102 protein-coding genes, 3 tRNA genes and 1 pseudogene (2 of these 106 running past the window's edge) are annotated in these 114,219 nt (G+C 63.5%); 50 read left to right on the top strand and 56 right to left on the bottom strand.

Annotated features, from left to right (window positions below):
- Both RB623_RS02720 and RB623_RS02725 read right to left on the bottom strand, forming a co-directional pair.
- Positions 1-376, bottom strand: the 5' portion of a protein-coding gene (locus RB623_RS02720) for a 5-formyltetrahydrofolate cyclo-ligase (RefSeq protein WP_308055218.1). 242 nt of this gene lie to the left of the window's left edge; 376 of the gene's 618 nt are visible here — the first part of the coding sequence; it begins with the start codon at positions 374-376; the stop codon falls past the left edge of the window.
- 98 nt (positions 377-474) lie between these two features.
- Positions 475-1,857: a cytochrome P450 gene (locus RB623_RS02725; RefSeq protein WP_374121630.1), complete on the bottom strand. Its 1,383-nt coding sequence runs from the start codon at positions 1,855-1,857 to the stop codon at positions 475-477.
- Between the two features lie 225 nt (positions 1,858-2,082).
- Here RB623_RS02725 and RB623_RS02730 point away from each other — a divergent pair, with 225 nt between their 5' ends.
- Both RB623_RS02730 and RB623_RS02735 read left to right on the top strand, forming a co-directional pair.
- Entirely contained in the window at positions 2,083-4,059 is a 1,977-nt protein-coding gene (locus RB623_RS02730; RefSeq protein WP_308055220.1) for a bifunctional 2',3'-cyclic-nucleotide 2'-phosphodiesterase/3'-nucleotidase, read from the top strand.
- Between the two features lie 339 nt (positions 4,060-4,398).
- The gene (locus RB623_RS02735; protein WP_308055221.1) at positions 4,399-4,764 is read left to right on the top strand and encodes a nuclear transport factor 2 family protein; all 366 of its coding nucleotides are present in this window, start codon (positions 4,399-4,401) and stop codon (positions 4,762-4,764) included.
- Positions 4,765-4,776: 12 nt separating this feature from the next.
- Here RB623_RS02735 and RB623_RS02740 read toward each other — a convergent pair whose 3' ends face one another.
- From RB623_RS02740 to RB623_RS02770, 7 genes are all read right to left on the bottom strand, one after another.
- Positions 4,777-5,307 carry a DUF3280 domain-containing protein gene (locus RB623_RS02740; protein ID WP_308055222.1) on the bottom strand — a complete coding sequence of 177 codons (531 nt, stop codon included), beginning with the start codon at positions 5,305-5,307 and terminating at the stop codon, positions 4,777-4,779.
- A 130-nt stretch (positions 5,308-5,437) separates the two neighbouring features.
- Positions 5,438-5,875 (bottom strand): DUF4279 domain-containing protein, encoded by a 438-nt coding sequence (locus tag RB623_RS02745; RefSeq protein ID WP_308055223.1) that lies wholly within the window; start codon positions 5,873-5,875, stop codon positions 5,438-5,440.
- Between the two features lie 8 nt (positions 5,876-5,883).
- Positions 5,884-6,471, bottom strand: a complete 588-nt coding sequence (locus tag RB623_RS02750; protein ID WP_308055224.1) for a sarcosine oxidase subunit gamma — start codon at positions 6,469-6,471, stop codon at positions 5,884-5,886.
- The gene (locus RB623_RS02755) at positions 6,464-9,457 is read right to left on the bottom strand and encodes a sarcosine oxidase subunit alpha (RefSeq protein ID WP_308055225.1); all 2,994 of its coding nucleotides are present in this window, start codon (positions 9,455-9,457) and stop codon (positions 6,464-6,466) included. Before RB623_RS02755 ends, RB623_RS02750 begins: the two co-directional genes overlap by 8 nt.
- Positions 9,454-9,756, bottom strand: coding sequence for a sarcosine oxidase subunit delta family protein (locus RB623_RS02760; protein ID WP_308055226.1), 303 nt, complete (start codon positions 9,754-9,756; stop codon positions 9,454-9,456). The genes RB623_RS02755 and RB623_RS02760 overlap by 4 nt, the downstream gene beginning before the upstream one ends.
- A 10-nt stretch (positions 9,757-9,766) precedes the next feature.
- Positions 9,767-11,026 (bottom strand): sarcosine oxidase subunit beta family protein, encoded by a 1,260-nt coding sequence (locus tag RB623_RS02765; RefSeq protein WP_308055227.1) that lies wholly within the window; start codon positions 11,024-11,026, stop codon positions 9,767-9,769.
- A gap of 36 nt (positions 11,027-11,062) precedes the next feature.
- Positions 11,063-11,239 carry a hypothetical protein gene (locus RB623_RS02770; protein WP_308055228.1) on the bottom strand — a complete coding sequence of 59 codons (177 nt, stop codon included), beginning with the start codon at positions 11,237-11,239 and terminating at the stop codon, positions 11,063-11,065.
- 227 nt (positions 11,240-11,466) lie between these two features.
- Between RB623_RS02770 and RB623_RS02775 the strand changes: the two genes are divergently transcribed.
- The 9 genes from RB623_RS02775 (at position 11,467) to RB623_RS02815 (ending at position 22,679) form a co-directional block, all read left to right on the top strand.
- Complete coding sequence (locus RB623_RS02775; RefSeq protein ID WP_308055229.1) at positions 11,467-13,950, top strand: mechanosensitive ion channel family protein; 2,484 nt, start codon at positions 11,467-11,469, stop codon at positions 13,948-13,950.
- Positions 13,951-14,072: 122 nt separating this feature from the next.
- Positions 14,073-14,336, top strand: a complete 264-nt coding sequence (locus RB623_RS02780; RefSeq protein WP_308055230.1) for a hypothetical protein — start codon at positions 14,073-14,075, stop codon at positions 14,334-14,336.
- 207 nt (positions 14,337-14,543) lie between these two features.
- On the top strand, positions 14,544-15,980 hold the full coding sequence (locus tag RB623_RS02785; RefSeq protein ID WP_308055231.1) for a UbiA family prenyltransferase: 1,437 nt from the start codon (positions 14,544-14,546) through the stop codon (positions 15,978-15,980).
- Positions 15,981-16,330: 350 nt separating this feature from the next.
- The gene (locus RB623_RS02790) at positions 16,331-17,638 is read left to right on the top strand and encodes an FAD-binding oxidoreductase (protein WP_308055232.1); all 1,308 of its coding nucleotides are present in this window, start codon (positions 16,331-16,333) and stop codon (positions 17,636-17,638) included.
- Positions 17,639-17,743: 105 nt separating this feature from the next.
- Positions 17,744-18,178 (top strand): EamA family transporter, encoded by a 435-nt coding sequence (locus RB623_RS02795; protein WP_308055233.1) that lies wholly within the window; start codon positions 17,744-17,746, stop codon positions 18,176-18,178.
- Complete coding sequence (locus tag RB623_RS02800) at positions 18,175-19,182, top strand: NAD(P)-dependent oxidoreductase (RefSeq protein WP_308055234.1); 1,008 nt, start codon at positions 18,175-18,177, stop codon at positions 19,180-19,182. The genes RB623_RS02795 and RB623_RS02800 overlap by 4 nt, the downstream gene beginning before the upstream one ends.
- A gap of 39 nt (positions 19,183-19,221) precedes the next feature.
- Entirely contained in the window at positions 19,222-20,652 is a 1,431-nt protein-coding gene (locus tag RB623_RS02805) for an aspartate aminotransferase family protein (RefSeq protein ID WP_374121631.1), read from the top strand.
- A 58-nt stretch (positions 20,653-20,710) separates the two neighbouring features.
- Complete coding sequence (locus RB623_RS02810; protein WP_308055235.1) at positions 20,711-21,904, top strand: hypothetical protein; 1,194 nt, start codon at positions 20,711-20,713, stop codon at positions 21,902-21,904.
- Between the two features lie 4 nt (positions 21,905-21,908).
- A complete protein-coding gene (locus RB623_RS02815) occupies positions 21,909-22,679 on the top strand; it encodes an FkbM family methyltransferase (protein ID WP_308055236.1) in 771 nt (256 codons plus the stop codon).
- Positions 22,680-22,698: 19 nt separating this feature from the next.
- On the opposite strand, the gene RB623_RS02820 is transcribed toward RB623_RS02815, so the two are convergent.
- A complete protein-coding gene (locus RB623_RS02820) occupies positions 22,699-23,214 on the bottom strand; it encodes a GNAT family N-acetyltransferase (protein ID WP_308055237.1) in 516 nt (171 codons plus the stop codon).
- Positions 23,189-23,482, bottom strand: coding sequence for a DUF1778 domain-containing protein (locus tag RB623_RS02825; protein ID WP_308055478.1), 294 nt, complete (start codon positions 23,480-23,482; stop codon positions 23,189-23,191). Before RB623_RS02825 ends, RB623_RS02820 begins: the two co-directional genes overlap by 26 nt.
- Before the next feature lie 205 nt (positions 23,483-23,687).
- Between RB623_RS02825 and RB623_RS02830 the strand changes: the two genes are divergently transcribed.
- The 3 genes from RB623_RS02830 to RB623_RS02840 all read left to right on the top strand — a co-directional run bounded on the left by RB623_RS02830 (position 23,688) and on the right by RB623_RS02840 (position 28,344).
- On the top strand, positions 23,688-26,249 hold the full coding sequence (locus tag RB623_RS02830) for an FAD-dependent oxidoreductase (RefSeq protein ID WP_308055238.1): 2,562 nt from the start codon (positions 23,688-23,690) through the stop codon (positions 26,247-26,249).
- A gap of 131 nt (positions 26,250-26,380) precedes the next feature.
- Complete coding sequence (locus RB623_RS02835; protein ID WP_308055239.1) at positions 26,381-27,184, top strand: DUF1194 domain-containing protein; 804 nt, start codon at positions 26,381-26,383, stop codon at positions 27,182-27,184.
- 77 nt (positions 27,185-27,261) lie between these two features.
- The gene (locus RB623_RS02840; RefSeq protein WP_308055240.1) at positions 27,262-28,344 is read left to right on the top strand and encodes a Gfo/Idh/MocA family oxidoreductase; all 1,083 of its coding nucleotides are present in this window, start codon (positions 27,262-27,264) and stop codon (positions 28,342-28,344) included.
- 9 nt (positions 28,345-28,353) lie between these two features.
- Here RB623_RS02840 and RB623_RS02845 read toward each other — a convergent pair whose 3' ends face one another.
- From RB623_RS02845 to RB623_RS02855, 3 genes are all read right to left on the bottom strand, one after another.
- Complete coding sequence (locus tag RB623_RS02845) at positions 28,354-29,292, bottom strand: GlxA family transcriptional regulator (protein WP_374121632.1); 939 nt, start codon at positions 29,290-29,292, stop codon at positions 28,354-28,356.
- Positions 29,293-29,577: 285 nt separating this feature from the next.
- On the bottom strand, positions 29,578-29,718 hold the full coding sequence (locus RB623_RS02850; RefSeq protein WP_308055242.1) for a hypothetical protein: 141 nt from the start codon (positions 29,716-29,718) through the stop codon (positions 29,578-29,580).
- A 339-nt stretch (positions 29,719-30,057) separates the two neighbouring features.
- Entirely contained in the window at positions 30,058-30,243 is a 186-nt protein-coding gene (locus RB623_RS02855) for a hypothetical protein (protein ID WP_308055243.1), read from the bottom strand.
- A gap of 226 nt (positions 30,244-30,469) precedes the next feature.
- Between RB623_RS02855 and RB623_RS02860 the strand changes: the two genes are divergently transcribed.
- Positions 30,470-31,369, top strand: a complete 900-nt coding sequence (locus RB623_RS02860; RefSeq protein WP_308055244.1) for a LysR substrate-binding domain-containing protein — start codon at positions 30,470-30,472, stop codon at positions 31,367-31,369.
- A gap of 74 nt (positions 31,370-31,443) precedes the next feature.
- Here RB623_RS02860 and RB623_RS02865 read toward each other — a convergent pair whose 3' ends face one another.
- The 6 genes from RB623_RS02865 to RB623_RS02890 form a co-directional block, all read right to left on the bottom strand.
- Complete coding sequence (locus tag RB623_RS02865) at positions 31,444-31,995, bottom strand: amidase domain-containing protein (RefSeq protein WP_308055245.1); 552 nt, start codon at positions 31,993-31,995, stop codon at positions 31,444-31,446.
- A gap of 232 nt (positions 31,996-32,227) precedes the next feature.
- Entirely contained in the window at positions 32,228-32,413 is a 186-nt protein-coding gene (locus RB623_RS02870; protein ID WP_308055246.1) for a hypothetical protein, read from the bottom strand.
- Positions 32,414-32,577: 164 nt separating this feature from the next.
- Entirely contained in the window at positions 32,578-32,811 is a 234-nt protein-coding gene (locus RB623_RS02875) for a hypothetical protein (RefSeq protein ID WP_308055247.1), read from the bottom strand.
- A 259-nt stretch (positions 32,812-33,070) separates the two neighbouring features.
- Entirely contained in the window at positions 33,071-33,226 is a 156-nt protein-coding gene (locus tag RB623_RS02880) for a hypothetical protein (protein ID WP_308055490.1), read from the bottom strand.
- Between the two features lie 56 nt (positions 33,227-33,282).
- Positions 33,283-34,020 (bottom strand): class I SAM-dependent methyltransferase, encoded by a 738-nt coding sequence (locus tag RB623_RS02885; RefSeq protein ID WP_308055248.1) that lies wholly within the window; start codon positions 34,018-34,020, stop codon positions 33,283-33,285.
- A gap of 4 nt (positions 34,021-34,024) precedes the next feature.
- Positions 34,025-36,127, bottom strand: coding sequence for an ASKHA domain-containing protein (locus RB623_RS02890; RefSeq protein WP_308055249.1), 2,103 nt, complete (start codon positions 36,125-36,127; stop codon positions 34,025-34,027).
- Positions 36,128-36,309: 182 nt separating this feature from the next.
- Between RB623_RS02890 and RB623_RS02895 the strand changes: the two genes are divergently transcribed.
- The 3 genes from RB623_RS02895 (at position 36,310) to RB623_RS02905 (ending at position 36,548) form a co-directional block, all read left to right on the top strand.
- Positions 36,310-36,386: transfer RNA gene (locus RB623_RS02895), tRNA-Leu, on the top strand.
- Positions 36,387-36,393: 7 nt separating this feature from the next.
- A tRNA-Leu gene (locus tag RB623_RS02900) sits at positions 36,394-36,470 on the top strand.
- 1 nt (position 36,471) lies between these two features.
- Positions 36,472-36,548 (top strand) — tRNA-Leu (locus tag RB623_RS02905).
- A 38-nt stretch (positions 36,549-36,586) separates the two neighbouring features.
- On the opposite strand, the gene RB623_RS02910 is transcribed toward RB623_RS02905, so the two are convergent.
- The 10 genes from RB623_RS02910 to RB623_RS02955 all read right to left on the bottom strand — a co-directional run bounded on the left by RB623_RS02910 (position 36,587) and on the right by RB623_RS02955 (position 45,025).
- On the bottom strand, positions 36,587-37,561 hold the full coding sequence (locus tag RB623_RS02910) for a methyltetrahydrofolate cobalamin methyltransferase (protein WP_308055250.1): 975 nt from the start codon (positions 37,559-37,561) through the stop codon (positions 36,587-36,589).
- A 68-nt stretch (positions 37,562-37,629) separates the two neighbouring features.
- Positions 37,630-38,730 (bottom strand): methylenetetrahydrofolate reductase, encoded by a 1,101-nt coding sequence (locus tag RB623_RS02915; protein WP_308055251.1) that lies wholly within the window; start codon positions 38,728-38,730, stop codon positions 37,630-37,632.
- Complete coding sequence (locus tag RB623_RS02920) at positions 38,727-39,377, bottom strand: methylenetetrahydrofolate reductase C-terminal domain-containing protein (RefSeq protein WP_308055252.1); 651 nt, start codon at positions 39,375-39,377, stop codon at positions 38,727-38,729. Before RB623_RS02920 ends, RB623_RS02915 begins: the two co-directional genes overlap by 4 nt.
- On the bottom strand, positions 39,370-39,672 hold the full coding sequence (locus RB623_RS02925) for a virulence factor (RefSeq protein WP_308055253.1): 303 nt from the start codon (positions 39,670-39,672) through the stop codon (positions 39,370-39,372). Before RB623_RS02925 ends, RB623_RS02920 begins: the two co-directional genes overlap by 8 nt.
- 116 nt (positions 39,673-39,788) lie before the next feature.
- The gene (locus RB623_RS02930; RefSeq protein ID WP_308055254.1) at positions 39,789-40,712 is read right to left on the bottom strand and encodes a fatty acid desaturase family protein; all 924 of its coding nucleotides are present in this window, start codon (positions 40,710-40,712) and stop codon (positions 39,789-39,791) included.
- 43 nt (positions 40,713-40,755) lie between these two features.
- A complete protein-coding gene (locus tag RB623_RS02935) occupies positions 40,756-41,538 on the bottom strand; it encodes a formyltransferase family protein (RefSeq protein WP_308055255.1) in 783 nt (260 codons plus the stop codon).
- Positions 41,526-42,185 carry an exopolysaccharide biosynthesis protein gene (locus RB623_RS02940; RefSeq protein WP_308055256.1) on the bottom strand — a complete coding sequence of 220 codons (660 nt, stop codon included), beginning with the start codon at positions 42,183-42,185 and terminating at the stop codon, positions 41,526-41,528. The genes RB623_RS02935 and RB623_RS02940 overlap by 13 nt, the downstream gene beginning before the upstream one ends.
- A gap of 234 nt (positions 42,186-42,419) precedes the next feature.
- Positions 42,420-42,998, bottom strand: coding sequence for a DUF4893 domain-containing protein (locus RB623_RS02945; protein ID WP_374121633.1), 579 nt, complete (start codon positions 42,996-42,998; stop codon positions 42,420-42,422).
- 55 nt (positions 42,999-43,053) lie between these two features.
- Positions 43,054-44,289: a tetratricopeptide repeat protein gene (locus RB623_RS02950; RefSeq protein WP_308055258.1), complete on the bottom strand. Its 1,236-nt coding sequence runs from the start codon at positions 44,287-44,289 to the stop codon at positions 43,054-43,056.
- A gap of 106 nt (positions 44,290-44,395) precedes the next feature.
- Complete coding sequence (locus tag RB623_RS02955; RefSeq protein WP_308055260.1) at positions 44,396-45,025, bottom strand: DUF1638 domain-containing protein; 630 nt, start codon at positions 45,023-45,025, stop codon at positions 44,396-44,398.
- 57 nt (positions 45,026-45,082) lie between these two features.
- On the opposite strand from RB623_RS02955, the gene RB623_RS02960 reads away from it, so the two are divergent.
- Entirely contained in the window at positions 45,083-45,220 is a 138-nt protein-coding gene (locus RB623_RS02960) for an EncA/B family entericidin (protein WP_308055261.1), read from the top strand.
- A 205-nt stretch (positions 45,221-45,425) separates the two neighbouring features.
- Here RB623_RS02960 and RB623_RS02965 read toward each other — a convergent pair whose 3' ends face one another.
- A complete protein-coding gene (locus tag RB623_RS02965) occupies positions 45,426-47,288 on the bottom strand; it encodes a hypothetical protein (RefSeq protein ID WP_308055262.1) in 1,863 nt (620 codons plus the stop codon).
- Positions 47,289-48,074: 786 nt separating this feature from the next.
- Between RB623_RS02965 and RB623_RS02970 the strand changes: the two genes are divergently transcribed.
- Positions 48,075-49,235: a hypothetical protein gene (locus tag RB623_RS02970; RefSeq protein WP_308055263.1), complete on the top strand. Its 1,161-nt coding sequence runs from the start codon at positions 48,075-48,077 to the stop codon at positions 49,233-49,235.
- A 120-nt stretch (positions 49,236-49,355) separates the two neighbouring features.
- Here the strand turns inward: RB623_RS02970 and RB623_RS02975 are convergent, their stop codons facing one another.
- The gene (locus RB623_RS02975; RefSeq protein ID WP_308055264.1) at positions 49,356-51,449 is read right to left on the bottom strand and encodes a calcium-binding protein; all 2,094 of its coding nucleotides are present in this window, start codon (positions 51,447-51,449) and stop codon (positions 49,356-49,358) included.
- 342 nt (positions 51,450-51,791) lie between these two features.
- Between RB623_RS02975 and RB623_RS02980 the strand changes: the two genes are divergently transcribed.
- Positions 51,792-52,856 (top strand): helix-turn-helix transcriptional regulator, encoded by a 1,065-nt coding sequence (locus RB623_RS02980; protein WP_308055265.1) that lies wholly within the window; start codon positions 51,792-51,794, stop codon positions 52,854-52,856.
- Positions 52,857-52,908: 52 nt separating this feature from the next.
- On the opposite strand, the gene RB623_RS02985 is transcribed toward RB623_RS02980, so the two are convergent.
- Positions 52,909-55,080 (bottom strand): hypothetical protein, encoded by a 2,172-nt coding sequence (locus RB623_RS02985; RefSeq protein WP_308055266.1) that lies wholly within the window; start codon positions 55,078-55,080, stop codon positions 52,909-52,911.
- 90 nt (positions 55,081-55,170) lie between these two features.
- Entirely contained in the window at positions 55,171-57,249 is a 2,079-nt protein-coding gene (locus RB623_RS02990; RefSeq protein ID WP_308055267.1) for a hypothetical protein, read from the bottom strand.
- A 317-nt stretch (positions 57,250-57,566) separates the two neighbouring features.
- Here RB623_RS02990 and RB623_RS30300 point away from each other — a divergent pair, with 317 nt between their 5' ends.
- Positions 57,567-58,139, top strand: coding sequence for a helix-turn-helix domain-containing protein (locus RB623_RS30300; protein ID WP_374121624.1), 573 nt, complete (start codon positions 57,567-57,569; stop codon positions 58,137-58,139).
- 22 nt (positions 58,140-58,161) lie between these two features.
- On the opposite strand, the gene RB623_RS03005 is transcribed toward RB623_RS30300, so the two are convergent.
- The 4 genes from RB623_RS03005 to RB623_RS03020 form a co-directional block, all read right to left on the bottom strand.
- A complete protein-coding gene (locus RB623_RS03005; protein WP_308055268.1) occupies positions 58,162-58,461 on the bottom strand; it encodes a hypothetical protein in 300 nt (99 codons plus the stop codon).
- Positions 58,462-58,599: 138 nt separating this feature from the next.
- Positions 58,600-59,817: a phytanoyl-CoA dioxygenase family protein gene (locus RB623_RS03010; protein WP_308055269.1), complete on the bottom strand. Its 1,218-nt coding sequence runs from the start codon at positions 59,815-59,817 to the stop codon at positions 58,600-58,602.
- A gap of 472 nt (positions 59,818-60,289) precedes the next feature.
- Positions 60,290-60,988, bottom strand: coding sequence for a B12-binding domain-containing protein (locus tag RB623_RS03015; protein WP_308055270.1), 699 nt, complete (start codon positions 60,986-60,988; stop codon positions 60,290-60,292).
- Between the two features lie 180 nt (positions 60,989-61,168).
- Positions 61,169-61,549, bottom strand: coding sequence for a hypothetical protein (locus tag RB623_RS03020; protein WP_308055271.1), 381 nt, complete (start codon positions 61,547-61,549; stop codon positions 61,169-61,171).
- Positions 61,550-61,895: 346 nt separating this feature from the next.
- Between RB623_RS03020 and RB623_RS03025 the strand changes: the two genes are divergently transcribed.
- From RB623_RS03025 to RB623_RS03095, 15 genes are all read left to right on the top strand, one after another.
- Positions 61,896-63,473 carry a serine hydrolase domain-containing protein gene (locus RB623_RS03025; RefSeq protein WP_308055272.1) on the top strand — a complete coding sequence of 526 codons (1,578 nt, stop codon included), beginning with the start codon at positions 61,896-61,898 and terminating at the stop codon, positions 63,471-63,473.
- Positions 63,474-63,508: 35 nt separating this feature from the next.
- The gene (locus RB623_RS03030; protein WP_308055273.1) at positions 63,509-64,081 is read left to right on the top strand and encodes an HXXEE domain-containing protein; all 573 of its coding nucleotides are present in this window, start codon (positions 63,509-63,511) and stop codon (positions 64,079-64,081) included.
- Between the two features lie 142 nt (positions 64,082-64,223).
- The gene (locus RB623_RS03035; RefSeq protein WP_308055274.1) at positions 64,224-64,565 is read left to right on the top strand and encodes a DUF1778 domain-containing protein; all 342 of its coding nucleotides are present in this window, start codon (positions 64,224-64,226) and stop codon (positions 64,563-64,565) included.
- Positions 64,562-65,092 (top strand): GNAT family N-acetyltransferase, encoded by a 531-nt coding sequence (locus RB623_RS03040; protein ID WP_308055275.1) that lies wholly within the window; start codon positions 64,562-64,564, stop codon positions 65,090-65,092. Before RB623_RS03035 ends, RB623_RS03040 begins: the two co-directional genes overlap by 4 nt.
- Before the next feature lie 162 nt (positions 65,093-65,254).
- Positions 65,255-66,826, top strand: coding sequence for a trimethylamine methyltransferase family protein (locus RB623_RS03045; protein ID WP_308055276.1), 1,572 nt, complete (start codon positions 65,255-65,257; stop codon positions 66,824-66,826).
- Between the two features lie 109 nt (positions 66,827-66,935).
- Complete coding sequence (locus RB623_RS03050; RefSeq protein ID WP_308055277.1) at positions 66,936-67,373, top strand: hypothetical protein; 438 nt, start codon at positions 66,936-66,938, stop codon at positions 67,371-67,373.
- 224 nt (positions 67,374-67,597) lie between these two features.
- A complete protein-coding gene (locus RB623_RS03055) occupies positions 67,598-68,287 on the top strand; it encodes a hypothetical protein (protein WP_308055278.1) in 690 nt (229 codons plus the stop codon).
- A gap of 105 nt (positions 68,288-68,392) precedes the next feature.
- The gene (locus RB623_RS03060; protein ID WP_308055279.1) at positions 68,393-69,826 is read left to right on the top strand and encodes an APC family permease; all 1,434 of its coding nucleotides are present in this window, start codon (positions 68,393-68,395) and stop codon (positions 69,824-69,826) included.
- A gap of 10 nt (positions 69,827-69,836) precedes the next feature.
- Positions 69,837-70,226 carry a VOC family protein gene (locus RB623_RS03065; protein ID WP_308055280.1) on the top strand — a complete coding sequence of 130 codons (390 nt, stop codon included), beginning with the start codon at positions 69,837-69,839 and terminating at the stop codon, positions 70,224-70,226.
- Positions 70,227-70,357: 131 nt separating this feature from the next.
- Positions 70,358-71,089 carry a dienelactone hydrolase family protein gene (locus RB623_RS03070; RefSeq protein WP_308055281.1) on the top strand — a complete coding sequence of 244 codons (732 nt, stop codon included), beginning with the start codon at positions 70,358-70,360 and terminating at the stop codon, positions 71,087-71,089.
- A 166-nt stretch (positions 71,090-71,255) separates the two neighbouring features.
- Complete coding sequence (locus tag RB623_RS03075; protein WP_308055282.1) at positions 71,256-71,684, top strand: DUF1810 domain-containing protein; 429 nt, start codon at positions 71,256-71,258, stop codon at positions 71,682-71,684.
- A 111-nt stretch (positions 71,685-71,795) separates the two neighbouring features.
- Positions 71,796-72,356: a sigma-70 family RNA polymerase sigma factor gene (locus RB623_RS03080; RefSeq protein WP_308055480.1), complete on the top strand. Its 561-nt coding sequence runs from the start codon at positions 71,796-71,798 to the stop codon at positions 72,354-72,356.
- Positions 72,357-72,358: 2 nt separating this feature from the next.
- Entirely contained in the window at positions 72,359-74,413 is a 2,055-nt protein-coding gene (locus RB623_RS03085) for a VWA domain-containing protein (RefSeq protein WP_308055283.1), read from the top strand.
- A gap of 196 nt (positions 74,414-74,609) precedes the next feature.
- On the top strand, positions 74,610-75,203 hold the full coding sequence (locus tag RB623_RS03090) for a PadR family transcriptional regulator (protein ID WP_308055284.1): 594 nt from the start codon (positions 74,610-74,612) through the stop codon (positions 75,201-75,203).
- A 63-nt stretch (positions 75,204-75,266) separates the two neighbouring features.
- Positions 75,267-75,725 carry a hypothetical protein gene (locus RB623_RS03095; protein WP_308055285.1) on the top strand — a complete coding sequence of 153 codons (459 nt, stop codon included), beginning with the start codon at positions 75,267-75,269 and terminating at the stop codon, positions 75,723-75,725.
- A 22-nt stretch (positions 75,726-75,747) separates the two neighbouring features.
- On the opposite strand, the gene RB623_RS03100 is transcribed toward RB623_RS03095, so the two are convergent.
- The 3 genes from RB623_RS03100 to RB623_RS03110 form a co-directional block, all read right to left on the bottom strand.
- A complete protein-coding gene (locus RB623_RS03100; RefSeq protein ID WP_308055286.1) occupies positions 75,748-76,551 on the bottom strand; it encodes an endonuclease/exonuclease/phosphatase family protein in 804 nt (267 codons plus the stop codon).
- A 37-nt stretch (positions 76,552-76,588) separates the two neighbouring features.
- The gene (gene bmt / locus RB623_RS03105; RefSeq protein WP_308055287.1) at positions 76,589-77,599 is read right to left on the bottom strand and encodes a betaine--homocysteine S-methyltransferase; all 1,011 of its coding nucleotides are present in this window, start codon (positions 77,597-77,599) and stop codon (positions 76,589-76,591) included.
- A gap of 157 nt (positions 77,600-77,756) precedes the next feature.
- The gene (locus tag RB623_RS03110; RefSeq protein ID WP_308055288.1) at positions 77,757-78,599 is read right to left on the bottom strand and encodes a helix-turn-helix transcriptional regulator; all 843 of its coding nucleotides are present in this window, start codon (positions 78,597-78,599) and stop codon (positions 77,757-77,759) included.
- 219 nt (positions 78,600-78,818) lie between these two features.
- Between RB623_RS03110 and RB623_RS03115 the strand changes: the two genes are divergently transcribed.
- The 3 genes from RB623_RS03115 to RB623_RS03125 all read left to right on the top strand — a co-directional run bounded on the left by RB623_RS03115 (position 78,819) and on the right by RB623_RS03125 (position 81,531).
- Entirely contained in the window at positions 78,819-79,829 is a 1,011-nt protein-coding gene (locus tag RB623_RS03115) for a fatty acid desaturase (RefSeq protein ID WP_308055289.1), read from the top strand.
- 261 nt (positions 79,830-80,090) lie between these two features.
- A complete protein-coding gene (locus RB623_RS03120) occupies positions 80,091-81,089 on the top strand; it encodes a PhnD/SsuA/transferrin family substrate-binding protein (protein ID WP_308055290.1) in 999 nt (332 codons plus the stop codon).
- Positions 81,090-81,336: 247 nt separating this feature from the next.
- Positions 81,337-81,531, top strand: coding sequence for a hypothetical protein (locus tag RB623_RS03125; protein WP_308055291.1), 195 nt, complete (start codon positions 81,337-81,339; stop codon positions 81,529-81,531).
- Here the strand turns inward: RB623_RS03125 and RB623_RS03130 are convergent.
- From RB623_RS03130 to RB623_RS03150, 5 genes are all read right to left on the bottom strand, one after another.
- The gene (locus RB623_RS03130; protein WP_308055292.1) at positions 81,521-82,840 is read right to left on the bottom strand and encodes a Xaa-Pro peptidase family protein; all 1,320 of its coding nucleotides are present in this window, start codon (positions 82,838-82,840) and stop codon (positions 81,521-81,523) included. The genes RB623_RS03125 and RB623_RS03130 overlap by 11 nt on opposite strands.
- A 134-nt stretch (positions 82,841-82,974) precedes the next feature.
- A complete protein-coding gene (locus tag RB623_RS03135; RefSeq protein ID WP_308055293.1) occupies positions 82,975-85,548 on the bottom strand; it encodes an FAD-dependent oxidoreductase in 2,574 nt (857 codons plus the stop codon).
- A gap of 45 nt (positions 85,549-85,593) precedes the next feature.
- Positions 85,594-85,974, bottom strand: coding sequence for a RidA family protein (locus RB623_RS03140; RefSeq protein ID WP_308055294.1), 381 nt, complete (start codon positions 85,972-85,974; stop codon positions 85,594-85,596).
- A gap of 27 nt (positions 85,975-86,001) precedes the next feature.
- Positions 86,002-87,579: a trimethylamine methyltransferase family protein gene (locus RB623_RS03145; protein WP_308055295.1), complete on the bottom strand. Its 1,578-nt coding sequence runs from the start codon at positions 87,577-87,579 to the stop codon at positions 86,002-86,004.
- Positions 87,580-87,699: 120 nt separating this feature from the next.
- A complete protein-coding gene (locus tag RB623_RS03150; RefSeq protein ID WP_308055296.1) occupies positions 87,700-88,554 on the bottom strand; it encodes a hypothetical protein in 855 nt (284 codons plus the stop codon).
- A 197-nt stretch (positions 88,555-88,751) separates the two neighbouring features.
- Between RB623_RS03150 and solA the strand changes: the two genes are divergently transcribed.
- From solA to RB623_RS03180, 6 genes are all read left to right on the top strand, one after another.
- A complete protein-coding gene (solA, locus tag RB623_RS03155) occupies positions 88,752-89,921 on the top strand; it encodes an N-methyl-L-tryptophan oxidase (protein ID WP_308055297.1) in 1,170 nt (389 codons plus the stop codon).
- Between the two features lie 256 nt (positions 89,922-90,177).
- The gene (locus RB623_RS03160; RefSeq protein ID WP_308055298.1) at positions 90,178-91,359 is read left to right on the top strand and encodes an MFS transporter; all 1,182 of its coding nucleotides are present in this window, start codon (positions 90,178-90,180) and stop codon (positions 91,357-91,359) included.
- Positions 91,356-92,525: an MFS transporter gene (locus tag RB623_RS03165; RefSeq protein ID WP_308055299.1), complete on the top strand. Its 1,170-nt coding sequence runs from the start codon at positions 91,356-91,358 to the stop codon at positions 92,523-92,525. The genes RB623_RS03160 and RB623_RS03165 overlap by 4 nt, the downstream gene beginning before the upstream one ends.
- Positions 92,526-92,728: 203 nt before the next feature.
- Positions 92,729-94,111 carry an aspartate aminotransferase family protein gene (locus tag RB623_RS03170; RefSeq protein ID WP_308055300.1) on the top strand — a complete coding sequence of 461 codons (1,383 nt, stop codon included), beginning with the start codon at positions 92,729-92,731 and terminating at the stop codon, positions 94,109-94,111.
- Between the two features lie 76 nt (positions 94,112-94,187).
- Positions 94,188-94,598 (top strand): carboxymuconolactone decarboxylase family protein, encoded by a 411-nt coding sequence (locus tag RB623_RS03175; RefSeq protein ID WP_308055301.1) that lies wholly within the window; start codon positions 94,188-94,190, stop codon positions 94,596-94,598.
- Between the two features lie 44 nt (positions 94,599-94,642).
- On the top strand, positions 94,643-95,011 hold the full coding sequence (locus tag RB623_RS03180; protein ID WP_308055302.1) for a hypothetical protein: 369 nt from the start codon (positions 94,643-94,645) through the stop codon (positions 95,009-95,011).
- Between the two features lie 60 nt (positions 95,012-95,071).
- On the opposite strand, the gene RB623_RS03185 is transcribed toward RB623_RS03180, so the two are convergent.
- The 3 genes from RB623_RS03185 to RB623_RS03195 all read right to left on the bottom strand — a co-directional run bounded on the left by RB623_RS03185 (position 95,072) and on the right by RB623_RS03195 (position 97,955).
- Entirely contained in the window at positions 95,072-95,368 is a 297-nt protein-coding gene (locus RB623_RS03185) for an HdeA/HdeB family chaperone (protein WP_308055303.1), read from the bottom strand.
- 374 nt (positions 95,369-95,742) lie between these two features.
- Positions 95,743-96,627 (bottom strand): 3-hydroxyisobutyrate dehydrogenase, encoded by an 885-nt coding sequence (gene mmsB / locus RB623_RS03190; RefSeq protein WP_308055304.1) that lies wholly within the window; start codon positions 96,625-96,627, stop codon positions 95,743-95,745.
- 158 nt (positions 96,628-96,785) lie between these two features.
- Entirely contained in the window at positions 96,786-97,955 is a 1,170-nt protein-coding gene (locus RB623_RS03195) for an isobutyryl-CoA dehydrogenase (RefSeq protein WP_308055305.1), read from the bottom strand.
- A 115-nt stretch (positions 97,956-98,070) separates the two neighbouring features.
- Here RB623_RS03195 and RB623_RS03200 point away from each other — a divergent pair, with 115 nt between their 5' ends.
- The 3 genes from RB623_RS03200 (at position 98,071) to RB623_RS03210 (ending at position 100,578) form a co-directional block, all read left to right on the top strand.
- The gene (locus RB623_RS03200) at positions 98,071-98,667 is read left to right on the top strand and encodes a dimethylsulfonioproprionate lyase family protein (RefSeq protein WP_308055306.1); all 597 of its coding nucleotides are present in this window, start codon (positions 98,071-98,073) and stop codon (positions 98,665-98,667) included.
- 2 nt (positions 98,668-98,669) lie between these two features.
- Positions 98,670-100,139, top strand: a complete 1,470-nt coding sequence (locus tag RB623_RS03205; RefSeq protein ID WP_308055307.1) for a cobyric acid synthase — start codon at positions 98,670-98,672, stop codon at positions 100,137-100,139.
- 97 nt (positions 100,140-100,236) lie between these two features.
- Positions 100,237-100,578, top strand: coding sequence for a helix-turn-helix transcriptional regulator (locus tag RB623_RS03210; RefSeq protein WP_308055308.1), 342 nt, complete (start codon positions 100,237-100,239; stop codon positions 100,576-100,578).
- 60 nt (positions 100,579-100,638) lie between these two features.
- Here RB623_RS03210 and RB623_RS03215 read toward each other — a convergent pair whose 3' ends face one another.
- From RB623_RS03215 to RB623_RS03240, 6 genes and pseudogenes are all read right to left on the bottom strand, one after another.
- Positions 100,639-101,076 carry a CBS domain-containing protein gene (locus RB623_RS03215; RefSeq protein WP_308055309.1) on the bottom strand — a complete coding sequence of 146 codons (438 nt, stop codon included), beginning with the start codon at positions 101,074-101,076 and terminating at the stop codon, positions 100,639-100,641.
- Between the two features lie 120 nt (positions 101,077-101,196).
- Complete coding sequence (locus RB623_RS03220; RefSeq protein ID WP_308055310.1) at positions 101,197-101,643, bottom strand: cupin domain-containing protein; 447 nt, start codon at positions 101,641-101,643, stop codon at positions 101,197-101,199.
- A gap of 230 nt (positions 101,644-101,873) precedes the next feature.
- Positions 101,874-102,662: a hypothetical protein gene (locus tag RB623_RS03225; protein WP_308055311.1), complete on the bottom strand. Its 789-nt coding sequence runs from the start codon at positions 102,660-102,662 to the stop codon at positions 101,874-101,876.
- A 936-nt stretch (positions 102,663-103,598) separates the two neighbouring features.
- A complete protein-coding gene (locus tag RB623_RS03230) occupies positions 103,599-104,078 on the bottom strand; it encodes a TIGR02391 family protein (protein WP_308055312.1) in 480 nt (159 codons plus the stop codon).
- Positions 104,062-104,673 (bottom strand): annotated as a pseudogene (locus RB623_RS03235) (DUF5343 domain-containing protein); the annotation flags it as partial. The pseudogene RB623_RS03235 and the gene RB623_RS03230, both read right to left, overlap by 17 nt.
- Before the next feature lie 522 nt (positions 104,674-105,195).
- Positions 105,196-109,029 carry a vitamin B12-dependent ribonucleotide reductase gene (locus tag RB623_RS03240; RefSeq protein WP_308055313.1) on the bottom strand — a complete coding sequence of 1,278 codons (3,834 nt, stop codon included), beginning with the start codon at positions 109,027-109,029 and terminating at the stop codon, positions 105,196-105,198.
- A gap of 832 nt (positions 109,030-109,861) precedes the next feature.
- Between RB623_RS03240 and RB623_RS03245 the strand changes: the two genes are divergently transcribed.
- Positions 109,862-113,215 (top strand): calcium-binding protein, encoded by a 3,354-nt coding sequence (locus tag RB623_RS03245; protein WP_308055314.1) that lies wholly within the window; start codon positions 109,862-109,864, stop codon positions 113,213-113,215.
- A gap of 54 nt (positions 113,216-113,269) precedes the next feature.
- Here RB623_RS03245 and RB623_RS03250 read toward each other — a convergent pair whose 3' ends face one another.
- A protein-coding gene (locus tag RB623_RS03250; protein ID WP_308055315.1) for an anion permease crosses the window boundary here: on the bottom strand, positions 113,270-114,219 show its 3' portion. 586 nt of this gene lie beyond the right edge of the window; 950 of the gene's 1,536 nt are visible here — the last part of the coding sequence; the start codon falls outside the window, past its right edge; its stop codon occupies positions 113,270-113,272.

The raw sequence follows: 114,219 nt of genomic DNA on the forward strand, positions 1-114,219 counted from the left end.
AAGCGGGGACCGGGATGTTCCAGATTCCCTTTTCCAACGGGTCGCCGGGCGAATAATCGCGGAAGACCAGCGGGCGCGCCTTTCCGACGACCACCGGCAGGGCGATCCGTCCGCCGCCGTCGATCACGGTGCGCATCCAGGGCCGCAGGTCCGGCTCGCCCCGGAATGGCCAGTAGAGGCTGACGGTGCGGTCTTCGAAACCGCCGATGCAGGCACTCAGTCCGGCGGCGATGCGTTCCGCCATTGCCTGGCGCGTGTCGGCCGGGATGGCGAGACGTTCGCCGATGAGCCGCTCGCGTTCCGCCTTGCGCCAGCGCGCCACTTCGGGGGGCAATGAGAATTGCTGCGTCGGCTTTCCGTCGACCTGTTCCTGCATAGGCTGGATTCCACTACCAAATGCGGCAAGCCTAGGCTGGTCGCTTGCCGGACTCGGTTGCGTTTGCGACGCGCATATAGCCGGACGCGCCGGTTTCGCTAATGCAGTATAGCCGGCGCCTTCGCCAGTAGCCGCACCCAGACACCCTCGCGCGGCCGCAAGGTGATCGACGGGAACAGCGTGACCGGCCGGTCGCGCTGCCATTCCACGCCAAAACGCTGGGAGACCGTGGCAAGAATAAGCACCGCCTCGATCATGGCGAAACGCTGGCCGATGCAGATGCGCGGCCCGCCGCCGAAGGGCATGTAGGCAAATCGCGGCAGACGGCGCGCCAGCCCGTCCAGCCAGCGCTCGGGCCTAAAACTTTCGGGGTCGTCGAAGTGACGCGGGTCGCGGTGGAGCACCCAGGGCGAGATCAGGATGGTCGTGGCGGCGGGAAAATCATAACCGCCGAGCTGGAACGGACCGATGGATTCGCGGCCGATCGCCCAGGCGGGCGGGAAAAGCCGCATCGACTCCAGGATGACACTTTCGGCAAACTTCAGGCGCGGCAGGTCTTCGACGGTGGCGTCCCGCCCGCCGAGTGTTTCGTCGATTTCGGCCGCGAGCCGGCGCGCCAAGCCGGGATCCTGGCCGAGCAGGTAGAAACTCCAGGAGAGCGTCAGCGCCGTGGTCTCGTGGCCGGCAAGCAGCAGCGTCACGGTTTCGTCGCGCAATTGGCGGTCCGACAGACGTTCCTCGGATTCGTCCTTGGCCGCCATCAGCCGCGACAGGAAATCCTGGCGGCCATGATAGCCGTTGGCGCGCCGCTCGGCGATCATGCGGCCGATGATCCGCTCGACGGTCGCAATGGCGCGCCGATAACGGAGATGGCCGGGCAGGGGCACCCAGTCGGGGATCTTCACCGGCCGCTTGAATCGCGCGGCCAGCTCGATCACGAGGTCCTGGACGGCATGGTCCATGTCGGCGATGTCGCGCTCGACCTCGCAGTCCATGAAGGCTTTTGCCGCGATCCGCAGCGTCAGCGCCATCATGTCGTTATGGATGTCGCGGACTTCGCCGACCTTCCATCCAGACACCGTACCTTTCGACAGCGAAACGATGTCGGGACCGTAGCCTCGCAATTGCTGCCCTGCGAAAGCAGGCGCCGCCAGTTTCCGGTTGCGCTGCCAGAGATCGCCTTCCGCGGTCAGCAGACCCTGGCCGAACAGCGCGGTGACGTGCCTCCACACGAGGCGGTTCTTGATGAAGTTCCGGTGGTCCTCCACCAGCACCTTCTCAATGTCGTCGGAGCTGTTCACCAGCAACGTCGGCCAGCCGGCGAAGTCGTAGCTGACAAGATCGCCAAACATGCGCTGCGTTTGCGTAAGAAAACCGAGTTGGTCTCGGCCGAACTGCAAGATGTTTCCCAGCAACGGAACGCCGCGTGGTCCGGGTGGGCGGGACGGTTTTACCCGCCGCGCAGTGAAATCTGGACTGATCTGCGGAGAAAGCTGGGTCACGGCCGGCGCTGCCCCTTTCACCTCTCGATGTACGAGACTGGTTCAAGCCGGGTTGCCTGTCAATCGCGCGACGGGGCATCGAGGATGCGCAGGCCGTTCTGGTCATGCTTCACCATCTCGCTCCAACTGCTGGACACGAATGGCGAACGGCGCGAGACTTCGGCCACTTCCGGGTTCCTACCGGCGTATCTTTGAGGAGAGACCATGTCCGTTTTCCCATCCCTGACCCGCCGTTCGTTCCTGGCGGCAAGCGCGGCCACCGGCGCGCTGATCGTGCTGCATCCGTTTTCGGCGCGCGCGCAGTCCAATCAGGCGCATTTGCGCATCATGGAAACGACCGACATCCATGTGAACGTGCTGCCCTACGATTATTACGCCGACAAACCAAACGACACGATGGGCTTGTCGCGCACCGCCTCGCTGATCGACGCCGTCCGCAAGGAAGCAACCAACGCCATGCTGATCGACAATGGCGATCTCTTGCAGGGCAATCCGATGGGCGACTATATCGCCTACGAGAAGGGCATGAAGGAGGGCGATGTCCACCCGGTGATGAAGGGCATGAACCTGCTCGGCTACGAGTGCTCGACGCTCGGCAACCACGAGTTCAACTACGGCCTTTCATTCCTCGACAAGGTGCTGGCCGGCGCGAATTTCCCGTTCGTTTGCGCCAACCTGGTGCGCGGCACCGAACTCGCCGCCAATCCGCGCGACGACAAGCTTTACCTGAAACCCTATGTAATCGTTGAGAAAACCATCAAGGACGGATCGGGCGCGGAGCATCCGATAAAGATTGGGGTGATCGGCTTCGTGCCGCCGCAGATCATGCTGTGGGACGCCAAGAATCTCACCGGCAATGTGGTGACGCGCGATATCGTCGACGCGGCAAAAGCCTGGGTGCCGCAGATCAAGGAGGAGGGTGCCGATGTCGTGGTTGCGCTGTCGCACTCCGGCATCGACGTCAAGCAGGGCGAGATGATGGAGAACGCTTCGTTCTTCCTGGCCGGCGTGGACGGCATCGACGCCGTTTTCACGGGACACCAACATCTTGTTTTCCCGGGAAAAAAGGACTTTCAGGACCTCGCCGGCGTCGACACCGCCGCCGGCACCCTGCAAGGCAAGCCGGCGGTGATGGGCGGTTTCTGGGGCTCGCACATGGGCCTGATCGACCTTTTGCTGGAGCGCGACGGATCGAAATGGCGCGTGGTTTCCGCGACTTCCGAGGCGCGGCCGATCTTCGAGCGGGTCGAGAACAAGAACAAGGCGACGGTCGGCGACGACCAGCGTATCGTCGAGGCGCTGAAGGAGGACCACGAGGCGACGCTGGCCTATGTGCGCCGGCCGGTCGGCAAGACGTCGGCGCCGCTCTATTCCTATTTCGCGCTGGTCGCCGACGACCCGTCGGTGCAGATCGTCAGCCAGGCACAAACTTGGTATATCAAGGACTTGCTGAAGGATACTCAGTGGAAAGATCTGCCGGTGCTGTCGGCCGCCGCACCCTTCAAGTCGGGCGGCCGCGGCGGCCCGGACTATTACACCGACGTGCCGGCCGGCGACGTGGCGATCAAGAACGTCGCCGATCTCTACCTTTATCCGAACACGGTGCGGGCAGTGGAGATCACCGGGGCGCAGGTGAAGGAATGGCTGGAGATGTCGGCCGGCATTTTCAACACGGTCGAGGCCGGCAAAGCCGACCAGGCGCTGATCAACCTCGATTTCCCGTCCTACAATTTCGACGTGATCGACGGCGTCACCTACAGGATAGACCTGTCGCAGCCCCCGAAATACGACCCGAAGGGCGGCGTCATCAACGCTTCGTCAAGCCGCATCAAGGACCTGATGTTCGACGGAAAACCCATTGATCCCGCACAGAAATTCGTCGTCGCCACAAACAATTACCGGGCTGGCGGAGGCGGCAATTTCCCGGAGATCAACCAGTCCAAGGTGATCTTCGAGGCGCCCGACACCAACCGCGACGTGATCGTGCGCTACATCATCGACCAGGGCACGATCAACCCGTCTGCCGACGCCAACTGGACGTTCGAGCCGATGGCGGGGACCTCCGTCCTGTTCGAAACCGGACCAAAAGCCAAGGACTTCATCGGCGACGTCAAGGCAGTGAAGATCGAGGCTGCCGGCGAAGGCCAGAACGGCTTTGCCAAATATCGCATAACGCTTTGATTTTGCATCGCTTCCTGGAGTTCCGACCAACCGCGGGCGTGCCTGAACGTGTGGATAAAGTTGGCTTCGGTGAGTGCCTTGCCGAAGTCATGTGAAGTCCAGAAGATGCAGCGATTTCAATTAGTTGCCGCATCGGCTCCTGCGGACCGACGCGACGGGCTTCGTTCTGCCCTTCGAAAACGCGCCGCGACGGTGCGTCGGGGCGATTCCGGATGGGACGGCAAGGCCTTTGCGGTTCTCTCCGCATGAATCGCGCCCCATATACGACACATGGATGCAAGCGGTGGACGGACGCCGCTTCTTCCCCGTTGCCGACTGAGCGCTGGCAGGAGAATGTGCATGGATTTGAAGGACAGGTTGCTCGAGGTCGAAAGGCAATTGTGGAAGAACGATCCGGATCTTTATCGGGACAATCTCATTGCCGAGGCGATTCTGGTGTTCCCCGACACCGGCGCGGTCGGTCGGGATTTCGCCGTCGATGCGATCCACCAGGAGAATGCGGAAAACCGCAGATGGGCGGAGGTATCGTTTGCGGACGTCACCGCGAGGAACATCACCGACGACGTCGCGGCGCTGACCTATCGGGCGATGGCGCGGTGGAACCACGAAACGACGGGCGGCATGGCGCTGTGCAGCAGCATCTACGTCCGGCGCCACGGCGCGTGGAAACTGGCATTGCATCACCATTCGCTTGTACAGGGATAGGCGCGAGAAAAGTCACTTGTCTGGCAGCTTGGCGGCGATGCGCTTTTCCATCACCCATTTGGCGCCGCGCGGCCAGGAATAGTTGGCGCCCATGCGCAGGCCCGAATAGCCGAGCGCCACGGGCGCGCCGGTGCCGGCGTCGACGACCTTGATCAGCAACTCATATTCGGTGCGGCTCACCCGATTGACTATGCCGGTCATGGCCAGTTGCCCGCCGAGTTTTTGGGCGATCGGCGCCTCGCAGCCGTTGCAGTCCCTGAGCGCACCGGCCTTGGCGAGCTCGTCCGCCGCCGGTTTTGGGTCGACGATCTTGTAGCCGCCGGTCGACAGCAGGAAATCCTTGGCGGCCTGTGTGGATTCGCGGAGATAGCGGGTGTCGTGCTCGTCGGGCGGGATGAGACCGGCAGCGGCGCTGGTGTCCATCATCTCGAAATCGAAGACGACGATGTTTTTTTCAGGTTCGGCCGCCGATGCGCTCTGAGCAGTCAACAGCAGGGCGATGCCCATCAGTGATAAGGCAGGAAGTGCACGTCGTCGGAGCATGATCTGATCCCTGTCTCCTCGCCAGTTGTTGCCTGAGGAAAGGGATTTCATCGTAGCATCGTCCAGCCCCGGCGCCAATGTGGACCGCGTTGCCTGCTGTCCTTCCTCCTTGGGGCGGCAGGTGATGTTTTTAGTTCTGCCGCTCGGTAAAAACCTGGATACCGAGATCGACCCCGAGGTCGGATATTTTGGCGAGGGTCGTCTTCGGGATAGCATCTCCGAAGTGACCGTCGCCGAGGAAACTCAGGATAACGCAAAGGCTACCACCGGTCTTCACTAACTGCGCGAAGTAGTCCCGGTGGCGGTCCATGACATCGACGAACGACGTCAGTTGATCCGCAAACCGGTTGGTCCCGGTCTCAAATCGCACCGTATGCCTCCAACGGGTATCGGGAAATGTCCCATCGAGAGGTGTTCCCAGGGGCGTATATCTCTGATCTCCGGCTTTATGGCGAAAGTGCCCTTCGATCTGCAAATTCGCATCCAGTTCTTCCGGATCAATAGACGGATGGACGATGAAAAGATCGATCTGGAACCGCTTTGGTTCTGGGTCTTCGTCTATCACCATCGCCGACCTCACCGCACCTCGTAGCCGACTTCCTCGCTGGCGTGGCAGAGCGCGGTCCAGAAGGCGCGGGCGAAGGAACGGAAGATGGTGAGGTCGAAGCGGTCCTCGCCAGTGCGTTGGATGTGCGCAAAGATGTCGTGGTGGTTGGTGGCGACGCCCGAGCCGACGGGCAGGGCGGGTAGCGAAAAATCCACAGCGAAAAATTTCTGCAGTACCCATTCCGCCTTCGGACCTGCGATGCGCAGCGCCGTGCGCCCGTGCGAAAGATCCGTGACGGTTCCGAGGTTTATCGGAATTGCCTGAACAAGCGCGTCAGCCAGGCCTTCATCCTCGGAGACGACCAGGAATTTCCCAGGGGCAATGCCGAAGGCGGCTCTCGTCTCCGTCGCGATGCCGCCGCCGGCGCCGTCCGGCAGGGAGAGGCCTGAGGCGGTGCGAATGGCGGCGATAACAGTCTTTTCCTCGCCCGGCCAGGCCGTGACCTGGACGATCGAGCCGGGCTGCGTCTCGGAAAGCACCACGCCGACACCGTCGGCGAAATTGCCGTGGGAACCCGGCCGCCAGACCGGCTGCAAGGGCGAAAGCATCTCAACCATGCATGCGGCTCCCCTCGGGATCGAAGAAATGGTGGCTGACGATCTCGACCGGTCCAAAACGTTTGCGCAGCGGATCGGAGATGAAGGCGCGCGTGCCGTGGCGCGACTTGCCGCCCTTGACCAGCGCCAGGCCGATATATTTGCCGAGGGCCGGCGAATAGCAGACGGCGGTGATGTGGCCGATGGAGTGGCGCGGATTGGCCTCGTCGACCTGCTCGACGATATGCGCGCCGCCGTTGAGCGGCCGGTTGTCGAGCGAGATCAGGCCGACGAGGCGGAGACGATCCCCGGCGACGAGACCTTCCCGGCCGAGCATGTTCGAGCCGATGAACGGCTTTTTCTTCGACAGCATCCAGTCGAGATGCAGGTCGCTGGCAGTCGTGCGGCCGTCAATCTCCGCGCCGGTGACGTGGCCCTTCTCAATGCGCAGCGTGCCGAGCGCTTCCAGCCCGTAGGGCACCATGCCAAACGGTTTGCCGGCTTCGACCAGCGCTTCCCAGACATGCGTGCCGTGGCCGGCGCCGCAATAGACCTCGAAGGCCATCTCGCCGGAGAAGGAGAGGCGGCAGATCTTTACCGGCACGCCGGCGATCTCGCCGCTGACGATGCCCATGAAGGGCAGGGTGGCGTTGTCGACCGCAGTGCCGGTGACGCAAGTGGCGAGGATTTCGCGCGCCTTGGGACCGGCGATTGCCGCGCCCGCCCACTGGTCGGTGACGGAGGTGACGTGGACCTTGAGGTCCGGCCAGACCACATCGAGATAATATTCCAGATGCTGCATGACCTTGCCGGCATTGGCGGTGGTCGTGGTCATCAGGAAATCGTGCTCGCCGAGCCGCCAGGTCGTACCGTCGTCGAAGGCGATGCCTTCCTCGCGCAGCATCAGGCCGTAACGCGCCTTGTTGACGGCGAGTGTCGAAAACATGTTGGTGTAGACGCGGTCGAGAAGGGTCGCGGCGTCCGGCCCCTGCACGGCGATCTTACCCAATGTCGAGACGTCGACGATGCCGGCGATCTCTCGAACGGTCTTCGTCTCGCGCACATAGGCCTGCTCGACCGTCTCGCCGGGCTTGCCGTAGATTTGCGGCCGGTACCAAAGGCCGGCGGCATACATCTTCGCGCCTTGCGCGACATGCCAGTCGTGCATCGGCGTCAGCCGCTCAGGCTTGATGTCGCCATAACGTTCGGCCGCCAGCGCGCCGATCGATACGGAGGCGAAAGGCGGGCGGAAGCGGGTGGTGCCTACTTCGGCGACCGGCTTGCCCAGCGCGTCGGCCATGATGGCGAGGCCGGGCACGTTGGAGGTCTTGCCCTGGTCGGTCGCCATGCCGAGCGTCGTGTAGCGCTTCAGGTGCTCGACCGAAATAAAGCCTTCGCGGTGGGCGAGGCGCACGTCCTCGGCGGTGACGTCGTGCTGGAGGTCGACGAAGGCCTTTCCCTTGGCCGGAATTTCGAAGACCGGCGCGGGTTCCGAGAAGGGCGCGGCATGCTCGACTTCCGGCACGGCCTCGGGATGGCCGTTGCCGCCAGCGGCGCGCAGCCCGGCCGACAGGCCCTCGGCAAGCGCCTCGGCGGTGGTGAAGCGGCCGTTGAAGCTGCCGGCGCCGATCCAGTTCTGCGCTGGCTCCGGCGGCAGGAAGGCCTGCAGCGTCTCGTCCCATTTCGGCGCGGCGCCGGCCTGGCTGGCAAGGTGGATGACCGGCGACCAGCCGCCCGAGACGATCAGGCAATCGGCGTCGAGATGGCGCGCCTCGCCGGTGAGCCTGCGGGAGGCGAGGTCGAAACCCTGCACCTTGATGCCTGAAACATGCTTGCCGCCTTCGGTAGCGACGACGGCATGGCGCAACAGCAAATGGCCGCCAACGGCGGAGGCGATGGCGCGGGCCTCTGCCGAAATGTCGGCGCGCACGTCGACGATCGCGGTTATCGCCGCACCGGAATCGCGCAGGGTTTTGGCAGCGGCGTAGGCGCCGTCATTGTTGGCGAAGACGGCGATCTTCTCGCCCGGCAGCACGCCGAACTCCGCCGCGTAACGCTGCGCGGCGGAGGCGAGCATCACGCCGGGGCGGTCGTTGCCGGGAAACACCAGCGGCCGCTCGAAGGCGCCGGTGGCCAGCACGACCGTGCCGGCGCGGATCGACCAATGGCGGTGGCGAGGCTCGCCCTTGCCGGGCTTTTCCTTGTGGTCGGTCACGCGCTCCAGCGCGGCGAGGCCGTTGCTGTCGTAATAGCCCCACACGGTGGTGCGCGGCAGCAGCCTGACATTCTCGCGGCCGGAGAGATCGCGCACCGTGTCCGCCGCCCAGTCGGCGGCGGGCAGCGAGTCGATCGTCTCGCCCGACCAGTTGGCGGAGCCGCCGAAACGCGAATCGAGCTCGGCGAGGATGACACGCGCGCCGCCTTCCGACGCGGCTTTCGCCGCCATCAGGCCAGCCGGACCCGAGCCGACCACCAGCACGTCGCAGAAGGCGTACATGCGCTCGTAGCGCGAACTGTCCGGTGCGGTGCCGGCGCTGCCGAGGCCGGCGGCGCGGCGAATGAAATGCTCGCAGACCATCCAGAAACGCGTGCCCTTCAGCGGGCCGATCACCGGGCCCATGAAGGTCTTGTAATAGAAGCCGGCCGAGATCGCCTTGCCGGCCAGCCCGTTCACCGCGCCGACGTCGACGGCGAGTGATGGAAAACGGTTCTGGCTGACCACGACGAGCCCGTCATAGATCTCCAGCATGGTGGCCGGAACGTTTGGCTCGCGCTCCTCGCCTTTCAGCACGGTGACCAGCGCGGAGGGCTCGTCGATGCCCGCGGTGAGCACGCCGCGCGGGCGATGGTACTTGAACGAGCGGGCCACAAGCGAGATGCCGTTGGCCAGCAGGGCGGAGGCCAGCGTGTCGCCGGCATGGCCGGTCAGCGACTTGCCGTCGAAAGAAAAGCGGATGGTGCGGGTGCGGTCGACGCGCCCGGCGGTGTTGCCGCGGCGCGGGCTCATGCATGGTCTCCGTGGTCGCGTCCGGCCGGCCTGACCGAGGCAAGCCCGCCCCTGGCGAAAGCGACATGCGAAATCTTGTGAGTAAGTGTGCTGCGGGTGACGGCAAGGTGCGACCGGCAGCCGCCGGAATGCTGCCAGATTTCCTTGTGGTCGCCGGCCGTGTTGATCCGGTCGTAGACATAGGCGTTCCACGCCGCCTGGTCGGTGGAGGCGGGATCGGGACGCGTGCGGTTGCCGTCGCCCTGGTAGGAGAATTCCGACACGTCGCGCGGGCCGCAATAGGGACAGGTGATCAGCATTCTTTTTGGCCTAATGCAGCTTGGGCGTCGCGCCCTGGCCCTTCTCGTCGATCAGGATACCGCGGTGGAAGCGGTCGAGCGTGAAAGGCGCGTTGATTTCGTGCGGAGCGTTCTTGGCGATGGTCCAGGCGAAGAGCCAGCCGGAGGCGGGCGTCGCCTTGAAGCCGCCGTAGCACCAGCCGCAATTCAGGTACATGCCGGGCAGCGGGCCGGTGGTGATGATCGGCGAGCCGTCCATCGACATGTCCATGACGCCGCCCCAGGAACGCAGCAGCCTGACCTTCGCGAAACCCGGGAACATGGCGAGCAACTCGCTCATCACCTCCTCGACCAGCGGCAGGTTTCCGCGCTGGGCATAGGTGTTGTAGCCGTCGAGGTCGCCGCCGAAGACCAGGCCGCCCTTGTCGGACTGCGAAACGTAGAGATGGCCGCCGCCCCAGGTGATGACGCCGGGCAGGATCGGCTTCAGCGATTCGGAGACGAAGGCCTGCAGCACGTGGCTCTCGATCGGCAAATTGTCGATGCCGGCGAGCTTCAGCACGCGGCCGGTGCTGCCGGCGGCGGCGACCGCCACCTTCCTGGCGCGGATGTCGCCGCGTGTCGTCTGGACACCGACGATGCGGTCGCCTTCCCGGAGGAAGCCGATGACCTCGCAATTCTCCAGAATGTCGACACCGCGCCGGTCGGCGCCGCGCGCATAACCCCAGGCGACGGCGTCGTGGCGGGCCGTGCCGGCGCGCGGCTGCAAGAGCCCTCCGACCACCGGGAAACGCGCCTTGGGCGACACGTCGAGGCCGGGATAGAGCCGGGCGATCTGGTCGGGATAGAGAAGCTCGGCGTCGCCGCCCTCGTGGCGCATGGCATTGCCGCGCCGCGCGTAATCGTCGAACTGGCCGGGCGTGTGGGCGAGGTTCAGGATGCCGCGCTGCGAGAACATGACGTTGTAGTTCAGATCGTGGGACAGGTTCTCCCACAGCTTCATCGAGTGTTCGTAGAAGCGGATGTTTTCGGGCAGCAGGTAGTTGGAGCGCACGATGGTGGTGTTGCGGCCGACATTGCCGGAGCCGAGATAGCCCTTTTCGACCACTGCGACATTGGTGATGCCGTGCTCCTTGGCAAGGTAGTAGGCCGTCGACAGGCCGTGGCCGCCACCGCCGATGACGACGACGTCGTAGGAGGGTTTCGGGTCGGGCTTGCGCCAGGCCGGCTTCCAGTCGCGGTTGCCGGAGATCGCATTCTTGAGAATCGAAAAAGCAGAATATTCCGCCATCGGGGAAGAAACTTTCAGGTCAGGGTCTGTTGACTATCAGCACACGAGGCTGCGTTGGGATAAAATCGTCCGCAAACAGGAGAAAAGCGCAAGGCGGTGTTGACCACCGTCGAGCATTTTCGACGCATTTGCGGGCGATTTTGGCCCAACCCCGAAGGGGCCGCGCTCAAATCCGCCATTTCGGCGTCGCTCGTCGTCGAACATGCGCTGCATGTCCCTCCTCCTCGCTCCTGGAACTGCCGGATTTGCGCTGCGGCGCAGCCCGTGCGGTGATAGTCAACAGACCCTCGGCAGGCGGCACACTATAGGTGGACCGGGAGTGCGCAAGCCAGTTTTACGCCACCGCTTTTCACAGGGCCGACTCCTGCTTGCCCGAGCGAGGTGCGACCAGTATCACTCACCGCCATGGGAACGCCATCTTGCCGACTATGACGCGGCCAATGACATCAACAGCCTTCAGACTGATCGCGGCGCTGTTCCTGATCGCCGCGGCGATCGCTTTCGCGCCATCCTCGGCCGGCGCGCAAGGGGCCGGCCGGGCTGGCTCGGCCATCGTCGATCAGCAGCGGTCGGTCATCGGCGGCCTGACCTCGCGCACCGACGGGCTCGAAAAGGAGATCGACGCCAATCCGGAGGACGACCAGAAGCTGGTCGACATCCGGCTGCAACTGGAAGAGATCGCGCGCGAATTGCTCAGCAGTTCCGTTTCGTTCCGGCCGAGGCTTGGCGAGATCAATACGCGCATCGAGCAGCTTGGCCCGCCGCCGGCGCAGGGCGCGGCCCCCGAATCGGACATCGTCGCCACCGAACGCCAGAGCCTTGCCGCCGAGAAGGCCGAGATCAACGCCACGCTGGGCGCCGCCGAGGATTTGTCGATCCGGGTGAACACGCTGATCACCCGCGTCACGGACATGCGGCGCGACCTTTTCTCTCGGCTGCTGACGAAGCGTTACGACATCAACTTCCCGCTGCTCAGCGAAGTCCTCGTGGCTTTCCACAAAACCAGCGCCGACCTCTACCGCTCGGTCTCGGCGTGGCTGCGCTTCGTCTTCAATTTCAAGCTGAGTTCGGTGCTGGCGGCGACCTTCTTCGCGCTGATCGCGGCGGTGATTCTTCTGGTCGGCGGGCGGCGGCTGTTCGGCCATCTGTTCGAGGCCGACCCGCAAAAAACCGACCCGACCTATCTCAGCCGGCTGTCGGTGGCGTTCTGGTCGACGCTGCTGCCGTCGCTGACGCTCGGCGTGTTCCTTGGCGTCACATATTTCCTGTTCGACTATTTCGGGGTGCTGCGCGGCGATATCGGCTCGATGCTGGCCTCGTTGTTCGCCGTCATCGGGCTGGTCTTTTTCGTGCATCGGCTTGGCAAGGCGGTGCTGTCGCCGCACCTGCCGCACTGGCGTCTGATCCCGGTGCAGTCCGGCGCGGCCGCGAAGCTGCTGTGGATCATGTCGGCCACGGCATTGTTCAGCGGCTTCGACTACCTGGCGAGCAACATCTACGAGACCCTGGACGCGCCGGTCTCGCTGACCGTCGGCGAGGCGCTTGTGGCGACCGTCATCATCGGCCTGTTGGTGCTGGCGAGCGGCCTCGTGCGGCCCTTTGCCGACGAGACGGGGCAGCCGAAGGCGTGGCCTGCCGGGGTGCGGCTATTCATCTACGCGCTCGGCCTGATGACGATCGTGGCGGCGCTGCTCGGCTTTATCGGGCTCGCCCGATTCATCTCGCAGCAGATCGTGTTTACCGGCGCGGTGCTGGCGACGATGTATATCGGCTTCCTGTCGTCGCGCGCCGTGGCGGAAGAGGGCGCCTTCGCCCACACGGCGATCGGCGTTCGTTTCCAGCGCTGGTTCAAGCTGGACGACGCAGGCCTCGACCAGCTCAGCCTGCTGGTCAGCATCCTGATCAACGTCGCCGTGGTCGTCGTCGGCCTGCCGCTGGTGCTGTTCCAGTGGGGCTTCCAGCCGGCCGACATCGGCTCATGGATGTACAAGTTTGCAACCGGCATCCAGATCGGCTCGTTCACGCTGTCGCTGACCGGCATTCTCTGGGGCATCGTGGTGTTCGGCGTCGGCTTCGTGCTGACGCGCTGGTTCCAGGGCTGGCTGGACGGCTCGGTGATGGCGCGCGGCCGCGTCGACACCGGCGTGCGCAACTCGATCCGCACCGTGCTCGGTTATGCCGGCCTGGCGATAGCGGGGCTGGCGGGGCTTTCCGCGGCCGGCATCGACTTCTCCAACCTGGCGCTGATCGCCGGCGGCCTGTCGCTCGGCATCGGTTTCGGCTTGCAGAACGTGGTCTCCAATTTCGTCTCCGGCCTGATCCTGCTCGCCGAGCGGCCGTTCAAGGCTGGTGACTGGGTGATCGCCGGTGACGTCTCCGGCACGGTGAAGAAGATCAGCGTGCGCGCGACCGAGATCGAGACGTTCCAGCGGCAGACGGTGATCATGCCGAACTCGACGCTGATCAACGGCGCAGTGGGCAACTGGACGCACCGCAACAAGCTGGGGCGCATCGAAATACCGGTGGCCGTGGCCTACGGGACGGATGCGCGAAAAGTGCATGCGCTGTTGATGGAACTGGCTTCCAGCCATCCGCTCGTGCTGAAGAATCCCGAGCCCTTCGTGGCCTTCACCGCCTTCGCGCAGACCTCGATGACTTTCGAGATCCGGGTCTTCCTCGGCGACATCGGCAATGGCGGCATCGTGCAGAACGACCTGCGCTTCGCCATTCTGGACGCGTTCGAGCGTGAGAACATCAGCATCGCCATCCCGGCGCAGTCGCCGGTCGCTCCGCCGACGCCAAAATGGTCGACCGACGACGACAAGGCCGAGGCGGAGCTGGCGGAGGCCGTGGAGAGGCGGGTACAGGCCGAGGAAGAGGTCAAGACGCGCAAGACCCGGCGCAAGAAGACCGATCCGGTTTGACGCCTGTGCCAAGTGTGGCATGAATGCGTCATTCAGTTGGCGTTCAGCTTCGCCCGGTTATAAGCTGTCCTCGAAAGGGGCAAAAGCCCCACTGACAGAGGCGGTGGAAACACCGGAAAGCCATGAAGAATTTCGTCGTCGCGGCCTCGTTGCTTGTGCTGATGGGCAGTGCGGCGCATGCGGCCAGCGCGGTCAATCTCGACTCCGAGCCGCGCACGCTGATCGTCACCGAGGGCGGCAGCAAGTCCGAGCTTTCGCTCGCCGCCGGCGAGACCGTCGAGTTCTGCTCGGGGGGCTGCTTCGTCACCATGCCCAACGGCGACCGCCAGGCGCTGACCGGCACGGAGACGGTTGAAATCTCGGGTGGCGTCGGCCGCATCAAGTAAATCGCCGGCGCACATGATCCTTTCGAAAAGGCCGGGACATCACCCGGCCTTTAATATTTCTGGTTGCAGTCGCTTAACCCTGATTTGCAAAGGCTGACGCAGCGTGCGTAAGCTGTAGTCCGCATTAACGCACCCTAACAGGTCCCGTGCCTATAGCCGGACCACGACGCCGGCGGGTGCGTTGCGGCAACTGCGGAAACTGCCTTGATGGATGCGCGCTCCGAGAAGAATGCAGTCCCCCTCGCGGTGGACCTCGACGGCACGCTGATCGCCACCGACCTGTTGTGGGAAGGCCTGTTCCTGCTGCTGCGCCAGAACCCGCTGCTGATTTTCCTGGTGCCGTACTGGGCGGCGAAGGGGCCGGCGACGCTCAAGCAGGAGATCGCCAAACGCGTCGACATCGACCCGGCGGCGCTGCCCTACCGCAAGGAAGTGATGGAGCGGCTGCAAGCCGAGACGGCGAGCGGACGCCGCCTTGTGCTGGCAACCGGCACGCCGCGCAAATTCGCCGAGGCGATCGCGAGACATCTCGGCATCTTCGACGCGGTGCTCGCCACCGACGGCAGGGAGAACCTGACCTCCAAACGCAAGACCGCGGCGCTGGTGGCCGCTTATGGCGACGGCGGCTTTGACTATTTCGGCAACAGCCGGCATGACCTGGCAATCTTCGAGGCGGCGCGGCTCGCAAGCGTAGTGGCGCCGGACCGCGCGGCGGCGCGCTGGCAGGCCAAACACCAGTGCGAACTGATCGAGACGCCGAAGCCGACCCTCAAGACCGTTCTGAAGATGTTGCGCGTGCACCAGTGGCTGAAGAACGGCCTGATCGCGGTGCCGGTGGTGCTCTCCCACGAATATTTCAACGTCGGCATGCTGGTCGACTGCGTGCTCGCCTTCATCTCCTTCAGCGCGGCCGCCTCGGCGATCTACATCGTCAATGATTTCTTCGACCTGGCGCTCGACCGCCGGCACCCGACAAAACGCAACCGGCCCTTCGCCAGCGGGCTGCTGTCGATGCGCTTCGGCATGGTCTCGGCGGCGGTCCTGCTGGCCATCAGCTTCGCGGTAGCGACGCTGCTGCCCTTGTTGTTTATGGGGGTGCTGTGCGCCTATCTCGTTGCCACAACGGCCTATTCGCTGTCGATCAAGCGCATGCTGCTGCTGGACGTGCTGATGCTGGCCGGCCTGTACACGATGCGCATCCTCGGCGGCGCAGCCGCGACCGACATCGGCGTGTCGTTCTGGCTGCTCGCCTTCTCGACCTTCTTCTTCCTGTCGCTGGCGCTGGTGAAACGCTATGTCGAATTGCGCTCGTCGATGCTTGTGCCGGGCGAGCGCATAGCCGGCAGAGGCTACCGCGCCGAGGACCAGGAGATCATCGCGCAGGCCGGCATGGCGTCGGCCTTCTCGTCGGCACTGGTGCTGGCGCTCTACATCGACAGCTCGGCGGTGCGCGAGCTCTATTCGCATCCGTGGATGGTGTGGCCGCTGGCGCCGACCGTGCTCTATTTGACCATGCGCATCTGGATCCTGGCGCGCCGCGACGAGCTGCATGACGATCCGGTGGTGTTCATCGTGCGCGACTGGCGCAGCCAGCTTGTGGTGGCGGCCGGCGCGGTCATGCTGATGCTGGCGGGCCTGGTCTAGAGCAATGTCCGATCAGATTGAACCATTCTGCCGGCGATGGTTTGGGCCAAGGTCGAGGGCTTTGTCGCAGGCCGGGCTGGTGGCCCGGACAAGACGAAGCCCGATGGATTTGGCCCAAACCGGCCCGGCCCTTCGGGTTTCCGTTTGGCGGGCGCCGTCCTTCGGACCGTCGGCTTGCTCGGCCGATGGAACCCCATCGACCTTCGCGCAGGGCGAGCCACGCGTCTCGCCCGTCCTTCGGACCCTGCCGGATCGCCTCGCCAAACGAGAAACAGAATGATTCAATCTGATCGGACATTGCTCTAGTGGACGCCGGCTACGGCAGTTTCGGTCGGATCTTTGCGCCGGCGATGCAAGCGATCGACGCCGGCGAGGTGATCGCCTTGCTTAAGGGCGGCAACGCGCGAGAAAATTCGCTGCTTCCCTACGGCAATGGCCGTTCCTACGGCGATACCTGTCTGCCGCAGGACGGCGTGCTGGCGGATATGCGGCCGATGCGGCGGGTGCTCGGCTTCGACACCCATGGCGGCCTGTTCACGGCGGAAGCCGGTATCCTGTTGTCCGACATCATCGCCCACGCCGCGCCGCACGGTTTCTTTCCGCCGGTCGTGCCCGGCACACAGTTCGTGACGCTTGGCGGCGCGATCGCCAACGACGTGCATGGCAAGAACCATCACCGGCGCGGCACATTCGGCTGTCACGTCGAGGCTTTCGAACTGTTGCGCTCGGACGGCAAGACATACGCCTGTTCGCCGACTTCCAATCCGCAGCTCTTCGAGGCGACGATCGGCGGCATGGGACTGACCGGCATCATCCTGTCGGCGTCGCTGCGGCTTATGCCGGTGCCGTCGCTGGACGTGGCGGAGACGGTGACGCCGTTTTCCCGGCTGGACGAGTATTTCGACCGCGCCGAGGCTGCGGACAAGTCCAATGAATACGCGGTGGCCTGGATCGACCAGCTTGCCGGCGGCAGGGCGGCCGGCCGAGGCCTGCTGCTCACCGGCAACCACGCCGCAAACGGCTCGCGGCAGGCGGGCAAGGCCGGGGGGCGGCTGGGGGTTCCGTTCCAGCCGCCGCTCAATGTGCTGAACCGGCCGTTCCTGACCGCCTTCAACGCAGCCTATCGCTGGAAGCGCAGCCGCGATGCCGGACCGCATACGACCGGCTATGGCGGATTCTTCTTCCCCCTCGACGGCGTGCTGAACTGGAACAGGCTCTACGGACCGAAGGGGCTTTTCCAGCATCAGAGCGTGATCCCGTTCGCGGCGGCGCGGCAGGCGGTGCCGGCGCTGCTCGACGCGGGGCGGGCGGCGGGGCAGGGGTCGTTCCTGACCGTTCTGAAGCGCTTCGGCGCTGTCCGCTCGCCGGGCCTGCTGTCCTTTCCGCACCCTGGCTACACCCTGACGCTGGACTTCCCCAACAGGGGCGACCGGACCTTGCAACTGCTGGAACGGCTCGACGCGATCACGGTTGCGGCCGGCGGCGCGGTCAATCCCTACAAGGACGCGCGGATGCCGGCACACGTGTTCGCGGCATCCTTTCCCGACTGGCGCAAGCTCGAGGCGATGCGCGACCCGGCCTTCCTGTCGCGTTTCTGGGCGCGCACGGCGATGCGGTTGAAGCCAAGCGACGGGGCCCAGGCAAGGGCTGCCGAATAGCCACGAAGCGGGAAGGGAAACGGAAAAGTTTAATCAAATTCCGTGCCCCATTTCACGGGAAATTTCCGGGTTCCGGCTAGGACCGATGCAACGAGAGCGAGAAACATGAAATACCTGCCTTTCATCCTGTTCACGGTGCTGACCAACGCGGCCGCGCAATTGATGCTGAAGCAGGGCATGATGAATCTCGGGGCGGTTTCGTTCGAGGGCGCCAATCCGATCGTCAAGATCCTGCAGATCGTCTTCAGCCCGTGGGTGTTCTTCGGCCTGTGCACATTCGTCATCTCGATGGCCTCGCATCTCTACGTGCTGTCGAAGGTCGAACTTTCCTTCGCCTATCCGTTCCTCAGCCTCGCCTATGTGGCGGTGGCGGTGTTCGCCTACTTCATCTTCCATGAGGATTTGAACGCCTGGCGCATTGCCGGCATCGCCTTCATCTGCGTCGGAACGGTGCTGATCGCGCAGAGCGGACGCGACAGCCACGAAGGCGGCACGAAGGTTGCTTCTGCATCCATGCAAACAAGCGAGATCTCAAAATGAGACACATTATCTTCGGCGGCGACGGTTTCGTCGGCCGTCACCTTGCCCCCAAATTGCTCGCCGACGGCCACGAGGTCGTCGTCGCCGACATCGTCAAGAGCGACCTGCCGCACTATCGACATGCGCAGTACGTCCGCTGCGACGTCACCGATCCGGTCTCGGTCGTGGCCGTAGGCATGAAGGCCGACGACATGGTCTACAACCTCTCGGCGAAGATGCTGTCGCCGATCCAGGTGCGGGCCAAGCGCCACGAGTTCTTCTTCCCGGTGAACTATCACGGCACGGTCCACATCATCGAGGCGATGGACAAGGCCGGCGCGCCGAAGCTGGTGCATTTCACCACCGACATGATCTACGGCCACACGGTCTACCACCCGATGACGGAGGACCACCCGGTCGCGCCGCTCGGCGAATACGGCCTGTCGAAGCTCAAGACCGAGGAACTCGCCGCCGACTGGCGCAAGCGCGGCATGTCGATCTCGCTGTTCCGCCCACGCCTCATCATCGGTCCCGGCCGACTCGGCATCCTGGAAAAGCTGTTCAAGCTGATCGACGTGAACCTGCCGGTGCCGATGATCGGCTCGGGCAAGAACCCCTACCAGTTCATCTCGGTGTTCGACTGCGCCGAGGCCGCTCGCGCCGCTTTCAAGGCCGATGTGCCGAACGAGGCCTATAATCTGGGCTCGCTCAATCCGCCGTCGGTGCGCAAGCTGCTCGGCGACTTGGTCAAGCATGCGGGGTCGAAGTCGATCCTGATCCCGACGCCGGGCTGGGCGGTGAAACGCACGCTCGACCTCCTCGATCTCATGAACATGCCGATCATGGATCCCGAGCAGTATCTGATCGCCGACGAGGACTGCCTGCTCGACGTGTCGAAGGGCAAGCGCGATCTCGGCTGGGCGCCGCAGTATCGCGACGAGGACATGCTGATCGCCGCCTACAGCGAATATCGCGCCAAGAAGGAGGGCCGGATGGCCGCTCCCTCGCAGGTTCCGGCCGAATAGGAGATCGATGACATGAACGCCATGACCAAGCCGGACACGATGCGCTCGACAATCGCGGCCGGGCACAATCTTCTGCCCAAGCCGGACCTGATCACCGTCGAGGAAGCCAAGGCGATGGATGTCGCCCGGCTGACCGACCTGTTCAAGACGCACCTCAATCCCGGCCAGTTGCATTTCATGAAGCTGCTCGGCTTCCACAAGATCAAGATCGAGCGCGCCGAGGGCATGTATTACATCGACCAGAACGGCCGGAAGATTCTCGATTTCTTCGGCGGATTCGGCTCGCTGGCGTTTGGCCACAACCATCCGAAAATCCTCGAGGCGCGCAAAAAATTCCAAGAGGAGAAGCGGCAGGAAATCGCCATCGCCTTCATGTCGCAATACGCTGCCGCACTCGCCCACAACCTGGCGAAATGCTCGCCGGGGGAACTCGACATGGTCTTCCTCGGCTCGTCCGGCTCGGAAGCCATGGAAGCGGCGATCAAGGTCGCCGAGCGCGCCGCCGGGCCGAAGCGCCCGAAGATCGTCTACGCGGAAAACTCCTTCCACGGAAAGACCAAGGGCGTGCTGGCCATCACCGACGGCGCGCTCTACCGCGCCGACTTCAAGGTGACCGACAACACGGTGAAGGTGCCGTTCGGCGACATCGACGCGATCGAGCGGGCCTTCCGCACCGATCCGGAGATCGGCGTGATCGTGCTGGAAACCATCCAGGGCGGCGGCGGCATCGTCCAGGCGCCGGCGGAGTTCTGGACCAAGCTGCGGGCGCTCTGCGACCAGTACGGCGTGCTGTGGGTCGCCGACGAAGTCCAATGCGGTTACGGCCGGTCCGGCCGCTTCTACGCCTTCGAGCACTATGGCGTCGTGCCGGATGTTACGGCGCTGGCGAAGTCGCTCGGCGGCGGCAAGGCGGCGGTCGGCGCGATGATCGCCAAGCGCGACGTCTACATGAAGGCCTATGGCACGCCGAAGACGGCGATGATCCACGCCATGGCGACCTTCGGCGGCATCGGCGAGGCGTGCGTTACGGCAATCGAGGCGCTCAACGTGCTCTACGACGAGCACTTGATCGACAATTCGGCCGAGACGGGCGCCTATCTACTGGAGCGGCTCAAGGCCGTGCAGGCGAAATATCCGAAAATCATCAAGGACGTGCGCGGCAAGGGCTTTATGGTCGGCCTGGAGTTCCACGACTTCTCGCAGACTCTGCCGATGGTGCTGCGGCCGGTTGTCAGCGTGCTCGACGACAAGCTGAAGGGCTCGCTGTCGGGTTTCGTCGGCTCGCTGTTGCTGCGCGACTACGACGTGCTGGTGGCCTTCACCGAATACAACCGCAACGTGATCCGGCTGGAGCCGCCGCTGATTTGCCAGCGCGAGCATGTCGACCGTTTCGTCGAGGCGCTCGACAGCCTCTTGTCGCGCGGCATCGTGACCATCGTCAAGGACTTCGTGAAGAGCCAGATGAGCTGACCGGGCAGGTCGCAGCGGCGCGAGGGGCGCCGCTGCGGCAAATGGGGGCGGGCAAACTATGTTGACGAAGATCGAACGGGCGCCGATCGAATGGGCGCTGGATACGGGGATCGGCAAGGGCGTCGCCGAGGCTACCACCAACCGGGCGCTGCTCGATCGGCTGGGCGCGACGTTCTTCGCGCTGGTCTGCGTGGTGATCGCGCTCTACGCGCTGGTCAAACCCGACTACAACTGGGACATGGTGGCCTATGTGGCCACCGCGCTGGAGGACCGCTACCAGGATCCGGTCGAACTGCATGCGGCCACCTGGGCGGAGATCTCGAAAGGCGCGCGCCCGTCGCAGCTCTACGAGATCCAGTACGGCAATCCCTATAACAAGCACCAGTGGGAGAACCCGGTCGACTTCCAGTCGCAACTGTCGATGTATCGCGTCAAGGTCGGCTACATCTGGGCGATCCGCGCGCTTGAGCCGATCTTCGGGGCGGCGATGGCGTCGATCCTGTTGTCGGTCATTCCGTCGCTGCTGGTCGGCGGCGTCCTGCTCTACTGGCTGGCGCGGGAAAACGCCCTGCAGGGCGGCTTCATCCTGGCGCCGCTGCTGATGCTGGCCGACCAGGCGCAGATGACGTCGGCGGTCGTGCCGGACATGCTGCTGTCGCTGGTGTCGATCGCGGCGCTCTACGCCTTCATCCGCAGCCGCGATACGCTCGCCTGCGTGCTGCTGTTCCTCAGCGTGTTCGTGAGGCCGGACAATCTGATCCTGATCTTCGCCATGCTGGTGACCGCAGTGGTGTTCGGCTGGCGCATCCTGCCTTGGCTGCTGACCTTTGTCGCTTCCTTCGTCGGCTGCATGGTGATCTCGAAATTCGGCCACCATCCGGGCTGGTGGGCGCATTTCTACTTCTCTTGCGTGCAGATCCAGAATTCCATGATCGACTTCCAGCCCGACTTCTCGCTGGTGACGATGCTGAAAGGTTATGCGCGCGGCTTCGTGGTGGCGCTGATCAACAGCGACTGGCCTGCGATCCTGGCGTTGTTCGCGGCGGGCTGGGCCTTGCTTTATCGCTACGGCAAGCCGATCACCAACCGGCAGAACGGCCTGATCTTCGCGCTGATGATCGGCACGGTCGGCAAATTCGCCAGCTTCCCGCTGCCGGACGATCGTTTCTACCATGTCTTCCTGCTGGGTATCGCGGTGCTGCTGGTGACGATCTGGAAGCCGCGTTTCGATATCGTAAGAGCAAGGAACTGATATCATGGATGGTGGGGAAGCCTCGCAATTCATCGAACTTTTGCGCGTCTTCCTCTCGCTGGTCCTGCCCGTCGGCATTTTGGATCGCGGCGCGCCATTACGAGGTACGCGTTTCCTCGCGCAGGCGGCGATGCGGGCGCGGATGGGCGGCGGCCGGCCGTTCCAGATGGTCAATGTCGGTGCCTGCGACGGAAAACTGTTCGACGATGTGACGCCATGGCTGCACCGTATCAAGGGCTCGCGTGCCATGCTGGTCGAACCGATCCCGTACAACCAGAAGCGCCTGCGCGCCAACTATCCGGACGCGGAGCGATTCGTCATCGAACCGGTCGCGGTTACGAAGACCAGCGGGCCGATCACAATCAAAACCTTCGACGCCGCGGCGCTGGAAGCGGGCACGCTGCCGCTCGAATTTATCGGCTGCTCGTCGATCAGCGACACCAACCTGATGTCGGGCAGCAACGCCTGGGGCGAGCGGGACCAGAACTTCCAGAAATTCGAGCCCTTTCTGAAATCGATCGAAGTGCAGGGCGCAACGCTGCAATCGCTGCTCGACCGCAACGGCGTCGAGCATATCGACGCCTTCCTCGTCGACTGCGAGGGGGTCGACTGGCAGGTGTTCGAGCAACTCGACATCGAGCGCTACCGGCCGGGCATGATCAAGATCGAAGTCGGCGCGCTGACCGCCGAGGACATCGGCAAGGTCGTGCTGAAACTCAAGACCAACGGCTACCAGGTCGGGCTGCACGCCGAGGACGTATGGGCCTTCGCGTGAGGGCTCGTCCTCGGTGCGCTTAACCCCTGGCGGAAGCGAGCGGCAGATAGAAAGTCGCCGGACGCGACACCAGAGGCAGGGAGCCGAAGGACCGGTAGAAGGCAGCAGCGCGGTCGTCGATCGCATCCGCGAAAATCGCATGAGCGCCGATAGGTGCGGTCGCCACCGTCTTGATTGCGTCGAACAACATCGCCTCGCCGAGGCCAAGGCCCGCATGGCCCAGGTCGCGGGCCAGCCAACCGATCAATACGGCAGGGACGGTCGGGTAACGAGGCAATTTCCGCGCAAGCGGCTCGGGCACTTCGTTGAGCGGCACATTGCTGGACGAAAGTGTGTAGAAGGCAATGACCCGATTGCTCTCCGCGAGGCGGGCGATGAAGCAGGTCGCATATTCGCGCTTGATGTCCTGCGAAACCGTTTGCCGCAGATAGGCGTCGATCCGCTCATTGCCGCAAGCGAAACCTGATCGGTCATGCGCCTTGCTCAACGGTTCGATGACGAGGTCGCGTCTACCGGCCTCGGAAAAGTTCTGCATGGCGTTTGGCCGCGCGTGCCAATTTGGCGTTGGGTTGTGGAGGATCGATCAAGGCTTCGGCAAAGCGGATCTGGTCCTCACGGCTCAGCCGCATGATCTCGGTCTCCTCGATCACACGTCTTGCGTCCTCGCCGGCGGTTGCCAGAAGATAGCCGGTCAAGGTCATGCCCCGCAGCTTTGCTGCGCGCTGCATCTGCTCGTAGGCCTGAGCCGGTATGCGCGCCTCAAGCCGCGCCATTTCGATCTGTGACTGAGCCATGAACATCACCTCTGCCAACAGTTTACGGCAAAATGCCGTATATTGGCAATCCTTCTGTTGGATGCAGGGAGGTTCCGCCGGTCACCGGGGACCAGTCGCCGGCGCGGCCAGTTGGCATCTGGTCGCCGCTCCCTTTTGCGATGTCGCAAACAGGCTGCATTCTCGCCCCGCCGCCCTATAGTGTGCGGCAAATTCCATTTCAGGATCGCGGGTTATGGCAGAGTTTCCGGCAAGGGCGAAGGTCGTCATCATCGGGCTGGGCGGCATTGTCGGCGCCTCGGTCGCGCATCACCTGATCGAGCGCGGCTGGGACGACATCGTCGGCATCGACAAGTCAGGCATCCCGACCGACATCGGCTCGACGGCGCATGCCTCGGATTTCTGCTACATGACCAGCCACGATTTCCTGTCGTGCTGGACCTCGCTCTATTCGATCGATTTCTACGACAAGCTCGGTCATTACGATCGCATCGGCGGCCTGGAGGTCGCGCGCGTCGGCGACGACACGCGCATGGACGAGATCAGGCGCAAGGTAACGTCGGGCAAGGCTTTCGGCACACGCGCCCGCCTGATCGAGCCCGCCCAGATCAAGGAAAAGTTTCCGCTGATCGAGGAAAGCATGGTGCAGGGCGGCCTCTGGGACCCCGACGCCGGCCTCGTCATTCCGCGCTCGCAGACCGTCGCCGGCAAGCTCGTCGACATGGGCGAGAAGTCCGGCAGGCTGAAGGCTTTCGCCAACACGCCGGCAAAGTCGCTGGTCATCGAGGGCGGGCGGATCAAGGGCGTCGTCACCGACCGCGGCACCATCATGGCCGACCATGTCGTGGTCTGCGCAGGACTGTGGGGCCGGCTGATCGCCGAGATGGCGGGCGAGGACCTGCCGGTGATGCCGGTCGACCACCCGCTGACCTTCTTCGGGCCGTACGACAAGTTTGCCGGAACCGGCAAGGATATCGGCTACCCGCTCATGCGCGACCAGGGCAACTCGGCCTACATGCGCGACACCGGCGACCCGACCACTGCCGAAGGCGGGATGATCGAGTGGGGCTATTACGAGGAGAGGAACCCGCGGCTCTGCCATCCCCGCGACCTGCTCGAAAAGGAGCAGGCGCGGCTGTCGCCGTCGCAGCGCGACCTCGACATGGAGCAGATTCTGGAGCCGCTGGAGCGCGCCATCGAACTGACGCCGATCCTGGCCGAACTCGGCTACGACGAGCGTCGCTCCTTCAACGGCCTGCTGCAGGTATCCGCCGCAGGCGGCGCATCGGTCGGCGAGAGCCAGAAGGTGAGGGGCCTCTGGTACGCTGTCGGCATCTGGGTCAAGGACGGCCCCGGCTACGGCAAGCTCGTTGCCGACTGGATGACCGACGGACGCACTGAAATCGACCATGCCTCGATCGATTTTGCCCGCTTCTACCCGCACCAGATCAAGGAAGATTTCATCGCCGGGCGCTGCGGCGAGGCCGCGCAGAAAATCTATACGCCCGCCGTCCACCCGCGCGAACCCTATGCGACCGGCCGCGACATCAAACGCTCGCCTTTCTACGAGCGCGAGAAGGAACTCGGCGGCTATTTCATGGAACTTGGCGGCTGGGAGCGCGCGCACGGCTACGCCGCCAACGAGCATCTTCTGGAAAAATACGGCAACCGCGTGCCGGTGCGCGAGAACGAATGGGACGCCAGACATTTCTGGCGCGGTTCCAATGCCGAGCACCTCGCGATGAGCGAGGATTGCGGCATCGTCAACCTGTCGCATTTCTACATGTTCGACGTCGAAGGCCCCGACCACGTCGCGCTGATGGAATGGCTCTGCGCGGCAAGGATCGGCGGCGACGCCAATATCGGAAAAGGCATCTATACCCACTTCCTCGACGACGAAGGCATGGTGCGGGCCGACCTGACCGTGATCCGCATGGCCGACCGCTGCCGCGTCGTCGACGGCGCAGATGCCGGTCCGCGCGACTTTCACTATGTGAAGCGCGTCGCCGAGGACAAAGGGTTCGACGTCACCGTGACCGATGTGGCGGAAGAATACGTCACCATCGGCATCTGGGGCCCGAATGCCAGGGCGACGTTGCAGAAAGTGGTCGAGGATGCGGCCGCGCTCTCACTCGAAAATTTCCCGTTCGCGGCTATCAAGCCGATCAAGATCGCGGGCAAGGATGTAACCGCCTTCCGCATCTCCTATGTCGGCGAGCAGGGCTGGGAACTGCACATGCGCTACGAGGACGGGCTCGCCGTATGGGATGCGCTGCGCTCGACCGGCGTGATGCCTTTCGGCGTCGAGACCTATGCCAACAGCCGCCGCATGGAAAAGAGCCTGCGCCTGCAGAACGCCGATTTGCTGACGGAATACAATCTGTTGGAAGCCGATCTTCAACGGCCGAAGGTCAAGGAAGCGGATTTCCGCGGCAAGGCAAGACATCTGCAGCATCGTGCGCGCAAAAATCAGCCGGCCATGCTGTGCACGCTCGTCATGACCGACAATCGCGATTCGAAAGGCGTGGCCCGCTATCCCGTCGGCGCCATGCCGGTGCTCGATCCCGAGACGGGCGAGCCACTGGTCGACGAACTCGGCCGCCGGTCCTTCACCACCTCCGTCGCTTACGGCCCGACCATCGGCAAGAACATCGCGCTTGCTTACCTGCCCTGGGCTTACTGCCAGGAGGGTCGAAAGCTGACGGTCGAGTATTTCGGCGAGACGTTCCCTGCCGAGGTGGCCGGCGTCGGCTACAAGCCGCTCTACGACCCGGAGAATTCGAAGCCGCGGAGCTAAGCGGGTTCAATTACTCAGTCGCGAAATTGTGAAGGACAGGCCGGGGGATTTTTCCCGGCCTTTCTTTTCAGGCCCGGTGTTTTGCGTAACCTAACGTCATGTTTCGCTCCTGGCCCACCGGACCGATTCTCATGGCCGCCTCGATCCTCTCCGGCGGTCTCCTCTCCCAGTCCGCAAACGCCCAGCAAGCCGTCGATGTCGAGCTGGTGCTCGCTGTCGACGTGTCGCTGTCGATGTCACCGCAGGAACTGGAGATCCAGCGGCGCGGCTATGCAGCGGCACTCACCGACGAGCGCGTGCTTCAAGCGATTGCCGACGGCGCCCACGGCAGGATCGCCGTCACCTATTTCGAATGGGCGGGCTCGACCACGCAGCATCTCATCGTGCCGTGGACGGTGATCGGCTCACGCGCCGACGCCGAGCGAGTGGTGGCGCAGCTTGGCGCCAATCCGCCCAACAGCGCGCGACGCACCTCGATCTCCGGTGCGCTGGAATTCGGGGCCGACCTGTTCGCCGAAAGCCAGTTTCGCGGGTCGAAGCGGGTGATCGACATTTCCGGCGACGGACCGAACAACCAGGGTTCTCCTGTGGTGATCAGCCGCGACGCGGCGGTGGCACAAGGCATCGTCGTCAATGGCCTGCCGCTGATGACGAGTGGCGGCTTCACCAGCGTCTATGACGTCAAGGACCTCGACAATTATTACACCAACTGCGTGATCGGCGGGCCAGGCGCCTTCATGATCCCGGTCAACGACTGGGAGCAGTTTCCGGAGGCGATCCGCCGCAAGCTGGTACTGGAATTGGCCGGCAATCTTGAGCAGCCGCCAGCCGACGATGAGTTTCCGGTGATTCTAGCCCAGGATCTTCTGGGCTACGATTGCATGGTCGGCGAAAAGATGTGGCGGGACCGCTCGTTCATGTGGGATTCGCGCTGATCCCATTGGCCGCGACCGACCCAATGCCGGCCCGTCCGTCAATCCTCTCTTAGTCGCGCCGCTGTATGGTGTGCTCCATGCAGGACCAGCAGACTAGTCAGCCCTCCGCTTCGGCGCGACCCTTCACCTGGGGTGTGGTTGGAACAGGCGCGATCGCGCGGCAATTCGCGGACGACCTCGACCACGTCGCCGGCGCGCGGATTGGCGCGGTGTGCTCGCGCAGCGAAGCCGCCGCCAACGGCTTCATGGCGGCGACCGGCACACCGAAGGCCCATGCCGGTCTCGCGGCACTGCTCGCCGACGGCAGCATCGACGCGGTCTATCTGGCGACGCCGAACAGTTTTCATGCGGAGCAGGCGCTGGAAGCGCTGCGCGCGAAAAAGCCGGTGCTGGTGGAAAAGCCGCTGGCGACGTCGAGCGGCGATGCCGCCCGCATCGCCGATCTGGCCGGCATAACACGATGTTTTGTCATGGAGGCGATGTGGACGCGCTTCCTTCCCGCCATGCAGGCGTTGCGCGACATGCTTTCGGCCGGCGCGATCGGCGAGGTGACGCATGTCGAGGGCGGCCTGTCCTACCGCAAGGACGAGGCGGGGGCAGGGCGCTTCTTCGATCCGGCGCTGGGTGGCGGCTCGGCGCTCGACCTCGGCGTCTATCCGCTGTCGCTCGCCATCCATCTGCTCGGCGTTCCCGAAAAATTCTCCGGGCGTTGGTGGCGTGCAAAAAGCGGCGTCGACATGCGTTGCAGCTTCGATCTTTCCTTCGCCGGCGCCACGGCGGCGCTGTCCTGCGGCTTCGACCGTGACGGCGAGAACATCTTTACGGTCTTCGGCAGCAAGGGCGCCATTCGTGTCGAAGCGCCGTTCTTGAAAGCCCAGGCGCTGACGGTCTTCGAGGGCAGGACGGCCGGCCTGCCGCTTCTCGGCGCCAAAGGACCGGCGGGAGGACCTGCCGCAAAAATCCTGTCGCGGTTGCCTTTGCCGGGGCGCAGGACTTTCCGCTACCGGTTTCCGGGTGGCGGCCTGCAGTTCGAGGCGGAGGCGGCGATGCGGTCTGTGCTGAACGGCGAGGCGCAGTCGAGCGTCATGCCGCTGCGCGAAAACATTGCCGTACTGGAGGTGATCGAGACGGTTCTTGGCCAACCGCCGGAACGCGAATAGCCCGGGCGTTCAAGCGGCGAGCAACTGCTTGCGGTCGACGCGCTCCTGCTGCGGCGAGCGCGCGTAAAGCTCGCGATAGCATTTGGAAAAATGCGAGGCCGACACGAAGCCGCAGGCGACCGCCACCTCCACCACCGGCATCGACGACTGGATGAGCAGGTGGCGCGCCCGGTCGAGCCTTATCTCCAGGTAGTAGCGCGCCGGCGAGCGTCCCATCTCGGTGCGGAACAGCCGTTCGATCTGCCGTCGCGACAGGCCGACATGATCGGCTATCTCGATGAGTGACAGCGGCTCGGAGAGGTTGCCCTCCATAAGCTCGATGATCGACAGCACCTTTGTGTTCTGTACGCCGAGGCGCGCGCGCAGCGGCAGGCGCTGGCGGTCGGTAGGGCTGCGGACACGGTCGGTCAGCACCTGCTCGCAGACGCGGTTTACGAGATTGTCGTCGAAATCGTCGCCGATCAGCTTCAACATCATGTCGAGCGCGGCGGTGCCGCCGGCGCAGGTGTAGATGTTCTGGTCGACCTCGAAGAGGTCGGCAAAGACGTTGGCCTTGGGAAAGGCTTCGGAGAAGCCCGGCAGGTTTTCCCAATGGATGGCGCAGCGTTTTCCGGAGAGCAGGCCCGCGGAAGCGAGCACATGCGCGCCGGTGCAGAGACCACCGATGGCGACGCCGCGATTGTATTCCTCGCGCAGCCAGGCGAAGGCGGACTTGTTCTGGTAGCGTTCGACATTGATGCCGCTGCACACCACCACCATCGACGGCCGTTCGGGGCCGGCCATCTTGCGCCGCTCTTCCTCCAGCGAGGTGTTGACGGCGCATTCGACGCCATTGGAGGCGTTGACCGGCCGCCCGTCATAACTCGCCAGCCGCCAGCGATAAGCCTCGTAGCCCAGCATGCGATTGGCCGAACGCAGCGGTTCCAGCGCCGTCGCGAAAGCGATCATCGTGAAATCGGGGATGAGGAAGAAGACAAGCGATCGTTTGATCGGATGTTTGACGGCGTTCAAGCAAGCCTCACGCAAGACCACGCATGCGACATCGATGTCGCTAACAGCATAGGCACATCAGGAAAAACCCGTGCTGTCAATGGAGCCGCGGGCTTGTCTAAGGCAAAATTTGCGACATCAGGCGCCAATGAACTCGGTAACGGCTTCGGACAAACGAAAACCGCGCCGGCGAGGCCGACGCGGTCCGTTGGTTCGAGGCTCAGGCCGTTTCCGGCCGGCGGTTCAGCGAACCACGAAACCGAGGCGCGCGGCGGCAAGCGCGCCGGACTGGCCGGGCATCGTGCGGTCGAGGCGCTGACGCTCCAGGGCGGTCGTCAGGTTGATTTCGCGGTTGCGGGAAAAAAGACGAGAGAACAGTTTCATGACACGGATCCATGCAGAGAGTTACACGGGGTGCCTTCGCTAGGGTCTGCTTAGGAGTGGGGCATCTCGTTGATGGCGTGGATATAGGCATTTGCACTGTGCAGTGCAGCAACAAAAGCGAAGCGGCCCGCACAAAAAGCGACATGGTCGGATATCCGACAGTGCTGGCAAGAGGGAAAAAGAAAAATCAAATCAATGAAATAATGCCGACAAGGCACAGCCATGCGATTACTTCAGATGCGTCATGCGCGGCAAGCATGCCTGCGGACAAGGCAGGAGGGGGAACAGAAAGCCCGCCGTCATCCTGAATGACGGCGGGCTACACGGGACATTTCACGATCAGCGGCCTCCAGCCCAGGATCCGATCGCGATGCGCGAGGAAGGCTCGCGGTTGGCCACGTCCGGCCAGCCGATGTCCTTCTGGATCTCGTAGGGCAGGGCGCGAACCTGGCGTTCGGTCAGGTAGCGGGCGCGGGCAACACTATACTCGTGGGCCAAGTGGCCGATGGCAGAAAAGATGGACATTTTATCCTCCTTCAGTTGTGGCCAGGCAAAGCCGGACCGTTGCCGCACACCGGTCCATCCGGCATGCGATCCGTCAAAACTTGCATTTCCGGTCTTCGGGTGGCGGCGATTGTGAGCATGACAAGTTTGCCGCCTTCCACACTGTTGACTATGGCCCTTGCGTCATGTTCAATCAAACGAAATGGAATGATGCTTCCGATCAGATTTTTTGAATGGATCGAATCTCATGAACGCCCCGCTAAATCATCCGCTTCCGCTGCTCGACCTCGACGTGCTGCGCACCTTCGTGGCGATCGCCGAGACCGGCAGCTTCACCATCGCGGCGACCGCTGTCTTCCGCACACCCTCGGCGGTGTCGATGCAGATCAAGAAGCTCGAGGACGTGCTCGGCCGCTCGGTATTCACCCGTGACGCGCGCTCGGTAGCGCTGACCACTGACGGCGAGATGCTGCTGGGTTACGCCCGCCGCCTGCTTGCCATCAACCGGGAGGCGGTGTCGAAGTTCATCGTGCCCGACATCGTCGGGGTGGTGCGGCTCGGCTCGCCGGACGACTATGGCGAGCGCGTCCTGCCGCATGTTCTAAAGCGTTTCGCCCAGTCGCATCCCTCGATCGCCGTCGATGTCACCATCGACCAGTCGATCAATCTGCGCCGCCGCATGGACGATCGCGCCCTCGACATCACGCTGCTCACCAACTCCTACAAGACCAGCGCGATCGGCGCGGAAGTGCTGCTCACCGAACCGATCGTATGGGCGGGCGCCAAGGGCGGCTGCGCCCATATGCGCGAGCCGCTGCCCGTATCACTGTGGGAGGAGGGCTGCGTCTGGCGGGCCGGCGCACTGGAAGCGCTCGGCCGCGAGGGCCGCAACTACCGCGTCGCCTATATGAGCGCCCATACGGCCGGCCAGCGCGCCGCCATCCAGGCCGACCTTGCGGTTGCTCCGCTGCCGAAATCGTTTCTCGGCAACGACATGGTCGAACTCGGACCCAAGGACGGTATGCCGGAGATCGGCACCTACAATCTGGCTATGATCGTGTCGCCCGACGCCAGCGCGCCGGTAAAGGCGGTGGCCGACCATATCCGCGCGACATTCGAGGTGTTCCGGGATACGGGGAAGTTCTAAGCTTGGGTTACCGAAAGTATCGCGGCGGCGGTGTCCGGCCGCAGCCTTCCGGTCCGGCCCGGCTGCCCGGTCCGCTAACCGGCCCTGGGCATGACATATGGGACCTTTTCTTCAAAGGTGTCGGATATCTTCCAGCACAACATGTGTTCGGTTCCGATGGCGGTGATCGGCTTTTGCAGCGTGTCGTTGGAATGATAGGTCAGCAGCGCGATGGATTTGCTGCGAATACTGGTCGGCAGGAGGCCAGTCACGATCATCGTGTGGTATGTTATGTCGAATTTGCGTAGTTGCACGACGTCCCCGAGGGCAAGGTCGTCCGGGGTGCAGGGTTTTGCGCGGTTACCCCAGGTTAGATATTGGCTGAAGTTGGCGGCTGCCGCCCAGGTTCGGCTTCGTTCCTTGTAAAGATCCGATCCCGCCTTGCCGGAGAACCACGAACCGCTATCCCTTGCGCTTCCGAGTATCGTGCCGCGCTTGACCATCGTCCAGCCTCCTGCATGCAAGGCTTGCGATACGAAGTTTGTGCAGTCGCCTCCCAATCCTTTGTCGGACGGCCATTCTGTGTTGTAGTTGAGTGCATATTTGATGGCGTAAGTTGCGGCTGCTGTTCTGTTGTAGGTTTTCATTCGTCCTCCACTCGGTCGTACGGGAATCCGAACCTGAGTCAGGTCGGATGCGAACCGGGGAGATTTTTACGCCTCAGCGTTTCCGGACAATCGCGCCGGAGTGCAGATATGTTGCAACTGGCACATATAATGTGGAAATCGACAAATTCTGTTGCGTCGACGCTGCAAAGAGCGAGGTCGCGGGATCGTCTAGGCCTCGCCCGTCGCTCGATCCCGGGTCCGCCGCCGGCTGTCAGGTCAGGGCCTTCAGATAGATTTCGCGGATGCTGGTTGCCGTGCGGGACTCCGGACTGGCTGGCCAGCCGATGTCCTTCTGCAGTTCCGGCGGAAGCGCGTTCATCTCGCGCATCGCCAGCCTGTTGCGGCGCGCCATGCGGAGAGCGGCGCCGAACCGGCCGATATTGTTGAATATCGACATTTTCATCTCCATCGCTGTCGCGGCTGCCGGATCATCCGGGAACCGATTGCGGGCGGAGATATGCCGGCGGTTTGTTTCCGCCGAATTGCGCCGGCCGGTCAGGTTGTTTCAATCCATGCGGATGGGCCGCGCTTCCTGCGGTTGCCGCTTTCGGAAAGGCGGGCTCAGCGCCGTATGGAAGCGGTGATTGCCCGATAGATGCTGGCCATCGTCGATGGCGGAGGATTCCAGTCCAGATCCCGCTGAATCTCCGGAGGCAGGGCATTCATGATGCGCCGGGTCCTGCGCGCGTTTGCCGCCAGTCGATAACGAGCGCCGACCCTGTGAAAATGATCGAGGAACGGCATCAGCGGCGACTCCATCGGCTGCCGCGAGAAATTCCACATCGTCGCGAACATGGCGTGCGGACGCAGGCAGCCTCGCGGCCACCGCTCGGATTCGTCTTCATGAGGATTTCCCTCCCGCTTATTTCCGCCAGAGATGTATCTGGCGGGTCGATGCAGAGATGCTATTGCGCTGCTGTATCGGATGGATCGCGCCTGAAGGACGGCGCAGGGCGCGGCCGTTGCCCGGTGGAAACCGGCGCGATACGCGCCATGCAGCCTGGCGACATCAACGGTGCAAGATCGACATGTACAGGGAAGGCGAGGGCGAAGGTCAGTCGCGCCCGCGGCGTGCGGCCCGCTCCTCGCGCGAACGGCGGCGCGGAGCGCCGTCGCCGGCCGTCTGCTCGACCGCCTTGCGCGGCGGCAGTTTCACCTGCTCTGCCAGTTTGGGAAACGGATCCACCTTGTTGGGCAGCGCCATGAGCATGCTGGCTCCCCTCGATGAGTGGAAACTAGCAGGCGGCCGCGTAGAGTGAGATTGCCCTATTTCGGCAAGGCGATTGCGGCCGGCATGTCGCCCGCAACGGGCAGCGCTAGGATCGGCTTGGCGTCGCGGAAGTATGGCGGAAGACGCGTCGCATCGTAGGAGTGGCTGACCCCGATCAGCGCCACCAGTTCGTCGAAACAATCGAACGGGAGGTCCGCCTGCGGCTTGGGTCCGTCAATCTCGGCCGCATAATGATGGCGATTGATCGGACCGTCCAGCGGCACGATCCGGTCGGACGAGGTGTGGCTGATACGCCGGTATCCGAAGATGGTGAAGCTCGCGATGAGCTTCTTCACAAGCAGCGGCTTCAGCGCCAGATACATCTCCAGCGTCGTCATATGGTTGGTGTGTCCGCTCCAATCCGACCAGTACAACTTGACGCCCATTGCGGCCAGCGGGCCGTCGCTGTCGAACCAGGGCTGGCGGACCAGCACGAACTCCGAGCTGATGGCGGCGGCGGTGCGCAGGATCTGTCCGGCGATTTTCGGCGAGGGAATGTGCTCCAGGACATGCGCAATCAACGAGAAGCGCGCCTTGCCCTTGAAGGACATCGGCAGCGTCAGATCGGCAAGCTCGGCTGTGAAGCCCTTTTCGCGAGTGGCGGCCACCTTCAGCGGATCGAGGTCCACGCCGATGCCGTTGACGCCGCCGAGCCGCTCCATCGCGAACTTGATGGAGCCTCCCGAGGAACAGCCGAAGTCGACGAAATCGTAAGGAGCGAGATCGATCGTCACGCCGTCACTCCCGCGCCCGGCGCGCGGCGCGATCCTCGCGCGAACGCCGGCGCGGGCCGCCGTCGCCGGCGGTTTGCTCGACCACCTTGCGCGGCGGCAGTTTCACCTGCTCTGCCAGTTTGGGGAATGGGTCGACCTTGTTGGGCAGGGCCATGGCGTCGATGAACAGTTGCTGGAAATTGGGTTCCAGCGCCGTCTCGATCTTCTCGATCTTCGAAACCTCTTTCTCGATCTCGCGGCGATGGTTGCGGTTCAACAGCGCCATCAGCGCGCCGGTGCCGGCGGCGTTGCCCACCGCCTTGACCTCGGCCAGGTCGCAATCGGGGATCAGGCCCAGCACCATGGCGTATTTCGGATCGATGAAGGAACCGAAGGCGCCGGCGAAACGGATCGTGTCGACCGTCTCGACGCCCTGCTTCTCCATCAAGAGTTTCACGCCGGCATAGAGCGCCGCCTTGGCGAGCTGGATGGCGCGGATGTCGTTCTGGGTGACGGTGATGCGCGGCTCGCCGGCGCGCCCCTCGCGCAGCAAGTAGGAGAAGGTGCGGCCATTCGGGACGATGCGGGGGCTGCGCTCGGCCATCGCGCCGTCGATGACGCCGTCCTCCGAAATGATGCCGGTCAGGTACATCTCGGCGACCACCTCGATGATCGCGGAGCCGCAGATGCCGGTGACGCCGGTCGCCCAGGAGGCTTCCTCGAAACCCTCCTCGTCCGACCATTTGTCGGTGCCGATGACGCGATAGCGGGGCTCCAGCGTCTCGGGATCGATGCGCACGCGCTCGATGGCGCCGGGGGCGGCGCGCTGTCCGGACGAGATTTCCGCGCCCTCGAAGGCCGGACCGGTCGGGGACGACGCTGCGACGACCCGTTGCCGGTTGCCCAGCACGATCTCCGCATTGGTGCCGACGTCGACCAGCAGCATCATCTTGTCCTGGCGGTACGGGCCTTCCGAAAGCGTCGCGCCGGCCGCATCCGCACCGACATGGCCGGCGATGCACGGCAAGGTGTAGAGCCGCGCGCCGGGTGCCACCTCGATGCCGATCTCATGCGCCCAGAACTGCAGCGCGCCCGAGACGGCGAGCGCGAACGGCGCCTGGCCCAGTTCCGTCGGATCGATGCCGAGGAACAAATGGTGCATGATCGGGTTGGCGACGAAGACGCAGTCGAAAATGTCGTGGCGGTCGACGCCGCCCTCGTCGCAGACCTTTCCGATCAGCCCGTTGACGGCCTCGCGTACCGCCTTGGTCATCGCCTCGCGGCCGTCCGGGTTCATCATCACATAGGAGACGCGGCTCATCAGATCCTCGCCGAAGCGGATCTGCGGGTTCGACGTGCCGGAGGAAGCAACGATGCGGCCCGACAGCAGCGACACCAGGTGCATGGCAATCGTGGTCGAGCCGATGTCGCAGGCAATGCCGTAGGCCTCGTTCTTCAGGCCCGGATAGAGATCGATGATGAAGGGCCGCGACGAATCCATGTCGCGGTGGACGACCGCCGTGACGCCCCATTTGCCTTCGCTGACCTCAGGCTGGTCGGGCAGTTTCGTGCGCAGAATCTTCTGGATTCTCGGGATCAGGTGTGGCGCGACCAGGAGGTCCTTCCAGCCCCAGTCCTTCGCCAGCGACACTTTCAGCCGGTCGAGGTCGCCGAGCGGCTTATGCATGTCGGGTTCCTCGACCTCGACATAACAGAGCTGGATGGCGGCGTTGCGCTCGATCACCCGGTCGGTGGCGGCCTTGCGCACCACCTGCGCGTTGACCACCGTATCCTGCGGCACGTCGATGACGAGATCGCCCTGGACGGTTGCCGAGCAGGAGAGGCGGCGATGCACGGGCAGGCCGCGGACGCGGTCGTAGCGCTCCTCCTTCGGCCCGCGCGGCGAGATGTGGTCGAGCGCCGAGACGATCTTGTGTTTTGCGAAATTGCCTTCCTGCACCTCGATCTGGCAGCGGCCGCAGGTGGCGCGCCCGCCGCAGACGCTCTCGACATAGACGCCGAGCGAGCGGGCGGCGTCGAGCAGCGGCGTGCCGACGGGAAAGCGGCCACGCTTGCCGGACGGCATGAACAGGACGAGGGGATCGGTGATGTTTGCTGGAGAATTCATGATTATTTACTTCGCTGAGCAGATTGCGACGGCTTGACACGCCTTCGCAAGCACTTCATGAGAAATTCTATGATCAATGCCTCTGCACATATCGTCGCCTTTCGCTTCGAGCGACTAACCCTGCTTGCCTAACGGCGAGCGGGTAACGGCATTTCTTATCCCAATACTCGCCCGCCATCTGCGCGGGTTTAGCCCAATCGGTAGAGGCAACGGACTTAAAATCCGTCCTGTATGGGTTCGAGTCCCATAACCCGCACCAAATTCCTGCGAGCGTAGCCCAACTGGAAGAGGCACTGCACTCAGACTGCAGGCAGTGTGGGTTCGACTCCCTCCGCTCGCACCACGGGAGGGTAGCCCAATCGGCAGAGGCAACGTCCTGAGACGGCATTCAGTACGGGTTCGAAGCCCGTCCCTCCCACCAACCTCTTTTGCGAAGCCTATGTTGCGCAATTTTCCCTCTTACCCCCGCGCCAGCCGCGCCTCGCGTCCGCCGCGACGGCGGCCGCCATTGTTGGCCGCGCCCTCGGCGCCCGGAGCTACCACGGCCACCGGCGGGGGGGGGGCGTGCTCGCCCGGCTTGAAGTCCTTGTAGGTCTTGATCCAGGTCATGCAGTCCCGGTCTGTGCCGTTGAGCACGTTGGCGGCGCGAACCGCCTCCATTTCCTGCGGGCGGACCGGATTCATGATCGCCGAGGTCATGCCGGCGCCGATGACCATCGGGATGAAACCGGCATTGATGCCGTGGCGGTGCGGCAGGCCGAAGGAGATATTGGAGAGGCCGCAGGTGGTGTTGACTTTCAGTTCTTCGCGCAAGCGGCGCAGCAGCGCGAAAACCTGACGGCCGGCGTCGCCTAGCGCGCCGATCGGCATGACCAGCGGGTCGACCACCACATCATGCGCCGGGATGCCGTGGTCCATGGCGCGCTCCACGATCTTCTTGGCGACCGCGAAACGCACGTCCGGATCCATCGAAATGCCGGTCTCGTCGTTGGAGATAGCGACCACCGGAACGTTGTATTTCTTCACCAGCGGCAGGATGGCTTCCAGCTTCTCCTCCTCGCCGGTGACCGAATTCACCAGCGGCCGGCCTTTCGCGACCTTGAGGCCGGCCTCGATTGCGGCGGTCACGGAAGAGTCGATCGATAGCGGCAGGTCGACCAGGCCCTGCACGATCTCCAGCGTCTGCACCAGCAGGCCGGGCTCGGTCGCGTTGGGGTCGACCGCCGTGACGCCGGCATTGACGTCAAGCATGGTGGCGCCCGCGGCGGCCTGCTCCAGCGCGTCCTTGATGACGGTCTCGAAATTGCCGGCCTGCATCTCGGCGGCCAGCTTCTTGCGGCCGGTCGGGTTGATGCGCTCGCCGATCACGCAGAAGGGCTGGTCGAAACCGATGACGATTTCGCGGGTCGCCGAGGCGACGATGGTGCGGGTCATGACGCTCTCCTCGTGATATAAAGACTTCTTTATATCGTTATCTGATTTTGTTCAACAGGCGCACGCGCTCAATGCGCGGTTTTCACCATGTCGACCTGGGTCTCGGTAATGTTGTCGTGCAGGATGTGGTCGAGCCGTTCGGCGACCATCTGGTCGTCGCGCCGCGCCTCGCGTTTCCACGGCTGGCGGCCCTTCAGCACACCCGATTCGTCGACGATCTCGGCGACATATTCCTCCTGGCGATAAGCCATCACGTGGACGCCGGAAACGCCGGGGATTTCCTTAACCTCGTTGATGATGTCGATGCAGAGTTTCTTGCCCTCCGCCTTCTGGTCCTGGGCGCCCTCCAGCCGCTTGATGATGGCGTCGGGGATATGGATGCCGGGCACGTTGGACCGGATCCATTTCGCAGTCTTGGCCGATGCCAACGGCCCGACGCCGACGAGGACAAAAACCTTTTCAGTGAAGCCGAGGTCGCGCGCTTTCTGCATGAAGGTCTTGAACATCGGCACGTCGAAGCAATACTGGCTCTGCACGAATTGCGCTCCGGCGGCGATCTTCTTGCCGAGATGGATGGGGCGGAAATCGTAAGGCGGCGCAAAAGGGTTGACCGCCGCGCCCAGGAACAGTTGCGGTGGGGTGGTCAGCTTGCGGCCCGACAGGAACTTTCCGTTGTCGCGCATGATGCGGATGGTTTCGAGCAGCGACATGGAATCGAGATCGAACACCGGTTTTGCACCGGGCTGGTCGCCGGCTTGCACGCCGTCGCCGGTGAGGCAGAGCACGTTGGCGACCCCCATCGCCGCGCCGCCCAGCACGTCGCCCTGGATGGCAATGCGGTTCTTGTCGCGGCAGGCGATCTGCATCACCGGGGCGTAACCCATGCGGGTGAGCAGCGCGCAGATGCCGACCGAGGACATGTGGCAGTTGGCGCCGGAGGCGTCCACTGCGTTGATGGCGTCCACCCAGCCGTCGAACACCTTTGCGCGGTTGTAGACGTCTTCCGGATCGGCGCTGTCGGGCGGGTTGAGCTCGGTGGTCACCGCGAACTCGCCGCGGCGCAGCACGCGTTCCAGCCGGCCGCGCGAGGAGTGGCCGGGCAGGGGTTCCAGCGGCAGATGTATGCCGTCCGGGTTCTCGTCGCGCTGGGGTGGGCGGGCGGCGCTCATGCCGACGCTCCAGTCTTTGCGGCTGCCCTGGCCGCGGCGGCCTGCGCGGTGACGCGCAGCCAGGCGGACGTCTCGCGCAGCGACTGGTCGACCGGCTTCTGCACGGTCAGGATGGCGTCGCCCTTGACCATGTTGCGCGAGCCTTCCCAGGCCTTCACCCAGACGCAGGGCATGTCGGGTTCGACCTCGCAATTGCCGTTGGCGCGCACGCCGCCGCAAGGGCCGTTGCGCAGTTGCTTCGGACAGTTCATGGGGCAGGACATGCCGGTGGAGGACAGGATGCACTGGCCACACATGCGGCAGTCGAACATGAGACCCTTCACCCGCTTCTCGACGAATTTCACGGGCGCCTCGACGCGGCCGTAGCCGATGCCCCTCCATAGCGGATGCAGAAGCAGGAAGACGTCGGCGAAGCGGCTGTAAAACCATTCGAGCAGGCGCGAATGGCGGATCGACCACAGCCGCACCGAATAGGAGCGCTGTACCCGCCGTTGCGGCGACACGTCGGCCGGTTTGTAGTCGCTCTTGGGCGCCGTCTTCTTGACGATCGTCGCCTGGGTGAGGCCGCCGGCCGCCGACGGCGGTACCACGGGCGTGCCATTTGCCGGCCCTTTGGCCGTTGTGGAGTTCGGCTGGGTATCAGACATCTTCCTTGCCGCCGGATTTCGCGAGAGCGACCAGCCGCTCCCGGTCGTATTTCGCATCGAGTTCGGCCGCTGCCTTTTCCGCCTCCGCCTCGAGGTCGTCGCCGACCGGCACCGGGTCGGCCTTGCGCCATTCCGCCAGATAGGCGTCGGTCTCGGCGGCGCCCGAACGCATCGCCGCCATGTCGATGGCTTCGGTGAAGCGCAGCGGCAACTCGCGCTTGGCGGTGGCGCGGCCGCGCTTGACGATGATTTGGGCGGGAATGTCGCGCCAGAAGACGACGATGAGGTCGGCCATGAGAACTCGCTGTTTGCTGTTGTTGAAGCATTGCCGGAAGCACCGGAGTGCCGCTTCTCGCCAGACGACGCGCGGGCCTTCAAAAGCGACGCGGAATGATGTCGCGGATGGAGGTTTTACAGGCCTTGCTGGAACAGCCGCCGCTCCAGGCCAGCCGCGAGTTTGCGGTGAAAACGAACATAGCCTTTTTCGGTGCTGCGCAGATGTTCGGCCACGATCGCGTGAAAGCGCGGCAACTGGTGGAATGGCACGGTCGGATAGGAATGGTGCTCGGCATGATAGGGCATGTTCCATGCGAAGAACCGGACGAGCCGCGTGGTGAAGGTCGTACGGGTGTTTTCCAGCATGTTGGCGACATGCGGGCAGCGTGTGTGCTCGGCCAACAGATACGCGCGCAGGAAAGGTTGGCCGGCGAGCACTGGCACGATCCAGATCCACAAGAAGACTGCCGAACCGGCCAGCAGCGAGCCCACCAGAAGCACGGCGTAGAGGCTTAGAAAGATGCAGGCTTCCCGCCGGATTCTTGGCCGCCCCTTCTCCGGAACGAAGCTGTCGCGGTTGTTTCCGGCGGCGTTTGCCAAGATAGCCCGAGCCATGCCGGTCCAGTAAGGAATGCCCGAAAGATAGAGCAGATATTGCCCGACCGTCTCCGGCTTGGGGCTCGCGAGTTCGGGGTCGTTGTCCGGATCGTGCGTGTAGCGGTGATGGGCGAAATGGAAATAACGGAACCAGTTTGGCGGCAGCAGAATCAGAAAACCCGCGAGAAATGCGGCGGCGCGGTTGAGCCAGGGCGTCTCGAAGGCGGTGTCGTGGATCGACTCGTGCAGAAGCGTGAACAGGAAGACGATCAGAACGCCTTGCGGCACGATCAGCAACGGCCAGAACGGAACTTTCAGCGCGATCAGAATGGCGCAGACGATGGCGAGGCCGGCATGGACGGCGAGGCGCAGGAGACCCGGCCGGTCGGATTTCGCCGTGATGATCCGGCGCTCCTCCGGTGACAGTTGCGCGACGATTGCGCGGTGGTCGATCGCGGCCATGCGTGGGAGTCTAGCGGCAAAGCCGGCGGACTGTAACCTTCGATCACCACACGTTTCTGATCAATCCGGTCCACAGATAGCGCCAGAGCGTCGGATGATACCATTGCCGGGACGGGAGGCCGGTATCGACCGGGACAAGTTTTCCGGTCAGCGCGTCCTGCAGTGCGCGAACGATGATTTCGCGCGAAAAGGCGGCCTGGGTCAGCGCATAGGTGGCGATTGTGTCGCTTTTCGAAGGCTTTCCACGCTCTTGATACAGGATGGCTCCGGTGTCGACGCCGGCGTCGGCCAGATGCACCGTCGTGCCGAAGTTTTCGGCGTCGCCGGTCGCCAGCGCCCAGTAGCCGCCGTTCATGCCGCGATATTTCGGGGTGATGCCAGCATGGTAGTTGAGCACCGGGCAGGATATGCCGGCCAGCGTCTCCGATTTCAGCAGGCGGCAGCCGGCGAGCAGAACCGCTTCCGGCGCCAGCCGGCGCAACGCGTCCAGGAACTCCGGACTGTTGGCCGAGAGTATCTCAACGGTTCGCTCGGGTTTCGGCGGCGTCGCGTCAAAACCAGTCTCGACCGCAACGGCAGCCAGCCGGCGCGCCAAAAGCACCTTCGAGGTGCGGATGACGACCATTGTGCCGATCTGGCCGGCAACCGAGAGCCACCCCTGGCGGCGCGCCCGGCGTTTCAGGATCGCCCATTTCGATTCAGGCTGTTCGAGGATCACCGTCACCGGTCCGAAGCGCGCCGAAAGAGCGTTGACGATGCCCCAGATATGGAAACCACCCTCCGTGACCACCACGATGCGGCGGTGGGTGTCGCTCAGAACATCCACAGGACGGTAGCCTGGACCGCCGCGGTCGCCGCGCCGAAGACGAGAGTGACCACGCCGATGGAGGCGAGGGCGACGCCGCCGCCGACTGCGAGGAGAATGCCGTCCCGTTCCGACAGCGCCAGGCCGAGCAGCGCGACTGAAAAAGCGGGCAGCCAGTTGCCGAGCGGGATCGGCAAGGTGACGATGACGGCCAGCGCCAGCGAGATCACGCCGATGATCCGGTCGCCGCGCCGGCGCCAGAACGGCCAGTAGCGCGGCCGCACGAATTCCTCCAGCCGGACCAGCCGCGGGATCACGCGGTCCATGATCGAGCGGAACTGTTCGGCGGAAATAGACTTTTCCGCCATGAACTTAGGCAGCCAGGCTCGTTTGCTGCCGTAAGTCAGTTGCGCGGCGACCACCAGCAGCGGCAGGCCAAGGATCGCGGAAGAGGGCGGCGGCAGCGGAATGAGGTTGAAGGCCGCGAACAGCACGAGCAGGGCGGCAAAACTGCGGTCGCCGAGCGCGTCGAGAATGCTGGCGATGGTGACGCGATCCTTGGCTTCGTCGGAGAGCCTAGCGAAAAGCTGCGACAACCGGCGCGGCCTGCGCCGTGCGCCCGCTCCGCCGGCACGTTCCGGCTCCGGACCGTCGATTTCCGTTCTCATGCCGCCCTTGCCAACGCCCGCAAGCCCCTATGCAAGCAAGATAGAATGTCCATGCAGGAGTTAAATCTTGATGACAATACGATTTTCAAGCGCAGAATGTGAGGCCGAAGCAGCAACGGTGCAATAGGCTGCCGCCGCATCGAGCCTGAAGTGTTTTACGGCTGGGCCGTGAGTCGGCGTCTTGCTGGCGCCGGGGCGCCGGTTTTTCGAAGGCCGGCGACCGGAAAGCGACCTTTAGCGTTTGAATTCAAGGATATCCAGCTTGGATTCGTAGTGGGGCGCGGGAAATTCGATGCGCCATTCCGAAGGTCCGGTGCGGAAGACATAGCCCACCTGATCGCTCTCGGGGCCAGCGCCATAGGGTTTGATCCGCTCACCGGCGACGAAACCAGAGCCAAGATAAATCAATCGCTTAGCGCCGTCGTCGAAGAAGCGGCCTGAGGTGCGCTGCGAGCCTGTGAGCTTCTCCAGTTGCCAGCCGGAGCCGTTGTCGGTGACGCGGCATTTGAACCAGCCGTAAACGACCAGTTCGGCAAGGCCGCCGGCCTTGATGGTGCGGCACTGCCAATTGCCCGTCATGTCGAAATCGCCAAAGGAAATCATGGGCTTGGCAAGGAGCGCGTCGAGCGTGGCGATGTCGGCGGGACTGCTGCGGCGGGCTTCGGCCAGCGCTTGCTCGCGCGTTGCGCCGTAGCTGTCGAGGCGCTTCTTGTCGGCTGCGGTGATAAGATTGACGATCTCGCCGGTGGCAAAAGCGGGCAGGGTGCAAAACACGGCAAGCGCGGCGGCGGCAGGAAGAAAGATAGTTCTCATAATAATTTTCCAGATATCCGCCGAATCTCTTTCGGCCTCATTCCCCAGCAGGACCCTAGCCATATACGGAACGGAATCGAATGGCTTCCTTCGAGAAATCAGTCGGCACGGCGTCGACGCGCGCCTTGCAGTCCCGCACGGCCTTTGCATAGACCTTGTTGCTCGGAACGAGACGGGACGCCGCCAACGCATTGCTGTACGCCCGCTTGTACAGGCCGAGTTTTGAGTATATAAGGCTTAATTCATAATATACTTTCGGCTCTTTAGGGAATAGTTTAATAGTTCTTTTGTGAAACCGTAATGCTTGATCGTAATCCCGCAAAAGGCGATATGTCGAGCCGATGAAGAACAATATTTCCCGTGTATCGGGTAAGATCGCGTTCGCTGTTGAAAAAGCCTGCAGCGCCTCCTCATAACGATCCAGTTTGATAAGCGATTGCCCCAGCAGGACGTATACATGGTCGGACTGCGAGTTCCCCTCTGAAAGCCCACTGGCAATCTTTGCTGCGGCTTTCCATTCGCCTTTCGTATGTGCGACATGCAATTTATAGAACGCTTCGGCGAAGCCGCGCCGATCCAATATGTTGCCATCCTCGGGCATCGGTCCGAGCGGTGTGCCTTCGATGAAATTATTCAACAGCGGGACCAGGCGCTTCCTGTTGTGAAGATGACCGGCAACGCCGTGCGATGCCCACCGCATCGGGCGTGCGACATAGTTGGGCAAATCCTTGGCCAAACTCATGCAGTAGAGGTCGATCGGATCCCGTTCGGAGCAGAAGACCGTAACCGGTCTGGACGAGTTCTTGATCATGGCATGCAGGCTGGGATAGCGCACCGTCGTATCCCGATGGATCATCTTCTCGCTGCGGCTCGAGGGCAGCATTATCGTTGTCTCGGGTCCGAATGCCAGCACGCGGGCGTTCATTTGGGCACCGAACAAGATGGCCCCGTAGGCGCCCATGCTTGTGCCTACGAACAGCGTCTCCTCCACTCCAAAATGCCGCCCCCACTGGGTCAATGTGGACAACGTATCCGGAACGCTACTTCCGAGACCCGGTATGCCGTCCTGATACCATTCGTTTCGGGGACCGTTCGTGACGAAGATCCGATGGACCGGAAGTGTATTGCCTGCGCCCCAGTAATTGAACGTGTTGGTTGGCGTTCCTTGCCCCAACGCGGCGGTCAAGAATACCACCAGTTGCTTGGCGCCAGAATGAGGAACTACCTTGAACGAAGCTCCTTCCATCGGCGAAGGAGCGGGAACGCTTTTGGTCTGTATGCGCTGATCCATGCTTGGGAACTAACTCCATGTTCGTTTGTCTGGACGGGTTACAACGACGAGCGCCGCGCAACAAGGAAAGGCGCACGCCAGTCGGCTGATTCATGTCCGCCCGATGTCAAGACAAAGCTTTGGATTGCATGACCGGGACAAGATCGCCATAACCGGTGAAACGACGTTCGAAGGCGAGGCCGAGCAGCTTCGCGGCGTCCTCGGCGACCCTGTCGAGGGCAGGGTCGTCGGTCTGGGCCAGATAGATGACCTTTTCGTAGTTGCCGAAAAAATCCTTGATCAGTTCCGGATGGCGGTCGAGGCCGAGCGGCTTCATGAAGAAGCTGTCGAAATGCCGGCACAGAAAATCGGTCATGTAGAAGGCCAGCATGTCGCGCTCGCCGCCCGCTTCGAATGCGGCGGCGCCTTGGTAAAACGCGAAGCAGTGGGGGCCGTCCATGCGCTCGACGCCGTGATTTTCGAGGACGCGGTCGAGAATACCGCCGGTACCACAGTCGCCGTAGCCGGCGAAGATGTGGCGGTAGCCGTCGGCCTTGGCCTTGACGATCGCCTTGTCCATTTCCGGCGCGATGCGGTCCGGCCGAAAATGGTATTCGGCCGGCAGACACGTGAGATCGATGTGGTCAAGCGCAAGCTGCGCCTTGACCGCCAGCACCTCGCGCGCCAGCATGCCGCAGGCGATAACGAGGACGCGTTCGCGGCGGTCTGGTGAGTCGGGCTTTTGCTTCGCCGGCATGGAACTTGTTTGAGCTTCGTCTGTTAAATCTAGCACTTGGAACCAGAGGGAATCACCATGACATCGACCCGTATTGCATCGCTAGCCGTGCTGCTGGCCTGCGCGCTTGCCGTTTCGGCTTGCGCCAACACTGTGCGCGGCGCCGGAAAGGATATCAAGGGCACCGTACAGGCGGTCGAAGATACGGTCGAGTGATCCTTTTCGGGCAATGAGATGAAAAAAGCCTCGGCAGCGGGGCTTTTTTGTGTCGATCGCTCAGTTCGCGACGTGCCGTCCGCGAGATCGCAAGGGGGCGCATTCGACATTCTGCGTATCGTCGCGTGACCCTTGGTCAAGGTGCGTGCCGTTTCAAGAAGACATAGGACTAAGGTGGGCGGAAGCCTTACAGATCAGTCGGAAGCTATCTGCCAAATGGCTGCCACCATCGCTTTGTAGGGGCTATCGCGGCCTCCTTGCCCGACCGACTAGATCTTGTCGACACGTTTTCGAGCAAGAGTTCCAAGCCCAGGATCGTGCGAAATAGGCCGGAAAAGCTTTCATCGTTCAGGGTGGAGACCTTTTCCTTGTAATATTTCGTGATATTGTTTTGGATCTTCGGATCCGGAATAGCGTCGAGAGTACGCGAGTTTTTCGGATCCAGTAGGCGCCTATACTGCTGCAAGAATCCATCAGCCTTGGAGTCGTCGCGGTTTTGTCGAGGGAACTTCTTCAGATCGTCTGAGCTCGGAGTCGACAATTCGTGATATGGCTTGCCGGTCCGTCGTTGTGCATAGGCGAAGACTTCGCGTTTCGGCTGACTGGCGTCCAGAAGCTCCTTCGGTCGGCCTGCGTAGTAGCTGATGATGGGCCCGGACATCGCAGCCAGTTGCACACTTCCGCCGGTCGGAATGGAAAACGTGGCGAGTCTTTTGGATGCAATCGCTGAATAGGTATAAAACCGCGCAGCGGCAACAAGGCGCGGCAATCCAAGCGAATCGGGCGCCATGAAGTCACGGAACAGGCCTGCCTCCCTGTCGGCTGCATCCAGCATGCTGCAGTGGCTGGCGGGTTTGATCGGGTAGGGCAAGACATTCGCAAACTGGCTGGTCAGCAGCCCGCGCAGAATCCCTTCGCGCCCGGGCGCAGGGTCTGGAATACCCTTCCGCCATTTGGCATAGGTGCGAACAGTACTGACCTGAAATGCCTCGTCGGTCAGATACGCATCCGTTGCTTGCAGATTCTGCAGGAAGACGCGGTGCTGTTGGGCTTCCTTGTCACCGGACGCAAGCGACTGCATGGAGTCACTCAAGTAGCCGCGGTCCTTGTTGAGCTGCAGAATCTCCATGTTGTGCTTGACGATCGAATCCATGTTCTGGCCATGGATGATGTGATCTTTCACGCCGTATTGGAGCAGCGAAATGTGCGGCGCGCGGCTGCCGATGATGTCTTTGCGCATCAGCGCGGCGGTAGCCTCCATGATAGAAATGTCGGTCAACGAACGGTCTTCCAGAACCTCTATCGTCATCCCGGAATTGCGAGCGACCGGCAACGCGCGCTCGTGTCCATTTGCCGTAGACCGACCGGCGGCGGTTTTCATCGTAATGACACGAATATCCTTCGGATCCATATGCTCGGCGAGGGCCAGATACAGAACCAGACTGTCGACGCCACCGGAGAACATCACCGTGGGCTTCGTGCCGGTGCGCTTGTAATAGGACGAAAAAGACTCCGCGACCTCGGCAAGAGCCGCAGCAAAGTCGGCAGCCGGGGCAAGTCCGGCGCTCGCCGCCAGATAGGAACGCCCTGACGTGATGCTGGCGCCCTCGAACTCGAAGATCGAGCACGGAGGCAGGCGATGGGTATCTGCGAACGGAGTCGTGAGCGGCATGCTGCTCCATGCCGATTTCGGATGGGCCGTCAGCAGAAAGCAAAGGCCGAACGAGTCAAAGGCCGGATACTCCGGCAAGACGGAAGCCAACGTCGTGCCGATGTTCAACCCGGCGTCGCTCTGGAAGATATATCCGCCGCAGTAGCCGTTGGAGGTAATGATACGGGTTTTTGTTCCATTGCGTATCAGCAGCAGATAGTTGCCTATTCCGTGACGTGCTTCCTTTGCCAAGAAATCCGAAAGGGTCATGGCTTCATATGATTTGATGACATCTTCGACAGTGGCGTGGATCGGGTCACCGTAGATGGTGATCGATTGTCCGCCTTTTTCACCGTTTGGGCCTGAGATGCCAATTGAGAAGTCTTCGATGGGTGTCGTTAGGTTCGGCATCATCATTCCGTGGTCGAGTCAGGAACGTCAATAGACATCATTGATCTAGGCCATCAGCCTGATCAAAAGCATGTCTCTTCACTTACAGCGCGGGGTGTGTCAACCTGGACGGCGCATTTCGTTATGTTTTGATCAGCCGGAGGCTAGGGAGCGATTGTATTGCCGCAAAGTTTCGGCAAAAATGACATTGCCCACCGCCAAGCACGCCCGCGCAGGGCAAAAATAAGTGCGCTATCGGCTGATCAGGCCTTGGTTGGGGTGCGCACCGTGCGCAAAGCCACCGAGTATTTCGTGATGGCGATAGCCGTCAGCATGAAATCGCAACATCTTGGCAGCTTAGCGGGCTCACCCGGCGAGTTGCTGTCTTCAGCCAGTCGCGCCTCGTCTTGTTGCGCGCCTTCTCGCGAAAGCCGACCTTGCGCCGCGCCAGCCAGGGAGGCACGATCTCATCCGCCAAGACGCCCGGCTCCGAGGCGCGCTTCACCTCAGGTCGAGAGCCGCCAGCGTGATCGATTCGATCGTGCCCAGTCATCTGACATGGAGTTTCTTGTCCGTCTGGAACTGGCGGATCGTGGCTATCGTGTGTCGGCCGGGCCTGCCCCCGGCACCCGCTTTTCCGACGTCATAGCCGAGTGCGCAGGCGCTCCTGCACGAGGCCTGAGGTTGGTTCCATATCTATCGTCCTTGTGAATTATCGGTCCGGTTGCCGGACGCCGGGGTTTGCACTAGCCTCAGTTGCCCTCCCTGCGTGGTGGTGACCTTCAAGGCGCAAGAGTTATGGATTGAAGCCAAATGGATATGATGCGCCAGCCACCGACTTCGTTCAAAAGCGACACCTTCGAGATCGTGGCACATCCTGCTTCGTCGAAGCTGATAGTGTTTTTCTCAGCGACCGGCACCAAGCCGGGACAATTCAACTTCTGGAAAGATGGCAACAAACTCGATTGCCATCGCATGTTCGTGCAAAACGGGCGCAATGAATGGTACCAATCTGGAGTGCCCGGCTTGGGTTCGTCGATAGAGGAGACAGTGGCCACTATCCGGAGGTGGGCCGATTTCCTTGGCGCGACTGAAATCTACACCGCAGGCGGCTCAATGGGCGCGTATGCCGCTATCCTCTACGGGTCGTTACTGAAGGCCCGCGTGCTTGCCTATTCGGCGGAGATTATCCTGAGAATACCGCATAGTCGTAGTGAAAACCTCATGGTCCCCGGCAATCGCGTCATCTACCCCGATCTCTCCGGCCATATCGCCCAGTCGGCCGCCCCGATCTATGGTTTCTACGGCGAGATGGACGCGGTCGATATCTATTGCGCGAACATCATTCAGCGTTCCCCAAACATGAAGATCACGACATTTCGCCATGTCGAGCACAACACGCCAGAGTATTTGCGTGATGTGGGTCTTTTGTCGAAACACCTGAACTCCTTCCTCACCAACAAACCGATTTGCCGAACACCCGCCGATGGCAGGGTTTTGGAGTATCCGGATTTTCCGTCCCTCTATCTGCGGACTTATCAAGCATTTAGGCAATCCAAATGGGCCGCTTCCGTCTCGCTAGGTAAGCAAGCGCTCTCGATCTATCGCGCGTCTGAATTGTGCCAACATATGGTGGGCCATGCGTTGTGGAGGCAGGGTCAGCCAATTGAAGCGCTTCCGCACCTTTCCATTGCAAAAATCCTAAACCCAGACCACGTGCCGTTCCGCAGTAGTCTTGCGACCTGCCTGAGCACACTGGGCTACCTAGGAGAGGCGATCGATTTGCGTCGCGAAACCCTCAGACTAGTGCCCGACCATGCCAGGACCCGCTACAATCTTGGCCTCGCCCTCGAGAAAAATGGTGACAGGGACTTAGCAAAGTTGGAGTTCATGCACGCCGCCAAGCTCGAACCCACGAATGCAGCCTTTTTGAGAAAGGCTGGGATGCCTACAACTGTGACGTCCGACGAATAACAGGGAACCTATCGCGACAGCTTCCCTGTCAGAGTCCGACTCGAAACTTAAGCTGAGCGCACCAATCGGCAGGGGCCTGATGTTGCTCCCTCCGTTTGAACTGGCGAGCCACGCTCGGCCCTATTCGACCAGAAAATCCGCGCCGGTGAGCGCGAGATTGGCCGTGATGGTGGCGAAGTGGATGCCGGCGAGCGCGCCGGTGCCGTCCTCGTCGTAGAAGACGTTTCCGGTGTCGGTCTCGTAGATGATACGGTCGCTGGCATCCTGGGCGAGGCCAGTGGCGTTTGCCCGGAACGTCTCGCCTGAAAGCGGGCCGGCGTCCAGTTCGGTGAAAATCGCGGCCGACAGCAGGAAGCGGTCGTCGGCAACGTTGAAATCGACGATCGTGTCGATATTGCCGGCCCCGAGCGCGGTGGCGAAGGCGAAACTATCCTTGCCGCCAAAGCCGCGCAGCGTGTCGGCGCCTCCCTTGCCCTCCAGCCGGTTGTCGCCGGCATTGCCGAGAATCTGCTGGGCGATCTCGTTGCCGGTGAGATCGATGTCGGATGTCCCGCCGGAACCGTTGGTGGTGAACAATTCGATGAAGACGCCTGTGCCGAGCACGTAGTCGACCGCGGCCGTCACCCGGTCCGCCGTTCCTTGTGCCGACGACTCGACGATGACGTCGCCGGCATTGAACACGCGATAGGTGTCGTTGCCGCCAAGACCTCTCAGCGTGTCGGCCGCACCCTTGCCGCCGTCGTGCAAAATATTGTCGCCGGCATTGCCGACAATCTCCTGCGCCAACGTGTTGCCGGTGAGGTCGATCGCCGAGGTTCCCGAGGAACTGTTGGTGGTGAAGAGTTCGATCTCGGAGTTGGCGGTCAGGATGTAGTCCACGACCGTGATCACCCGGTCTATCGCACCCCCGCCAGCCTCCTCGTTCACCGCGTCGCCGGTGTTGTCGACGCGGTAGACATCGCTGCCGAGGCCGCCCGCCATGGTGTCGGCGCCCCCCTTTCCGTCGAGCGTGTCGTTCTGGCTGGAACCGGTCAATGTGTCGGCGGCCTTGGAGCCGTTGACGGCTATGGAATCGGTGCCGTTGGTCCAGGTGTTGAAATTCACACCGGAGAGATCGGCGATTTGGCCGACGGCGGTGACGACGAGCTTATCGATGGCGAGCGAGCCCGAGACGGTCTTGATGGCGCCGCCCCCGATCTGCTTGCCGTCGAAGGTGGCCGCCGAACTGCCGGTAAGGAAGTCGAGGGCTTCGAGCTCGCTCAACGCCACAAGGGTAAAGTCGATCGCGCCGGCATTGATCAGCGACAGCCTGTCGTTGCCGAGGCCGCCGATGACCACCTCGCCACTCACGGCTTCGGCACCGGAGAAATACTGGAAGTTGTCGCTGCCGGCGAAGCCGATGAGGGTGTCGCCGCCGCCGCCGCCAGTGATCGTATCCTCGGAGGCATCGATCCCGGCGATCTTGTCGGCGATCAGGGAGCCGCGCAGGACGTTCGACTTGGTGCTTGTTCCCTCGATGTCAATCGAGTCGTCCCCGTCGAAGCCGAGGAACTTGACGCCCGACAGGTCGGCCTTGTCGTCGAGCACGCTGAGCGTCACGCTGTCGCCCGCGTTGGCCACCACCCGCACGATGAGACCGGCGCCGATCTGCTCGCCGCTGACGATGGCGGTAGAGGCATCGTCGAACGCCAGTTCCTCGACGCCGGAAATCTGGGCCGGCCTGATGTCGACCACGGCGGGGTTTCCGGTGTCGATGAATATCCGGTCGAAAGTGCCGGCCGCCTGACCTCCGCCCTGGATCGTCGTGCCTGCCGCGATTAGGAAATCGTCGGTGATCTGGATCGTATCGGCGCCGGATCCGCCGTTGATCTTGTCGACGCCGCCGCCGCCGCGCAGAAAGTCGCCTTGCGTCGAGCCGGTAATCGTCTGATCGTTCGTATCGCCGAAAATGCGCAGTTGGTCGTCGCCCACCCAGTTCGTGAATTTCCAGCCGGATGCCGTGAAACTGCCCGCGCCGCTGAAGGCTACGTCGATGACATCGGTGGCATTACCACCGGTGATCGCGACAGTGTTCTCGATCAACCCCGGGCCAAACTGCTCCTCGTCGAAAATGGCAAAGGCGTTGGCGATATTCTGGAAGATGATCTGGTCGATGTCGATTTCGGCGGCGCCGCCGCGAAAATCGGTCGTCTTGGACACAAAAAGCGTTGCCATGGAGAAATCCTGTCTTTGCTCGCTTCGGTTGGCCGGTCCGATGCCAGGCCGGTGCTTTCCGCGCGGCGTAACCACGCGGGCTCGTTGCAGTGTTGTCGATCTGGTCAGGTCCGGTCGTCTCGCGCAGTGGGGGCGCTTCAACCGGTCGCGGGAAGCTCGCGTCTACAGCGGCGTTATCTTGCAAATGGCCATGTCGAGCTCCGTAAGGGCTTCCAGCGTCCCGGCGGCGCACAGCCCGAAACTCCGCCCGCTTCCGCAAGCAAGTCTCGTCGTTGCCGCACAGCCGCGATTACCCTAACGTAAGGCCGGACGGGCCGATGCCCCCATTTGGGAGCGCGGAAGGTGGACCAGACACGAATTCTGCCAATTGTCGAAAGCCTTTACGGCGCCGCGCTGCAGCGTGTGGAATGGACCGAGGCGCTCGCCGGCATCGGCGATGCGGTGCGCGCCGATCACGTCATCCTCAGCACGCCGCCGTTCCTCGCCAGCGCCGGCGTCGACACGCGCCAACTCGCAAGATCGGCGGCGGCGATGGCCGACGTGGCTTACGACGGCCCCTCGATCGATCCGCTGCCCTCGGGTGTGGCGCATTTGCGCTCGGCGCTGATGCCGGATGCCGACTATGCGCGCACGGTCCACTACAACGAGACGATCCGGCCGCTGGGGGGATTCCACGGCATGTTCGCCAAGGTGGAGGCTTTGCCGGCCGGCCCCATGCTGGTCATCTGCCGCAATGCGACGCGGACTGATTTCGATCGCATGCACGCGCGCAGCATAAACTTGCTGCTGCCGCATCTGAGGATGGCGATCGATATCGGCCAGCGCACGGCGCAGGTCGGCGTTGCGACCGCGGCCTTCGAGACGCTGCTCGAGAACATCGGCGAGAGCGCCATGATCTGCAACCGGTCCCACCGTCCGCTGTTCGCCAATGCGGATGCGCGGCGCCTGCTTGCCGAACGCGACGGACTGGATGTCGGGATCTCGGGTCTTCTGGGCGCAACTGCGGAAGATACGCGGCGCCTGCGCGATGCCCTTGCGCTGGCCGAGCGGCACGGCGCGACCCGTCTCAGGCTGTCGAGGCCATCCGGCCGGCCGCATCTGATGCTGCGGCTGGTCCCGGCCGGCTGTCTCGGCGGCGGTGCACCGTCCGGCGCGATGGTCGTTTTCGTCAGCCAACCCGACGCGGCGCGGGAGATAGACCGCGAGGCCGTGGCCGAGGCGTTCGGGTTGACGCGGCGCGAAGTCGAAATTGCCGCGCTGCTGGCGACCGGAAGCGGCCCCTCGGCCATCGCCCTGCGGCTCGGTCTCGGCGTCGACAGCGTGCGGACCTACCTCAAGCGGATTTTCGGGAAGACCGGGGCAAGCACGCAAGCCTCGCTGGTCGCGATGATCCGTGGCTTCGAATGATCCGCGCTCGTGCGTGCCGTCGTTGCAGCCGGCGCGGGAGTGAAGCTGCTCCTCACGCCACGGAAAAATCCATGTTGGTGAGCGCCAGGCCGGTGTCGATGGTGGCGAATTCGATGCCGGCGGCGGCGCCGGTCCCGTCCGCGTCGTAATAGACTTCGCCCGTATCGGTCTCGTAGACGATGCGGTCGTTGGCGTCCTGTGCCAGGCCGGTGGTGTTCGCACGGAAGGCGGCTGCCGCAAGCGTGCCTGTGTCGAGTGCCGTGAAGATCGCGTCGGAGAGCAGGAAGCGGTCTTCGACGACGAAGAAATCGAGGACGGTGTCGACATTAGCGGCGCCAAGTGCCGAGGCGAAGACGAATGTGTCGTCGCCGGCCAGGCCGCGCAGCGTGTCGTTGCCGCCCTTGCCCTCCAGCCTGTTGTCGCCGGCATTGCCGATGATCTCCTGGGCAAGTTCGTTGCCGGTGAGGTCGATGTCCAACGTGCCGGTCGAGCCATTTGTGGTCAACAGCTCGACATAAACTCCCGTCGCAAGCTTGTAGTCGACGGCGGCCGTCACCCGGTCGGCCGTTCCCTGCGAGAACGCTTCGACGATGACGTCGCCGGCATTGAATACGCGATAGGTGTCGTTGCCGCCGAGTCCTCGCAGCGTATCGGCCGCACCGACGCCGCCGTCGTGCAGGACGTTGGCACCGGCGTTGCCGACGATCTCCTGCTTCAACGCATTGCCGGTAAGGCCGATGCCGGAGGTGCCGGAAGCCTTGGTGGTGGCGAGCGTCTCGACATGAACGTTGACGCCGAGCGTGAAATCCACGGCTGCCGCAACCTTGTCGGAGATGCCTTGCGAGGCGCCTTCAATGATCGTCGTTGCCGCGCTGTAGACGAGATAAGCGTCGTTGCCGGCCAACCCCTTCATCACGTCGCCCGCGCCGCCGCCGTCCTTCAGCACGTTGTTGCCGGCATTGCCGGTGATCGTCTGCGAAAGGCCGTTGCCGCTCAGGTTGATCGCCGTCGTTGCAGTGGAGGCGGTGGTCGTCAGCAACTCGACGGCGACGACCGCCGCCAATGCATAACTCACCCGCACCGCCACCCGGTCGGCGCTGCCGTTGCCGGCCGTCTCGGTCACAAGGTCGCCGGCATTGTCCACGACGTAGAAGTCGTCGCCGAAGGAACCCGACAGCGTGTCGATGCCGGCGCCGCCGTCCAGCGTATCGTTGCCGAAGCCGCCCTCGAGAATGTCGTTGCCGCCGTTCCCCAACAGAACGTCCTTGTAGAAACTGCCGGTCATGGTCTCGGCATCGCCGTCGCCCTCGATCCGAATGTGATCGCCCGCTTCCCATCGCTCGAAGTTGAAGCTCGCGAGATCGATGCTGGTTTCGGCCCGCATCTGGACCACGAAGGTATCGTCCCCCTCTCCGGGGAAGCTGGCCTTGAGCACGAGATTCGCAGCCATGCCGGTCTTGACCTGCTGGGCCAAAAAGGTCGCGGCGACGGCGTTGCGGAACTCGACCATCTCGATGCTGGCGATCGATGCGGCCTGGACGAAACTCACGCCGTCCACCAACTCGATTCTGTCGGTGCCCGCGCCGCCGTCGATGATCTCGCCGGCGCCCACCTCGCCAGGCAACTGGAATATGAACGAATCGGCGCCGTCGGCACCCTCCATGACGTCGTCGCCTGCGCCGCCAAGCAGGCGATCATTGCCGGCCGCGCCGATCAGGACGTCGTTGCCGCCTTCGCCGTGCAGGGTGTTCGGGGCGAGATCGTCACGCCGATTGAACAGGTCGGCATAGAGCGTGTCGTTGCCATCCCCGCCAACGAGGCCGTCAACGCCGAGATTGCCCCACATGATGTCGTCGGCGCCGCCGCCGCTCATTACGTCGTCACCGTCGCCGCCGTCCATGACGTCGGCGCCGCCGCTGCCATACAGGCTGTCGTTGCCGTCATTGCCGACGATCTCGTCTCCGGTTGAGTCCTCGGGTCGGAGAGGGTCATAGCCGTGGATGGTGTCGTCCCCGGCGCCGCCGTTCAGCGCGTCATGCCCCGGGCCGCCTTCGATGTAGTCGTTGCCATTGCCGGCAAAGATGAAGTCGTCCCCGCCAAACCCGTAGATCATGTCGCCGAGGTTGTCGGTGAGTTGGTTGAGGCTTCCGCCGAAGAATCCCTGGAGGACGCCGGTCGCGGCATTCGCCGTATCGCCCTGGCTGCTGCCTGAGTACCCTGCCATGATGCTGCCTCCATTGCGTTCCTGTCATTTTACGCCGGCCAGATTCGAGGGAATGTCGTCCTCAGGTATCGAGGCGGGTGCCAGTCACGCCTAGGCGACCGAAAAATCCATGTTGGTGAGCGCCAAGCCGGCGTCGATAGTGGCGAATTCGATGCCGGCGGCGCCGCCGCCGGTTCCGTCCGCGTCGTAGTAGACTTCGCCCGTATCGGTCTCGTAGATGATGCGGTCGCTGGCGTCCTCGGCCAGCCCCGTCGCGTTGGCGCGGAAGGCGGCGGCCGACAGCGTGCCTCCCGCCAGCACGGTGAAGATGTTGTCCGAGAGCAGGAAACGGTCGTCCACCACAACGAAGTCGAGGATGATGTCGATGTTGGCGGCGCCGATGGTCGAGGCGAACACAAAACTGTCCTTGCCGTCGAAGCCGCGCAGCGTGTCGCTGCCGCCCTTGCCCTCCAGCCGGTTGTCGCCGTCGTTGCCGAGAATCTCCTGGGCGACCTCGTTGCCGGTGAGGTCGATGTCCGACGTGCCGGTGGAGCCGTTGGTGGTGAACAGTTCGATGAAGACGCCCTTGCCGAGCGTGTAGTCGACGGCGGCCATAACTCGGTCCTCCGCCCCTTGCGTCGAACTTTCGATGATCACGTCGGCGCCGTTGAACACGCGATAGATGTCGTTGCCGCCTAACCCTCTCAACGTGTCGGCCGCGCCGACGCCTCCGTCGTGCAGCGTGTTCTCGCCGGCGTTTCCGACGATCTCCTGGGCAAAGCTGTTGCCGGTGAGGTCGATGGCCACCACCGCGCCCGAACTGTTGGTGGTGAGAAGCTCGACGGATGCGCCTCCATTCAGCGCGTAGCTGGTCGTGGAGATGACCCGGTCGTCGCCTTTCCCAACCACCTCGTCGATGACGTCGCCGGCCTGGCCGACGCGGAAGACGTCGTCGCCGGCGCCGCCCGACATGGTGTCGTTGCCGCCCTTGCCGTCGATCGTGTCGTCCTCGACGGTGCCGATGACGATCTCGCCGGCAGCGGTGCCGTTGACCTTGATCACGTCGGTGCCGTTGGCCCAGTTGGAGAAGGCGAGTTTGGACAGGTCGAACAGGCCGGCGCCGGTACGGTCGACGGTCAGTGTGTCCACCTGCGCGCTGCCGGTGACCTTGTCGAAATCGATGATCGCCTCGGAGCCGACGCGAGCGCTGCTGGTGCCGGACTGGTAGGCGAGCTGTTCGACGCCGTTGAAGACGGCCTCGAAGAAGTCGATCGCGCCCGTGTTGACAAGCTGCAGGGTGTCGGTGCCGGCGGCACCAATCACGGCTTCGTTTTCACCTTTCACCAGATCGCTGCCCGCGCGGTAGACGAACTTGTCGGCGCCGTCGTTGCCGAACAGGGTATCGGTGCCGCCACCACCCTCCAGTGTGTCGCCGGCGGAGCCGCCGTTGATCGTGTCGTCCTGATCCGACCCGACGAGGTCGTTAGCCACGAAGATCTCGCCCTCGATCGAGATGGTCTGGTCGGGGCGGCCCCAGGTGAGGAAGCTGACTTCGCTCAGGTCGGTGGCGGAGCCCTCGACGACGACCACGTTCTGGTCGGACTTGGTGCCGATGACCTGATTGATCGCATCGGCGCCCAACTGGTTGTCATTGAAGGTGGCGGTGATGATCTGTGCGAACTGCACCTGCTCGACGTCGACGATCGTGGTCCCGGTGAAATCATAGTCGGCGACCTGGGTGAGCAGCAGGCCGTCGGTACCCGCGCCGCCGTCGAAGATGGAGCCCGCCACGGCGCCGCCTGGGAGCCGCAGGACGTCGTTGCCGTCATAGGCGAACAGCTTGTCGACGCCTCCGCCATTGTTCAGCGCGCCGATCTGGTCCCTGCCGTCGGTTCCGTGGATCTCGTCGTTGCCCACCGTGCCGAAGATCTGGACCTGGTCCAAGCCGGTCCAGTTGGTCAACGTCCAGTCCAGGGCTGAGAAGACACCCGCCGCCGACATGTCCACCCGCAGGAAATTGGTGCCCGCGCCGCCGGTCACCTCCACGCTGTCGGAGATTTTTCCGCCGCCGAACTGGCTGCTGTCGAAGGTCGCTGCGATGGAGACGCCATCGCCGTAAATGATCCCGTCGATGTCGACGAGGTTGTCGGCCGAGAAGTCGGTTGAAACGTCCACGTTGAGAACAGGCATGTTTCCTCCTTGAAATGAAAGGTCATTTCAATGCGAAGATGTATGCCCCGTTCGGAAGGTCGGACGCGTGAAACCGTCCCATGAAGCCAAGGTCCGGCTGACCGGCCCCGGCCCGGCTTTCAGGCCAGATGTTCGGGCCCAAGCATGTTCCAGATGGCGAGAGGATACGCCGATGTGGCGCGAAAATCCAGCCTCAGCCGAAATAGTGTCGTAAGCAGATGAGTTGTCCGGATTAGGTAGCACACGAGTTGTCCGGCTTGATCGCCAGCGGATGGAGGCTGGGGATGAGACGGGCAGCATGGCTACAGGACCGGTAGATGCAGAAGTTTCGGGACGTATTGAGCCGCTGGGATCGCGGCGATCTATCGCTGTTGGAAGCCGGCGAGTTGCTTGGCATGTCGGAGCGGCAGTTCCGGCGCTATCGTGACCGCTACGAGGAGAGTGGGGATGCCGGTCTGCTGGACCGCTGGCTTGGCAACGTTTCGGGGCGTCGAGCGGCGGCGGCTGCGGTGGAGGAGATGCTTTGGCTTTACCGAGAACGCTATCGCGGCTGGAACGTGAAGCATTTTCACGAGCACCTGGTTCGCGACCATAATTTCAGTTGGGGCTACACCTTCACCAAGACGCGGCTTCACGCGGCTGGGCTGGTGGAGCGGTCGAAGCGGCGCGGCGCGCACCGGCGGAAGCCGTGCGCGGGGGAGGCCCGGGCCGCTCGGAGCGGATGTTCGCCACGTTGCATGACCGGCTGCCGAAAGAGCTGGCGCTTGCCGGCATCAGCGAGATCGACGCGGCCAACCGCTTCATCGCACAGACCTACCTGCCGGCGCATAATACCCGCTTCGCCCGCCCGCGTGAACCGCTTCGACGCAACAACAGAAGCGGACAAATGATGTGCTACCAAAACCGGACATCTTAATTAGCTACCGACAGCCGAGCCGTTAGCGCCGCAGCGTGATCGCTCCTGGAATAACCGGATCGATTGAGGCAAGATATCAGGACGTGACCGGAACTATAGGCCACGAAACCCGTATAGGTGATTGCCGGCAGATTTGTCAGACTTATGAACAGGGTAGCGCTGTCGGCGGTGTTGCCGTCGCAACGGAGTGTCCCGGTATCTGTCTCGTAGGTGACGCGGCCGTTGGCATCGGCCGCCAGTTCCGTGGCGTTGGCGCTGAAATAGCCGGAAAGCGGCGTCCCGGCGGTGGTCAGCATCGTGAAGACGGCGTCGTCGAGCTAGATCGTGTCGTCGGCGGCAAGGAAGTCGGCGATGGCGTCGACATTAGTCGATGCGCTCAGCGCCGAATTGAAGATGAAGATATTCCTTGCGTCGCCATAGCGACTTGTGATCCCTCAAATGTAGTTCTGCATGAACCTCGCCCCCCTTTTTCGCGCATATTTGCGCACCAGGTTGCACGATTTTTCCAGCGTTCCGCTCATCTGGTCGGTGGAATGGGCGTGCTGGATCTTGTGCTCGACCGGCTTGACGGGCTTTCCGAACAACGAGTTGCTGAACTGGACCTGTGCCATTATCCGATAATCGGTCAGGGGAGAGGCACCCTTATGATAGCAACTCGTATCCACGAAAAACACGGTTCCCGCAGGACCGGTGATACTGACTTCGTCTCCCTTTACGCCCGAGGCGATCATCTCCTCCTCGCTGTAGCGACGGTCTTCCAACAAGGAGTCGGGGCGCTTGATGTGCGTGCCGGGGATGAGCGTATGTGGGCCAGAGCCTGGGCCAACATCCGTCAAGTAGATGAACATCTTGACGAATTTCAGCCGATGCATGTCGTAGTGATAAAGCTGGCCGGTTCCGAACATCTCTGTCTGTTGCTTGGGCCGCACCGGACCGGAAAGAACGGAGACCGGCGTCGTGAAGATCGGCGGTACGCCGAGATATTTCTGGGCAACAGAGTACAACAGAGGGTCTGAAGCGAGCTTGTGGAGGTCTTCGAAGACAAAAGCTTGGCTGGTCTTGATCCAATGTGCGAGTTGAGCGCCATCCTTGCCGGCCATCGTCTTGTCGACCTCTTCCTGGATGCTTGAGAACTGGCGCTCGATCTTGGACCGCAGATTCTTGACCAAATCGGCCGGAGCGAGAGATGGAACCTTCCAGTATCCATATTTCCTCAGGTACTTGTAGCCACCGTCGATGACGCTTGCCCAAGGATCGGACAATTGAACTGAATCGTCTTCGCCGTTCAGGCGGACAGTGTTTTCACTCCCCTTCTTCAAAGCATCGGCAAACATCGATTCCTCCATTTTGATCTTGGCGGAAGGAAGATTGTCGGCTAGTACAGATGAGAACACAATATTGCTCTGTAGTCGGGTTTCCTCGCAGGCATAACGGAAGTTCATATATTCGTCTTCCGTCATATAACCACGATTATCGATGAAACGGTCCCAGTGGTCGACCATCTTGCGGGATCGATAATTGGGAGGAAGATAGCTATCCAATCGATCCCGCAATTCTGCCGTGGCCCGCTTTTCAAGGCGAAGCGATTCATCGTGCGCCTCAATGAGATCGCGGTCACTGGCAGGTAAGATCTTCCTTGGTGCAACGTTCATTTCCACTCCTTGGTAATAGGGGCGGATGGTATATCTTTCTCTGGAAGTCCCCCGCCGAGCCGGGACCGTAGTACAACCCGCAATGTGTGGCAATCGGGCGGCCGCCAAATTACCGCTATCCGATCGAGGATTGAAAGTCCTCAGGTGGCGGCTTTATCGGCCGTCGGCGGCTCCACCAGGGCCGTGATCGCGGGGAGTGCTTGCTTGGCTCGACGGGGTTATGCAGACGGTCCGACCTGCGAAAGTGCTACAGTAGCGGTCTGACGCTGCCATTCCATCAACCGTCCCCCAAAGTAGAGGCGTCGCACAGGAACGCTTGCCGGATACGGCAGGGCTTTTCAGACCTGCCGTGTTGCGCGGACTCATTGGCAACACGTTGAAAAATCGCGAAGCGCGTAATGGCGGTTGCAACGTGTTGCAACCAATGAACCGGCAGATGGGATGTAAAATACTGAATTTGCCAAAAAACGGTTCAGGCCGAGGCGCGGACGTTGTGCTTGCGCTTCATGAAGTCCTTGGCGGTCTCGACGGCTACCGCCGCGTCGCGGCAATAGGCGTCGGCGCCGACGGCTTTGCCGAACTCCTCGTTTAGCGGCGCGCCGCCGACCAGCACGACATAGTCGTCGCGGATGCCCTTTTCCTTCAACGTGTCGATGACGACCTTCATGTAGGGCATGGTCGTGGTGAGCAGGGCGGACATGCCGAGGATGTCGGGCTGGTGCTCCTCGATGGCCGCGAGATATTTTTCGACCGCGTTGTTGATGCCGAGGTCGATGACGTCGAAGCCGGCGCCTTCCATCATCATGCCGACAAGGTTCTTGCCGATGTCGTGAATGTCGCCCTTGACCGTGCCGATGACCATCTTGCCCTGCTTCGGCGCGCCGGTGGCGGCGAGCAGCGGGCGCAGGATGAACATGCCGGCCTTCATGGCGTTGGCCGACAAAAGCACTTCGGGAACGAACAGGATGCCGTCGCGAAAATCCTCGCCGACGATGCGCATGCCTTCGACCAGCGCCTCGGTCAATACCTTGTAGGGCACCCAACCGCGCTCCAGCAGGATGTTGGTACCTTCCTCGATCTCTTCCTTGAGGCCGTCATACAGATCGTCGTGCATCTGCTGCACGAGTTCGTCGTCGGAAAGCTCGGACAGGATGATCTCGTCGTCGGCCATCGTCTTCCTCGGGTTTTGTCATCGCGCGGGGGCGCATCAGCTTGCGCCATGGCGACGCCGGATTTCTAGCCCGCAAAGGCTGCAAATCCTTAGCTGATTTGCGACGCGCTGCAAAACGAAAGCGACTGGGGATTCCTCAATGGCGCCGCGGCTCAACCGAGCAGCCTACTGGGACATCGATCAAAAAGGTCGGTCCATCCTCTCCTTGTCGAGTATTTCGCAATACTCCTCGATCTCTTTTTGGGTAGGATAATTTGGGCTGTCGAGGTTGAACCGTCGTTTGGCTTCTGCGAGGACCCGGTCCAATGGTTCGCGCATAGCGTCGCAACCCATCTCACGCTTCTTGCCGTTCTCTTCCAGCAGTTCGGGACCACACTTCGCCAGCACCAAAGCTTCGGTCCACTGCGCGACATAGTCATTGGCCTTATCAGGGGCGTTGCATATCGGATGCGCATAGGCCGCCGACAAAGTCCCCAGAACAAGGAGGTTTGCGAAAAGACTTGTTCGGAAGTCTTCCCCTCTCATTTTCAACAGCTTCGTTTGGTAACCCTTCTTTGACACTAACCTTGTGTTTCATGGCCGATTTGCGGCGCCTATGACGCATGGAGCGGCATGGCCGCGGACCTTCAGCCGCTCCCCTCGATCGAACAAGGCGAGAGCCGGCGGCCCAGCAATCGGCGATCTTGTTGCGCAAGCGGTCTTCCTGCGCGGCCAGTTGGGAACGCCGCGGCCGGGGTGGCAGCCCCGGTTGAAAGTCCTTTGCGTTACGTTTTGATAACCATAGAACGACATTCCCCAAGGGAAACGGGGCGGCGCGCTTGTCAACCTGAAGCTGCGGCAAGAATTTCGACACGCTCGGCATGCGGTAGCTGTCCTGGCAAGGGTATGGTGCGGGCGAGGGGAAGTCATGGGATTTCACAGATTTTTTGGCGCCGGAAGATTTGTCCTCGCCAGACGCGGGGCGCTGCGGGTTCTCGCCACACTGATCGTCTGGACACTCGGCGCGACGCAAGGCGCCCGCGCCGACGAGGCCATGGAGATTCGTATCCGCGATCTTGCGATACGGCTGGACGCATATGTGACAAAGGGGATGAAGGATTTTGACAGCCCAGGTGCCGCCATCGGCATCGTCACGAGCGATAGGCTGTATTTCCTCAAGGGCTACGGCGTGCGCCGCAAGGGCGGCGAACCGGTCGACACCAAGACGGTGTTCCAGATCGGCTCGACGACAAAGGCCTTTCTCGCCACCACCATGGCGATCGCCGCCGATCGCGGAAATCTCGACTGGGACGCCCGCGTGGCCGACCTCGATCCGGATTTCCAGATGAAGGATCCGTGGGTGACGAGTGCCTTCCGCGTCTCCGACCTGCTCGCGCAGCGCTCCGGCATGCCGCCCTCGGCCAACGACGTGATGGGCATCCTGGGTGTCGACCAGGCGGGCATGGTGCGCGCCATGCGTTTCGTCGAACCGGTTTCGAGTTTCAGGTCGACCTTCGCCTACACCAATGTGACGCACATGCTGGCGCAGCGCATCGTCGCCCGCCAGTTTTCCGCGCCCGACTGGGATTCGGTGGTGCGGAAGGAAATTTTCGGGCCACTCGGCATGCAGAATTCTTCCTTCACCGCGGAAGCGATCCAGGCGGCGCCCAATCACACGGAAGGCTACCGCTGGACGCCACAGGGTTCGGTCGAGGTGCCGTTCACGCCGATCTTCCCCTATGGTTTCGGTGCGGCCGGCGCGATCAACTCGACGATCGAGGATCTCGGCCCGTGGGTGCGGCTGCATCTCGCCAACGGCAAGTTCGAGGGCAAGGAGATAGTCTCGGCCAAAAACCTTGGTGTGACCAAGACGCCGCGCACCGGCATGTCGGACCGGCTGGCCTATGCGATGGGCTGGGTCATCCAGAGCACACCGAACGGCCGTCTCGTCTGGCACAATGGCGGCACCACCGCCTACGGCGCCTTCATCGGCATGGCGCCGGACAAGGACGTCGGCGTCATCGTGCTCACCAACGAAACCAATGTCGGCCTGCCCGATGCGATCGGCGAATGGACGCTCGACAGGCTGCTCGGCAATCCGGAGGTCGACCATGTGGCGGAGCGGCTGAAGGCGGCAAAGGCGGCCTTCGCCCAGGACGAGAAGGCAGGCGCGGCACCCGCTACGCGGCAGGCCGCGACTGTGCTACCGCCGTTGGTCGGCGACTATGTCAACGATAGTTTTGGCCAGGTAACGGTGAGCGAGGCGGAGGCCGGGCTGCTGGTCGAACTTAAGGAGACCGGCGCGAAACTGAAGCTCGACGATCTCGGCGGGCAGGCGTTTTCCGTCACGCTGGTGCCGGAGGGCCGCTTTGCCGCCATTGCCGAAAACCTCGGGCCAACGTCCATCGGCGTTGCTCAGTTCGAGGTGGGGCTGGACGGCGGCATCAGCGGCTTCCGCTTCGCCTCGGCCGACAACGGCCAGCCCTATCCGTTCAAGCGGCGGTAGGTTTGGATTGCGGGTGGCAGGCGGAGCGGAGGCCAATGCGCAAACTTCAGGATTGGCTGGCTGACTATTGGGTCGTCGGTGCCGGCTTCATGGCGGCGGCGCTGATCGCGATAACGCCGGTCCTCCCGCTTTCGCTGCCGGTGTTCCTGATCTTTCTGCACAGCCCGTTCTACATGGCGCATCAGGTCGAGGAGCATACCCACGACCGGTTCCGCAAATTCGTGAACGAGAATGTTTTCGCGGGCCGCGACGCGCTCAGTGTCGCCTCCGTTCTCGTGATCAACCTGCCATGTGTGTGGGGCATCAACCTGCTCGCCCTCTATGCTGCCTACGCGTGGGGGCCCGCCTGGGGTCTGGTTGCTCCCTATGTGATGCTGGTCAACGCGTTTGCACACCTCGCCACATCGGTGCGGCTGCGCAAATACAATCCCGGCCTTGTCACCGGCATAATTCTTTTCCTGCCGCTGAGCCTGTTCACGATCTGGACGGTGGGCTGGACCGGAGGCGTCTTCCCGCACCTGGCGGGCGCGGCTTTGGCGGTCCTGTTTCACGTCGCCATGATTGCCGCCGCGGCTGCCCGATACCGGTCGCTCGCCGCCAAGTCATAAGCTCCGAGCCAGCGCCGTTGCAGCGACGGACCGTGTGGGCGAAGGGGCCGCGGGAATGAACCGTCCTTTGCCATAGGCCGCGTCTTCATTGCGACAGTTGGATCGTATTGACAGTGTAGATACGGGCTTCCATATTGTCGCTATGACGCGAAGCCGCTTTTCTTCCTTGGTAAAATCTGTCGTCGCAACGGCGCCAGCCGCAGAGCGACCTCCGGGTGCCGACGCCAAGGGCAGCATCAACCTGCGCATCGAGACGCAGACACGCCGGCTCATCGACGATGCGGCCGCTGTGCTGGGCAAGACGCGCACCGAGTTCATGGTCGAAAGCGCGAGGACGGCGGCGATCGACGTTCTTCTCGACCAGCGCCTGTTCGCACTCGATGCCGAGCGATACGACGCCTTCGTGCGGGCGCTCGACGATCCGCCCGCGCCGGGACCGAAGCTGCGCGCGCTCCTCGACCGAACGCCGGCGTGGGAGAGATGACGCCGGAAGGTCGGCAGACAGGACTATCGTCGCCCGTTCCGCTGACCTCGGATCACGATCTCTCCGATTTCGACTGCGGCGAGCCGGTCCTGAATGACTGGCTCAGGCATCGCGCCCTGAAGAACGAGAGCCGGTTTTCGCGCACCTACGTCGTCTGCGACGGCAACCGGGTCGTCGCCTATTTCTGCATTTCGGTCGGAGCGGTCGAGCGGATGGCGGCGCCAGGCAAGGTGAGACGCAACGCGCCTGACACAATTCCTGTTTCGATCATCGGGCGCCTGGCGGTGAACCGCGACCATGCCGGCCGCGGTCTCGGCGCGGACCTGCTGTCGGACGCACTCCGCCGCATCGCGGTTGCGTCGCAGAGCATCGGCATAGGGGCCGTGCTCGTTCAAGCCAAGGACGACCGAGCAAAACGCTTCTACTTGGCCTGTGCGGAATTTATCGAGTATCCGGCGGATAGCCGCACGCTGTTTCTCCCGATTGAAACGGTGGTCGCCGGCTTTGGCCAAGCCGTCATCGATTGACGGTGCGTGCGATGCAGTCGACCGCAAGTTCCCCTGAAGTGCCCGTGTCTTCATTGCGACAGGGCTTGGCGCTGCCGGGCCGTTTCGGGCATGGTCGTTGGCTACGATCTGGAGGAAAGGCCGCGGGCGACGCGGCTGGAGCGGATTCTTGAGGAAACGACCATGAGCGACAACCTGACGGCCGAGCAGGAAACCGGCGGCAGGCGGGGCAGGGGTGCTTCGGGCGGCGCGGCGGCGCGGCGCGCGGCGCGCAGCGGCGGCGGGCCCGGCACGCAACTCACCTACATCAAACGCAAGATCCCGCTCTACGAGGTGCTTGGCGAGGAAGGCATCTCGCTGATCGAGCACAATGCCGACACAGTGCTGGAAGAGATTGGCATTGATTTTCGCGATGACGCCGAGGCGCTGGAGCTGTTCCGGCAAGCAGGCGCCGACGTGAAGGGCGAGCGCGTGCATTTTCCGCGCGGCCTGCCGCGCTCGTTGCTGAAGACCGCGCCGAAGACCTACACGCAGCACGCGCGCAACCCGGCGCGCAATGTCGAGATCGGCGACAAGGCCACGGTGTTCGCGCCGGTCTACGGTCCGCCCTTCGTGCGCGACCTCGACGGCAACCGGCGCTACGCCACCATCGAGGATTTCCGCAATTTCGTGAAGCTGTCCTACATGGCGCCGTCGATCCACCATTCGGGCGGCACGGTGTGCGAGCCGGTCGACGTGCCGGTGAACAAGCGCCACCTCGACATGATCTATTCGCACATAAAATATTCGGACAAGCCGTTCATGGGCTCGGTGACCGCGCCGGAACGCGCCGAGGACACGGTGGCGATTGCAAAGATCGTGTTCGGCGACGATTTCGTCGAGAACAACACGGTGCTGACCTCGCTCATCAACGCCAACTCGCCGATGGTGTTCGACGAGACGATGCTGGGGGCGCTGAAAGTCTATGCGCGCCACAACCAGGCCTGCATCGTCACGCCGTTCATTCTCGCCGGCGCGATGAGCCCGGTGACGGTGGCCGGCACGCTGACGCAAGTGCTGGCCGAGGTGCTGGCCGGCGCGTCGCTGACGCAACTGATCCGCCCCGGCGCACCGGTGCTGTTCGGCACTTTTGCTTCATCGATCTCGATGCAATCGGGCGCGCCGACCTTCGGTACGCCGGAGCCGTCGCTGGTGTCCTACGGCGCGGCGCAACTGGCCCGGCGGCTCGGCCTGCCGTTCCGCACCGGTGGCTCGCTCTGCGCGTCGAAAATCGCCGACGCGCAGGCCGCCTATGAGAGCGCCAACACGCTGAATTCGACGCTGCTTGCCGGTACCAATTTCGTGCTGCATGCCGCAGGCTGGCTGGAGGGCGGGCTGTCATCGGGCTACGAAAAGTTCATGATGGACGTCGACCAGCTCGGCATGGCCCAGAAGATGGCAGAGGGCGTCGATCTTTCCGAAAACGGCCAGGCAATGGACGCCATCCGCCAGGTCGGGCCGGGCAGCCACTATCTTGGCTGCGACCACACGCAGGCGAATTTCCAGACCGCCTTCTACCGCTCGTCGATTGCCGACAACAATTCCTACGAGCAGTGGCTGGCGGAAGGCGAAAAGAGCGCCGCGCAGCGCGCCAACGAACTCTGCCGGCGCTGGCTGGAGAGCTACGAAGCGCCGCACCTCGATCCGGCGATCGACGAGGCGCTGGTCGACTTCATTACACAGAAGAAGAACTCGATGCCCGACGCCTTCACGTGAAGGGAGCCCGATTCAGGCCGGGCTAAAGTGGCCGAAATTATTCACAAGGAAGTCTGGCGCAGCGCTTTCGGGCCGGGCAAGAGGTGAGCGCGCGCCAAAAGGAAACGACATGGCGCGCAGGCGAATGCTGAAAGGCGTGGCGAACGATCTCGCCAGTTCTTTTGTGAGCCGCAACAACGATCTGGATGGCTATTGGGCCATCGGAAAAATCCACACCGTCGCTTCGACTGTTTCAAGCGGGGTTGTTCGCTTCGATTTGCTCAACGGAACGGCCGACCCTCCCACGGCCCATTTGCTGCCGATGATCTTGGCCTATAGGGCGAAGCTTCTCGACCGATGCCGCGCTTTGGGACTTAAACCGTCGGCCTGCGGCGCGACATTCGAACTCGGCGAGGGACCCAGCCGTGACTTCAAACGCAATGGAGAACCGCAGAAGGCATTCCGCCTGCGCCTTGCGATCCGGGACGATCGAGGACGGGAATGGGTACATGTGACTGGAGGCTACTCCTGGCCGCATGATCCCGGTCGCGAGCAGCGGCGTGTGTAGCCAACCGGCTGGGCGTCACGCCCAGCTATCCCAGAGAATAGGCCTCGCCGCCACGTCAGCCCTCGAAATCGGGTGTTTTTTTGGCGGGGGAGATCATAGCACGGTCACGTGCGGCGACCCGAGGGGTCGCAAGTGACCCGGAACATGTCGGCGCGGCGGTTTCGTCGCCGTCCCGGCTGGCGTAGGCTTGCTGGATGGAGCACCGGACCGGGCAGAGGGACCGTTTGGCGTCGACCGCCGTCGGCGTGGCGGAGATCTGCATTCAATTGGTGTCCCACGGGCTGATCCCGCGGGGCGGCTTCAATTTCGAGGCGAGCCAGACCGCGCCGCCCGGACCTTCAGGCTTGCCGGCGAAGTCGGTGCTGCTGGTCGGGCAAGCCGGCGCGGGGCCATGGTCGCATTTCGTGGAATGGCGAAAAACGCAGCCAACGGACATCCGCGACCCGCTCGACACGTGGGCGCGCGAAACGATCGACAAGGTCGCCGAACGATTCGGCGCGCGCGCCGTGTCGCCTTCCGAAAAACCCTATCTGCCGTTCCAGAATTGGGCGATGCGGGCGGAGGGTCTGAAACCGTCGCCGCTGGGCATCCTCATGCACCCCGAATACGGGCTGTGGCACGCCTATCGCGGTGCGCTGCTGTTCGACGTGGCACTGGAATTTCCGCCGGCTGAGGAGCCGATTCACCTTTGCGATGCGTGCGCCGGAAAGCCTTGCATGAAAGCCTGCCCGGTCGATGCCTATACGGACGCCGGCTTCGCCTATGAGGGATGCCTGTCCCATGTGCGTTCGGCGGCGGGAGAAGCCTGCATGACCAAAGGTTGCCTAGACCGCAATGCCTGCCCTCATGGCACGGCGTACCGCTACCCGGCAGAGGTGCAGGCTTTCCACATGCGCGCCTTCGCCGGGCGTTGATATTGTCGGCAACCTGCGCAACCATCGCATGTCGGGGGAGGTCAACGCCGGCCTCGCAAAAGGCCGGGCATGGCGCGAGGCCAATCGCGCGTGGAGGCACTTTGCATGACCGACGTCACCGCTTCCCCAAAATCCGTTCCCGCTGAGCCCACCCTGCATCGGGCGATAGGACCGTGGCTGCTGCTGCTCTTCATCGTCGGCGACATTTTGGGCACCGGCATCTATGCGCTGACCGGCCAGGTGGCCAAGCAGGTTGGCGGCGCTGTCTGGCTGCCGTTCCTCATCGCCTTCGTGGTCGCGCTGATCACCGCTTTCAGCTATCTCGAGCTGGTGACCAAATACCCGCGGGCGGCGGGTGCTGCGCTCTACACGCACAAGGCGTTCGGCATCCACTTCGTCACCTTCCTCGTCGCCTTCACGGTCATGTGCTCGGGCATCACCTCGGCTTCGACAGCTTCCCGCGCCTTCTCGGTCAATCTCGACGCCGCCTTTGGCCTCGGCCTCGGCGACCCGGCCGTCGGCAACAACACCTGGGGCATCATGTGGCTCGGCCTCCTGTTCATGGCGATCGTGGCGGCGATCAATTTCCGCGGCGTCGGCGAGAGCGTGAAGGTCAACATCGTGCTGACCTGCGTCGAGCTGACCGGCCTGCTCATCGTCATCTTCATCGGCCTGTGGGCGATCGGCGCCGGGCAGGGCGACGTCTCGCGCGTTACCCAGTTCCACGCGCCGGAAGGCGCCAGCCCCCTCTGGCCGGTGATCGCCGCGACCACACTCGCCTTCTTCGCCATGGTCGGTTTCGAGGATGCGGTCAACATGGCCGAGGAAACCAAGGATCCGGTGCGGATCTTCCCGAAGATCCTGCTGATCGGGCTGCTGGCCACCGCGCTGATCTACATGCTGGTGTCGATCTCGTCGGTGGCTCTGGTCGAGCCGGCTGAACTCGGCGAGGGCGAGACGCCGCTGCTCAAGGTGGTGGCGGCCGGCGCGCCGAACTTTCCCATCGGCATCTTCGCCTTCATCACCATGTTCGCGGTCGCCAACACCGCGCTGATCAACATGCTGATGGCCAGCCGCCTGATCTACGGCATGAGCCGCGAGCACGTGCTGCCGCCGGTGCTGGGCAAGGTGCATCCGACACGGCGCACCCCCTATCTGGCGATCGGCTTCACCACGCTGCTCGCCTTCGGCCTGATCACCTTCGTCGGCGGCGTTCCGCAACTCGGCGGCACCACGGCGCTGCTGCTTCTGTGCGTGTTCACGGTGGTTAATGTCGCTGTGCTGGTGCTGCGCAAGGACAAGGTGGCGCATGAGCATTTTCACGCGCCCACCATCCTGCCGGTCATCGGCGCGGTCGCCTGCGGTTTTCTGACGGGGCCATGGACTGGCCGCAACCCCGAGCAATACACGATCGCCGGCGTGCTGCTGGCGATCGGCGTCGTGCTGTGGGTGGTGACGGTGACGATCAACAAGCGCATGGGCGTGACGCCGACAGCGCCTGACGCCGAGGATTTTGGCTCGCGCGGCCCGGTGAACTGACGAGGCGGCCATGACAGCGAAAGCCCCGAGGCTGGTTTGCGCGGAACCGCAACTCTTCAGCGCCGACGTCGCGGCCTCATGCGCGTTCTATGCGTCCCGCCTCGGGTTTTCGGTCCGTTTCCTGCACGGTCAGCCGCCCTTCTACGGTCAGGTGGAACGCGGCGGGGCAAGACTCAACATCCGTCACATCGATGCAGGCAGGCCCGTTCCATCCGACCCCAGGGAGCCCGACCTGCTCGCCGCTTCGATCGTCGTGGAAGGCATAGAGGCGCTCTTCGAGGAGTTTTCCTCGAAGGGTGTCGCCTTCCATTCCCCGCTGAGGACAGAGATGTGGGGCGCCCGCACCTTCATCGTTGCCGATCCTGACGGCAACCTCGTGCTTTTCGCCGGCGAGCGCTGAGCGCCCGCGTCAGCGGCGCCGAAAGGTTGAGCGGAACCTTCGGTCGTTTCATCGGCAATTCCTGGTGAGGGACTTGAGATGGCCGGGTCGGGCACTACTCTCCCAGCACGACCGGCAGCATCGGGACCGACATGAGCAAACGCGAGATCGAGATCAAGACGGCGGATGGAACGGCGAAGGCGCATCTGTTCGAGGGCGGTGCGGCCGGCATCCTCGTCTATATGGACGCCTTCGGCCTGCGGCCGGCACTGGACGGAATGGCGGAGCAACTGGCCGGCGAAGGCTACACAGTGCTGGTGCCGGACCTGTTCTATCGAAAGGCGCCCTACGGGCCGTTCGAGGCCAAGACCGCGTTCAACAATGACCAGACGCGCGCGCAACTGACAAGCCTGATCGGCGGCACCACGCAGGAGATGACGCAGCGCGACACCGCCGCTTTCCTGGCCGCGCTCGACGCGGCCGGCGCGACCGGGCCGATCGGTACCGTCGGCTATTGCATGGGCGGCGGGCGGGCGCTGAACGCCGCTGCGACCTATCCGGACCGCATCGCGGCGGCAGCCAGTTTCCACGGCGGCAATTTGGCGTCGGATGCGCCTGACAGCCCGCACCGCCATGTGGCAAACATCAAGGGCCGGGTCTATGTCGGCGTGGCCGGTGTCGACCGCAGCTTTCCGCCCGAACAGTCGGCCAGACTGGCGCAGGCGCTGCGCGAGGCGGAGGTCGACCACATCATCGAGAACTATGTCGGCATGGGCCACGGCTGGTGCGTACCCGACCACGGCGCCTATGACGAAATCGGGGCGGAGCGCCACTGGGAGAGACTGACCACCTTTTTTGCGGAAACCCTATCGGATAGGGTCTGAGCGCGCTTTCCGGCATGACCGCCATGGATCTGTGATATTCAGGCCATGGCGGTCTGCAAATGGCGGCTTTCTGCGCTTCCGGTATTCGTGTAGCGGAACGTACACACCATTCCGGTTCTCGAAATCCGTAATTTCGACTCGCCCTGACCTGAATCTCGACAGACCCATGTCCGACGATCCTTTCGAACTTTCCCGTTTCGTCGGTGCGCAGGCGCCGGTGATCGACAGGGCGCTCCACGAACTGCGGCAGGGACGCAAGACCAGCCACTGGATGTGGTTCGTGTTCCCTCAGGTCGCCGGCCTCGGCATGAGCGCCATGTCGCAGAAATTCGCGGTTCGCTCGGTAGCCGAGGCGCGCGCCTATCTGGCGCATCCGCTGCTCGGCGAGCGGCTGCGCGAATGCGTGGAGATCGTGCTGGAGCAGGAGGGAAACTCGGCGCACGCCATCTTCGGCAGCCCCGACGACACAAAACTGCGCTCCTGCCTGACGCTGTTTGCCGAGGCCAGCGGCGAGGAGGTTTTTCTGCGCGCGCTGGACAAATATTTTGACGGCGAGCCGGATCGCGAGACGCTGCGAATTCTGGAGCGGCCATAACGGCGAAGAGGTGCTCCAATGGTGCAGAACGCGGGACCGCCTAGTTCTTGCAAAAAAAATCTTCTCAACACCCCAAGGAATGGCCTGTAGGCTTCGTCTCACCGGCAAATGATGGCGCTTGCCGTGGATGAGATCGAGGCTTCCGACGCCGACCTGATCGGCCGGGCGCGCGGGGGCGACGGGCAGGCTTTCGGCCAACTGGTCGAGAGGCACTATGATTTTGTCTACCGCGTCGCCTGGCGCTGGTGCGGCCGAAAAACCGACGCCGAGGACGTCGCGCAGGAAGTCTGCGTGCGGCTGGGATCGGCGATCAAAACCTATCGCGGCGCTGGCGCCTTCACCACCTGGCTCTACACGCTGACGCTGAACGCCGCCCGCGATTTTTCGCGCAAGACCGCGCGGGAAACCGCCAAGACCGAAGCTTTCGGCGTGCATGCGTTGATCGACGGCGAAGCCCAGCCGGAGCCCGAAGACCAGGCGGAGGCGCTTTGGGCCGCCGTGCGGCAACTGCCGGACAAGCAGCGCGACGCGGTGCTGCTGGTCTATGGCGAAGGGCTCAGCCATGCGGCGGCGTCGGATGTGATGGCAATCTCGGAGGCGACGGTTTCATGGCACATCCATGAAGCGAAGAAACGGCTGAAGGTGCTGATGCGTTCAGCCGGGAAAGTTTGACCATGGTCGACGACAACGAACTTTTTGCCCTGCGCGGCATCGAACCGCCGAAACCCACCGGTGAGGCGAGGGCGCGCGCCATGCAGGCGGCGATGGCTGCCTTCGAGGCCGAAAAAAATTCGCAAGCAACCCAAGGAACGGCAAAACCGCTGCGTCTCACCGACAGAGCAATCAAGCTTTGGAGTGGGATGATGCACAAGAAACTCTATGCGACGCCGGCCCTGGCGACCCTCGTGGCGCTGCCGATCGCCGGCTACACGGCCTTCTATCTTATGGAAGATTCGCCGTTGGTCTTCACGCCCGGCCAGCAGGCTGGCGATGCTCCGCGCGAGCGCAAGCAGGAAGTAGCGGCTGGCGAGAAGAAGAAGGGCGACCAGGACGAGGCCGAGCACGACGTGTTGGCCGACTTGACGGTTCAACCGGCGCAGCCGCCTGCCGCGCCGGAACCGGCGAGCGAGGCCGTGGTGGCCGAGAGTGGCGCGGACAGCGGGGCGCGCAGCGTTGTCGCGACGCCTAAGCCAATGGCAGCCGGGCGAGCCGCCCGCGACGCGGCAGCCGATTCGAAACTCATGGCGCAGCCGGCGCCGAGCATCGCGCCTTCCGACATGCCGGCCGTGCAGGAGGAAAACCGCGACCGCGTGCAAGATTTCGAGACCAATCCCATTCGTTCGGTGCTGGAAAATCCGGTCTCGACCTTTTCGATCGACGTCGACACTGCCTCCTATTCCTTCGTGCGCCGCTCGCTGAAGGAAGGGATTTTGCCAGACGCCGACAGCGTACGGGTCGAGGAGATGGTCAATTATTTCCCCTACGACTGGAAGGGCCCGGACAACGCGACAACGCCTTTCAACTCGACCGTCACCGTGATGCCGACGCCGTGGAACGGAAACACGAAGCTGATGCATGTGGCGATCAAGGGTTACGACGTGAAGCCGGCGGAAAAGCCGAAGGCCAATCTCGTCTTCCTGCTCGACGTGTCGGGATCGATGAACGAGCCGGACAAGCTGCCGCTGCTGCAGGCCGCCTTTAGGCTGCTGGTCAACACGCTGGGTCCCGACGACACGGTGTCGATCGTCACCTATGCCGGCGACGCTGGCACGGTGCTGGAGCCAACCAAGGTGTCGGAGCGGGAAAAAATCCTGCGCTCCATCGACACGTTGACGCCGGGCGGCTCGACGGCGGGCGAGGCGGGCATCCGCGAGGCCTATCGGCTGGCCGAACAATCCTTCGTCAAGGACGGCGTCAACCGCGTCATGCTGGCGACCGACGGCGATTTTAACGTCGGCCAGACCGACGACGAGGATCTGAAGCGCATCATCGAGGAGAAGCGCAAGAGCGGCGTGTTCCTCTCGGTGTTCGGCTTCGGGCGCGGCAATCTGAACGACCAGATGATGCAGGCCATCGCCCAGAACGGCAACGGCACGGCGGCCTATATCGACACGCTGGCCGAGGCGGAAAAGGTGCTGGTGCAGGACGCGTCCTCAACCATCTTCCCAATCGCCAAGGACGTGAAAATCCAGGTCGAGTTCAATCCGCAAAAGGTCGCCGAATACCGGCTGATCGGCTACGAGACACGTGCTCTGAAGCGCGAGGACTTCAATAACGACCGCGTCGACGCCGGTGAGATCGGCTCCGGTCACTCGGTGACGGCGATCTACGAGATCACGCCGAAGGGCAGCCCGGCGACGGCGATGGACGACCTGCGCTACGGCCAGGCGTCGGTCGACAATGGCGGCGTCGCCAACGCCGGCGAATATGCCTTCGTAAAGATCCGCTACAAGGCGCCGGACGGCGACGTCTCCAAGCTGATCACCACGCCGGTGACCGACTCCAATGCGGTTTCGTCCTTCGATACCGCCTCGACCGACCAGCGGTTTTCGGTGGCGGTCGCCGCCTTCGGCCAGAAACTGCGCAATGCCGACCAGGTGGCGAGCTTCGGCTACGACAGGATTATTGAGATCGCCACCGCCGCGCGCGGCGCCGATCCGTTCGGCTATCGCTCGGAATTCCTGTCGCTGGCGCGGCTGGCGGCGGCACTGGACACCGGCAACCGGTAGGAGAAGGCTCGGCTTCTTCGGACGAACTTTCCGGTGGAGAACGCAGGTTTTGGGCGGTGAGGCAGGCCGGCGGGGCAAAAGCTCAGCCGGCTTTTTTGTTGCAGTTCTGGAGGTTTCGAAAACCGCTCTTGTCAAAAGATATATCTTTGCATAGATATGTCGAATGAGAGATATAACTGACAAGGGAAAATCCAAAATGTTCCATCGTTTTCGCAAGTTGCATGATCATTGCGGCGGCTGGTCCATGTCCGGCGAGGGCGGCGGGCGCTTCGGCGGTCGGCGCGGCGGCGGCATGGGCGGGCCTTTCGGCCGCCATCGCGGCGGCCCGTTCGGTGGTCGCGGCCCGCGCATGTTCGACCCCGGCGCGCTGCGCCTGGTGGTGCTCGGCCTGATCGCGGAGGAACCGCGCCACGGCTACGACATCATCAAGGCGCTGGAGGCAAAGTTCCAGGGCGCATACAGCCCGAGCCCCGGCGCCATCTATCCGATGTTGCAGATGCTGGAGGAGGCCGACCTCGTTACCTCGCAGGCCAACGGCAACAAGCGCCTTTACTCGATCACCGAGCAGGGCAAGGCGTATCTTGAAGAGAATGCCGAGGAACTGGCGCGCATCAATGCCCAGATCGACGAGGTTTCGGCCGAGGGCGGCGAGATTTCGCTCGGCGACGAGGTGAGGGGGGTCGCCAAGGCGGTGTTCATGCGGCTGCGGCGTGGCCAGTTCACGCCCGAACAGACGCGCAAGGTCCGCGACATCCTCAAAAAGGCCCGCCGCGACATCGAGGATCTGTGATAGACCGCGACCGCGCCGCGCGGCGGCTTTGCCGCGCGGGCTTCATGGCAAGGGTAGGAAATCATGGCGGCAGGCGGCCTCGACGAATGGGATTTTGCGCGCGGCCTGCGCTCGATCTCGTCGGCCGAGATCGGGATGTTCTGGAATGCCTACATCGCTCGCCGGCGGGATTCGCCCGTCAAATACGGCAGCCTCTATTCGCGCTGGCGCCATGTCGCCGACGATCTGGTCATCTCGCTCTACCTGACCAACCGCGGCGTCGGCCTTTTCGTCCGCGGCCAGCGCGGCGAGCGCTGGGCGACGACAGTGAACAGGCTTTCAGCCCATGAACCCCAGCTCGGCGAGGCGCTGGGCGCCAGCCTGCGCGGCTATGAAGGTTGCTGCTATCTCAGCAACCACCCCTTGCCGGTGACCGACCCCGGCGCCTGGCCGCGTGCCCATGAATGGCTGGAAGAGCGCGAGGAGCACTATTTTCGCGTGCTGAGCTCATTGCGCCCGGGACAGCAGTCGGGCGGGGAGTAGGCCATCCAAAACCCGAGCGGCCCTAAGCCAGGTCGAGCAGCAACGGACAGTGATCCGAGACCTCGGGCTGGCGGATCACGTCGAAGCTCAGAACCCTTATGTCCGGCGTGACGAACATGTAGTCGGCGAAGCGTTCCGGTTTGCGGTAGAGCGATGTCCGTGTGCCGGAGAAGCCGCGCGACGTGACCAGGTCGGTGAGCCCGAACTGGCCCAGAACCCGAAAAATCCCGCCGCCGGGCAGGACGTTGAGATCGCCGCAAACGACCAGCCGCTCGCCGCCTGGCCAGACGGATCGGATTAGGCTCGCGAGGGCAGCCGCCTGTGCGTCGCGCTCCGCATTGTCACCCTTGCCGTCCATGGTGCGCAGCCCGTGCAGATGGGCGATGGTGACGGCGTGGCCGGCAGCGTAGTCGAAGACCCGCAGGCAATGGGCGTTGCGCGGCCGCGGATGGTCGCCGAACGCATGCGGCGAGAACGAGCCGTGCACAAAGCCCGCCGCCTGGCCGATGACAGGCAGGGATTTCCGTAGATAGGTGGCGATGCCGAACTCGACCCAGACCGGGCCGTCGCTGCCGATCAGTTCGCCACGCGACGTCGGAAAGAACGCGGAATCGTGATCCGGCAGAACCGCGGCAATTTCCGCGAACAGGTTGGAGCGCTGCTGAAGCTCGACCGAGCGGTCGCGGTAGATCAGCCAGTCAGGCGTTCGGCCGGGCGCCCGCGGCACTTCCTGAAGGCAGACGACGTCGGCGTCCGCCGTCGCCAGGAAGGGCAGCAAGTCGGCATGCTGCTGCCCGCCCCACGCATTCAGGGACAGGATGCGCATGGGGCGGCGCGCGCGGTGTGCGGCCTTTGCGCTGAGATCAGGCCCTGCGCCGCCGGCGGCCTTCGCCACCCTCGACCGCGCCGCTCTGGTCCGCAGTCTTGTTGCGCAGCGGGCCGATGCGCTCGACGATCTGCGCGACCGTCGGGCGGATTTGGCGCTGGTGCGCGTCGAGCGACTTTCGCATGGCGGCCAGATGCTCGAACGAGGTGCCGCAGCAACCGCCGATGATCTTTGCGCCGGCGTCGACGGCGAGGCGCACATAGTCGGACATCAGTTCCGGCGTGCCGGAGTAGTGTATGTCCGTGCCACGGAATTCCGGGATGCCGCAATTGCCCTTGACGATGATGGTGGCGTCGGGCTTCGCCTCGGTCATGTCGAGCAGCGAGGCAAGGATGTCGGACGCGCCGACGCCGCAGTTGGCGCCGCAGGCAACCGCCGGCTCCACCAGCCCGTCGGCGACGCCGTGGATATGCTTCGGCGCAAGGCCCATCATCGAGCGGCCGGCGGTGTCGAAGGAAAACGTATAGGTGTAAGGCAGGCCGACGTCGATGGCGGCTTGCGCCGCCGCCTTCGCTTCGTCGGGGGCCGACATGGTCTCGATCCAGGCGATCTCGGCGCCGCCGGCCTTCAGACCCTCGATCTGCTCCTTGAACGCGGCAACCGCGTCCTCGTAGGTCAGTGCGCCGAGCGGCACCAGCAGTTCACCGGTCGGGCCGACCGAACCGGCGACGATCACCTTGCGACCGGCCTTGTCGGCGACCGAGCGGGCGATCTCGGCGGCCTTCTTGTTCAATTCATGGACCCGGTCCTGCGCATTGTGCAGCTTCAGCCGGTGGCGCGTGCCGCCGAAGGAATTTGTGAGGATGATGTCGGCGCCGGCCTCGACAAAATTCCGATGCAGCGCCGCGATCTTTTCCGGCGCGTCCTCGTTCCACAGTTCCGGCGCCTCGCCGGAGGCAAGCCCCATGTTGAACAGGTTCGTTCCGGTGGCGCCGTCGGCAAGCAGAATGCCCTTTTCGGCGATGAGGGCGTCGATCGGGTTGGTCATGGGACGGGACTTTTTGTTGGAGCCAGTTGGATAAAGATATAAAGAAGTCTTTATGTCACGTCAACGATCGTATCGTCGCCGACACAGTCGTATTTGCCATGTCTCCCATGGGGCGACGAGCGGGTATTCAAAACCAGGCTCGACAGGCGACTGGGCGTCAGAACCGCATGTCTGCCAGCTTTGCCGCGAAGGCGGACGTCTCGTGCGGGTTGATCTCGGCGCTGCGGATCAGAGTGTCGAAATGCCGGGTCAGGCGCTGCACGGTCGCCGTGGCGTTGAGCACCAGGTACATGTCGCCGGCATAGACGGCCGCCCGGTAGGGGCCGAAGATCGTGTAGGGCACCGAATAGCGCATGCGGCCGTCGTAGAGGAACAAGCGCAGGGCGGGATAGAGGTCGTCGAGCAGCGCCGCCATGTGCTCGAGCTGCTCACGGCGAGCCGCCTCCGGAAAGCCCGACCACACGCCGAGCCCGTGCGCAAAGACTTCCAGCGTGTGGCGTGGCATGCAGACCTCCATGTCGGTCTCCGGCCGCCGGTTGTAGTCGATGCGGTATTGCGTTTCGCCGGCCTGGGCCTCGCGGCTGCGGTTTGAAATCTCCGATTCGTAGTCGATCAGCGCCTCGGTGCGCAGAAGGTCGGGAATGCCGGCTGGCACGTAGCGGATTTTCGTGCCCGCGGCCTCGGCGTGCCAGCGGGCGAGCAGCGTACGGTCGAAACCGTCGGGCGCCTCCTCGATCTCGAGGCTTTCGCGGATTTCGCCGGTCAGCCCCTCGTCGTGGCTGAGCCCCAGCAGCCAGTCGAGCGACACCTTGTGCTCGGCGGCAATCGCCAGCAGCGTCTCGGCGCGGGGCAGGCGGGTGGAGGCGTCCGACAGCATCTGCGACAAAGCCGAGCGGTCGATGCCGATCGAGGCGGCAAAAGCCGACTGGTTTCCGGCAGACCTTTGCAGGAGCGTGCGCAGTCTCTCGCGAAACAGGCTTGAAAGATCGCGTTTGTCCACATCGCCTCCTCGGCGGAAAATTCTACCCATGACTTTGTCCCAGAACCGCGGGGTGGGTATCTGAATCCTCGCAATGTTGACTATCTATAACATCTGGGGCTCAATATGCGCAATCTCAACATCTTCTGCGCATTGTCGCATTGAACGCGGCGCACTCTGCTGACACCATGCTGTCAGGAATCGACAATGGTTCCGACGACTGGGGGCAGTGGCCGATAAATGAAAGCATGTGGGCGCAGGGGGAAGACGGCCCGGTCGCGGGTCGAGTGGCCGACCGTTCTCCTGATCTTCGCGACGTACGGTGCCTGGGCGCTGCTCGGCGGCCTTGTCTGGCCGGCCTATCCCGTCGTCGCGATCGTGGCGCTCGGCTTCGTGCTGGCGCTGCAATCCTCTTTGATGCACGAGGCCTGCCACGGCCATCCGACCCGAAAGGCCTGGGTCAATGAGCTGCTGGTCGGCCTGCCGATCGGACTGGTCTGGCCGTACCGGCGCTTCCGCGCCGTCCATCTGCGTCACCATGCCGATGAAAGTCTGACCGATCCGTTCGACGACCCGGAAAGCTACTACCAGTCGCTGTGGCGGCACGAAACGCTGCCCGAGCCGATGAAACGCCTGCTGGCGATCAACAACACCATGCTCGGCCGCATGCTGCTCAACCCGCTGCTCGGCAGCGTCGGCTTCCTCCTCAACGACCTGCGCGCGATGGTTGCCGGCGACCGCGCTATCCGGGAGGCCTGGCTGCTGCATGGGCTTGGGCTGGCGATCGTGGTGCCGGTCGTGATGTTCGGCTTCGGCATTCCGCTCTGGGCCTATCTCATCGCCGTCTGGTTTGGCCAGTCGCTGATCTCGGTCAGGACCTTTGCCGAACACCAGTGGTCGGAGCGGCCGGACGGGCGCACCATCATCGTCGAGCGCTCGCCCTTCGCCTTCCTGTTCCTCAACAACAACCTGCACCTCGTCCACCACAAGAATCCGACGGTGGCCTGGTACAGGCTGCCAAAAATGTTCCGCGCGCGCCGGGCGGAGTGGGTGGCGATGAATCATGGCTACGTGTTTCCCAACTATCTTGCGCTGCTGAGGAGCTACGCCTTGCGCGCCAAGGAGCCGGTGGTGCATCCGGCGCTTCGGCGCGCGCCGGAAGCGGGTCGCGCCTTCAAGCCGCGCGTGCGCGCGCGCTCGCTGAACGGCATGGGCTCGGTGCCGGTGCCGGCCGAGCCACCGAAGGAGTAGCCGGGCGTTTCCTCGATCGGCGCGTATTCGTTTTGCCGTGTCGACTTTGACTTCCGGCAATTTCCTTTCTAGGTCGTAGGCACCCCCACTCCGGCCCTTCAGGCTACCTCGCCCGCTAAGAGGGGTAGAGGACGCCAAGCTGGATGAGCGCCGGCATCGCGGCGGCGTCTTCCCTCTACCCCAGCAAGGGCGAGAGGTGGCCCGAAGGGCCGGAGTGGGGGTGTAGCATTTCCCGGCACCAGCCCTCGTGTGATTTGCCCGATGAACGACTTCTTCGCTGCCTTGCCGATGTATGACTGGCCCGAGGTCCGCGCCGAGGCCGACGCCGAATGGGCGGCGATCCGCGCGCGGCTGGCCGCGGCTGGATTCGATGCGCCGGAAAGGCTGGTGCGCCGCAACGCCGACATGCCGGCGGTGCCGGGCGGCATCCGCAATGGCGCGGGCAAGGTGATCGCGCCGGATCCCGCCACCTTGTCGCCCGACGGACTGGATTTTCCGACTGTGTGGCGGCATCCGAAACTGTTGTTCGGCCAGGCCTGCTGGGGGCCGCTGGAGGACGGACTGGCGTGCGACGTGCGCGTTGTCGGCCAGCCGGATTATTCTGCCTATGAGGGCGGGGAGGGGGAGTTCTATTCGAGCGCGGTGGTGATGCGACGGGACAGCGGCGAACGTCGGCGCTCCTTCGCACCCCCCTCTGTCCTGCCGGACATCGCCCCCTCAAGGGGGGAGATTGGCAGGTTGGGCGAAATCGCCTCTCTTGCAACGCCGGCGATTGGCGAAATCCGAACGGCCGGCGCAATCTCCCCCCTTGTGGGGGGTCCGAAGGACGGGCGAGACCCGTGGCTCGCCCCGGAGTCCGGCTGGACAGAGGGGGGCAACGTAGGGTGCGACGGCGCCGTTGCATCTCCACCGAGCGGTCGGCCGCGTATTCCCCTCGACCTCATCCGCGGCAGGCGCCTGGCCTTCAACAGCGACGACTCCATGTCCGGCATCATCGCGTTGACCCGCGACCTGACAGCGATGGGCGAAAGCCTCGAGATCTTCTCCGAACGCATCGAAACTGGCGGGCATCGCAATTCGATCGTCGCGGTGGCCGAGGGCAGGGCGGATGTCGCGGCGATCGACTGCCGCAGTTGGGCGCTGGCGCAACGCTTCGAGCCGGCGGCGCGCGAGGTCGCGGCGGTCGGCTGGACGGCAAGGCGAAAAGGTCTGCCCTATATCGCGGCGTTCGGCTCGCCGGTCACGCGCTGGCCGCCCTGACGAGCCTCCTTGCGCGGGCCGCGTGGCTGGGCGCGCGACGTCATTTGTCGATCCGCGCAGCAACCGACACGCGCTTGCTCTCGGGGAAGCGGCTGCGTAGCGCAAGGACCACCAGTATTGTTCGTGGGAACGGCGGCGCGAGTCCTGCGTTGACGCAGTAACGCCATCTCTCGGCAGGAGCGTGCCATGCTCGATTCCACGTGGTGGATGCTGCTCGCCATAGCCGGTCCCGTGCTCCTGGCCGCCGTTGGCCTACACGCTGATCAGGCAGCGCAGGCTGACGCCGGCAGAGCGCAGCGAGTTGTGCGAGGCGGTTGGCGAGTATTACGCCGACACTGAGGAAAACGACGGCTGCCCGGTGCGGGTCGACACCGAAAAGCGCAAGCGCGAGCCCGATCCACGCTCGCGCAGGTTCGGCCGGCTTGCCGGCACTATGCGGTGAGCGACAGCGGATAGCGCGACAGGGTTTCGTTGCCGGTCTCGGTCACCAGCACCTGTTCCTCGATCTTGACGCCCTCGTGGCCGCCGAGGCGGCCGATATAACTCTCCACGCAAACCACCATGCCCGTTTCGAGCACACCGTCGGGTGTGTCGGCCGTCCAGTCGGAAGCGTGCGGCAAGGTCGGGTATTCGTCCGCCAGGCCGACGCCGTGATAGAGAACGCCGTAGCGCGCGGGAAAACAGTCTGGCGGTGGAACCGCCGATTGTTCGACAAGGTCGCGGAAGGAAATCCCTGGTCGGATCAGGGCGATGTTGTGGGCGATCTGGTCAATGGCGATGGAATGCAGGTCGCGTTGTTCGTCGCCCGGCTCGCCGCTCCCGCACAGCCAAGTTCGCGACAGGTCGGCGCAAAACCCGTAGGGGCCGATCAGGTCGGTGTCGAAGGCGACCAGATCGCCTGCTTCGATCCTTCGCGATGAACATTCCTGGAACCACGGATTGGTCCGCGGCCCCGAAGATAGAAGCCTGGTCTCGATCCACTCGCCGCCACGCGCAATATTGCCGCGGTGGAGTTCGGCCCAGAGTTCGCTCTCGGAAATGCCTGGTCTAAGCACTGCCCGCATCCCGGCCATCGCCGTCTCGCAGGAGACGATGGCGCGGCGCATGGCGAGGATTTCGTCGGGTGACTTGATCAGCCGGGCTTCTTCCATGACGGCTTCGCCATTGTGGACCGAGACGCCGAGGCGGGCGAGTTCGGCGACGCCTTCCGGGTTCAGATGATCGACGGCGAGACGGAAATTGCCGCCGCCATGGGTACAGACGAGGTCGGCGATCGGCCCGGCCCAGCGTTTCACCCGCTGGTCGCTGAGTTCGCCGCCGTACAGATACATCCACGAGACGGCCGGCCGCACTTCGTCGACGACGCCGGAATGGTCCGAAAGATGCTCGCAGGAGAAATAGTCGAACAGCACCACCGGGCCGTCCGCTGCGACGAAGCAGTGGCGGGTCGGGTTGTGGGCGACCCAGAGCTGCATGTTGGTGGAGTCGGTGGCGTAGCGGATGTTGACCGGGTCGTAGAGCAGGATGCCGGCATAGTCGCACCGCTTCAGTTCGGTCCGGATACGCTCAAGCCGATATTTTCGCATGGTGGGCAGGTCGGGCGCCGGGATGCCCGCGGCCGCCCATTCGGCTTCGGCGAGGTCGCCATAGCCGAGGACATGCTGGTTGAGCGCCGCGGCTTTCTCCCGCGATGCGGAGCGCAGTGCCGCTTCTTGGCCAGGATTGAACGGTGCGATCTTGCGATGGCGCACTTTACCCTCCCCCTTGTGGGGAGGGTCGCCCGCAGGGCGGGGTGGGGGTCTTTTGAAGCCGCACGAAAATCATTCTACCCCCACCCCGGCCGGCTTTGCCGTCCGACCCTCCCCACAAGGGGGAGGGTAAAGCGCTACCCCCGCATCTTCTCACCCGCCGGATCGAACAGAGGCTCGCGGTTGATACGGGCCGGGCGACGGTGGCCGAGGATCTCGATCTCGAACATCCCTTCGCTCTCGTCCTCGGCGAGCGCGGCCGGCACATATCCCTGCGCCAGCGACTTTTCGACGAAATGCGCGTAGCCGCCCGACGTCACCCAGCCGACCACCGACCACTCGCCATCATGGATGCCGCGCACGGCGGAGGCGCCGGTTGCCGCGGTCGAGCCGCGAACCGGCTTGCCGCTGGCATCGAAACGCGGCGCGCCGAAGTCGTGCGTCTTGCCGACCGTGCCGAAATCCTTGGCCGAAACCTTCGCCCAGATCGGCTCGTCGCCCATGACGTCGGCGTCGAGCGCATCGACGATCAGCGAGACGCGCTTGAGTTTGGGGCCGTCGGCCTTTTCCTTCGCCGCCGCGTCGCGGCCGATGAAATCGTTCTTCTCCAGCCGGATGAAGCGGTCCATCGCCCCTTCGAACGGTCCATAGATTGGCCGCAGCTCGCGGAACCAGGTCGGAAAGTTCTTTTCGAGCCGCATGGACAGCAGGGCGCGCATGCCGAAATCGACGATGCCGAATTCCTGGCCGGCGGTCTTGATCGCGGCGTAGACCAGCCGCTGATAGGCCGGCTGCATCCAGATCTCGTAACCGAGATCGCCGGTGTAGGTGACTCGGTTGACGATTGCTGGCGCGCCGCCGACCGCCATCTCGCGGAAATCCATGAACTTGAAGGATTGCGTCGAGACGTCCTCGTCGACCAGTTTCTGCAGCAGCGCCTGCGCCTTCGGCCCGGCGATGGAGAGGCCGACGAGCGTCTGGTCGAAACGGTGGATTCTGACGCTGCCGTCCTTCGGCAGATGCTTCTCGAACCAGCGCATGTGGTATTTCTGTGCAGCCGACGAGCCGAAGATCATGAAACGCTCTTCGCCAGCGCGCGCTATGGTGAAGTCGCCGATCAGCTTGCCGAATTCGTTTAGCATCGGCGTCAGCACGATGCGGCCCTTTTTCGGCATGCGGTTGGTCATCAGGCGGTTCAAGAAATCCTCGGAACCGCTTCCGCTGACTTCGTATTTGGCGAAGTTGGCGATCTCGGTGACGCCGACCTTTTCGCGCACCGCCCGCACCTCGGCGCCGACCTGCTCGAAATCGTTGGAGCGGTGGAAGGAGACCACGTCCTTCGGCTCGGTGCCCTTCGGTGCGAACCACAGCGGCGTTTCCAGCCCCCAGCTATCGCCCATGACGGCGTTCTGCGCGACCATGATGTCGTACAGCGGAGTTGTTTGTGCCGGCCTCGCGGCCGGGAGTTCTTCATTGGGGAAGCGGATGGAAAAACGGCGCGAATAGTTTTCGCGGACTTTTGCGTTGGTGTAGCGCAGGCTTGCCCATTCGCCCCAGCGCGCCACGTCCATGCCCCAGACATCGAAGCCCGGATCGCCGTTGACCATCCAGTTCGACAGTGCCAGGCCGACGCCGCCACCCTGCGAAAACCCGGCCATGACGCCGCAGGCAACCCAGAAATTGGTCAGGCCTTGCACCGGGCCGACCAGCGGGTTGCCGTCCGGTGCGAAGGTGAAGGGGCCGTTGATGATCTGCTTGATGCCGGCCTTCTCGATGCCCGGAAAATGCTTGAAGCCGATCTCCAGCGACGGCGCGATGCGGTCGAGGTCGGGTGGCAGCAGCTCGTGGCCGAAATCCCAGGGCGTGTTGACCGGCGACCACGGCTTGCAAGCCTTTTCATAGGTGCCGAGCAGGATGCCGTTGCGCTCCTGGCGGGTATAGATCTCGCCCTTGAAGTCGAGCACGCCGACCATCTCGCGGCCGGTCTCCTTGTTGAAGGCCTCGACCTCCGGCATCGGCTCGGTCAAGAGGTACATGTGCTCCATGGCGAGTACGGGCAGCTCGACGCCGACCATGCGGCCAATCTCGCGCGCCCACAGGCCGCCGCAGTTGACGACATGCTCGGCATGCACGACGCCCTGTTCGGTGATGACGTTCCAAGTGCCGTCCGGTTGTTGGGTCAGTTCCTTGACCGGATTGCGCAGCACGATCTCGGCGCCCAGCTTCTTCGCCGCCTTGGAATAGGCGATGGTCGTGCCGGAGGGATCGAGATGGCCCTCGACCGGGTCCCACATGGCGCCGACGAAATTGGTCTCGTCCATCAGCGGGAACATCGCCTTGGCCTCGGATGGCGTGATCAGCTCGGTGTCCATGCCGAGATAGCGGCCTTTCGCATGGGCGAGACGGAGAAAATCCATGCGCTCGGGCGTGTCGGCCATCATCACACCGCCGGTCAGGTGCAGCGAGCACGACTGGCCGGAAATTTCCTCCAACTCCTTGTAGAGCTGCACGGTATAGGCCTGCAGCTTTGCGACGTTGGGATCGCCGTTCAGCGTATGGAAGCCGCCGGCCGCGTGCCAGGACGAGCCGGAAGTGAGCTCGGAGCGCTCGATCAGCATGGTGTCGGTCCAGCCGGCGCGGGCGAGGTGGTAAAGCACCGAGCAGCCGACGACACCGCCGCCGATGACAACCGCTTTGACGTGGGATTTCATAAGGTTGGATCCGTTACTGCAAAGAGTGATCAAAGTCTGTTGAACTCAGGCTGCGGCAATCGCTTCGATCTCCAGCAGCCAGTTTTCGTCGAAAATGCCGGTGATGATTGTGGTGAGCGCGACCTTGCGGCCGCCGAGCGCCTCGTCGCGGGTCGAGCGGTAGTCGGCGATGTATTTGCGGTCCGACAGGAAGATCGTCACCTTGACGAGATTGTCGAGCGTCATGCCGGCTGCGGTAAGCTGGGCGATGACGTTTTTCCACGCGAGCCGCGACTGGTCCGCGAAGTTTTCGGGAATGCTGCCGTCCGTGGTCACGGGGATCTGGCCGGAGATGAACAGGATACGGGAAGCGCCCGACACTTCCATGGCCTGGTGGTAGGTCGGTGCGGTGGGCGCATCCGGAGCGTTGACGGGGCGGAGTTTCATCGGAACGGCAGATTCCTAATCTGTAGGTCAAAAATCTGTCGGCGCGCCGCCTTCGGCGCGGCGCTTTTCGACGAAGGCATCGAGTTCCTCGCGGATGGCCGGGTCCATCCACGGCTCCTCGTAACTCGCCAGCCGCTCCTTCCAGACGCGGTTGGCTTTTTCCATGGCGGTCGGCGAACCCGCTTCCGCCCAGGTCTCGAAGTTGCGCCAGTCGGAGATGACCGGCGAATAAAACGCCGTCTTGTAGCGGTCCTGCGTGTGCTGGGTGCCGAAGAAATGGCCGCCAGGGCCGACTGAGCGGATCGCCTCCACAGCCAACGCATCCTCCGACAGGTCGAGGGGGGTCAAAAATTCCGCCACCATCTGCAGGAGGTCGATGTCCAGGATGGTCTTCTCGTAGGAGCAGCGCAGGCCGCCTTCCAGCCAGCCGGCGCCGTGCAGCATGAAATTGCCGCCCGCCTGGATCGCGCCCCACAGCGAGAACACGCTTTCATAGGCTGCCTGCGCGTCCACCGTGTTGGCGGCGCAGGTGTTGGAGGTGCGGTAGGGTATCCTGTAGCGCCGGGCCAGTTGCCCGCCGACAAGCTGCGCCTTCATGTATTCCGGCGTGCCAAACGCCGGCGCGCCGGATTTCATGTCGACATTGGAGGTGAAGCCGCCGTAACCCACGGGCGCGCCTTTCCTCACCATCTGGGTAAACGCGATGCCGGCCAGCGCCTCGGCGTTCTGCTGCACCAGCGCGCCGGCAATGGTGACAGGCGCCATGGCGCCGGACAGTGTGAAGGGCGTGACGATGACCACCTGGCCGGCGGACGACATCTGGATGATGCCCTCCATCATCGGCACGTCGAGTTTTAGCGGCGAGTTGGTGTTGATGATGGTGTAGACCGACGGCTCCTCCAGCATCTGCTCGTGTGAAATGCCACGGGCGATGCGGGTGATCTCGATGCCGTCGACGTTGCGCTCCTTGCCCAGCGAATAGATGTGAAAGACCTTGTCGGTCAGCGTCGCGAGGTCACGGATGCATTCGAGGTGGCGCACCGAGGGATGAATGTCGATTGGCTCGACCGGATAGCCGCCGGTGGTATTCAATATGTTGTGCATCTGCGCCAGCCGCAGGAAATTGCGGAAATCGCGCTGGTTGCCGGGTCGGCGGCCGCCGTCGAGGTCGGAGCAATTGGGCGCCGAGGCCATCTGCGACAGGACGAGGTTGTTGCCTCCGAAGCGCACATTATGCGCCGGGTTGCGGGCGTGGATGGTGAACTCGGACGGCGCGTGCGCGACCAGTTCCAGGATCATGTCAGCATCGAACCGCACCCGCTCGCTGCCTTCGCGCACGTCGGCGCCATGCTCCTTCATGATCTTTCGCGCGCCGTCATGCAGAACGTCGACGCCGATCTCCTTCAGCACGCGCAGCGAGGCGAGATGGATTGATTCCAGCTCGTCGTCGGAGATCAGTTTTGTCGGCTGGAAGGGAATCTTGAGCTGCCGGAACGGCGGCTGCTCGAAGGCGGCGCTGCCGCCGGCGCGTTTTCCGGCCCGTCCGCCGCGGCGGGTGCGTTCCGTGGCGAGGATCGGCTCGGCAGGCTGGACGGCGGCATTCATGCGGGCACTCGCAAACGAAAGGCAGGATTGAGGTCGCATATTGCCGCTTGCGCAAGCCAGCGACAGCGGGGCCAGCGACTCCCAGCAATGGGGAAGCGACATGCGCCGGGTAAGTCGCCTTCAGGTGCCGGAGCGGTTGATGATGTTGGCCTGGTCGCGGGTGATAGTCGTGCCGGTTCGAAGATAGCCGGGTGCGCTGAGGTGCGCTGCCTTGGTACTGTGGCCGAGGCGGAGCAGATGGATCGTCTCATGCGCCAGCACCTCCGAGGCGTCGTGCCGCGTGTCATCCTCGATGATGCAGTTGAGTTCCCACCAGCGGGTGGCGGCGTCGGTGCGGTCGGCCCGCGGCGTCGCGTCGTCCTCGAATTCCCTGACGAAAAAGACGTTGAAGTCGGCGGACGGATCGGCGTTCCGGGTGACGATCTCCCACTCGTCGCGCTTCCAGGGTTTGTCCAGGTCGCTGGCGTCGTGGACCACTTTGCCGAGGCGCTGGCGCATGTTGAGGATTTTTGCACTCGTGGATTCGAGTTTGACATTGGCCTGGGGCGTCAGCACGTCATTGGCACCCTGGATCATGCCCTCCAGATCGGAGATGCGGCGCGCGGTCGTCTGGCGGCGGCCCGCCTCGACATAGTGGAAGGCGGTACCGACTACCTTCTGCGCCTTGACGCTGACCTCGAGCGTCCCCTCCGATGCAAACGGATCGGACAGGCTCGTTCCCGGCGGAGCCCAGTCGATAAAGGCCTTTCCCGCGCGAATGCCCTTCAGCTTGAGCAGGCTGTAGGTCGCGGCAAAGGATTCCGTCACCGTGAGCGAGGCAGCGGAACCCGAAGGGATATGCAGGCGCGGGATGAGGCCGAAAGTTCCCGAAACCATGAGAAAGCGCATCCCGCCGACAGGCACCATCTGCCAGGGAGGCGACACGCCAGCATCGAAACCCCAATGACCCGGGAACCGCGCGTATGAGATTGCCATGGCCTCGCCTCCGGCGGCCGTCGGTCGGAGCCTTGAATCTCCGGGCGCATCGGCACTTCCGCCGGAGCCTCACTCGCTTGGCCCGCGGTGCGGAAACATCGGACAATATTAACGCTGCGCGGTAACGACACGATTGCAGCGGGTGCCGTTTCGGTATCAAAGCCGACACAAAGGCCGGACATGCTGGGTAATATGAAATGCGTAACAAGACATCCGATGGAAATTACGACGTCGCCGTTATCGGCCTCGGCGCCATGGGCAGCGCTGCGCTGTTCCACCTGGCGCGGCGCGGCGTAAAGGCCGTCGGCATCGAGCAGTTCCAGCCCGGCCACGACCGCGGCTCGTCGCATGGCGAATCGCGGGCGATCCGGCTGGGTTATTTCGAGCATCCGTCCTATGTGCCGCTGGTGCGCCGCGCCTATGAGAACTGGCGCGAGCTCGAGCAGTTGACCGGCGAGACGGTGCTGACCGTCACCGGCATCCTGGAAGCCGGCAAACCTGGCGGCATCTTGGTCTCAGGCTCGCTCGAAGCCTGCCGGCTGCACGGGCTCGACCACGAATTGCTCGATCCGGCCGAAGTCGCGCGCCGCTTTCCCGCCATCCGGTTGCCCAACGACTATTCGGCCATGTTCCAGCCGCAGGGCGGCTTCGTGCGCCCGGATCTCGCCAACGCGCTGCATCTCGGCCTGGCGACGAAGGCCGGCGCGACGATCCTTGCGGACACCAAGGTCTTGGCGATCGAGCCGCGCGGGGCGGGGGTGCGCGTGGTGCTCGCCGACCGTGCCATCGAAGTGGGTTCGGTCGTCGTCGCGACCGGCCCGTGGATCACGGAACTTGTGCCGGAACTCAGGCCGCGGCTGTTCCTGAACCGCATGGTGCTCACCTGGTACGAACCGAAGCGACCCGAGTTGTTCGGGCTCGGAGCGCTTCCGGTGTTCGCCATCGAAGGGGAAGACGACTTTGCCTACGGCTTCCCGGATTTTGCCGGCCTCGGCTTCAAATGCGCCTCGCATTTCGGCAGTGGCCGGCTGGCAACAGCCGACGACGCGCGCCAGGACGCAGGTCCCGCTGACGAGGCGCGAACGCGGCGGTTTCTGGAACGATATCTTCCGGACGGGGCGGGGCGGCTGAAAGCGATGAAGACCTGCATATATACGATGACGCCCGACGAAGATTTTGTCATCGACACGCTGCCAGACGATCCGCGCATCGTCGTAGCGTCGCCTTGTTCCGGCCACGGGTTCAAATTCGCCAGCGTCGTGGGCGAGGTCGTGGCTGATCTCGCCACGACGGGGGAGACGACGCGCGACATCGGCCGGTTTCGGATGGGGCGGTGGGGCAGTGCCACCGCTTACCCTCCCCCTTGAGGGGAGGGTCGCGGAGCAATGAGCTCGGAACGAGCGGATTGCGAGGCGGGGTGGGGTCCGTGCTGAGGCGCCATCCTGAGGTGATCCCACCCCGCCTCGCGGCCTTCGCTTCGCTCCGACCGCTCGGCGATCCTCCCCTCAAGGGGGAGGGTGAGCGTCGGCGCTTGGCGGAGCGAAATCGTTCGCCTGCCGCAGTGACCTTCATGGCGCGGCGTGGCATGGCGGAGCAGCGATTTCCAGGGATGCCGCCGAATTCATGACTGCCGCGCCGCCTCAGACCGAAAATCCCGAAATGCCGGTGGCGGCCATCGCCGGCATCATCGCCACCGTCGCGGTGTTTGCCATCAGTCAGGGACTAAGCTATCCGCTGCTCAGCTTCATCCTGCAGCGGCAGGGTGTGTCGCCAGCCCTTATCGGCATGTCGGCGGCGATGACGCCGCTGGGGTTCATCCTGTCGTCCTTCTTCATTCCGGCGATGTCCCGCCATGTCGGCTCGGGCCGGCTGGCGGTTTTCTGCGCGCTGTCGGCCGCCGTGTTGCTCGTGGCGATCGCCTGGCGGCAGGATGCGCTGTGGTGGTTTCCGCTGCGCTTCCTGTTGGGTTTCGCGGCCAATCCGCTCTACGTGATCAGCGAAACCTGGATGATCGCCATGGCGCCCGCCGAAAGACGCGGCCGGCTGATGGGCGTCTACGCCTCGATCGTGTCGGCTGGCTTCGCGCTCGGGCCGGTGACGCTGGCGATCGTTGGCACCGAGGGCTGGGCGCCCTTCCTTGTCGGCGTCGCCGCTTTTCTGCTGTGCGCACTGATCCTGCTTTTGGCGCTGCCGCGCCTGCCGGAAATGCAGGACGAAAAGCCGCCGACCTCTGTCGCGGGTTTCGTACTGGTGGCGCCGCTGCTGCTGTTCGCCGTGTTCACGGCGGCGGCCTTCGAGCAGGCGCTGCTGGCGCTGTTTTCCGTCTATGGCGAAGCGCATGGCAGTTCGGAAACGCGCATCGCCACGCTGCTTGCCGTCTTCATCGCCGGCAATGTGGCGCTGCAGATTCCGCTCGGGGCGCTGGCCGAGCGCGTCGGCGCGATAAAGGTCATGCTGCTCTGCGCCGTGGTGGCCGTCGGCGGCTGTGCGCTTCTGCCGATGCTGCTTGCCTCGTCCTTGATCTGGCCGGTCGCCTTCGTCTGGGGCGCGGTCGCCTTCGGCATCTACACGATGGGCCTGATCATGCTCGGCGAGCGTTTTTCGGGGCCGATGCTGATGACCGGCAACGCCGCCTTCGCGCTCGTCTGGGGCCTTGGCGGTATTGCCGGCCCGCCGGTCACTGGGGCGATCATGGATCTGATCGGGGTCGAGGGTCTGCCTTTGGCGCTCGGGCTGCTGTGCGGATCGCTTGTTGTCTGCATCCTGGCGGGTCTCGCCCTGCCGAAGCGGGGAGCAAGCGCGTGACCGGACAGCCCGGCGACGGGTCACGCGTGAACTGGGCAGGGCTCGCGGGCGTCACCGCGGCGCTCGCCGCGTTCGGTGCGGCGCAGGGACTGAGCTATCCGCTGTTCACCATCCTGATGCAACGGCAGGGCATCTCGTCATCGCTGATCGGCCTGTCGGCGGCGATGATGCCGCTCGGCCTGATCCTGTCGGCCTCGCTGGTGCCGGCGGCGGTGGGGCGCTTCGGGGCGCGCAATCTCGCGGTCGGTTGCGCCATTTCGGGCGGCCTCTGCCTGTTGGCGGTCGGTGCGCTGCAGAACGAGTTCGCCTGGTTTGTCATCCGCTTCCTGATCGGCTTCGTCATCAATCCGCTCTATGTGCTGGGTGAGGTGTGGGCGCTGTCGCTGGCGCCGCCGGCGCAGCGCGGCCGCGTCATGGGCGTGTTCAACGCCGTGATGGGCGCCGGCTACGCCCTCGGCCCGCTGGCCTTGACCGTGGTCGGCGCCGACGGTTGGCCGCCGTTCCTCGTCGGTGTCGCCGCCTTCGCCGCCTGCGCGGCGGTGTTAGCCATGGTGTCGTCGCGGCTCACCGGATTTGAAAAGGACGGGGAGCTTTCCGGCGGCCTGCCGTTCTTCGTGCGCGCCGCGCCGGCGCTGCTGCTGGCTGTTCTCGTTGCGGCGGCGGCCCAGCAAAGCACCTATTCGCTGATGCCTGTGTTCGGCGCCTCCTTCGGCCTGGCCGAGGCGACGCTGGCTGCGCTGATCACCGCGCTGTCGTTCGGCAACATCGTGCTGCAGGTGCCGCTCGGGCTTGCCGCCGAGAAAGCGGGCGCGCGTTTCATGATCGTCTTCTGCGCGCTGGCGACGGCGTGCTGCGCACTGCTGCTCGGGCCGCTGATCCACACGCTGTTCGTCTGGCCGCTGCTGGTGGTGATGGGTGGCGTCGGCTACGGCGTCTACACGATGGCGCTGGTCGAACTCGGCAACCGCTTCAAGGGATCGGCGCTGGTGGCCGGCAATGCCGCCTTCGCGCTCCTGTGGGGTGTCGGCGGCATCGTCGGGCCGCCGAGCGCGGGCGGACTTATGCAGGCGATCGGGCCCTACGGCCTGCCGGCGGTGATCGCCGGCCTGACCGGGTTTCTGGCCGCCTTCGCGCTCTACCGGTCGGCGCGCCGCCGCTGGACTTGAACGTGCCGGTTCGGCTCGGCTACAGTCCCGCCATGATCCACGCCCGGCAGGACAGAGACCGTCATGCCTCGACGCCGTCGAGCCGGACGATCCATGCCGAGTTGCTCAGGCTCTGCGCCCGCATCGGCTATTCGCCCCACGCCCTCCGTCGCTGAATTCGTCCCGGCGGTTGCCGGATAAATTCAAGGATTGGAGACAAGCCAATGACTTACCAGAACTATTCGCTGAAGCAGTTGCAGCAGATCGACGCCGCGCACCATCTGCATCCGTTTACCGACCACAAGGAACTGCGCAGCGCCGGCAGCCGCATGATCGTGCGTGCCGACGGGCCGTTCATCTACGATTCAGAAGGCAACGAGATTTTGGACGGCATGGCCGGCCTGTGGTGTGTCAATGTCGGCTACGGCCGCGAGGAACTGGCGGAAGCCGCTTACAGGCAGATGAAGGAGCTGCCCTATTACAACGCCTTCTTCCGCTGCTCGACGCCGACGCCGATCCTGCTCGCCAAAAAAATCGCCGAACTCGCGCCGAAGGGCGTCAACCAGGTGTTCTTCGGCTCGTCCGGTTCGGAATCCAACGACACGGCGCTGCGCATCGTACGCCACTACTGGGCACTGGAGGGCAAGCCGGAAAAGAACCGCATCATCTCCCGGAAAAGCGCCTATCATGGCTCGACCATCGCCGGCACGTCGCTGGGCGGCATGGATCTGATGCACGGGCAGCTTGGCGGCGCGGTGCCCAACATCGTGCACGTGATGATGCCCTATTCGTTCGAGCTTTCGCTGCCCGGCGAGAGCGACCACGAGTTCGGCCTGCGGGCCGCGAAGGCGGTCGAGGACGCAATCCTCGAAGCCGGGGCCGACAAGGTGGCGGCCTTCATCGGCGAGCCGGTGATGGGCGCTGGCGGCGTAAAAATCCCACCGGCGAGCTATTGGCCGGAGGTGCAGCGCATCTGCCGCAAATACGACGTGCTCTTGATGCTCGACGAGGTGATCACCGGCTATGGGCGCACCGGCAACTGGTTCGCCGCCGAGACCTACGGCATCGAGCCGGACACCATCACCACCGCCAAGGCGCTGACCTCCGGCTACCTGCCGCTGTCGGCGCTGCTGGTCGGCGACCGCATCGCGCACACGCTGGAGGAAAAGGGCGGCGAGTTCCATCACGGCTACACCTATTCCGGCCATCCGGTCGCCTGCGCGGTCGGTCTCGCCAATCTCGAGATCATCGAAAAGGAGGGACTGGTCGAGCGGGTGCGCGACGACACCGGGCCGTATTTCGCGAAAATGCTCAAGGAGCGGGTGGCCGGCCATCCGCTGGTCGGCGAGGTGCGTAGCGTCGGCCTGATGGGCGCCATCGAGATCGTCAAGGACAGAGCGACTCGCGAGCGCTATCTGCCGGCCGGCAGCGCCGCGGTCATGGTGCGCGACCACGCGGTCAATTCCGGCCTGATGATGAGGGCGACCGGCGACACCATGATCCTGTCGCCGCCGATCATGTGGACGCGCGACACCGTCGATCTCGCCGGCGAGCGCATTGTCAAGGCGCTGGACATGGCGCTGGCCGACCTGCGCAAGCGGGACTGAACGGCCGCACGGCTTGAAATCTCCAGGGGCGGAGCGGCGGCTCCGCCCCAACTATTTCCAAACCGGAGGGAAATGAATGTCGGGCAAGGCGCTGGTGGGATTGGTCGAATACGAGATGGCAAGCGCCGAGGTGCGCGCCGTCTACGACGACATCATGGAAACGCGGAAGTCCGACTGGATCAACAATTTCTGGAAGGTGCTGGCGCACGATCCGGTGCTGCTGAAGCGCACCTGGGAATCGATCAAGCAGGTGATGGCGCCGGGTGCGCTCGACCCGCTGACCAAGGAACTGATCTACATCGCCGTGTCGGCGACCAATGGCTGCGAATACTGCACCTATTCGCACACCGCCTCGGCGCGCGCCAAAGGCATGACGGAAGAGCAGTTCATGGAATTGCTGTCGGTGGTTGGCATGGCCAAAGAAACCAACCGCCTGGCCAATGCGTTGCGGCCTCCGGTCGATGTGCAGTTCCAGCCAAATGATTGAGTGAGCCGGACGTTCGACATCGAAAAATTGAGGGACGCCGATTGATGGCCAAACGCAGCACGAAACGTCTTCACGGCGCGACCACGCTGGCATCCGACCTGATGCTGGCGCCGATGGTGATGTGGATGCGGCTGCCGCTGCTCGCCGCCGAGGCGAAGGCAGGTCCCGCCGGCGTCGAGACCATGCGGGCCGTTACCGAGAAAAGCCTGGCAGTGGCGCAGGGCGTGGCCGCGGCACAGGTCTCGATGGCTGGCGCGGCCATGCGGTTCTGGCCGGAACTGTTATCGGGGCGCACGCCCTCGATGCTGACCGGCGTGGCAGCCGAGCAGGCGCTGCACGCGGCGCTCAAGCCGATCGGCACGAAGGTGAAGGCCAACTATCGCAGGCTCAGCGCGCGCTCGCGGGACGCATAGATACGTCCGCGCCCGATCTGCCGGATCGAATTTCTACCGAAGAGGTTTGACCCTCAAGGATCAGGCGCCCGATACTTCCTTGACGGCGTTGAGCACGCTCATCTCGGAGTTCTCCTGGCAGTAGGTGACCGTGTCGCTCACCGTCTTCCCGAGCACGTCCGGGTCCATGGAAAGCTCCTCGGCGGTGCCGGCCGTGTAGCCCGCGACCCAGGTCAGGATGAAGGAAACCTCGTCGGGTTTCATGCTCAACAGTTGCGCGCAGGTGATGGTCGACATGTCGACCGGCTCCGACGAAGCAGGCGTGGCGAGGCTCGCGACGGCCAACAGGCCGAGCGGCGCAAGGCGCAGGAATTTCATCGATAGTTCCCCCAGAGACAACGCGTAGTTGCGTCGCCGCTGTTCATAGCGCAGCGGAAGCCCGCTGGAAATCGGTCGCGGAGCAGGGGTGAGGGATATCAACGAATATCGTGGTTAACAAACCGGCCAAAGCCAAAACCGCGCCTTTCGGTGAGCGAAAGGGCGCGGTCTTGCCAAGGTCACGCATGGCCTTCGCGACGCAATACACTGCGAAGATGACGGCTCCGGTACGCAATACCTGATCCGGAGCATGAGAGCGGCTGCGAGGACCGTTCTGGTTTGTTTGTACGCGGACAATCTTACTGCAGGGTTAGCGAGAGCTTAAGCAAACCTAAACATGGGCGTTTTTGGGCTTAACAAGATGCTCTCCGCGATTACCCAACGTCACCGCGCAGCATGCGGACGATGCCGGAAAAATCGTCGCTGGCATGGCCGAGCCCGGAGAACAGCGCATAGAGTTGCGCCGCCTGCGCTCCGAGCGGCGTGGCGACGCCGGACGCCTGCGCGGCCTCCTGCGCGAGCTTCAAATCCTTCAGCATCAGCGCGGCGGCAAAACCCGGCTTGTAGTCGCGGTTGGCGGGCGAGGTGGGCACCGGGCCGGGGACCGGGCAGTAGGTGGTCAGCGACCAGCATTGCCCGGAGGAGGTGGAGGCGACGTCGAACAGCGCCTGGTGGGTGAGCCCGATCTTCTCGGCGAGCACGAAGGCCTCGGCGACGCCGATCATCGATATGCCGAGGATCATGTTGTTGCAGATCTTCGCCGCCTGACCGGTGCCGGCCTCGCCGCAATGCACGATGCGGCCGGCCATCGGCTTGAGGATGGGTTCCGCCCTGGCGAAGGCTTCAGCGCTGCCGCCTGCCATGAAGGTCAGCGTGCCGGCGGCCGCGCCGCCGGTGCCGCCGGAGACCGGCGCGTCGACCGATAGCAGGCCGCGCCGCGCCGCGATCGCATGCGCTTGCCGAGCCGATTCGATGTCGATGGTCGAACTGTCGATCAGCAGCACGCCATCGCCGAGTTGCGGGATAATGTCCTCATAGACCGAGATGACATGTTTTCCGGCCGGCAGCATGGTGATGACGATATCGGCATCCTTTACCGCCGCATGGGCGTTGGCCATGACCGTCACGCCGTGGTCCTTCGCCGTGGCGAGGTTTTCCGGCACGAGGTCGAAGCCCTGTACCGTGTGGCCGGCCTTGACGAGATTGGCCGCCATCGGGTTGCCCATGTTGCCGAGGCCGATGAATGCGATGGTGGTCATGTGGGGTTCTCCGGGGCAGAAGGGTCAAGTGCCAGTAGGCAATAGGCGGTAGGGGAAACAAGAAACGATCGAGGGAGGATCTACGGAGCCGGCAACTCGCGAGCGAAAGGAGATAGTCCCCATTCTATCGCTACTGCCGACTGCCTATTCCCTACTGCCTAGTTCTTTCCCACCAATGCCCTGGCCACGATCATCCTCATGATCTCGTTAGTGCCTTCGAGGATCTGGTGGACGCGGAGATCCCGCACCAGCTTCTCGATGCCGTAGTCGTGCAGATAGCCGTAGCCGCCATGCACCTGCAAAGCATCGTTGGCGACCTGGAAGCCGATGTCGGTGACGAAACGCTTGGCCATCGCCGACCATTTGCCGGCGTCCTGGCTTTTGGCGTCCAGCTTTGACGCGGCGGCGTAGAGGAAGACGCGCGCCGCCTGAAGCTCGGTCTCCATGTCCGCCAGCTTGAACTGCACTGCCTGGAATTCGCGAATCGCCTTGCCGAACGCCTTCCGCTCGCCGGCATAGGCGACCGCCTTGTCGAGCGCGGCCTGTGCGCCGCCGAGCGAGCAGGCGGCGATGTTGAGCCGGCCGCCGTCGAGCCCCGCCATGGCGATAGAAAAACCGGCGCCTTCCTCCGAGAGACGATTGGCGACCGGCACGTGACAGTCGGAAAAAATCACCTGCCGGGTGGACTGCATGTGCCAGCCCATCTTGTGCTCAATAGCGCCGAAGGAGAGGCCGGGCATGCCCTTCTCGACCACCAGCGCCGAGATGCCTTTCGGCCCGTCGCCGCCGGTGCGGACCATGACGACATAGATGTCGCTGTCGCCGGCGCCGGAGATGAATTGTTTGGTGCCGTTTAGCACATAATGGTCGCCGTCGCGCACGGCGCGCGTCTTCAGCGCCGCGGCGTCCGAGCCGGAGCCGGGCTCGGTGAGGCAGTAGCTGGCGAGCCACTCCATCGCGGTCAGTTTCGGCACGAAGCGCTGGCGCTGCTCCTCGCTGCCGAAACGGTCGATCATCCAGGCGCCCATATTGTGGATCGAGATGAAGGAGGCGTAGCCCGGGCAGGCGCGCGACAGCGCCTCGAACACCAGCACCGCGTCGAGCCGCTTCAGGCCGGAGCCGCCGACATCGTCGCGCACATAGATGCCGCCGAAGCCAAGCGGGCCGGTCTCCTTGATGACATCCACCGGGAAATGCTTGTTCCTGTCCCAGTCGAGCGCGTTCGGCGCGACGCGGTCGGCGGCGAAAGCCTCCGCCATCTCCTTGATGGCGCGCTGGTCCTCGGAGAGGTCGAATTGCGTGGCGGCCGGATCGACTGCGGCGTCCATGGGCGTCCTCCCGACGTTTTTGGCTATGCCTTGCCGGCAATCTAGACCAATGATGCCGCCGCGCAACCGATCAGGCCGCGCATCGGTTGTGCGGGAATTGAAGATCGAGGTTTGCGTGACGACTGCCGCTGAATTGCTCCTAAGGTTCCGGGATTTTCTGGAAGGCCTAGCCGGCGCCGTGCCGGAGCGTTTTCTCGCGGGGATCGGCGATGCGCTCGTCGAACGGGAGCTTGCGGCAAGACCGCTTGTCTGTCTCCGCCATCTCCAGCGCGCAGGCGAACTGGCGCCGCCAGCAGCGAAGCCGCTGCTCGACATATTAATTCACGGCGGCGACCAACTTCACTGGGGCCAGACCTATACGGCCGCCGACTTCGGCCAAAAATTCGTCGACAACTACGGCTGGCTCGAACTGTTGGGGACGCGCGGTCATTTCGTCCATGACGAGATCGCAGCCGGTCTTTTGATCCTCGGTCCGCAGTTGCTCTATCCGGATCATCACCATGTCGCGGAAGAAATCTACATTCCGCTGACCGGCGGGACCGAATGGCGCAAGAGCGGCGGCGATTTCGTGGTGCGGGAAGCGGGCGAGGTGATCCACCATCCATCGAACGTCAATCACGCCATGCGCACCGGTGACGACCCGCTGCTCGCCCTCTATCTGTGGCGGGGCGGGCCGTTGGCACAGCGCCCGGTCATCGGCGGAGGCCGCTGACCATGGCGCGGGCAATCATGTTGCAAGGCACCGGCTCGGACGTCGGCAAGACGGTGCTGGTCGCCGGGCTGTGCCGCGCGGCGCTGAAACGCGGACTGAAGGTAAAACCGTTCAAGCCGCAGAACATGTCGAACAACGCGGCGGTCGCCGACATTCCCGGTGAGGCCGGCGGCGGCGAGATTGGCCGTGCGCAATGGCTGCAGGCGATCGCCTGTGGTGTTGTGCCGTCGGTGCACATGAACCCGGTGCTGCTGAAACCTCAGAGCGACATCGGCTCGCAGATCATCGTGCAGGGGAAGATGTACGGGCAGGCGAAGGCGCGCGACTACCAGGCGCTGAAGCCGAAGCTGATGGACGCCGTGATGGACTCGTGGCGGCAGGTAGGCGAGGGGGCCGATCTCGTCATCGTCGAAGGAGCGGGCTCGCCGGCGGAAGTCAATCTGAGGCCGCGCGACATCGCCAACATGGGGTTTGCGACGCGAGCGAACGTGCCGGTCATCCTGGTCGGCGACATCGATCGCGGCGGGGTCATTGCCTCGGTCGCCGGCACGCATCTCATCCTGCCGGACGAGGACCGCAACATGGTCGCCGGCTACCTCATCAACAAGTTCCGCGGCGATGCTTCGCTGTTCGACGACGGCATCGCGGCGATCGAAAAATTCACCGGCTGGCGCTGCTTCGGCGTCGTGCCCTGGCTGAAGGCGGCGGCGCTGCTCCCCTCGGAAGATTCGGTGGTGCTGGAGCGGCTGACGGCGGGGACACGCCGCGCGCTGAAAGTGGCGGTGCCGATTCTTTCGCGCATCGCCAATTTCGACGATCTCGACCCGCTGAAGGCCGAGCCGCAAGTGGAGGTGGTGTTCGTGCCGCCCGGCGAACCGCTGCCGGCAGATGCCGGGCTGGTCGTCATCCCAGGTTCGAAATCCACCATCGGCGACCTGATCGAGTTCCGCAAGAACGGCTGGGATGCCGATCTCGATGCCCACCGCCGGCGCGGCGGTCATGTCGTCGGCATCTGCGGCGGCTTTCAGATGCTCGGCCGCAGCGTGCGCGACCCCGACGGCATCGAGGGAAGCGTGCGCGAGACTCCGGGGCTCGGCCTGCTCGACATCGAGACGGTTATGGAGCCGGAAAAGACGGTGCGCAACGTCACTGCGCGCTCGATTGCCTTCGATGCGCCGCTGTCGGGCTACGAGATCCATCTGGGCCGCACTTTTGGTCCGGACTGCCTGCGGCCCTCGACCGTGATCGACGGCGTCGAGGACGGGGCGACTTCCGCCGACGGAAAAGTATTCGGCACCTATATGCACGGGCTGTTTTCCGGCGATCTTTTCCGCGCAAAATTCCTCGAAAGCCTTGGTGTGAAGGGCGGCGGCGTCGACTACCGTGCCGAGGTCGAGCGCGCGCTGGACGCGGTGGCGGCGGAACTCGAAAAGCACCTCGACTGCGACGCGATCTTCGCGCTGGCGCGATAGGAACCCGAGGTAGCCACGCGGCTATCGAAAGGAACCTTGGATGCATTGTTCCGGAAGGGTGGCAAGTCTAAGTGTCGCGCTTTGACAGCGCGGCGACATGATGACTTCACGAAAACCCGACGAGTACGACAAGGCCCAGGGCCGGGAACTGGCCCGGCTGCGCAGGGCGGCCGGCCTGACGCAGGAACAACTCGGCTTGCAGCTTGAGATTTCGTCGAAGCAGGTGGGCAAATATGAGCGAGGGCAGAGTCGCGTGCCGGCTGGCCGCCTCAAGGCCGCGATTGCAATCCTCCGAAGGGAGAGCGGTGCGGCGGGTGGTTTTTCGGAAGATCAGGCCTCCTACGGCGTTCCCGCCTCGGCCAAAGGCGTGTTGCTGAGGACGTTGCGGGGACTGGAGGATGGTGTGAAGTTCTGCATCGACGTGGTCGAGCGACTTTAATCCTGCGGCTGGAGGAGCGAGCGGCCGGGGCCGAAGTCTCGGCGCCGGCCGCCGCGGCTGTCAGTGGACGATCTGGGAATGCTCGCCGCCCGGTTTCGAGATGCCGCACAAGGCCGCTCCCGTCTCGGCAGCTTCGCCTTTCTTCGCCAGATCACCCAGCGAGATGATGCCCACCAGCCTCTTGTCGCGGTTGAGAACCGGCAGCCGGCGCACCTGCAGGTCGCCCATGTTCTCGAGCACCTGCTCGACTTCCTCGTCGTCGAAGCAATATTTCACCTCGGTGCTCATGACGTCGCGCACCTTGGCGTCCGGTCCCAGGCCCATGGCGACGCCGCGCACGGCGATATCGCGATCCGTGATCATCCCGACCAGCCGGTCGTTGTCGCCGACGGGCATCACGCCGGCATCGAGCCTGCCCATCATCTGCGCCACCTCGCGCATCGACTGTTCGGGATTGGCGATCTGAACGTCCCTGGTCATGCAGTGGCCGATTTTCATGGCAATCTCCCTGTGTGGTGAACCCCGCCGCCGTTCGATATGCTGAACCGAAGGAACGAAGTCTTTTCGGGAATGTTCCCCTGAATCCGCCGGCGATCGCCTTTCGCACACAGATGCAAACTACTGCTTCAGCAGCGTGTTCGGCAGGTCGCCCTCGACCTGGTCGATGACCAGCAGCCTCACCGTGTCCGTTCCGATATTGGCGCCCTGGTGCCAGCGCCCGACCATCTCGACGATGAAGTCGCCGGGCTTGTAGTCGGTGCTCTCGCCGGTCTCGGCATTGGTGACGCGCAGCGCGCCGGCCAGCACATAGGCGTAACGCTGGTAGGGGTGCTTGTGCACCGGCAGCGTGGCGCCCGGCGCGATCTCGAAGTTGGAGACGATGACACGCGCGTCCTTGGCCGGCAACACGATCGGCTGGCCGGCGGCAGTTACGTTTGTCGAGGCGAGCGGGGTGACGACCACCGACTGCGGCGCGGGATCGAGGGCCAGCGCAGGCCAGGCGAATGCCACCGCGCCGAAAAACGCCAACCCGGCACCGGCGTCGCGAAACAATTTGGCCGTCATCAATCCCCCCGATTTCCTGCCGGGTTGATTTTTGGCGCGGTGCGAGGCGGGAAGCAAGGCCGTCGGTGCTGGTCGTCGGCGCGTTCGGTGAGTTTTGCTAACAAACGGACAACGGTATTTCTGGCAGCACGGATCGCCGCCCTGGGGCGGAAAAAATCCGCGCCGGCCGTTGGTCCTCCGCTTGTGATCTTGCGCCGGGCCCTAACCTTCCGGAGCGAGCCGCCGCGCGGTCATGACGTGTTGGGGGAATCGAGCGCGTAGACGGCGAGCGCATGGGCATGCGCCAGAATCTCGTCGATCTCGCGGATGTTGCGCGGATGGATGGCTGTCGGGTCGTACCGCGACAGCCTGCCGCCGGGCGGACGCCCGCGCCGTAGCGGCGAGACGCGCCGGAAGCGGACCGCCTCGCGGCGTTGCTGGTTTTGCACGCCTGCGGCGCGGGCTTCCCTGTCGCGCGCACGGGCTGCGTCGTTGCGCGCTTTCCAGCGGGCGAAACGGTTTGCCTGGCCCGGCAGATCGTCGAGTGCGCGACCCAGCGCCTCCAGCCGCAAGACCAGCCGCGATGCGTTGACCGGATCGTCGAGCGACGGCGGCGGCGGCAGGGGACGGTACGGTGCGTCGAACGACAAGATGCGCGGCACGGCATGCGCGGGCACATAACGGCGGCGGACGCGGAACGGATTCTTGAGCGGATCGAGCAGCGGCAGGCTCAATGTGCGCAGGGCGGGTTTTGGACGTTTCTTCGGGCCCACCGGCATGAAGGCGCGTGGCCCTCGACGGACCGCGGGTTTCGGTTTTCGCGGGCGAAACGGCGGCAAGGTCACGACGATCCCGCGCGCCGCCGCGATGATCAGCCGCCGCGCCGCGGATTCGGCCGGACGCAGCAGCCGCAGGATGGCGCGGTGAAGCTGGCGCGGCAGGGTCGGTGCCCCATCGGCAAAACCGGCCATGGACACGAGCCATGCCAGGATGCGCTTCAGCGCCTGAAGATTCTTCTCGATCGCCCCACTTCCGTCCATCGCCAATTCCTTTCGCACCACGGCCGGCCCGACCAGTATGAGGAAGGTTTTGGGGGTGGGGATAAGAATCGTTCCCGGCGGGGTTTCGCATGCCGGGCGGAAGAAGGCGGGATCAGCAAAAGCAATGGTTTGGCGGCATGCGCCCAAGAATATTTTCCGGCGAGGCGAAAATTCCATCCCCGGATTTCCGGTTCCAACCCTTTCGGCGAGACATTTCAAAGCCTGTTCAGCCTGTCCGATTTCGAATGTTCTGCACCGGCTTTGTATCGTCGAATCCGCGGCCTGGATTCCCGACACTCTCCGCTCGCTTCGCTCGCTCACGAGGTCGGGAATCCAGGCCGCGACAGGCGTGAAGCCGGAGCCGGCGAAGAACCGCTGCGTTCGACCAGCCGGCAAGCCGGAGCCAAAACGGACACCGGTGAATGCAGTAGCTCAAGAACAGGAGACGGTTTCCCGGATTGAAGACGGGATCGAGATATGGCTACATCGCAGCCATGACCCGTCCTTCGTCCGATCCTTCGAAGATGCGCGTGCGCCGTTAGGGCGCACCGGTGATCGGAGGTTTTGATGAACTTCAAACGGAAGCGCCCGAAGAGCAGGCGGGCAGGGTGTCTGTTGTGCAAGCCCCACAAGGCGAACGGCTGCTGCGTCCGGCACAAGGATATGCGGTTCGGCAATCGCCGGCGGTATGAGGCGGGGAGCGAGCAACTGCGGTGCGAGGGAACTGAGTAGCGTTGGCGTTCCGTCCAACACCCCTCATCCGACCTCGCTTTCGACTCGCTCGCTGCGCTTGAGACTTGAAAGGGAGGTCGGATGACAGGTGTTGGTAGAAATGCAGTCTGCGCATAATCTGGCGGCATGCCGCACCACCAGCAGTGACGGCGAGGGCTCACCCTTCCCACTTAGGAGCGAGCAGCCTGTGGCCCTCGACAACCCCTATCGCAACCCCGCCTCGTCTAACTTTCTGAGCAGCATTGATGCAAAAGTTAGGTGATCGAGACAGGTATCTGGATCGTCGGACATCCCGCTTTTGTGAGCACGCGGATTCCTGATTGCAAGCACTCCGCCGGCGAAGAGGAACTTGAACCCTTCCTGTTCTTTCTTTTCCGTTTCCGTCATCATAGGAGTTAGCTTAATGGCAGGCGAGACCCCTCCAAGCACACGCATCATTAGACTTGTACCAAAATCGTTATCGTTCGAGATGCGCTGCATCTCCTCGTCGACAAACTTAAACGCCTCAAAAGTCGACTGTGCGAAATGACCGTTGTCAAATAACCGTCTGGTGTCGGGAGGGAGATCGGAATGTAGGTTTCGTGAATCAAACGGATGGCCCGCCTCTCTCTGAGGAGAAGCAGCTTCGGTAAATCGATATGCCTGTCGGGCTATTCGCTCAAAATCGTCAAGACGTCTGGCCATCGATTAAGTTCTTGCGAATGCTCCGGAATATGCGGTCATAAGTCTCTTGGTTCCCATCGGCGGGCAAATTGACTTCGATTCGAACGGTCAACCCGATATTTGATTCCTGCCTATTGGAAGCGAACGAACTGGTATCAGTTTCACGTACAGCTTCCTCAGAGGACTTTGGTGGGGTGGCAGTTCCTCCGCCTGTTTTTTTGTTGCCGGCTTCTGATGTCTTTTTAGGAGGAGGTTTGCGAGGGGGCGCTTCCCTTACAGGCGGAGCCGAGCCGTGACCTGACAGGGCCGCAAGGTATTGAAAAGTTCCGGCTTGCCTGCCGCCGACTATCTCAGTGGAGTGATCGGACGAACGAAAAAACTGGACCAAGCTCGACCGGTCCATTCCCCAAGCATCCTCGCCATGTAGTTCGAAAAGTTCGGCGTAGGCGTCTCGTACCACAGCTCCCAACTGAGTTTGGAATTCCTCGTCTTTGTGTTGTACAAAAGCCTTAGTCTTCTCGTCGACTTTTTTGCCTTCATCATCGATCAGTCCTAGAAAACGAAGAACGTTAATTACGTAAGATTCATTTTTGGGGGCCACTCCCAATTTTCTTAGAGTTTCGGCAGTTAACTATTTTGGGAACGCTCTTCGTCGCAGATGATCAACTGTCTTGGCTAATGGTCCCGACGATGCAACGTAGGGATATTTGTTGGCCATTTGCCACCTATATCGCGAGCTTTTCTTTTTGCGGTTCCTGAATCGCCATATCGCAGCGTCTGCACACAACTCAATGAAGTTTTGGAGCCTACGACGATGCGGTGGTCATGGAGCATCAGGTCTTGCGCTTGTTATAAGGAGACTGGTTTGTGGGCTTAAGAGAGATTCCTTCGGCAGACGCCTTGGTTTGTATCGCACCGGGCGTGCGGCCCAACTCTAAACCTATTACTCTTGTGGGGGTGTTTCCCTTTGCAAGAGTCTTTAATTCTCTAATCTCCGTTGGTGTCCAAGGCTTGCCGGAGTTTCGTTTGGTTACCGGAGTTTTGGCCATATATACCTCCCCGTTGCCAATTTGTTCTACATGCAACTAGCGTGCAAAGCAATCCGCCCTGCACGCCCAAGTTCAGTCTCTCATGAAGATCACGAGCACCCGCTGGTCGCCCCGCACGTGTCGCACTTCTCGCACGTGCCATTCCGCACCATGGTGAAATTCTGGCACTCGGAGCACATGTTGCCGGTATAACCCTGCATCAGCGCCTGCTGCCTTCGTTCGGCTGCGAGCGCTTTTGCGGCGGAGGCGTCGGCCTGGGCCTTGTCGGAGAACAGGGCGGTGGTGGGGGACGGCGCGTCGAACAGGTCGGGCGGGCTGTCGGCCTCGATGTCTTCCGCAAATTCCGCCGCGCGCTCCTCGTAGTCGCGCTTGAAGGCGGTGATTTCCTCCGTCCGCTCCGAGGCGAGCGGTTTTAGCGCGGTCACCGTGCTGCCGGTGAAGGCGCGCACGTTGGAGCCGGCGGCGGCGGTCGGCGCGGCCCGGACGGGCGTCGCGGCGGGGGAAGGGGCCCCGGCAGGTCCGCCGGCAAAACCTTTCGGCTCGGCGGATCTCGCCACCAGCGTCGGCTTGTGGCCGCGGGTCCAGCCCGTCGAAACGAGGTTGGTCTTGCCTTCCTCGATGCCGCGCCCCAGCGCGGTGTTGCCGAAGTCCGACGTGTCGACATGGGCGAGGTCGTTACGGCCGAGATAGGAGACGGCGAGCTCGCGGAAGACGTAGTCGAGGATCGAGGTGGCGTTCTTGATGGCGTCGTTGCCGATGACCACGCCCGCCGGCTCGAATTTGGTGAAGGTGAAGGCCTCCACATATTCCTCCAGCGGCACGCCATATTGCAGGCCGATCGAGATCGCGATGGCGTAGCTGTTCATCATCGCCCGGAAGGCCGCGCCCTCCTTGTGCATGTCGATGAAAATCTCGCCGAGGCGGCCGTCGCCGAACTCGCCGGTTCTGAGATAGACCTTGTGGCCGCCGACGATCGCCTTCTGGGTGTAACCCTGGCGGCGGTTCGGCAATTTTTCGCGGTCGCGGTAGAGGCGCTCGACCACGCGTTCGACGATCTTTTCGGTGACCTGCACGGCCTTGGCGGCCGCGGGTGCGGCGACCAGCGCCTCGACGGCGTCGTCCTCGTCGTCCTCGTCATCGGCGATGAGGGAGGCGTTCAGCGGCTGCGACAGTTTCGAGCCGTCGCGGTAGAGCGCGTTGGCCTTCAGCGCCAGCTTCCAAGACAGCATGTAGGCGTTCTTGGCGTCCTCGACCGTCGCCTCGTTCGGCATGTTGATGGTTTTCGAGATCGCGCCCGAGATGAAGGGCTGCGCCGCCGCCATCATGCGGATGTGGCTCTCGACCGAGAGGTAGCGCTTGCCGATCTTGCCGCACGGGTTGGCGCAGTCGAACACCGGCAGGTGCTCGTCTTTCAGGAAGGGCGCGCCCTCCAGCGTCATCGCCCCGCAGACATGGATGTTGGCGGCCTCGATTTCTTTGCGCGAAAAGCCGAGCGAGGCGAGCATGTCGAACGAGAAATCGTTGAGCTGCTCGTCGGTGAATCCGAGCGCCGTCTTCACCCAGTCGGCGCCGAGCGTCCACTGGTTGAAGGCGAATTTGATGTCGAAGGCCGATTTCAGCGCCGCGTTCAGAGCCGCGATCTTCTCGTCGGAAAAACCTTTCGAGCGCAGCGAGCCGGGGTTGATGCCGGGCGCCTGGTTGAGGTTGCCGTGGCCGACGGCATAGGCGTCGATCTCGGCGATCTGGGATTCGGAATAGCCCAGCGTGCGCAGCGCCTCGGGAACGGCGGCGTTGATGATCTTGAAATAACCGCCGCCGGCCAGTTTCTTGAATTTTACAAGCGCGAAGTCGGGCTCGATGCCGGTGGTGTCGCAATCCATGACCAGGCCGATCGTGCCGGTGGGCGCGATCACGGTCGCCTGGGCGTTGCGGTAGCCATGCTCCTCGCCGAGTTCGATCGCGCGGTCCCAGGCGGCCTTGGCGTGCTCGCCGAGTGCGGCCTGCTTCAGGTCGGAATGGGCGAGCGGCACCGGGTTGACGGCGAGTTTTTCATAACCGTCGCGCTCGCCGTAGGCGGCGCGGCGGTGGTTGCGCATGACGCGCAGCATGTGGACGCTGTTGCGGTCATAGTCCGGGAAGGCGCCGAGCTCGCCGGCCATTTCGGCAGACGTGGCATAGGCGACGCCGGTCATGATCGCGGTGAGGCTCGCGCAGATGGCGCGGCCCTCGGCCGAATCATAGGGGATGCCGGAGGTCATCAACAGGCCGCCGATATTGGCGTAGCCGAGGCCGAGCGTGCGGTAGTCGTAGGAGAGCTTTGCGATCTCCTTCGACGGGAACTGCGCCATCATGACGGAGATTTCGAGCACGATGGTCCACAGGCGGACGCTGTGTTCGAAGGAAGCAATATCGATGCTGCCGTCGGCGTTGCGATAGGGCAGCAGATTGATCGACGCCAGGTTGCAGGCCGTGTCGTCGAGGAACATGTATTCCGAGCAGGGATTGGACGCGCGGATGGCGCCGGCCGACACGCAGGTGTGCCAGTCGTTCATGGTGGTGTTGAAATGCAGGCCCGGATCGGCGGAAGCCCAGGCGGCGTAGCCGATCTTTTCCCACAGATCGCGCGCCTTCAGCGTCTTCATCACCTTGCCGCTGATGCGGCCGGTGAGGTTCCACTCCTCGTCCTTCTCGACCGCGCGCAGAAAATCGTCCTTGAGCGAGATCGAGTTGTTGGAGTTCTGGCCCGACACGGTGAGGTAGGCGTCGGAGTCCCAGTCGGTGTCGTAGGTCTGGAAATCGATCGATGTGTAACCCTGCCTGGCGAACTGGATGACGCGCTTGACGTAGTTTTCGGGAACCGAATTCTTCTTGGCGGCTTTGATCTCGCGCTTCAGCGCCGTGTTGACGGTGGGGTCGAAACAGTCGTCGTCATGACCCTCGCAATTGACGCAGGCCTTCATGATCGCGGCCAAGTGCTTTTTCACGATCTTGGAGCCAGTGACGAGGGAGGCGACTTTTTCCTCCTCCTTCACCTTCCAGTCGATGAAGGCCTCGATGTCGGGATGGTCGGCGTCGACGATCACCATTTTTGCAGCGCGGCGCGTCGTGCCGCCCGACTTGATGGCGCCCGCCGCGCGGTCGCCGATCTTGAGGAACGACATCAGGCCGGAGGACTTGCCGCCGCCCGACAGCTTTTCGCCTTCGCCGCGCAGGTGCGAAAAATTGGAGCCGGTGCCGGAGCCGTATTTGAACAGGCGGGCCTCGCGCACCCACAGGTCCATGATGCCGCCCTCGTTGACGAGGTCGTCGGCCACGCCCTGGATGAAGCAGGCATGCGGCTGCGGGTGCTCGTAGGCGGACTTCGACTTGGTCAGTTTTCCGGTGAAGGGGTCGACGTAGAAATGGCCCTGACCGGGGCCGTCAATGCCATAGGCCCAGAAGAGGCCGGTGTTGAACCACTGCGGCGAGTTGGGGGCCACGCGCTGGGTGGCGAGCATGTAGGCGAGTTCGTCGCGGAATGTCCTGGCGTCTTCTTCGGAGGCGAAATAGCCGCCCTTGAACCCCCAATAGGTCCAGGTGCCGGCGAGGCGGTCGAAGACCTGGCGGGCGTCGGTCTCGGAACCGTAGCGCTCGTTCTCCGGCAGCTTCGCCAACTCGGCCTCGTCGGGCACGGAGCGCCACAGAAAGGAGGGGACGGAGGTCTCCTCGACCTTCTTCAGCCGCGCCGGCACGCCGGCCTTGCGGAAATACTTCTGGGCGAGAATGTCGGCGGCGACCTGGGAAAACTGCGCCGGCACGTCGATGTCGGCCAGCCGGAAGACGATGGAGCCGTCCGGGTTCTTGATCTCGCTCACCGCCTTGCGGAATTCGATTTCCGCGTAAGCGCTCTGGCCGGACTTGGTGAAACGCCGCTCGATCAGCATCGGAATTCAGTCCTTCATCAATCTATATATAGCGCCCGTCCGCCGGTCTTCCACCAGCCCTCATGGGCCGGGCGCCTGTCCACCGCTCGCCGCGGCCCTCATGGCCGCGACAGTCCCGCTCCGCTTGCCTCCGCGCTCGTTCCGAGGGCAGCCGCCTGGAGCGTTCTTCCGGTCCCGGAAGCCGGTCCGTCCGACCGTTTTCCCGGGATCGACGTGATTTTTTCGAAAAGTCGTCTAACCACTTCATCTAGCGTCTATCGTCTCCGGTAAACACTAAATATAGGTTAACCACACCTTTCTTGCCACGTTTTCCCGCGGCATGACGCGAAAAAAACGGACAGTCCGCGCGCGCAAGGAGACACCCGCCGGAATGGCGGCCAAATGCCTGGAAACGCTTGGAGATCCGCTAATCAGGTCGGCGAGAGAGCCGCCGGCCGCGCCCGCAACAGGAGCACATGATCCATATGAGACGACTCGTTTCGCGGCGTCAACGATTCGTTTGTGCTGCTTTTGTGACCCCCAATATGTTGTGGGTCAGGGGTGTGGATAACGGGGATGGGCGACGCATCTGACCGGTGCGGCGTCGTCGATTCCTTGTGCGCAGGTTTCCTCCATCCGCGACCTTCCGATTGTGTCTCCTTTCACAACAGATGTGCCACCTGTAACAGTTTGGTAGCGCGGCCGGCGGTGCGGCGACATTGCGTCGTTGCAGATAATCAGGACATCATGCCCGGTGAATTTCCTGGATTGGCGACGGTCGCGCGAGCCTGGCGCGCCACCGCTGCCGGTTCTTACCCGGTGGCTGACAGCCACCGCAGAGAGAGGTCAAACCATGGCAGTCTTTACCGGCGGCATCGCGGACGAGACCATCACGCCAGGCTTCGTTTCCCCGACCGTGGCCAGCGGCGGCGGAAACGACCAGATGCTGGGCGGCGCCGGCAACGACCGCATGATCTGGAACTCCGGCGACGGCTCCGACCTGATGGAGGGCGGCGACGACAGCGACATCGCCGAGGCCAATGGCGGCAGCGGCGACGAGACATTTGCGGTAACCGCCAACGGCGCTCGCGTGCGCTTCGACAGGCTCGATCCGGCGCCGTCCTTCCTCGACATCGGCACGACCGAGACGCTGGTGGTCAACATGGGCGGCGGCAACGACAAGATCTCCATGGTCGGCAACCTGGCGGCGCTGATCAAGATCACGGTCGACGGCGGCGAGGGCGACGACACCATCCTCGGAAGCAATGGCATCGATACTTTGCTCGGCGGCGACGGTAACGATTTTGTCGATGGCCAGCAGGGCAACGATCTGGCGCTGCTCGGCGAGGGCGACGATACGTTCCAATGGGATCCGGGCGACGGCAACGACACGGTCGAGGGGCAGGGCGGTTTCGATACGCTCTCGTTCAACGGCTCGAACATCGCCGAAATTATCGGCATTTCCGCCAATGGCGGGCGTGCGCTGTTCACGCGCAATGTCGCCAACATCGTCATGGACCTGAACGACGTCGAGCGCATCAGGCACAATGCGCTTGGCGGCGCCGACATCATCAATGTCAACGATCTCTCCGGCACCGACGTCAAGCAGGTCGAGATCAACCTTGCCGGGGTTTTGGGCGGTACGGCCGGCGATGCCGCGGTGGACGATATTTCTGTGGCCGGCACCGACAACGCGGACACGATCAAGGTCACCGGCGGTGCCTCCAACGTCAATGTTGCCGGCGTCGTGGCCTCGGTGAAGATCACAACGCTGGAAGCCAACGACATCGTGCGGATCAACGCGCTCGGCGGCAACGATTCCGTCAATGCCGGCGCGGCCCTGCATGCGGTCGTGCTCAATGGCGGGATTGGCGACGACACGCTCAAGGGCGGCAGCGGCGCCGACCTTCTCCAGGGTGGCGACGACAATGACCTGCTCACAGGCGGTCTCGGCGGCGACCAGATGCTCGGCGAGGCCGGCAACGACCGCATGGTCTGGAATTCCGGCGACGGCACCGACCTGATGGAGGGCGGCGACGGCACCGATACGGCCGAAGCCAACGGCAGCGACGGGGCGGAGGAGTTCACCATCACCGCCAACGGCGCGCGCGTGCGCTTCGACCGGCTCAATCCGTCGCCCTCAGCGCTCGACATCGGCACGACCGAAGAGCTCGTCGTCAACATGGGCGGCGGCGACGACAGGATAGCGATGACCGGCAACCTGGCGGCGCTGATCAAGATCACCGTCGATGGCGGGGAGGGTGACGACACCATTCTCGGCAGCAACGGAATTGATCTGTTGCTCGGTGGTGACGGCAACGATTTCATCGACGGCCAGCAGGGCAACGACGTGATGTTGCTCGGCGAGGGCGACGACGCCGCCCAGTGGGACCCGGGCGACGGCAACGACACGATCGAGGGGCAGGGTGGCTTCGACGCGCTCAGCTTCAACGGCTCGAACATCAACGAGATCATCGGCATTTCCGCCAATGGCGGCCGCGTGCTGTTCACGCGCAACATCGCCAACATCGTGATGGACCTGAACGACGTCGAGCGGATCGATCATCAAGCGCTCGGCGGCGCCGACGTCATCAACGTCAACGACCTGTCCGGCACCGACGTGAAGGAGGTTCTGGTCGATCTTGCCGGCACGCTGGGCGGAACCGCCGGCGATGCCGCGATCGACCAGGTCAATGTCAGCGGCACCAATGGCGGCGACGCCGTCAAGATCACCGGCGGCTCCACCAACATGACGGTGAGCGGACTTGCCGCGAAAGTGCTGGTCACAGCGCTGGAGGTCACCGACGGTGTCGCCATCAATGTGCTCGGCGGCAACGACACGGTCGACGCCTCGGCGGCGCTGCATGCGGTGGTGGTCAATGGCGGTACCGGCAACGACACGCTGAAGGGCAGCGCCAGCGCCGACTTCCTGGCCGGTGGCGACGATGCCGACACCATCTCTGGCGGAGCCGGAAACGACCAGATGTTCGGCGAAAATGGCGACGACCGCTTCATCTGGAGGTCCGGCGACGGCACCGACCTGGTCGAAGGCGGCGATGGCACCGACACGGTCGAGGTCAATGGCAATGACGGCTCGGAGGTCTTTTCGATCTCCGCGAATGTCGACCGGGTGCGCGTCGAGGGGCTCAACCCCGAACTCTTCGCCATCGATATCGGCACCAGCGAGGCCCTCGTGCTGAACGCCAACGACGGCGACGATGTCGTCACCGTGACCGGCGCGCTCGGCGCGCTGATTTCCATCAGGGTGAATGGCGGCGCCGGCGACGACACAATTTCAGCCGCCGACGGCAACGACGTGCTCGATGGCGGCAGCGGAGCGGACCGGCTGGCCGGCGGTTTCGGCGACGACGTCTTCATCGTCGACACACAGGACGACGTGGTCGTCGAGATCATCGAAAACGGCGGCGCCGACAGGGTGATGGCGCGGGTGAGTTATGCGCTGGCGGAACATGCCGACATCGAATTGCTGACCACGACCGCAGCCTCGGCGACGACGGCGATCGACCTCACCGGTAATGCGCTGGCGCAGGAGATCGTCGGCAATGCCGGCAACAACACGCTCCACGACGGCGGCAAGGGAGCCGGCGATGTCCTGCGCGGCCTTGGCGGCAACGACACCTACCGCATCTTCAATGCCGATGACGTCATCGTCGAATCCGCGAGCCAGGGCGCCGCCGACCGCGTGACGGCCGCGGTGGATTACAGGCTCGGCGCGGGTGTTCACGTGGAAATCATGACGACCAACGGCTCGTCCTCCAAGTCGGCGATCGATCTTGCCGGAAACGAGTTCGCGCAGGAACTTGTCGGTAACGCCGGCGACAACAGGCTGGAAGGTCGTGGGGGGAACGACACGCTGCGCGGACTGGGTGGCAAGGACACGTTCGTGTTCAACACCGGTCTGGGAGCCAACAATGTCGATACCGTCGCCGACTTCAACGTCGCCGACGACCGGTTCCTTCTGTCGGATGCGGTGTTCACGGCGCTGTCGCCAGGTGTGCTTGCGGCTGCGGCCTTCCGGGTCAACACAAGCGGCCTGGCGAACGACGCCAGCGACCGCATCATCTATGAGAGCGACACCGGAAAACTGTTCTATGACGCCGACGGAGTGGGCGGCGCAGCAGGCGTCCACTTTACCACTGTCGGCGTGGGCCTCGGCCTCACCAACGCGGATTTTTCCGTAGCGTGAGGCGCGGCCCCGCCGAGGCGCATCTCGCCGCTCGTCCGGCCGGAGGGATGCGCCTCAGGCGAAGGTGTCCAGCAGCAGGAAGAGCAGTGCCGATAGCAGCGCCGAGATCGGCACGGTGGTGACCCAGGCGGCGACGATCCGGACCACATGGGCGCGCCGCACCAGCCGGCGGCGGACGATCTCCTCGCGCGACACCGCCGGCGGTTCGTCGTCCTCATCTTCGGCGGTTTCCAGCCCTGAGGCGCGCCGTTCGGCGAGCCGGCGCGCGTTGCGCCGCTCCAGATAGCGGCGGCGCTGACTGGAATTGGCGATGTACCATTCGCGGAAAAAGCCGACGCCGAACACCGAGCCGACGGCGATGTGGGTCGAACTCACCGGCAGGCCGAACCACGAGGCGACGATCACCGTCAACGCAGTCGACAGCGCCACGCAGAAGGCGCGCATGGGATTGAGTCTGGTGATCTCGGCGCCGACCATGCGCACCAGCCGTGGCCCGTAAAGCAGCAGACCGACCGAGATGCCGAGCGCGCCGATCAACATCACCCAGGTGGGCACGGCCGAGGCGTTGCCTGATGCGGCTGCCGCCCGCACGATCGCCGCCAGCGGGCCGACGGCGTTGGCGACGTCGTTGGCGCCGTGCGCGAAGGAGAGCAGGGCGGCGGAAATGATCAGCGGGACGCGGAACAGCTTTTTCAGCGATTGGTTGCGGTTCTCCATAGTCCGCGAGGCCTGGCGCACCTGGAGATGCGCGATCACCCAGATCACGGCGAAGCTGATCAGCCCCATGGCCGCCAGCACCGGGCCGGAGAAGGTTGCGATGTTCTGAAAACCCTTGAACGCCAGGTAGGTCGAGAAGGTGGCTGCCATCAGCGCGATCAGCAGCGGCACCCAGAGCCGCGCAGCCGCAATCTTGTCGTCGCGGTAGACGATCGCGGTTTCGATAAAGGCGACGAATGATGCGGCGATCATGCCGCCGAGGATCGGCGAGGTGATCCAGCTCAGCG

This window comes from Mesorhizobium sp. LHD-90 (assembly GCF_030929505.1).
GTDB lineage: Bacteria > Pseudomonadota > Alphaproteobacteria > Rhizobiales > Rhizobiaceae > Kumtagia.

What these genes read in the sequence shown, in the direction of transcription:
- RB623_RS03240 (WP_308055313.1), bottom strand. Translation starts at nt 109,029, where the DNA reads ATGCTGATCGAGCGGCGTTTCACCAAGTCCGGCCAGAGCGCTTACGCG.
- RB623_RS02740 (WP_308055222.1), bottom strand. Translation starts at nt 5,307, where the DNA reads ATGCTCCGACGACGTGCACTTCCTGCCTTATCACTGATGGGCATCGCC.
- RB623_RS03010 (WP_308055269.1), bottom strand. Translation starts at nt 59,817, where the DNA reads ATGAACGTTGCACCAAGGAAGATCTTACCTGCCAGTGACCGCGATCTC.
- RB623_RS03185 (WP_308055303.1), bottom strand. Translation starts at nt 95,368, where the DNA reads ATGAAATTCCTGCGCCTTGCGCCGCTCGGCCTGTTGGCCGTCGCGAGC.
- RB623_RS02890 (WP_308055249.1), bottom strand. Translation starts at nt 36,127, where the DNA reads ATGAATTCTCCAGCAAACATCACCGATCCCCTCGTCCTGTTCATGCCG.
- mmsB (WP_308055304.1), bottom strand. Translation starts at nt 96,627, where the DNA reads ATGACCACCATCGCATTCATCGGCCTCGGCAACATGGGCAACCCGATG.
- RB623_RS03210 (WP_308055308.1), top strand. Translation starts at nt 100,237, where the DNA reads ATGATGACTTCACGAAAACCCGACGAGTACGACAAGGCCCAGGGCCGG.
- RB623_RS03025 (WP_308055272.1), top strand. Translation starts at nt 61,896, where the DNA reads ATGGGATTTCACAGATTTTTTGGCGCCGGAAGATTTGTCCTCGCCAGA.
- RB623_RS02960 (WP_308055261.1), top strand. Translation starts at nt 45,083, where the DNA reads ATGACATCGACCCGTATTGCATCGCTAGCCGTGCTGCTGGCCTGCGCG.
- RB623_RS02955 (WP_308055260.1), bottom strand. Translation starts at nt 45,025, where the DNA reads ATGCCGGCGAAGCAAAAGCCCGACTCACCAGACCGCCGCGAACGCGTC.
- RB623_RS03180 (WP_308055302.1), top strand. Translation starts at nt 94,643, where the DNA reads ATGGCCAAACGCAGCACGAAACGTCTTCACGGCGCGACCACGCTGGCA.
- RB623_RS03030 (WP_308055273.1), top strand. Translation starts at nt 63,509, where the DNA reads ATGCGCAAACTTCAGGATTGGCTGGCTGACTATTGGGTCGTCGGTGCC.
- RB623_RS03225 (WP_308055311.1), bottom strand. Translation starts at nt 102,662, where the DNA reads ATGGACGGAAGTGGGGCGATCGAGAAGAATCTTCAGGCGCTGAAGCGC.
- RB623_RS30300 (WP_374121624.1), top strand. Translation starts at nt 57,567, where the DNA reads ATGCAGAAGTTTCGGGACGTATTGAGCCGCTGGGATCGCGGCGATCTA.
- RB623_RS02985 (WP_308055266.1), bottom strand. Translation starts at nt 55,080, where the DNA reads ATGGCAGGGTACTCAGGCAGCAGCCAGGGCGATACGGCGAATGCCGCG.
- RB623_RS02795 (WP_308055233.1), top strand. Translation starts at nt 17,744, where the DNA reads ATGAAATACCTGCCTTTCATCCTGTTCACGGTGCTGACCAACGCGGCC.
- RB623_RS03170 (WP_308055300.1), top strand. Translation starts at nt 92,729, where the DNA reads ATGACTTACCAGAACTATTCGCTGAAGCAGTTGCAGCAGATCGACGCC.
- RB623_RS02875 (WP_308055247.1), bottom strand. Translation starts at nt 32,811, where the DNA reads ATGTTCGCGACGATGTGGAATTTCTCGCGGCAGCCGATGGAGTCGCCG.
- RB623_RS03100 (WP_308055286.1), bottom strand. Translation starts at nt 76,551, where the DNA reads ATGCGCATCCTGTCCCTGAATGCGTGGGGCGGGCAGCAGCATGCCGAC.
- RB623_RS02840 (WP_308055240.1), top strand. Translation starts at nt 27,262, where the DNA reads ATGCAGGACCAGCAGACTAGTCAGCCCTCCGCTTCGGCGCGACCCTTC.
- RB623_RS02945 (WP_374121633.1), bottom strand. Translation starts at nt 42,998, where the DNA reads ATGAGAACTATCTTTCTTCCTGCCGCCGCCGCGCTTGCCGTGTTTTGC.
- RB623_RS03135 (WP_308055293.1), bottom strand. Translation starts at nt 85,548, where the DNA reads ATGAAATCCCACGTCAAAGCGGTTGTCATCGGCGGCGGTGTCGTCGGC.
- RB623_RS02800 (WP_308055234.1), top strand. Translation starts at nt 18,175, where the DNA reads ATGAGACACATTATCTTCGGCGGCGACGGTTTCGTCGGCCGTCACCTT.
- RB623_RS03080 (WP_308055480.1), top strand. Translation starts at nt 71,796, where the DNA reads ATGGCGCTTGCCGTGGATGAGATCGAGGCTTCCGACGCCGACCTGATC.
- RB623_RS02785 (WP_308055231.1), top strand. Translation starts at nt 14,544, where the DNA reads ATGGATGCGCGCTCCGAGAAGAATGCAGTCCCCCTCGCGGTGGACCTC.
- RB623_RS03150 (WP_308055296.1), bottom strand. Translation starts at nt 88,554, where the DNA reads ATGGCAATCTCATACGCGCGGTTCCCGGGTCATTGGGGTTTCGATGCT.
- RB623_RS03195 (WP_308055305.1), bottom strand. Translation starts at nt 97,955, where the DNA reads ATGGACGCCGCAGTCGATCCGGCCGCCACGCAATTCGACCTCTCCGAG.
- RB623_RS03040 (WP_308055275.1), top strand. Translation starts at nt 64,562, where the DNA reads ATGACGCCGGAAGGTCGGCAGACAGGACTATCGTCGCCCGTTCCGCTG.
- RB623_RS02820 (WP_308055237.1), bottom strand. Translation starts at nt 23,214, where the DNA reads ATGCAGAACTTTTCCGAGGCCGGTAGACGCGACCTCGTCATCGAACCG.
- RB623_RS02755 (WP_308055225.1), bottom strand. Translation starts at nt 9,457, where the DNA reads ATGAGCCCGCGCCGCGGCAACACCGCCGGGCGCGTCGACCGCACCCGC.
- RB623_RS02860 (WP_308055244.1), top strand. Translation starts at nt 30,470, where the DNA reads ATGAACGCCCCGCTAAATCATCCGCTTCCGCTGCTCGACCTCGACGTG.
- RB623_RS03050 (WP_308055277.1), top strand. Translation starts at nt 66,936, where the DNA reads ATGGCGCGCAGGCGAATGCTGAAAGGCGTGGCGAACGATCTCGCCAGT.
- RB623_RS03075 (WP_308055282.1), top strand. Translation starts at nt 71,256, where the DNA reads ATGTCCGACGATCCTTTCGAACTTTCCCGTTTCGTCGGTGCGCAGGCG.
- RB623_RS02880 (WP_308055490.1), bottom strand. Translation starts at nt 33,226, where the DNA reads ATGCTCATGGCGCTGCCCAACAAGGTGGATCCGTTTCCCAAACTGGCA.
- RB623_RS02790 (WP_308055232.1), top strand. Translation starts at nt 16,331, where the DNA reads ATGCAAGCGATCGACGCCGGCGAGGTGATCGCCTTGCTTAAGGGCGGC.
- RB623_RS03060 (WP_308055279.1), top strand. Translation starts at nt 68,393, where the DNA reads ATGACCGACGTCACCGCTTCCCCAAAATCCGTTCCCGCTGAGCCCACC.
- bmt (WP_308055287.1), bottom strand. Translation starts at nt 77,599, where the DNA reads ATGACCAACCCGATCGACGCCCTCATCGCCGAAAAGGGCATTCTGCTT.
- RB623_RS02990 (WP_308055267.1), bottom strand. Translation starts at nt 57,249, where the DNA reads ATGCCTGTTCTCAACGTGGACGTTTCAACCGACTTCTCGGCCGACAAC.
- RB623_RS03175 (WP_308055301.1), top strand. Translation starts at nt 94,188, where the DNA reads ATGTCGGGCAAGGCGCTGGTGGGATTGGTCGAATACGAGATGGCAAGC.
- RB623_RS02765 (WP_308055227.1), bottom strand. Translation starts at nt 11,026, where the DNA reads ATGGCGGAATATTCTGCTTTTTCGATTCTCAAGAATGCGATCTCCGGC.
- RB623_RS02975 (WP_308055264.1), bottom strand. Translation starts at nt 51,449, where the DNA reads ATGGCAACGCTTTTTGTGTCCAAGACGACCGATTTTCGCGGCGGCGCC.
- RB623_RS02780 (WP_308055230.1), top strand. Translation starts at nt 14,073, where the DNA reads ATGAAGAATTTCGTCGTCGCGGCCTCGTTGCTTGTGCTGATGGGCAGT.
- RB623_RS02730 (WP_308055220.1), top strand. Translation starts at nt 2,083, where the DNA reads ATGTCCGTTTTCCCATCCCTGACCCGCCGTTCGTTCCTGGCGGCAAGC.
- RB623_RS02925 (WP_308055253.1), bottom strand. Translation starts at nt 39,672, where the DNA reads ATGGCCGACCTCATCGTCGTCTTCTGGCGCGACATTCCCGCCCAAATC.
- RB623_RS02915 (WP_308055251.1), bottom strand. Translation starts at nt 38,730, where the DNA reads ATGAGCGCCGCCCGCCCACCCCAGCGCGACGAGAACCCGGACGGCATA.
- RB623_RS02910 (WP_308055250.1), bottom strand. Translation starts at nt 37,561, where the DNA reads ATGACCCGCACCATCGTCGCCTCGGCGACCCGCGAAATCGTCATCGGT.
- RB623_RS02770 (WP_308055228.1), bottom strand. Translation starts at nt 11,239, where the DNA reads ATGCAGCGCATGTTCGACGACGAGCGACGCCGAAATGGCGGATTTGAG.
- RB623_RS03035 (WP_308055274.1), top strand. Translation starts at nt 64,224, where the DNA reads ATGACGCGAAGCCGCTTTTCTTCCTTGGTAAAATCTGTCGTCGCAACG.
- RB623_RS02940 (WP_308055256.1), bottom strand. Translation starts at nt 42,185, where the DNA reads ATGAGAACGGAAATCGACGGTCCGGAGCCGGAACGTGCCGGCGGAGCG.
- RB623_RS02735 (WP_308055221.1), top strand. Translation starts at nt 4,399, where the DNA reads ATGGATTTGAAGGACAGGTTGCTCGAGGTCGAAAGGCAATTGTGGAAG.
- RB623_RS03140 (WP_308055294.1), bottom strand. Translation starts at nt 85,974, where the DNA reads ATGAAACTCCGCCCCGTCAACGCTCCGGATGCGCCCACCGCACCGACC.
- RB623_RS02815 (WP_308055236.1), top strand. Translation starts at nt 21,909, where the DNA reads ATGGATGGTGGGGAAGCCTCGCAATTCATCGAACTTTTGCGCGTCTTC.
- RB623_RS03015 (WP_308055270.1), bottom strand. Translation starts at nt 60,988, where the DNA reads ATGGCCGACGACGAGATCATCCTGTCCGAGCTTTCCGACGACGAACTC.
- RB623_RS02775 (WP_308055229.1), top strand. Translation starts at nt 11,467, where the DNA reads ATGACATCAACAGCCTTCAGACTGATCGCGGCGCTGTTCCTGATCGCC.
- RB623_RS02855 (WP_308055243.1), bottom strand. Translation starts at nt 30,243, where the DNA reads ATGTCCATCTTTTCTGCCATCGGCCACTTGGCCCACGAGTATAGTGTT.
- RB623_RS02810 (WP_308055235.1), top strand. Translation starts at nt 20,711, where the DNA reads ATGTTGACGAAGATCGAACGGGCGCCGATCGAATGGGCGCTGGATACG.
- RB623_RS03090 (WP_308055284.1), top strand. Translation starts at nt 74,610, where the DNA reads ATGTTCCATCGTTTTCGCAAGTTGCATGATCATTGCGGCGGCTGGTCC.
- RB623_RS03230 (WP_308055312.1), bottom strand. Translation starts at nt 104,078, where the DNA reads ATGGCCAGACGTCTTGACGATTTTGAGCGAATAGCCCGACAGGCATAT.
- RB623_RS03095 (WP_308055285.1), top strand. Translation starts at nt 75,267, where the DNA reads ATGGCGGCAGGCGGCCTCGACGAATGGGATTTTGCGCGCGGCCTGCGC.
- RB623_RS03215 (WP_308055309.1), bottom strand. Translation starts at nt 101,076, where the DNA reads ATGAAAATCGGCCACTGCATGACCAGGGACGTTCAGATCGCCAATCCC.
- RB623_RS03205 (WP_308055307.1), top strand. Translation starts at nt 98,670, where the DNA reads ATGGCGCGGGCAATCATGTTGCAAGGCACCGGCTCGGACGTCGGCAAG.
- RB623_RS02745 (WP_308055223.1), bottom strand. Translation starts at nt 5,875, where the DNA reads ATGGTGATAGACGAAGACCCAGAACCAAAGCGGTTCCAGATCGATCTT.
- RB623_RS03160 (WP_308055298.1), top strand. Translation starts at nt 90,178, where the DNA reads ATGACTGCCGCGCCGCCTCAGACCGAAAATCCCGAAATGCCGGTGGCG.
- RB623_RS02805 (WP_374121631.1), top strand. Translation starts at nt 19,222, where the DNA reads ATGCGCTCGACAATCGCGGCCGGGCACAATCTTCTGCCCAAGCCGGAC.
- RB623_RS02850 (WP_308055242.1), bottom strand. Translation starts at nt 29,718, where the DNA reads ATGAAACTGTTCTCTCGTCTTTTTTCCCGCAACCGCGAAATCAACCTG.
- RB623_RS03145 (WP_308055295.1), bottom strand. Translation starts at nt 87,579, where the DNA reads ATGAATGCCGCCGTCCAGCCTGCCGAGCCGATCCTCGCCACGGAACGC.
- RB623_RS03220 (WP_308055310.1), bottom strand. Translation starts at nt 101,643, where the DNA reads ATGACGGCCAAATTGTTTCGCGACGCCGGTGCCGGGTTGGCGTTTTTC.
- RB623_RS02930 (WP_308055254.1), bottom strand. Translation starts at nt 40,712, where the DNA reads ATGGCCGCGATCGACCACCGCGCAATCGTCGCGCAACTGTCACCGGAG.
- RB623_RS02970 (WP_308055263.1), top strand. Translation starts at nt 48,075, where the DNA reads ATGGATATGATGCGCCAGCCACCGACTTCGTTCAAAAGCGACACCTTC.
- RB623_RS02760 (WP_308055226.1), bottom strand. Translation starts at nt 9,756, where the DNA reads ATGCTGATCACCTGTCCCTATTGCGGCCCGCGCGACGTGTCGGAATTC.
- RB623_RS03120 (WP_308055290.1), top strand. Translation starts at nt 80,091, where the DNA reads ATGAACGACTTCTTCGCTGCCTTGCCGATGTATGACTGGCCCGAGGTC.
- RB623_RS02750 (WP_308055224.1), bottom strand. Translation starts at nt 6,471, where the DNA reads ATGGTTGAGATGCTTTCGCCCTTGCAGCCGGTCTGGCGGCCGGGTTCC.
- RB623_RS03245 (WP_308055314.1), top strand. Translation starts at nt 109,862, where the DNA reads ATGGCAGTCTTTACCGGCGGCATCGCGGACGAGACCATCACGCCAGGC.
- RB623_RS03085 (WP_308055283.1), top strand. Translation starts at nt 72,359, where the DNA reads ATGGTCGACGACAACGAACTTTTTGCCCTGCGCGGCATCGAACCGCCG.
- RB623_RS02865 (WP_308055245.1), bottom strand. Translation starts at nt 31,995, where the DNA reads ATGAAAACCTACAACAGAACAGCAGCCGCAACTTACGCCATCAAATAT.
- RB623_RS02870 (WP_308055246.1), bottom strand. Translation starts at nt 32,413, where the DNA reads ATGTCGATATTCAACAATATCGGCCGGTTCGGCGCCGCTCTCCGCATG.
- solA (WP_308055297.1), top strand. Translation starts at nt 88,752, where the DNA reads ATGCGTAACAAGACATCCGATGGAAATTACGACGTCGCCGTTATCGGC.
- RB623_RS03045 (WP_308055276.1), top strand. Translation starts at nt 65,255, where the DNA reads ATGAGCGACAACCTGACGGCCGAGCAGGAAACCGGCGGCAGGCGGGGC.
- RB623_RS02920 (WP_308055252.1), bottom strand. Translation starts at nt 39,377, where the DNA reads ATGTCTGATACCCAGCCGAACTCCACAACGGCCAAAGGGCCGGCAAAT.
- RB623_RS03070 (WP_308055281.1), top strand. Translation starts at nt 70,358, where the DNA reads ATGAGCAAACGCGAGATCGAGATCAAGACGGCGGATGGAACGGCGAAG.
- RB623_RS03065 (WP_308055280.1), top strand. Translation starts at nt 69,837, where the DNA reads ATGACAGCGAAAGCCCCGAGGCTGGTTTGCGCGGAACCGCAACTCTTC.
- RB623_RS02835 (WP_308055239.1), top strand. Translation starts at nt 26,381, where the DNA reads ATGGCCGCCTCGATCCTCTCCGGCGGTCTCCTCTCCCAGTCCGCAAAC.
- RB623_RS03005 (WP_308055268.1), bottom strand. Translation starts at nt 58,461, where the DNA reads ATGCTGACCACCGCCGGGACGCCGCTTTCCGGCTATTTCAGCGCCAAC.
- RB623_RS02845 (WP_374121632.1), bottom strand. Translation starts at nt 29,292, where the DNA reads ATGATCGCTTTCGCGACGGCGCTGGAACCGCTGCGTTCGGCCAATCGC.
- RB623_RS02830 (WP_308055238.1), top strand. Translation starts at nt 23,688, where the DNA reads ATGGCAGAGTTTCCGGCAAGGGCGAAGGTCGTCATCATCGGGCTGGGC.
- RB623_RS02965 (WP_308055262.1), bottom strand. Translation starts at nt 47,288, where the DNA reads ATGATGATGCCGAACCTAACGACACCCATCGAAGACTTCTCAATTGGC.
- RB623_RS03115 (WP_308055289.1), top strand. Translation starts at nt 78,819, where the DNA reads ATGAAAGCATGTGGGCGCAGGGGGAAGACGGCCCGGTCGCGGGTCGAG.
- RB623_RS02950 (WP_308055258.1), bottom strand. Translation starts at nt 44,289, where the DNA reads ATGGATCAGCGCATACAGACCAAAAGCGTTCCCGCTCCTTCGCCGATG.